The sequence below is a fragment of the Sphingobacterium athyrii genome (assembly GCF_003071065.1).
Taxonomy (GTDB): domain Bacteria; phylum Bacteroidota; class Bacteroidia; order Sphingobacteriales; family Sphingobacteriaceae; genus Sphingobacterium; species Sphingobacterium athyrii.
In genome coordinates, this window is sequence record NZ_QCXX01000003.1 from 672,715 (window position 1) to 788,057 (window position 115,343).

Annotated in this window: 112 protein-coding genes and 1 tRNA gene (2 of these 113 only partly in view); 52 read left to right on the plus strand and 61 right to left on the minus strand. The window is 37.3% G+C overall.

All coding sequences use genetic code 11. The features are described from left to right. Positions 1-54, minus strand: partial view of a hypothetical protein gene (locus DCO56_RS13605; RefSeq protein ID WP_108634300.1) — the 5' end (the start) only. The gene continues 417 nt to the left of window position 1, outside the view; the window shows 54 of its 471 coding nt (coding positions 1-54); it begins with the start codon at positions 52-54; the stop codon falls past the left edge of the window. A gap of 144 nt (positions 55-198) precedes the next feature. On the opposite strand from DCO56_RS13605, the gene DCO56_RS29300 reads away from it, so the two are divergent. The 4 genes from DCO56_RS29300 to DCO56_RS13620 all read left to right on the plus strand — a co-directional run bounded on the left by DCO56_RS29300 (position 199) and on the right by DCO56_RS13620 (position 3,373). Beyond that, a tRNA-Ser gene (locus DCO56_RS29300) sits at positions 199-286 on the plus strand. 544 nt (positions 287-830) lie between these two features. Next, on the plus strand, positions 831-2,213 hold the full coding sequence (locus DCO56_RS13610) for a site-specific integrase (RefSeq protein ID WP_108634301.1): 1,383 nt from the start codon (positions 831-833) through the stop codon (positions 2,211-2,213). 85 nt (positions 2,214-2,298) lie between these two features. Then, a complete protein-coding gene (locus tag DCO56_RS13615) occupies positions 2,299-2,544 on the plus strand; it encodes a hypothetical protein (RefSeq protein WP_108634302.1) in 246 nt (81 codons plus the stop codon). Between the two features lies 1 nt (position 2,545). Continuing rightward, positions 2,546-3,373: an SOS response-associated peptidase gene (locus tag DCO56_RS13620; protein ID WP_108634303.1), complete on the plus strand. Its 828-nt coding sequence runs from the start codon at positions 2,546-2,548 to the stop codon at positions 3,371-3,373. A 57-nt stretch (positions 3,374-3,430) separates the two neighbouring features. Here the strand turns inward: DCO56_RS13620 and DCO56_RS13625 are convergent, their stop codons facing one another. The 5 genes from DCO56_RS13625 to DCO56_RS13645 all read right to left on the minus strand — a co-directional run bounded on the left by DCO56_RS13625 (position 3,431) and on the right by DCO56_RS13645 (position 7,932). Next, the gene (locus tag DCO56_RS13625) at positions 3,431-3,979 is read right to left on the minus strand and encodes a TIR domain-containing protein (protein ID WP_108634304.1); all 549 of its coding nucleotides are present in this window, start codon (positions 3,977-3,979) and stop codon (positions 3,431-3,433) included. A gap of 16 nt (positions 3,980-3,995) precedes the next feature. After that, entirely contained in the window at positions 3,996-4,877 is an 882-nt protein-coding gene (locus tag DCO56_RS13630; protein WP_146191059.1) for a macro domain-containing protein, read from the minus strand. 149 nt (positions 4,878-5,026) lie between these two features. Beyond that, on the minus strand, positions 5,027-5,593 hold the full coding sequence (locus DCO56_RS13635; protein WP_108634306.1) for a hypothetical protein: 567 nt from the start codon (positions 5,591-5,593) through the stop codon (positions 5,027-5,029). A 74-nt stretch (positions 5,594-5,667) separates the two neighbouring features. Next, complete coding sequence (locus DCO56_RS13640; RefSeq protein WP_108634307.1) at positions 5,668-6,705, minus strand: AlbA family DNA-binding domain-containing protein; 1,038 nt, start codon at positions 6,703-6,705, stop codon at positions 5,668-5,670. A 222-nt stretch (positions 6,706-6,927) separates the two neighbouring features. Next, the gene (locus DCO56_RS13645) at positions 6,928-7,932 is read right to left on the minus strand and encodes a hypothetical protein (protein WP_108634308.1); all 1,005 of its coding nucleotides are present in this window, start codon (positions 7,930-7,932) and stop codon (positions 6,928-6,930) included. 606 nt (positions 7,933-8,538) lie between these two features. Here DCO56_RS13645 and DCO56_RS29305 point away from each other — a divergent pair. The 12 genes from DCO56_RS29305 (at position 8,539) to DCO56_RS13700 (ending at position 15,217) form a co-directional block, all read left to right on the plus strand. Further along, on the plus strand, positions 8,539-8,691 hold the full coding sequence (locus DCO56_RS29305) for a hypothetical protein (RefSeq protein ID WP_181390546.1): 153 nt from the start codon (positions 8,539-8,541) through the stop codon (positions 8,689-8,691). 110 nt (positions 8,692-8,801) lie between these two features. After that, positions 8,802-9,203: a single-stranded DNA-binding protein gene (locus tag DCO56_RS13650; RefSeq protein WP_108634309.1), complete on the plus strand. Its 402-nt coding sequence runs from the start codon at positions 8,802-8,804 to the stop codon at positions 9,201-9,203. Between the two features lie 49 nt (positions 9,204-9,252). After that, positions 9,253-10,320: a DUF932 domain-containing protein gene (locus tag DCO56_RS13655; protein ID WP_108634310.1), complete on the plus strand. Its 1,068-nt coding sequence runs from the start codon at positions 9,253-9,255 to the stop codon at positions 10,318-10,320. Between the two features lie 69 nt (positions 10,321-10,389). Continuing rightward, entirely contained in the window at positions 10,390-10,794 is a 405-nt protein-coding gene (locus DCO56_RS13660) for a hypothetical protein (protein WP_108634311.1), read from the plus strand. A 13-nt stretch (positions 10,795-10,807) separates the two neighbouring features. Next, positions 10,808-11,164 carry a penicillin-binding protein gene (locus tag DCO56_RS13665; protein WP_108634312.1) on the plus strand — a complete coding sequence of 119 codons (357 nt, stop codon included), beginning with the start codon at positions 10,808-10,810 and terminating at the stop codon, positions 11,162-11,164. Next, positions 11,148-11,357, plus strand: a complete 210-nt coding sequence (locus DCO56_RS13670) for a hypothetical protein (RefSeq protein WP_108634313.1) — start codon at positions 11,148-11,150, stop codon at positions 11,355-11,357. The genes DCO56_RS13665 and DCO56_RS13670 overlap by 17 nt, the downstream gene beginning before the upstream one ends. Positions 11,358-11,360: 3 nt before the next feature. Further along, complete coding sequence (locus tag DCO56_RS13675) at positions 11,361-11,729, plus strand: DEAD/DEAH box helicase family protein (protein ID WP_108634314.1); 369 nt, start codon at positions 11,361-11,363, stop codon at positions 11,727-11,729. Next, positions 11,716-12,282 (plus strand): PRTRC system protein E, encoded by a 567-nt coding sequence (locus tag DCO56_RS13680; protein ID WP_108634315.1) that lies wholly within the window; start codon positions 11,716-11,718, stop codon positions 12,280-12,282. Before DCO56_RS13675 ends, DCO56_RS13680 begins: the two co-directional genes overlap by 14 nt. A gap of 17 nt (positions 12,283-12,299) precedes the next feature. Then, positions 12,300-12,518, plus strand: a complete 219-nt coding sequence (locus DCO56_RS13685; protein WP_108634316.1) for a PRTRC system protein C — start codon at positions 12,300-12,302, stop codon at positions 12,516-12,518. Positions 12,519-12,534: 16 nt separating this feature from the next. Further along, positions 12,535-13,686, plus strand: a complete 1,152-nt coding sequence (locus tag DCO56_RS13690; protein WP_108634317.1) for a hypothetical protein — start codon at positions 12,535-12,537, stop codon at positions 13,684-13,686. A 12-nt stretch (positions 13,687-13,698) separates the two neighbouring features. Next, positions 13,699-14,424 (plus strand): PRTRC system protein B, encoded by a 726-nt coding sequence (locus DCO56_RS13695; RefSeq protein WP_108634318.1) that lies wholly within the window; start codon positions 13,699-13,701, stop codon positions 14,422-14,424. Next, positions 14,405-15,217, plus strand: a complete 813-nt coding sequence (locus DCO56_RS13700) for a PRTRC system ThiF family protein (protein WP_108634319.1) — start codon at positions 14,405-14,407, stop codon at positions 15,215-15,217. The genes DCO56_RS13695 and DCO56_RS13700 overlap by 20 nt, the downstream gene beginning before the upstream one ends. Before the next feature lie 146 nt (positions 15,218-15,363). On the opposite strand, the gene DCO56_RS13705 is transcribed toward DCO56_RS13700, so the two are convergent. The 9 genes from DCO56_RS13705 to DCO56_RS13745 all read right to left on the minus strand — a co-directional run bounded on the left by DCO56_RS13705 (position 15,364) and on the right by DCO56_RS13745 (position 24,849). Further along, positions 15,364-15,870: a P-loop nucleotide/nucleoside kinase family protein gene (locus DCO56_RS13705; protein ID WP_108634320.1), complete on the minus strand. Its 507-nt coding sequence runs from the start codon at positions 15,868-15,870 to the stop codon at positions 15,364-15,366. 199 nt (positions 15,871-16,069) lie between these two features. Next, complete coding sequence (locus DCO56_RS13710; protein WP_108634321.1) at positions 16,070-16,627, minus strand: T6SS immunity protein Tdi1 domain-containing protein; 558 nt, start codon at positions 16,625-16,627, stop codon at positions 16,070-16,072. Positions 16,628-16,875: 248 nt separating this feature from the next. Next, entirely contained in the window at positions 16,876-17,151 is a 276-nt protein-coding gene (locus DCO56_RS13715) for a hypothetical protein (RefSeq protein WP_108634322.1), read from the minus strand. Positions 17,152-17,162: 11 nt separating this feature from the next. Further along, positions 17,163-17,795: a hypothetical protein gene (locus tag DCO56_RS13720; RefSeq protein WP_108634323.1), complete on the minus strand. Its 633-nt coding sequence runs from the start codon at positions 17,793-17,795 to the stop codon at positions 17,163-17,165. A 23-nt stretch (positions 17,796-17,818) separates the two neighbouring features. Further along, a complete protein-coding gene (locus DCO56_RS13725) occupies positions 17,819-19,354 on the minus strand; it encodes a hypothetical protein (RefSeq protein ID WP_108634324.1) in 1,536 nt (511 codons plus the stop codon). Positions 19,355-19,370: 16 nt separating this feature from the next. Then, positions 19,371-19,637, minus strand: coding sequence for a hypothetical protein (locus DCO56_RS13730; RefSeq protein ID WP_108634325.1), 267 nt, complete (start codon positions 19,635-19,637; stop codon positions 19,371-19,373). Continuing rightward, positions 19,615-20,508: a hypothetical protein gene (locus DCO56_RS13735; protein WP_108634326.1), complete on the minus strand. Its 894-nt coding sequence runs from the start codon at positions 20,506-20,508 to the stop codon at positions 19,615-19,617. Before DCO56_RS13735 ends, DCO56_RS13730 begins: the two co-directional genes overlap by 23 nt. A gap of 5 nt (positions 20,509-20,513) precedes the next feature. Further along, the gene (locus DCO56_RS13740; protein ID WP_108634327.1) at positions 20,514-22,640 is read right to left on the minus strand and encodes a type VI secretion system Vgr family protein; all 2,127 of its coding nucleotides are present in this window, start codon (positions 22,638-22,640) and stop codon (positions 20,514-20,516) included. Positions 22,641-23,130: 490 nt separating this feature from the next. Then, positions 23,131-24,849: a helix-turn-helix domain-containing protein gene (locus tag DCO56_RS13745; protein ID WP_108634328.1), complete on the minus strand. Its 1,719-nt coding sequence runs from the start codon at positions 24,847-24,849 to the stop codon at positions 23,131-23,133. A 383-nt stretch (positions 24,850-25,232) separates the two neighbouring features. Between DCO56_RS13745 and DCO56_RS13750 the strand changes: the two genes are divergently transcribed. The 3 genes from DCO56_RS13750 to DCO56_RS13760 all read left to right on the plus strand — a co-directional run bounded on the left by DCO56_RS13750 (position 25,233) and on the right by DCO56_RS13760 (position 26,470). After that, entirely contained in the window at positions 25,233-25,475 is a 243-nt protein-coding gene (locus DCO56_RS13750; RefSeq protein ID WP_108634329.1) for a hypothetical protein, read from the plus strand. 183 nt (positions 25,476-25,658) lie between these two features. Continuing rightward, a complete protein-coding gene (locus DCO56_RS13755) occupies positions 25,659-26,105 on the plus strand; it encodes a MauE/DoxX family redox-associated membrane protein (protein ID WP_108634330.1) in 447 nt (148 codons plus the stop codon). A gap of 95 nt (positions 26,106-26,200) precedes the next feature. After that, complete coding sequence (locus DCO56_RS13760) at positions 26,201-26,470, plus strand: hypothetical protein (protein WP_108634331.1); 270 nt, start codon at positions 26,201-26,203, stop codon at positions 26,468-26,470. A 36-nt stretch (positions 26,471-26,506) separates the two neighbouring features. Here the strand turns inward: DCO56_RS13760 and DCO56_RS13765 are convergent, their stop codons facing one another. The 7 genes from DCO56_RS13765 to dinB all read right to left on the minus strand — a co-directional run bounded on the left by DCO56_RS13765 (position 26,507) and on the right by dinB (position 39,125). Beyond that, on the minus strand, positions 26,507-27,940 hold the full coding sequence (locus DCO56_RS13765) for a peroxiredoxin family protein (protein ID WP_108634332.1): 1,434 nt from the start codon (positions 27,938-27,940) through the stop codon (positions 26,507-26,509). Positions 27,941-27,942: 2 nt separating this feature from the next. Then, a complete protein-coding gene (locus tag DCO56_RS13770; RefSeq protein WP_108634333.1) occupies positions 27,943-29,301 on the minus strand; it encodes a RagB/SusD family nutrient uptake outer membrane protein in 1,359 nt (452 codons plus the stop codon). 18 nt (positions 29,302-29,319) lie between these two features. Next, complete coding sequence (locus tag DCO56_RS13775) at positions 29,320-32,850, minus strand: SusC/RagA family TonB-linked outer membrane protein (protein ID WP_108634334.1); 3,531 nt, start codon at positions 32,848-32,850, stop codon at positions 29,320-29,322. A gap of 119 nt (positions 32,851-32,969) precedes the next feature. Beyond that, entirely contained in the window at positions 32,970-34,142 is a 1,173-nt protein-coding gene (locus DCO56_RS13780; RefSeq protein ID WP_181390548.1) for a FecR family protein, read from the minus strand. A gap of 61 nt (positions 34,143-34,203) precedes the next feature. Then, a complete protein-coding gene (locus tag DCO56_RS13785; RefSeq protein WP_108634336.1) occupies positions 34,204-34,788 on the minus strand; it encodes an RNA polymerase sigma factor in 585 nt (194 codons plus the stop codon). Between the two features lie 130 nt (positions 34,789-34,918). After that, on the minus strand, positions 34,919-37,966 hold the full coding sequence (locus tag DCO56_RS13790) for a DNA polymerase III subunit alpha (RefSeq protein ID WP_108634337.1): 3,048 nt from the start codon (positions 37,964-37,966) through the stop codon (positions 34,919-34,921). A 10-nt stretch (positions 37,967-37,976) separates the two neighbouring features. Then, entirely contained in the window at positions 37,977-39,125 is a 1,149-nt protein-coding gene (gene dinB, locus DCO56_RS13795) for a DNA polymerase IV (protein ID WP_108634338.1), read from the minus strand. A gap of 77 nt (positions 39,126-39,202) precedes the next feature. Between dinB and DCO56_RS13800 the strand changes: the two genes are divergently transcribed. Continuing rightward, positions 39,203-39,970: an XRE family transcriptional regulator gene (locus DCO56_RS13800; protein WP_108634339.1), complete on the plus strand. Its 768-nt coding sequence runs from the start codon at positions 39,203-39,205 to the stop codon at positions 39,968-39,970. 115 nt (positions 39,971-40,085) lie between these two features. On the opposite strand, the gene DCO56_RS13805 is transcribed toward DCO56_RS13800, so the two are convergent. Genes DCO56_RS13805 through DCO56_RS13825 form a run of 5 tightly spaced genes read right to left on the minus strand, consistent with a single transcriptional unit; the run spans position 40,086 to position 49,580 of the window. Then, entirely contained in the window at positions 40,086-40,520 is a 435-nt protein-coding gene (locus DCO56_RS13805) for a DUF4844 domain-containing protein (protein WP_108634340.1), read from the minus strand. A gap of 14 nt (positions 40,521-40,534) precedes the next feature. Further along, the gene (locus DCO56_RS13810; protein ID WP_108634341.1) at positions 40,535-40,999 is read right to left on the minus strand and encodes a hypothetical protein; all 465 of its coding nucleotides are present in this window, start codon (positions 40,997-40,999) and stop codon (positions 40,535-40,537) included. A gap of 2 nt (positions 41,000-41,001) precedes the next feature. Next, positions 41,002-44,616: a DUF6443 domain-containing protein gene (locus DCO56_RS13815; RefSeq protein ID WP_108634342.1), complete on the minus strand. Its 3,615-nt coding sequence runs from the start codon at positions 44,614-44,616 to the stop codon at positions 41,002-41,004. A 9-nt stretch (positions 44,617-44,625) separates the two neighbouring features. Beyond that, positions 44,626-47,979 carry an RHS repeat domain-containing protein gene (locus tag DCO56_RS13820; protein ID WP_108634343.1) on the minus strand — a complete coding sequence of 1,118 codons (3,354 nt, stop codon included), beginning with the start codon at positions 47,977-47,979 and terminating at the stop codon, positions 44,626-44,628. A gap of 2 nt (positions 47,980-47,981) precedes the next feature. After that, positions 47,982-49,580 (minus strand): T9SS type A sorting domain-containing protein, encoded by a 1,599-nt coding sequence (locus DCO56_RS13825; protein ID WP_108634344.1) that lies wholly within the window; start codon positions 49,578-49,580, stop codon positions 47,982-47,984. Between the two features lie 541 nt (positions 49,581-50,121). Here DCO56_RS13825 and DCO56_RS13830 point away from each other — a divergent pair. The 5 genes from DCO56_RS13830 to DCO56_RS13850 all read left to right on the plus strand — a co-directional run bounded on the left by DCO56_RS13830 (position 50,122) and on the right by DCO56_RS13850 (position 58,668). Continuing rightward, positions 50,122-50,598 (plus strand): RNA polymerase sigma factor, encoded by a 477-nt coding sequence (locus DCO56_RS13830; protein WP_181390549.1) that lies wholly within the window; start codon positions 50,122-50,124, stop codon positions 50,596-50,598. 102 nt (positions 50,599-50,700) lie between these two features. Then, entirely contained in the window at positions 50,701-51,531 is an 831-nt protein-coding gene (locus tag DCO56_RS13835; RefSeq protein WP_108634346.1) for a FecR family protein, read from the plus strand. A 161-nt stretch (positions 51,532-51,692) separates the two neighbouring features. Continuing rightward, on the plus strand, positions 51,693-54,779 hold the full coding sequence (locus DCO56_RS13840) for a SusC/RagA family TonB-linked outer membrane protein (RefSeq protein ID WP_108634347.1): 3,087 nt from the start codon (positions 51,693-51,695) through the stop codon (positions 54,777-54,779). 11 nt (positions 54,780-54,790) lie between these two features. Beyond that, complete coding sequence (locus tag DCO56_RS13845) at positions 54,791-56,152, plus strand: RagB/SusD family nutrient uptake outer membrane protein (RefSeq protein WP_108634348.1); 1,362 nt, start codon at positions 54,791-54,793, stop codon at positions 56,150-56,152. Positions 56,153-56,187: 35 nt separating this feature from the next. After that, on the plus strand, positions 56,188-58,668 hold the full coding sequence (locus DCO56_RS13850; protein WP_219929390.1) for an alpha/beta hydrolase family protein: 2,481 nt from the start codon (positions 56,188-56,190) through the stop codon (positions 58,666-58,668). Between the two features lie 17 nt (positions 58,669-58,685). On the opposite strand, the gene DCO56_RS13855 is transcribed toward DCO56_RS13850, so the two are convergent. The 20 genes from DCO56_RS13855 to DCO56_RS13950 all read right to left on the minus strand — a co-directional run bounded on the left by DCO56_RS13855 (position 58,686) and on the right by DCO56_RS13950 (position 75,794). After that, positions 58,686-58,934 carry a DUF6520 family protein gene (locus DCO56_RS13855; RefSeq protein WP_108634350.1) on the minus strand — a complete coding sequence of 83 codons (249 nt, stop codon included), beginning with the start codon at positions 58,932-58,934 and terminating at the stop codon, positions 58,686-58,688. A 26-nt stretch (positions 58,935-58,960) separates the two neighbouring features. Next, positions 58,961-60,499 (minus strand): MauE/DoxX family redox-associated membrane protein, encoded by a 1,539-nt coding sequence (locus DCO56_RS13860; RefSeq protein WP_219929391.1) that lies wholly within the window; start codon positions 60,497-60,499, stop codon positions 58,961-58,963. Between the two features lie 171 nt (positions 60,500-60,670). Then, positions 60,671-61,429: a helix-turn-helix domain-containing protein gene (locus tag DCO56_RS13865; protein WP_108634352.1), complete on the minus strand. Its 759-nt coding sequence runs from the start codon at positions 61,427-61,429 to the stop codon at positions 60,671-60,673. Between the two features lie 281 nt (positions 61,430-61,710). Then, the gene (locus DCO56_RS13870) at positions 61,711-62,187 is read right to left on the minus strand and encodes a DUF3872 domain-containing protein (RefSeq protein WP_108634353.1); all 477 of its coding nucleotides are present in this window, start codon (positions 62,185-62,187) and stop codon (positions 61,711-61,713) included. A 15-nt stretch (positions 62,188-62,202) separates the two neighbouring features. Beyond that, positions 62,203-62,760, minus strand: a complete 558-nt coding sequence (locus tag DCO56_RS13875; RefSeq protein WP_108634354.1) for a conjugal transfer protein TraO — start codon at positions 62,758-62,760, stop codon at positions 62,203-62,205. Positions 62,761-62,771: 11 nt separating this feature from the next. After that, positions 62,772-63,656: a conjugative transposon protein TraN gene (gene traN / locus DCO56_RS13880; protein WP_108634355.1), complete on the minus strand. Its 885-nt coding sequence runs from the start codon at positions 63,654-63,656 to the stop codon at positions 62,772-62,774. A 25-nt stretch (positions 63,657-63,681) separates the two neighbouring features. Then, positions 63,682-65,016, minus strand: a complete 1,335-nt coding sequence (traM, locus tag DCO56_RS13885; protein WP_108634356.1) for a conjugative transposon protein TraM — start codon at positions 65,014-65,016, stop codon at positions 63,682-63,684. After that, entirely contained in the window at positions 64,997-65,278 is a 282-nt protein-coding gene (locus DCO56_RS13890) for a nitrogen regulatory IIA protein (protein WP_108634357.1), read from the minus strand. The genes traM and DCO56_RS13890 overlap by 20 nt, the downstream gene beginning before the upstream one ends. Before the next feature lie 60 nt (positions 65,279-65,338). Next, positions 65,339-65,962, minus strand: a complete 624-nt coding sequence (gene traK, locus DCO56_RS13895) for a conjugative transposon protein TraK (protein ID WP_108634358.1) — start codon at positions 65,960-65,962, stop codon at positions 65,339-65,341. A gap of 2 nt (positions 65,963-65,964) precedes the next feature. Beyond that, positions 65,965-66,981: a conjugative transposon protein TraJ gene (gene traJ, locus DCO56_RS13900; RefSeq protein ID WP_108634359.1), complete on the minus strand. Its 1,017-nt coding sequence runs from the start codon at positions 66,979-66,981 to the stop codon at positions 65,965-65,967. A gap of 15 nt (positions 66,982-66,996) precedes the next feature. Beyond that, a complete protein-coding gene (locus DCO56_RS13905) occupies positions 66,997-67,629 on the minus strand; it encodes a DUF4141 domain-containing protein (protein WP_108634360.1) in 633 nt (210 codons plus the stop codon). A gap of 30 nt (positions 67,630-67,659) precedes the next feature. Next, the gene (locus DCO56_RS13910; RefSeq protein WP_108634361.1) at positions 67,660-70,173 is read right to left on the minus strand and encodes a TraG family conjugative transposon ATPase; all 2,514 of its coding nucleotides are present in this window, start codon (positions 70,171-70,173) and stop codon (positions 67,660-67,662) included. After that, complete coding sequence (locus DCO56_RS13915; protein WP_108634362.1) at positions 70,170-70,499, minus strand: DUF4133 domain-containing protein; 330 nt, start codon at positions 70,497-70,499, stop codon at positions 70,170-70,172. Before DCO56_RS13915 ends, DCO56_RS13910 begins: the two co-directional genes overlap by 4 nt. A 10-nt stretch (positions 70,500-70,509) precedes the next feature. Further along, positions 70,510-70,818 (minus strand): DUF4134 domain-containing protein, encoded by a 309-nt coding sequence (locus tag DCO56_RS13920; RefSeq protein WP_108634363.1) that lies wholly within the window; start codon positions 70,816-70,818, stop codon positions 70,510-70,512. Between the two features lie 195 nt (positions 70,819-71,013). Then, positions 71,014-71,805 carry a hypothetical protein gene (locus DCO56_RS13925; protein ID WP_108634364.1) on the minus strand — a complete coding sequence of 264 codons (792 nt, stop codon included), beginning with the start codon at positions 71,803-71,805 and terminating at the stop codon, positions 71,014-71,016. Positions 71,806-71,933: 128 nt separating this feature from the next. Continuing rightward, the gene (locus DCO56_RS13930; protein WP_108634365.1) at positions 71,934-73,532 is read right to left on the minus strand and encodes a hypothetical protein; all 1,599 of its coding nucleotides are present in this window, start codon (positions 73,530-73,532) and stop codon (positions 71,934-71,936) included. Between the two features lie 157 nt (positions 73,533-73,689). Beyond that, positions 73,690-74,310, minus strand: a complete 621-nt coding sequence (locus DCO56_RS13935) for a hypothetical protein (protein ID WP_108634366.1) — start codon at positions 74,308-74,310, stop codon at positions 73,690-73,692. A 7-nt stretch (positions 74,311-74,317) separates the two neighbouring features. After that, complete coding sequence (locus DCO56_RS13940) at positions 74,318-74,614, minus strand: DUF3408 domain-containing protein (RefSeq protein ID WP_245935838.1); 297 nt, start codon at positions 74,612-74,614, stop codon at positions 74,318-74,320. 1 nt (position 74,615) lies between these two features. After that, entirely contained in the window at positions 74,616-75,017 is a 402-nt protein-coding gene (locus DCO56_RS13945) for a DUF3408 domain-containing protein (RefSeq protein WP_108634368.1), read from the minus strand. A 9-nt stretch (positions 75,018-75,026) separates the two neighbouring features. Beyond that, positions 75,027-75,794, minus strand: a complete 768-nt coding sequence (locus tag DCO56_RS13950; protein WP_108634369.1) for a ParA family protein — start codon at positions 75,792-75,794, stop codon at positions 75,027-75,029. A gap of 638 nt (positions 75,795-76,432) precedes the next feature. Between DCO56_RS13950 and mobA the strand changes: the two genes are divergently transcribed. From mobA to DCO56_RS13985, 7 genes are all read left to right on the plus strand, one after another. Continuing rightward, positions 76,433-76,861 carry a conjugal transfer protein MobA gene (mobA, locus tag DCO56_RS13955; protein ID WP_108634370.1) on the plus strand — a complete coding sequence of 143 codons (429 nt, stop codon included), beginning with the start codon at positions 76,433-76,435 and terminating at the stop codon, positions 76,859-76,861. Then, positions 76,858-78,132 carry a conjugal transfer protein MobB gene (gene mobB / locus DCO56_RS13960; RefSeq protein WP_108634371.1) on the plus strand — a complete coding sequence of 425 codons (1,275 nt, stop codon included), beginning with the start codon at positions 76,858-76,860 and terminating at the stop codon, positions 78,130-78,132. The genes mobA and mobB overlap by 4 nt, the downstream gene beginning before the upstream one ends. Before the next feature lie 144 nt (positions 78,133-78,276). Further along, complete coding sequence (locus DCO56_RS13965; protein WP_108634372.1) at positions 78,277-79,299, plus strand: DUF6630 family protein; 1,023 nt, start codon at positions 78,277-78,279, stop codon at positions 79,297-79,299. A 176-nt stretch (positions 79,300-79,475) separates the two neighbouring features. Further along, positions 79,476-79,985: an SMI1/KNR4 family protein gene (locus DCO56_RS13970; RefSeq protein ID WP_108634373.1), complete on the plus strand. Its 510-nt coding sequence runs from the start codon at positions 79,476-79,478 to the stop codon at positions 79,983-79,985. An 89-nt stretch (positions 79,986-80,074) separates the two neighbouring features. Continuing rightward, positions 80,075-80,515 carry a hypothetical protein gene (locus DCO56_RS13975; protein ID WP_108634374.1) on the plus strand — a complete coding sequence of 147 codons (441 nt, stop codon included), beginning with the start codon at positions 80,075-80,077 and terminating at the stop codon, positions 80,513-80,515. 200 nt (positions 80,516-80,715) lie between these two features. After that, complete coding sequence (locus DCO56_RS13980) at positions 80,716-81,780, plus strand: ankyrin repeat domain-containing protein (RefSeq protein ID WP_108634375.1); 1,065 nt, start codon at positions 80,716-80,718, stop codon at positions 81,778-81,780. Positions 81,781-81,963: 183 nt separating this feature from the next. Beyond that, positions 81,964-82,410, plus strand: a complete 447-nt coding sequence (locus DCO56_RS13985) for a hypothetical protein (protein ID WP_108634376.1) — start codon at positions 81,964-81,966, stop codon at positions 82,408-82,410. Positions 82,411-82,538: 128 nt separating this feature from the next. Here DCO56_RS13985 and DCO56_RS13990 read toward each other — a convergent pair whose 3' ends face one another. Further along, positions 82,539-82,799, minus strand: coding sequence for a hypothetical protein (locus DCO56_RS13990; protein WP_108634377.1), 261 nt, complete (start codon positions 82,797-82,799; stop codon positions 82,539-82,541). A 190-nt stretch (positions 82,800-82,989) separates the two neighbouring features. On the opposite strand from DCO56_RS13990, the gene mobC reads away from it, so the two are divergent. Next, positions 82,990-84,975, plus strand: coding sequence for a conjugal transfer protein MobC (mobC, locus tag DCO56_RS13995; RefSeq protein WP_108634378.1), 1,986 nt, complete (start codon positions 82,990-82,992; stop codon positions 84,973-84,975). A 75-nt stretch (positions 84,976-85,050) separates the two neighbouring features. Next, positions 85,051-85,218: a histone H1 gene (locus DCO56_RS14000; RefSeq protein WP_108634379.1), complete on the plus strand. Its 168-nt coding sequence runs from the start codon at positions 85,051-85,053 to the stop codon at positions 85,216-85,218. Between the two features lie 38 nt (positions 85,219-85,256). Here DCO56_RS14000 and DCO56_RS14005 read toward each other — a convergent pair whose 3' ends face one another. The 6 genes from DCO56_RS14005 to DCO56_RS14030 all read right to left on the minus strand — a co-directional run bounded on the left by DCO56_RS14005 (position 85,257) and on the right by DCO56_RS14030 (position 96,117). Further along, a complete protein-coding gene (locus DCO56_RS14005; RefSeq protein WP_108634380.1) occupies positions 85,257-90,584 on the minus strand; it encodes an N-6 DNA methylase in 5,328 nt (1,775 codons plus the stop codon). Beyond that, entirely contained in the window at positions 90,571-91,008 is a 438-nt protein-coding gene (locus DCO56_RS14010; RefSeq protein WP_108634381.1) for a DUF1896 family protein, read from the minus strand. Before DCO56_RS14010 ends, DCO56_RS14005 begins: the two co-directional genes overlap by 14 nt. Positions 91,009-91,191: 183 nt before the next feature. Beyond that, on the minus strand, positions 91,192-93,276 hold the full coding sequence (locus DCO56_RS14015) for a type IA DNA topoisomerase (RefSeq protein ID WP_108634553.1): 2,085 nt from the start codon (positions 93,274-93,276) through the stop codon (positions 91,192-91,194). A gap of 11 nt (positions 93,277-93,287) precedes the next feature. Beyond that, entirely contained in the window at positions 93,288-94,640 is a 1,353-nt protein-coding gene (locus DCO56_RS14020) for a DUF3945 domain-containing protein (RefSeq protein ID WP_108634382.1), read from the minus strand. 73 nt (positions 94,641-94,713) lie between these two features. Further along, a complete protein-coding gene (locus DCO56_RS14025; RefSeq protein ID WP_108634383.1) occupies positions 94,714-95,013 on the minus strand; it encodes a MerR family transcriptional regulator in 300 nt (99 codons plus the stop codon). A gap of 258 nt (positions 95,014-95,271) precedes the next feature. After that, positions 95,272-96,117 carry an RteC domain-containing protein gene (locus DCO56_RS14030; protein ID WP_108634384.1) on the minus strand — a complete coding sequence of 282 codons (846 nt, stop codon included), beginning with the start codon at positions 96,115-96,117 and terminating at the stop codon, positions 95,272-95,274. Between the two features lie 549 nt (positions 96,118-96,666). Here DCO56_RS14030 and DCO56_RS14035 point away from each other — a divergent pair. The 5 genes from DCO56_RS14035 (at position 96,667) to DCO56_RS14055 (ending at position 98,554) form a co-directional block, all read left to right on the plus strand. Beyond that, a complete protein-coding gene (locus tag DCO56_RS14035; protein WP_108634385.1) occupies positions 96,667-97,059 on the plus strand; it encodes a nucleotidyltransferase domain-containing protein in 393 nt (130 codons plus the stop codon). Between the two features lie 21 nt (positions 97,060-97,080). Then, positions 97,081-97,431, plus strand: coding sequence for a DUF4111 domain-containing protein (locus DCO56_RS14040; protein WP_181390550.1), 351 nt, complete (start codon positions 97,081-97,083; stop codon positions 97,429-97,431). Between the two features lie 176 nt (positions 97,432-97,607). Next, positions 97,608-97,829: a hypothetical protein gene (locus tag DCO56_RS14045; protein WP_108634387.1), complete on the plus strand. Its 222-nt coding sequence runs from the start codon at positions 97,608-97,610 to the stop codon at positions 97,827-97,829. Positions 97,830-98,007: 178 nt separating this feature from the next. Continuing rightward, positions 98,008-98,271, plus strand: coding sequence for a helix-turn-helix domain-containing protein (locus tag DCO56_RS14050; protein WP_108634388.1), 264 nt, complete (start codon positions 98,008-98,010; stop codon positions 98,269-98,271). Further along, positions 98,261-98,554 (plus strand): hypothetical protein, encoded by a 294-nt coding sequence (locus DCO56_RS14055; protein ID WP_108634389.1) that lies wholly within the window; start codon positions 98,261-98,263, stop codon positions 98,552-98,554. The genes DCO56_RS14050 and DCO56_RS14055 overlap by 11 nt, the downstream gene beginning before the upstream one ends. Positions 98,555-98,855: 301 nt before the next feature. Here DCO56_RS14055 and DCO56_RS29565 read toward each other — a convergent pair whose 3' ends face one another. Further along, entirely contained in the window at positions 98,856-99,035 is a 180-nt protein-coding gene (locus tag DCO56_RS29565; RefSeq protein WP_146191061.1) for a hypothetical protein, read from the minus strand. A gap of 284 nt (positions 99,036-99,319) precedes the next feature. Between DCO56_RS29565 and DCO56_RS14065 the strand changes: the two genes are divergently transcribed. The 10 genes from DCO56_RS14065 (at position 99,320) to DCO56_RS14110 (ending at position 106,760) form a co-directional block, all read left to right on the plus strand. Then, entirely contained in the window at positions 99,320-99,916 is a 597-nt protein-coding gene (locus DCO56_RS14065; protein ID WP_219929392.1) for a TetR/AcrR family transcriptional regulator, read from the plus strand. 68 nt (positions 99,917-99,984) lie between these two features. Further along, entirely contained in the window at positions 99,985-101,388 is a 1,404-nt protein-coding gene (lpdA, locus tag DCO56_RS14070) for a dihydrolipoyl dehydrogenase (RefSeq protein WP_108634391.1), read from the plus strand. Between the two features lie 27 nt (positions 101,389-101,415). Further along, the gene (locus DCO56_RS14075; protein WP_108634392.1) at positions 101,416-101,850 is read left to right on the plus strand and encodes a GNAT family N-acetyltransferase; all 435 of its coding nucleotides are present in this window, start codon (positions 101,416-101,418) and stop codon (positions 101,848-101,850) included. Between the two features lie 51 nt (positions 101,851-101,901). Continuing rightward, a complete protein-coding gene (locus tag DCO56_RS14080; protein ID WP_108634393.1) occupies positions 101,902-102,357 on the plus strand; it encodes a VOC family protein in 456 nt (151 codons plus the stop codon). Between the two features lie 9 nt (positions 102,358-102,366). Continuing rightward, complete coding sequence (locus DCO56_RS14085; RefSeq protein WP_108634394.1) at positions 102,367-103,176, plus strand: class I SAM-dependent methyltransferase; 810 nt, start codon at positions 102,367-102,369, stop codon at positions 103,174-103,176. 161 nt (positions 103,177-103,337) lie between these two features. Next, on the plus strand, positions 103,338-103,877 hold the full coding sequence (locus tag DCO56_RS14090; RefSeq protein WP_146191062.1) for an alpha/beta hydrolase: 540 nt from the start codon (positions 103,338-103,340) through the stop codon (positions 103,875-103,877). A gap of 10 nt (positions 103,878-103,887) precedes the next feature. Further along, positions 103,888-104,427 carry a DinB family protein gene (locus tag DCO56_RS14095; RefSeq protein ID WP_108634396.1) on the plus strand — a complete coding sequence of 180 codons (540 nt, stop codon included), beginning with the start codon at positions 103,888-103,890 and terminating at the stop codon, positions 104,425-104,427. 57 nt (positions 104,428-104,484) lie between these two features. Continuing rightward, the gene (locus DCO56_RS14100; RefSeq protein ID WP_108634397.1) at positions 104,485-104,958 is read left to right on the plus strand and encodes a PaaI family thioesterase; all 474 of its coding nucleotides are present in this window, start codon (positions 104,485-104,487) and stop codon (positions 104,956-104,958) included. A gap of 35 nt (positions 104,959-104,993) precedes the next feature. After that, entirely contained in the window at positions 104,994-105,842 is an 849-nt protein-coding gene (locus tag DCO56_RS14105; RefSeq protein ID WP_108634398.1) for an alpha/beta fold hydrolase, read from the plus strand. 18 nt (positions 105,843-105,860) lie between these two features. Continuing rightward, a complete protein-coding gene (locus DCO56_RS14110) occupies positions 105,861-106,760 on the plus strand; it encodes an MBL fold metallo-hydrolase (protein WP_108634399.1) in 900 nt (299 codons plus the stop codon). 10 nt (positions 106,761-106,770) lie between these two features. On the opposite strand, the gene DCO56_RS14115 is transcribed toward DCO56_RS14110, so the two are convergent. The 6 genes from DCO56_RS14115 to DCO56_RS14140 form a co-directional block, all read right to left on the minus strand. Beyond that, positions 106,771-107,667 carry an alpha/beta fold hydrolase gene (locus DCO56_RS14115; protein ID WP_108634400.1) on the minus strand — a complete coding sequence of 299 codons (897 nt, stop codon included), beginning with the start codon at positions 107,665-107,667 and terminating at the stop codon, positions 106,771-106,773. 10 nt (positions 107,668-107,677) lie between these two features. Next, a complete protein-coding gene (locus tag DCO56_RS14120; protein WP_108634401.1) occupies positions 107,678-108,100 on the minus strand; it encodes a DUF1330 domain-containing protein in 423 nt (140 codons plus the stop codon). A gap of 1 nt (position 108,101) precedes the next feature. Further along, entirely contained in the window at positions 108,102-108,401 is a 300-nt protein-coding gene (locus tag DCO56_RS14125; protein ID WP_146191063.1) for a GIY-YIG nuclease family protein, read from the minus strand. A gap of 60 nt (positions 108,402-108,461) precedes the next feature. Further along, complete coding sequence (locus DCO56_RS14130) at positions 108,462-108,878, minus strand: MarR family winged helix-turn-helix transcriptional regulator (protein WP_108634403.1); 417 nt, start codon at positions 108,876-108,878, stop codon at positions 108,462-108,464. A 255-nt stretch (positions 108,879-109,133) separates the two neighbouring features. Further along, positions 109,134-109,505: a VOC family protein gene (locus DCO56_RS14135; protein WP_108634404.1), complete on the minus strand. Its 372-nt coding sequence runs from the start codon at positions 109,503-109,505 to the stop codon at positions 109,134-109,136. 30 nt (positions 109,506-109,535) lie between these two features. Continuing rightward, positions 109,536-110,291 carry a helix-turn-helix domain-containing protein gene (locus tag DCO56_RS14140; protein WP_146191064.1) on the minus strand — a complete coding sequence of 252 codons (756 nt, stop codon included), beginning with the start codon at positions 110,289-110,291 and terminating at the stop codon, positions 109,536-109,538. Positions 110,292-110,807: 516 nt separating this feature from the next. Here DCO56_RS14140 and DCO56_RS14145 point away from each other — a divergent pair. The 3 genes in view from DCO56_RS14145 to DCO56_RS14155 are tightly spaced (at most 11 nt apart) and all read left to right on the plus strand, a layout consistent with a single transcriptional unit that may run on beyond the window. Then, complete coding sequence (locus tag DCO56_RS14145; RefSeq protein WP_108634406.1) at positions 110,808-112,142, plus strand: TolC family protein; 1,335 nt, start codon at positions 110,808-110,810, stop codon at positions 112,140-112,142. Positions 112,143-112,151: 9 nt separating this feature from the next. Next, positions 112,152-113,210: an efflux RND transporter periplasmic adaptor subunit gene (locus DCO56_RS14150; protein ID WP_108634407.1), complete on the plus strand. Its 1,059-nt coding sequence runs from the start codon at positions 112,152-112,154 to the stop codon at positions 113,208-113,210. 11 nt (positions 113,211-113,221) lie between these two features. Next, positions 113,222-115,343: the 5' portion of an efflux RND transporter permease subunit gene (locus tag DCO56_RS14155; protein ID WP_108634408.1), read on the plus strand. The gene runs 974 nt beyond the window's last position; the window shows 2,122 of its 3,096 coding nt (coding positions 1-2,122); the start codon lies at positions 113,222-113,224; its stop codon lies beyond the right edge, outside the window.

Sequence of the window (115,343 nt, forward strand, 5' to 3'; positions counted from 1 at the left end):
CTCGAGGGCAACTTCCAAAATATTCTTTTTTATGTTTAAATAAGTATTTGTCATACTGAAAAATAAGAAATATGTTTTATTCAAAAAAATATAAAAACAATGCGCTTATGATCAATAGCATAGGAAAAATCGTTCTTAAAAAAAGCTGCGTGGTATTGCAATAACGCAAAAAATTACTACATTTGTGCACTGAAACACGGAAAGGTGTCAGAGTGGTCGAATGAGCAGTCCTGGAAAGACTGTATACGGGATGACTGTATCGAGGGTTCGAATCCCTCCCTTTCCGCCGAGACATAAAAAATGCAGTTTTGAGCGCATAAACAAAGATTGTGGCAGAATCGTGGCAAAGCGATTAAACAACAGTCGGAAAACAGCGCTAACAGGGTTAAAAACAAAATAAGTTCGAATCCCTTCCTCTCTGCAAAAGTAAAGAAAATGCTGTCTAGGGCATGTATAATAAAAATTGTGGCAAAAACGTGGCAAAACGGTTTTCGATCAATTGAAAAACAGCACTAGCAAGGGTAAAAACGAAATAAGTTCGAATCCCATCTTCTCTACAAATTAAGGAAGCTTAAAGCTTTCATAATGGTCTAAAGGCTTTTAAAACCTGTAATTTTAAGTAATTACAGGTTTTTTGTTTTTTTGTGCATATGCCCAAAATTTTCAAAAACACTCCTAATTTTCATGGCAGATTTGTGGCAGTTTATAAAGTCAATATAAAACTGCCACAAAAATGAATGTAAAGTTTTGACAATTAACGTGTTAAACCTGTTATCGACTTGATTTAAGAGCAACATAATTCGAAATTTAATTTTATAAAATATTCGATTATGCTAGAAAAAAGTTTTGGTGCTATGTTCTTTTTGAAGACACCAGAGAAAAAGGAAAATTTAAGAGTAGTTTATCTTAGAATTACAGTCGATGGAATTCCAAAAGAGATTTCTACTAAAAGAAAATGGGAATCAACCCGTTGGAATCAAAAAAATGAAAGAGCTACTGGAAATAAGGAAGATGCTAAGTCTTTAAATTACTTCCTGGATTCCCTGAGTACCCGCATTGCAAACTATCGGACTGAACTGATCAATAATGACCAGACGATTACTTCACAGAAACTTATTGATTTTGTGAAAGGGAAAAACGTATCGAAAGTAAAAGTTCTTGAGGAATTTACTGAACATAACGCCGAGATACTTGCATTGGTAGAGACGAAAGAATATGCAGTTGGAACGTATGGACGTTATCAGATTGCCAAATCACATGTGGCAAAGTTTATAAAATCCAAGTACAACCGCGATGATCTTGAATTTAGGGAGCTGAACTTTGCTTTTATTAGAGATTATGAACTGTATCTAAAAACTGTCCGGAACTGTAGTAACAATACTGCACTGAAATATATTGCCAATTTTAAAACAATAGTCCTCAGGGCAATTGCAAAAGACATTATTCCAAGGGATCCATTTAAGCTTTTTAAGAGCAAAAAAGTAAAGATCAAAAAGAAGCCACTTTCCACCGATGAACTTCATAGGCTTGAAGCTAAAGTCTTTTCTTCCGAAAGGCTATCTTTAATCAGAGATGTATTCGTTTTTCAGTGCTATACTGGATTGGCATACATTGATGCGTATCAATTAAAGCCAACTGACATAAAAAAAGGAATTGATGGAAGTTTATGGATTATGTCAAGCCGTCAAAAATCAAAATCTGAGACCGATATTCCGCTATTACCAAAGGCGATAGAAATTATGGAGCGATATAAGGATCATCCCCTTTGTATCCAAAGAGGTACTGTTTTACCCGTAAAAACTAATCAAAAAATGAATGAATATCTCAAAGAAATTGCGGTTCTATGTGAATTGGAAGATACTTTGAACACGCACAAGGCGCGACGAACATTCGGTAGTACCGTTACTCTTAAAAACGGTGTGCCACTTCATATTGTAAAGGAGATGATGGGACATTATTCTGTTAAGCAAACGGAGGAATATGCCATTACTGAGCAGGAATCTGTAAGTATAGAAATGCAACAATTGAAAGAGAAATTAAGTAGAGATAATAAAATAAGTGAAAATCCTATGGATTTATTACTGAAACTACAGCAGGAAATTGCCGGGTTACAGCCTCAAAAAGAAAATGACGAAACTGTTCAGTTTCATGAAAAATTGAAAACAATTACCGCTAGACTGGATGCTATTAGTGAGATACTTTTAAGTAAATAAAGCCTTAAAAAAATAAGGATTTACGATGGTTATTTTTTATGATAAAAATCTGTAAATTTATATAGCATCTAATTGTGAGGATAAAATGGTTAGTCTCTTTGATAAAAACAAGTTTGAAATCGAAATAGAAGGCTTGAAAATTGCTATAGTTGAACATACATTAAAAGATCAGCAGGTGTATCGCCTTGTTTTTGATGATAATAGATCGCCATTAGTAATCACCTCAGCAAAAACATGGAACGGCGAAGTGTGGACAAGCATACCCCAGGGAAGACAGAGCGAAGCAGAGCTATTTGGAAAAGAAATTTGTAAACATTTAAAAAATCAATAGTATGTGTTATTATAATGGACAACGTGTATCAAGAGATGAATTTATACGTCTCATGGATCTGGAGAAAGCTGTTATGAACTATGATTTTCTAGATCAGGAAATTCACGAAGGATTTAATTACGAAAACATTGCGGTATTGCGTCCCACAGAGGACAAATGCAACTTTGATATCGTCCAAATGGAATGGGGCTTTATTCCTTCGTATGTAAAAAATAGAGAAAATGTGAAAAAGATGCGCTTTGGTTACAAAGACGATAAGGGAAAATGGCATCAGCCTTATACAACATTGAATGCAAAAGGTGAAGAACTTTTAATGATAGATGAAAGTACCGGTCGTGAAAAAATGTTTCGCAAGGCAGCATTGGAAAGAAGATGTCTGATCCTATCCAGTGAATTCTATGAGTGGCAGCATATCTTCCGAAAAAACAAAAGAACAGGTGAGCCGCTAAAAACAGCAGACAAATTCCCCTACCATATTGGACTAAAGAATAAAGAATACTTTTTTATCGCAGCAATATGGCAGAATTGGACAGATAAAGATACAGGAGAAACTGTGGATACTGTAGCCCTTGTAACTACAGAAGCCAATGCCTTGATGAAGCAAATCCACAACTCTAAAAATCGAATGCCAACGATGCTCCCTGATGAGCTGGCCTGGGAATGGATGATGGAAGATCTGAGTGAAGAAAGGATCACAGAATTGGCTACTTACCAGATCAGTCCATCTGAAATGGAAGCATATACGATTGAAAAAGATTTCAGAACTACAGGAACTCCTACAAAAGCATTTGTCTACGAAGAAGTTCCTGAATTAAATTATGAAATCTAGCTGATCTAATCCTAATGTGCGTCATTTGTCCAAAGTTTTAGGCTTAATTCTAACTCACTATAAACCAAAAGTTCGATATGCATTTGCTGAGTATATCCCTTCACCATAGCCATTCGGTTTATTATTGAACGTAAAACGAAGGGAATCTTGTAGAACTTTTTTATTAAAAGGAATATGAATAGCTGAAGCAGTCTTATTTTGAATTCTGGAACGTAATGCGTCAGGAAGCTTTGGTAAAAGTGGAGCACAATCATAAATTGGCGTCTTAATATCTACATAGGTAACTATTATTGGTATCTTACAGGTATCAACCGCGTACTCAATTTCAAAAGGTACCCAATCGTCATCCTGATTTGTTGTTTCCCCTATAATTAGCACCATATTTTTACTACTATTTAACCTTTCTCGTAAACTTCGTCTTAATGTCTCCTTCGAGCTACTATCACGAACCGCTGCTGTTTTATCGTGACTATTCACTATACAAAAATCATCACCTGCTTTCTCCGACCATGCCTTTATTAAATTATAATATCTTATATCTGAATTAAGTGGGTAATTTGTCCCATTTGCATGGAATGCTACATAAGTCCCGTTTCTATATGCCATATTGATTACTTTTTTTCTATGGTAAATAATGTTTTAAAAGATCACGAACCTCAAATAGATTCACTCCAAATTCTTCTGCATCTGAAGGATGCACAACAATGATCAATTTTCTGCTGAAAAGATTATGTTCGCTTGCCTGTGTAAATGACTGCGCCAATCGTGCAATTACTCTTTTTCTGTGAGTTTTTACTCTTCCACGTCCAGTACCTACTAAAGGCAAAACAATAGGATCATTCTCCCCTTTGGTCGCAATATAATCCCATAGCCCATCCATAGCATTAAGTACATCCGCTAATGTGGAACCTGCTGTATTATCATAACTTAGATTCGACATTGCAAGCCAGTAAAATGTTTCTCCACCAATATCAATCCTGACAGTAGTGCCAAGCGGATACTTCTTATCTTTCCCTGCTATTTTTTGAAAATTAATTGAATTTATACCAACGAGTGAATTTGTGATTAGATTATCGAGAGATGGAAGGTTCTGAGAAAAATATCTCTTGGTAAACTGTCCCTGCAAACTTCCTTCTGCGATAATACCACTTTGGATATCTGTATCAAAAGTAGTGTTTGTACTGATAACTTTTTGACCCTTTTCATTAAAAAGATCTCCGATCTTAACAATAATAACCTGATCTCTACCAGCCACTTTATAAGTTATTTTGGTTAAGGGTCTTCTTGTTATGATGACAACAATTAGCGAAATCCCTACAAGAATAAGAAATACATAAGAAGGGAACTTATCAGGCTGTAAAAGTTTAAAAAAGGAAGCCATTTCGACAAAAGTCCAAAATGCCCCAAGGACTGCCAAAAACATTTTTAGAGAATCTGCCGTCCATAATGCATATTCCCAATATGACCTTGTCTTAATAGACTGCCATGTGTAACTTAAATTCATGTTAATACTTTCGGTTAATAGTTTTCTTATGCGGCAATATAGTCATTTCTTTGTAAATCATAAAAATTACTTTTGGATTTTAGGAATTATGGCTAAATAGATGCTGAATTTGAGTAAAAATATACTATTATTCACCGTTCATAACAGAATTAAAAGATCCATGATGGAGTTGGCCCATGCGGAAACTTCCATTCAACACCAGTTTCCATTGTTAAGTGTGTCAAAGTATTATGTAGTGACTCATACATATACCCATCTAAAAACTCAAACAATGGAGCCCAATGTTTTGGAGCCCCTAACCAAATCCCAATCTCAAATTTCGGCGTGATCATAAAGCTAGAATCTACATAATTAACTTCAATGCCCTTTTCCAAAGTAGAAAGCTCCCCATGATGCGCATACTTCGCATGCCTTAAATCAATTATTTCTTTGTGAACAATCATAAGTTCAGTTGGAATAATTTGTTCTTTTAATACCGTTGTTCCTGTTCCCTTACCAAAAATTCTTCCGTACGAAACAATTATACTGGTCGTAAGCGCCTCCATTTGCAAAATATCCTTCTGCATGTCATCGGATTTTCGAAAATTAGCTAAGCATGAATACCAAAACCGAATGTTAGCAATAGCATAAATATTTAGGAGCATCTTTCCCATCTGCTCAATTTGCTTTTTATGTTTGGCTAGTATTTCATTAATTTCATTTTCAGATTTTTCCATTAAAATAGGTCGTTTATAAATTAGTAGGATTCGTTTCCATAGATAGCGGGTCTTTTTTACTATGATATAATACCCTAAAATAACAGGTCAGATTTTGGTACAGTAAAAATCTTACGCAATGGTCCATCCAGAAAATCATCACATCTCGCAATAATCTCCAATTGAACATCACTCGGATTGTCAAAGAAAATAGCAATCTGGCCATTAAAAATATCTGGAGTTTCTGAATCCTGCTTTACTGTTACCGCAAATTTATCCAAACGTTCGGGTAAACGTTCAAAAACATCATAATTCAAGTTCTTTCTGTGTTCAACATAGGTGCTTACAGCTATTGCATATGATGCTATACCTGCAGATAATCCACGCATAAAAGAATTTGTGGCATCATCTCTTTTTTCTTCGTCAATCATTCTCTCAAGATCCTGTTTAGGAATGACCCTGTAATCCGGTGATTTTTTAATTCGTACTTCAACATCAAACTCAATAGACTTCTTGGAGGTGTTAATGGCATCAACCTTAAAATGCCTGAATTTCGTTCCCCGCAAATCTGGCTCGGTAAAATTTAAATTAGAAACAAGGAATGTAAGATCATTACTCCTGTCCTCAACTGCGGCATGCCGAAATTTATACATTTTTTCAAAATCGTCACGTCTTAATTTTCTTGTAGATGTTCCAATCCTCACAAATCCACTTCCTGTATCAAAACGAAAGCCATTTACATTCAAGTCCTTTTTAAATAAGTAAGGGAACTTATCATTCTCGAACAATCTAAAAAATGCCAATCTATGTTCATTGTACATGATCTCACAATACTCAAAATTGATTTCCGGTTCGATATATTCATTAGCATATTGCTGATAAGTTGCCTGATCATTAAGGTTTTCTATTGATACAAAACGATCCGCCGTATCGCTATCATCTTTAACCCCTACAATGATATACTTATCTTCAGCAGTAGTAAGATTAGCGAAGGCCATTATATCCTTTAAAAATTCTGGTTTTTTCATTGCCTGCCTTTCAATTGGATATTGCTCCTCTTTAAAGTCCAAATGTGAATATTCACTTTCATCCTCTATCTTGCTAATAACTGTTTCTTTGATTTTTGCGTTCATGCTATAAAAATAATAACTCCATAGCAAAAAATAGACTCAATTCCTTACAAATGAAGACAAATCTTTGTTTTGTCGTTAAATGAAAAATTTACTTCACAAACTACCAGTGATGAAAACTGTCATTTTTCCATAATAAGATTTACAACCTAACATTTTTTTTAGCCTTAACGACATTTGTAAATCGTTAATTTTCGGTTTATTCCTTATGAATAAAATAGGAATTTATGATTCATCATCTTCCGGAAACTCGCCAATCTCTGTATGCTGATTGGGAATTGAAGGAGTCACCCTATCTTCAAATCGATCCATTGGAAAATCGGACAGAAATATATCCTCTTCCGGTGTTGTTGGCCGATCATTCGATCGAAAGATCCTACTGGTTGGTATAAAGCTCACATTGATACTGCCGTCATCCATCATCCAACCACTAATTGCATATTCAATCCCTTTTTCAAAATTTACATCGACAGGCAGGGTAAATACCTTTGAGAATTTCGGAGACCTTGCTGACGGAGGATCACGTTTGACGGGCAGATTAAACGTATACGAATCAATCGCCTCATCAACGACCAGCGCTTTCAAACGTCGACTTGTATTTCCACTATCCTGCCCTTGCAGAAATTCAATGTCCTCACTGGGGATAAATTCCACTACTTTCGACCCTTCGCGTTTGACTTCAAGTAAGCCCCGACGTACAAGAGTTTTGACAACCGACCATGTTTCATCAAAACCATTTTTAGTAAATAATTCTGAAAAGATCAGCCGTTTATCTCTCAGAAATATAATCTGTTTCAAAACATACAATTCTTCAGGACTGAGTTTCTTTAAGCGACCAAGTTTCTTTTTATCAAACAGATCACCCCCTAGTCCTTTCTCAAGTGCTTGATGGGTTTCCTCCCATTCTTCTTCAATACGTTCCTGATAGAGTCTTTCACAGTGATCACAGCGGTTTATATCTTGTGCTGCAATCTTCTTGAAGCTACTCTGGGCGGTCATCTCCTTACTAATATCATTTCCGCATTCACTACAAGCGCCAAAGCTCATTTGACAGAAAGAGTTTTTAGCAATAATTTCTCCAAGCTGAGTTAAAGTAAGACCGTATTGCGCTTTAAGAACCGCAGGTCTATAGACAAATTTTCCGTCTTCAAGTTCCCAGTACTTTTCGATAATTTCACGATCATTCTCCGCAGTATTGGCGGTTATTTTTATTTCATAGGTTTTCATCATAATGGGTGCATATTTTATTTATTACAGAAAAGGATCATTGTGCAATTGAGGTTACGCTAATTGCATTATTCCGAAGCTTAAATGTAAGAAAATATGGAATATCGTATGTGACATGAAATTAATAGAAAATAAAAATATTACGATCGTAACACCAGTGAATTTGTTGCAATAAACAATACTTTATGACCTGTTTGAAATCATTATTTACAGCCATGGATTAGTCCACATCTCATATTGCCACCATCACGTATTGTGACGTGCCCATTTCCTTCTTCCCCCGGCATTGAATCAGCACGCAAGGATATGGTCGTGCTATCCACGCTATCTTTTGATCGCAAAAGGATGTTGTTGCTATCACTCACGCAAAGAGATATCTTTCATAACAATTTTCGATTTTAAAAGGCATATTCTTTTCCCCTTCTAGAGCCAAAGCACATTTACAGCATACACTTCGTCTTTGCTGCAAAAGAGCTTTTGGCTATCCACCGAATAGAAAATTGAAAGCTTGCCCCACTCCTATTCCGCACTATACCACCTTCCAATTCCCTATGGATTCGCATTTTTTTTAACCACTATTTTTTTTATGAAAATTAAAGAAATCACTTTTTGTCAAAAGAACAGAATAAAAAGGAAGTGAAGGTACTTCGGGTAGCCATCCCACTTCCCGCAAAAGACTACGGCATAAACACAGGCAGCCGCAAAATCCCATCCTTTATTCCGTTTCCTTTTGCCTACGCCATTACCCGATGTCCTGATTGACTTTCTTTTTTTCCTGTTTTTTCTTTTGAAAAAAATGATTAGGGCGGAGCCCGCAGGACAGGAAGGGAGACAAACGTAACAAGATTGTACAACAACTAAAAACAAAGGTTATGAACATTACAGGAAGACTGACACAGGATGCAACCGTCAGCACAACACCAACAGGAAAACAGGTCGTAAATTTTTCGATCGCAGTAAACGACAGCTACAAAAACAAGGACGGACAACGAATCGACCAGACCGTATTTATTGACTGTGCTTATTGGCTTACCGCTAAGGTAGCTGCATGGCTATCGCAGGGGCTATTAGTGGAACTCACAGGACGGATAAGCGCAAGGGCGTGGCTGTCAGGTGACGGAACAGCAAAGGCAGGAATAAATTTCCACACTTCTTCAATCAAGCCTTTGGCAAGACCATCAAAAAAGGAAGATGACGCTGTACAACCAAGTACATCGAAGAAAAATCAGGAGAATGCGCAAAAACAAGGGGCTGATGATGACCTGCCTTTCTAAGCTGACATTAATCAATCACAAAATTTTCAACCCAAAAAAAATAGAAATCATGGGACATAATCTAAATTTCAACAACGGTAAATATTCGTTTTTCAGCGTAAAGGAAAAAGCATGGCACGGTCTGGGTCAGATCGTAGAAGACTACCCGACAAGTGCCGAAGCAATCAAACACGCAGGGCTTGACTATGAAGTCGAAAAAAGCCCCCTATTCACCAAAGGTTCAGGAATCGTACAGATTGCAGACGGAATTGTCATACAGGACACGGAAATCGAAGTACCCAACTATTTTGCCAATATCCGTACAGATAACAATACCGTACTCGGTGTTGTGGGCAAGGATTACCACATCGTGCAAAATAAGGATGCCTTTACATTTTTTGATGCTATTGTAGGCGGTGGCAGTGGAATACTGTACGAAACAGCAGGGGCGCTCGGACAGGGTGAACGCATTTTTATTACCGCCAAACTTCCGAACTATATCCGTATCGGGAACTCGGACGATGTAATCGAAAAATACATCTTCTTAACCACAAGCCACGACGGAAGCGGTAGCATTACAGCAGCCTTCACCCCTATCCGTATTGTCTGCCAAAATACCCTCAACGCATCACTACGCAACATGAGCAATGTTGTCCGCATCAAACATACCGCAGGGGCTAAACAACGCCTGAACGATGCACACAAGGTAATGGGGCTCGCAAATGCAATGACGATGCAGATGGACGGCATTTTCAATAATTGGACAAAAGTCAAAGTGAAAGATAGTGAAATCCGAAAACTCATACAGCTTGCCCTCTGCCCCAATAAGGAAACCTTTGACCTGCTAAAAAAAGGGGCTGACGATGAACTTTCAACCATGTTCAAAAACACTGTGGACGATGCATTCGCCTATGCCATGATGAACGATACCCAACAGATGGAAACCACTAAAGGGACGTTGTTCGGGGCTTATAATGCAGTCACGGGATATTTTCAGAACGTCAGAAACTACAAAAACGCCGAAGCGAAGTTACAGAGTATCGTGTTGGGCGGTACGGCTCAACTCAAAACGCAAAAGGCATTTGACCTCTGCACTTCTTTTGAGAAAATCGGAACGGATGTATTCCAGATGAACTAAAAAAATGATGTATAGGTGGCAGTCCCGTACGAATCTGCCACCTATTTATTAACCCCAAAAGATTTTAAAATGAAAACATTACAGCAAATGGATAACCTCGAAAGAGCTTATTTACTCGCAAGATTATTTCCTGATGAACTTCAGGTAATCACCCAATTCATCAAAAAAGAAGCAGAATTATTTAACCGAAACCGTGAGCAGGTGTTTAACGAATGGACGGAAAAAAATATTGATGCCAACCGTTGGTATGACTTCATAAACAATTTTGAACGCAGGTACGACAAAAACGGTGCAAGGCTGTACAGAAATAAAAGGACATTCAGAGATCAGCTTTTCGATGGTTATGATGCCCTATTCACGATACACTGCCTAATCGTATACGCAGACAGCACATTTTGCAATCTGAAATTAAGACAGGCGATACACCTGTTTTTCGGAAATCACAAGTTTTTAGCAATCACCTTTAACAACTAAAAAAAATAAAATTATGACACGTTCAAATATGCACATCACATTCAGTAACGGAAAATCAATCATCTGTGTATTGGATTCATCAAGCGCACCCGAACAGGGCTACATTGTCGAAGATATTCTTCTTCCCCTTCTTGCGCTCAACGATGCAGATCAGGAGCTTTCATTAATCAAAAAACACTGCACGATGGACGAAAGACGTTGCAATGCCTGCTATCGCTATTACGTCAACCTTATGACCAAAGAAGTAACCCTATTTGAGGAAAATTACAGCTTTCGGGCAGACAGGTTTAGAAAAGGCAAGGATATTACCCAACGCTATACCAACTACGTAGAAACCTTAAATAACGGAAAGGATGAAAAAGGAAAATGATACAGAATTTCAGGCGCTCACCATCATCGCCGAAATGGTGATGAGTTTCAAACAGCTCCACGTACTTAACATTTCAATGAAAGACCGGAAAGAATTACAGTTCGTCAGAACAAGCCTTGAAAAAGTGATACACGACAATGGTTATCAAATGACCTACGATAAAAATATAAAATACAATATCATCAAATTATAAGCAATGGACATTTTAGCAAAATACAAGTTCGCAGATTGGCTGTATAATCGGTTTGTGGAAAATTACAAAAATAAAAACATCACAGAAGCCTTTACTTTCCTTACCGTCTTGTCAGAATACAAATTCTTTGCACAGGATATACGCAAACTTTCAGACCAACGTAGACACATCAAGGAACTGCACACAAAAATCACAAAGGCACTTAAAGAGGAAACAGCGCACAAACTGTTCCTGACGGGAGAAGAAGGAAAAGCAGAATTTAACAGAGAAATGAAAGCCTATGAAGATTTTCTACGGAAAGAAGGCTTTTCCGAACAGGCTATCACAGAATACGTAAGCGACAGAAAAATGAATTATTATGGAAGCAACTAATTTCTTTAGACAGATTTCGCAAATGGAAATGAACAGCAAATTGATGCTCACCATTACCAAAGCGACAGAAAGCACGATAATCGTTTCGATTTTAGTGGAAAATGACAGTTGTGGGGACAAGGCGAAAAACCTGATTCCTCCCTTTAACCTGAAAGGTACGCCCGAAGAACTGGACGAGGGATTCTTTGCGCATATCAAACAACCTGTACGCACGGCTACAGGACTGCTGTCCAATTTGGAAAACTTTATGAAACAGGTAGAACTCGCTCAGGCTAATTCTGCAATGGAAAAAGAGAAATCCACAAAAGAACAAAAGGACAAAGATTCAAAAAATAGGAAATACAGCGAAGCCATGCTAAAGGCGGATGCTCTTGTAAAAGAGGGAAAATACAAAGAAGCATGGACAGCATTGCCGAAAGTTGGGGATTATCCTGAACATTCGGAAGAAATCAAGAAAAAGCAGGAAATATGCGAACGGCAGTTTGCCCCTAGCCTGTTTTCTGATGATGCGCAAGAAACAGCCGAAATAACCGAAATAACCCAAGACGAATAATATCTAAAATCAATATTATGTTAGTAGCAACAACACTTCCACGGGTATTCATACTCAAAGAGAAAGAACAGGAAATCAGGCTTGACGACCCTGAACCACAATGGAGCGTACAGGCAGTTCTGAATTTCTATTCTAATAACTACCCTGTGCTGACAACAGCTAAAATTTCACGCCCAACAATTATGGACGACACGGTGCTATACCGATTTGAAACAGTGATAGGAACTAAAGGTTAACTAAAAAATCAAACACATGAATTATGCAAACACAATATCCCGAAACGGTAAAGCTACCAAGAAAAGCAAGCGAATTGCAGTTGTATCAGCAGTTGGGACAGTTCGAGCGGTGGATGAGAAGACCAAAGGATGCAGGGGAACTGCGGAAGGACAAACCAAAGTCCGTCCCACCTGCGATGTTACCAATGCCTTTTTAAGATTTCGTTTCTACCCAAGATTGCAGGAAACCGAAACTGTACAGGATTGTAACAGATTGAAAATGGACAGGGATTTTTTTAAATCCCTGTCCCTAATAGCAGAAAAATTCAACCTTTCAATGTTGGACGACTGTACAAATATTCCTTTCCCCTACAACATTGCCGAATCAATGGCACATCTAAAGAAACAGTTAAAAAAGACGGTTGCGGATTGGAGGGATGTCAGATTGATTCACCATAAAAACAGCACCTACTTTGCACAGGAAGATAGATACGATACGGGAATGAATTTATATTATATCCCTGTCTTTCCACTTTATAACATCTTGCAGAATAAGGAGACTACACAAGTTAGTGAGCTTTTGCTTTCTGTGTACGCCTACATCTTTCAGGTTCTTGGAATACCCTACTACAGAAGTGATGACTGTTATCTGTATTCCATGTATGAAACCCTCGAAAATTGGATATATGATGATGGAGCGGAGGAAGAGTTTATACAGGAAATCGATGATGCCAAAGCGATTGGTGACTTTATGCTAAAGCTAATCAGTGACCCCAAAAACCTGCGCAATTATAAAAATCGCTTAAAGTCCTTTGTCGCAAAAACTGATTTTGACAAACAATGTCTTTCCGTTGCGAAGTCGTTTTTTGGGCTTCTTACCAAGTACCCAAAAGTTAGGATTGACCGAAAATTCTACCCTTTACGTTTCAGGGAAGAAATTGACGACATTGAGCGTCCTGTTGCATTGGATAACTATGTTTCTTTCTGCGCTTCCATACAAGGATGCTTATTTGAATCACTCTGCCAATCAGTAAACGATGATTTACAGGAATATAGTGAAATAGACGAGCCTACCCGTTTTATCCCTTATGACAATCGAAAAATCAAGGAAAATGATTTTGATTTCGAAAGCAGGTTATTTGATAGCCTTGACAATCTTATACAACTATGGCAGGAACATAATCGCTAAAATTAATAACTCATGGAAGATATTACAAACAGCTTCGGAACTTACTTCTACCCTTCTACTGCTTTGGTTTTTTATCAAAGTGAGGGCGGATATAACGATACTTATGTCGAATACTTTGATATGGATCGGAACGGAACGCCAATCAACGCCCATCCCCTTACAGCAGGTGAAGCAAAAAAGTTGGCAACAGCATTAAATATTGATGAAGAAAACCTCAATCAATTAAGATCGGACGGTATTCTGCCTAATAACGTCTTGTCTTTTGATGCAAAATCTGCAACAATTATTTGGTACACCAAAGCACAATTTCGGGAACTTCTTATTGCAGAAGGTCTTGGAATAAAGTCAGGAACGGCGCACGTTCCTCCAATGGTTTGGAAGGCGGACAGAGAATCACTCCATGTATATGCCTTAACCACAAACAGAAAACCAACACTAAACACACCACTGCATTATGCGCCCTTTTTTAATGTTTATGAAAATGGAACGGTCTGCATGGGTACAGTGGACATAAAGGCATCAGAAACAGGGTCTATAAAAGAACTTATGACCTTATGGGAAAGCTATTTTTTCAATAGCTATTTCTCCCATCTTATGGCTGACCACAATCCTGTAAACGGAAACTGCGTATTACTTTGGGAAAGTTTAATTGGTTCTGAAAGCATTTTCCCAAATGAATTTCTTATCAAAAACAATAAAAAACTTAAAGATATAATCTATGAAAGCGCCAAAAACTAACGTCCATTTCTTGGATAATTATCTACTCAGTCCGACAAACCCAATACGTATTAATGTTATCGGTGCAGGTGGTACAGGCTCCAAAATTATGACTGCTTTAATGGAAATCAACCATAGCTTATTGGAACTCGACCATCCAGGCTTAGATGTTTGTCTGTGGGATGATGATATTATCACTTCCGCAAATGTAGGTCGCCAACGCTTTGCAGAATCAGAAAAGGGACTTTTCAAATCACAGGCAATCATCAATCGACTGAACCGCTGGTCGGGTACAAACTGGAAAGCAGAAACAAAAAGATTTGAACGTGATTTCGATGGTAAAATACCAGACTATGCAGGAGCTTCGGTTTATGTATCCTGTACGGATACGGTTGCTTCAAGATTTGCAATTTCAGAAATACTGCACGAACTTAATAAGAAGTATCAAAACCACAGGGACAAGGGAAGATATTGGTTAGACCTCGGCAACTCAAAAGATACAGGACAGGCAGTTCTTTCCACAATCGGAAGGATAGAACAGCCTGCATCTAAGAAATTTAAAACCTTTGAAACCCTGCCCTCGATAATTGAAGAGTATGGGAATGCTATGGTAAGTTCAGAACAAGAAGACAACACACCGAGCTGCTCTCTCGCTGAAGCGCTCTCAAAACAGGATCTTTTTATTAGTAGCACCATTGCTCAATTGGGGGCTTCACTCCTTTGGAATCTGTTTAAAACGGGAATGACTGAAAATCGGGGTTTCTTTTTAAATCTACAAAATTTTAGAACCCAACCTATTTGCGTAGGCAGTTGAAAAAACTGCCCCGCGGCCAAAAGCCTACGGCTTTTGGCGGGAAATCGGCTACAACGGCTGTTCCCTTCCTATTGCGTCCACCTCTACAGCCGTTGAGGGTTATTTATTGGATACACAGTATCCAAGAAGCTTCGCAGAAATATCTCTTAACCAATAATATTTAGGCACTCTATATATGCACTTTCAGAATCATCAGTCCAAATTTCATAATTTTCTCCATCTTGGTTCTTATCCCACTCGTGATATTCTCGTTGCATGACATCTTGCCAGGAAGGAACTTTCAGACCGTCAATATCTGGTTTCCTGTTTTCAACCCTGCTTTTGTGCAATATATGGTCTTTTATTTTCAGTTCGAACTGTATAGTTTCGGCTTTGGTTCTCTCTGCCAATTGATTGAACATTTTCCTACTGATATGCAAAGGGTTTACCGTATCAATGATTACATTGTGTCCTAAATTAAGATTTTCGTACGCTAAATTTATCAATGCTTCATATCCTTCACCCTCCTGTCCAGCTTTGGCATTCCTTAATAAAAAAGGACTTTCAATACAATCAACCCGCAAATAGAAATATTTGAGTTCCTTGGACAACCTTCTTGCTAATGTGGTTTTCCCTGTTCCAGGTAATCCAGCTAAAATGATTAATTTACTCATATCTTCAAAATGTATTTAGATTCTCATTTTATGAAAAAATAACTGTCAATCTATTATGTTTCATCTGGCTAAATGTAATAAAAAAGCTACCTGAGAGGTAGCTCCAATTATATCACTAATATCTATTACTTTCAGTGCCAAAATAAAACCCGAGAGTAAAGCGGCTTGTATGTTCTTATTAAGTGGAATCGTGAATTTCTTACTCAATTTTACCAACAGTCTGTGATATCAAAGAAATGTGTACTTTTAAATTAACTTTATCCAAATTTTCAGATTTTTCAGCACCTCCTAATCCTAGTAATGGAACATAGCCAAATGATTCCTCAAAATTTAAATCACCTAATCTTTTTTTGGCTGCTACAAAATTCTTCCCTAAAAGATCCGAATCAATATAAGTTGAATCAGTTAAATCTTCAAATAGATATTTTAATCCTGACTCTAATACTTTAGATTTCCCGTGCCGATAATCTAGTAAAACAGTATGATTATTTTCCCAAATAATCAAGTCTGACAAACCAGTTGCAAACATAACAATCGGATTTTGATATACTGGGCTATAAGAATCGCTTAAAATATTAGCAAATTCATCAGGATTTACAACTTTTAAATAGCCATCCATAAAAGATCCAAAACCATACTCTTTCCAGAAAGCAATCAATACTTCAGGCAGTTGATTTTGATACTTTTCGATGATTTCATTCGTAGGTTTTTCCTGAATGGTGTAATCAGGATACTGTTTAAAAAATTCTTCAAACATATTTAATATTTTGCTTTTACAAAAAAAAAATGATTTTCAACAAGTTATGGATAATGTACGTCAGAGAGGAATTTGCTCCAATCAATTTTTTTTGATTCAATCTGACTTCTATTTTACCCTTTCCAAATACAGTTAACAATCCAATTGAAATTGGATTGTTAACCTAGTACGTAAGTTTATTTTGTTGCTTAGTCAACTCTCTGGTTGGTTAAAGCCATTATATTTAGAAACTTCTAGTACACTTAAATCTATTTAGATTCTAAAAAATGTAATAATTTTTCAAGAATATGCTCGTCATTGGTGAAAATAACAAATCGATCCCTATCTTCTTGTTTTACCTTAACATTTAATAAATCACTCAAAATAGCTTCGAACTTATCCACTTCATCATCTGAAAACCTCTCGTCGTCCTCAAGCGGCCAATTATCAATTAATAAATAGCTAAAGTTTTCATCAAATATTCTGATAATAGGTGTATTTTCGACAGGATAATTTTTGACAATAATTTCCTTAATTTCCTTCATAACAAAAAGATTTAATACGCTCCTTTCACTAGACGATTGAATAGGTCAAGGTATTGTTCTTTGATATTTGCAGCATAATCTGAAACCTTATTCCTAAATTCATTTAATCTGATTTCAAAGTTTGGATCTTTCAAAATTTTCAGAAGAATCAATGCTCTGAGTAGAACATCTATATTATTTGCATATCGCTTGCCAGTATCTATTTCTGACAAGAGAAATTCAAGCATCTTTTCCGGTTTTATAATATCGGTGATAAAATCTTTGATTTCGTTTTTATAATCATTTACAAAAGCAGTTGTAAACTCAGAAACATCCTTGTCATCGGCAATGAGGAACTTAGGGTTCTTATTTACATATTCCTCTCTATCGATAAAAAAAGATTGTGGAAATACATAAGTTACCCCAATGATTCCACTACCATCCAACTTACCGAGTATATCCTCAACTTCATTTAATGTAATATATAAATATATCTGATAGTAAATATCTGGCTTTCTTTCTAGATACGAGAACCCATATCTGATTGCTGCATTACCAATGTTTTTTATATATCCCGAATCTTTTTTAGAGTATTTAAACCCCTGTTCTTTAAAAAAAGGATCAGCAATCTTCTGGATTTCAATTTCTATTTCCTTTGGTTTCATTGTTAAATATATTTTGTATAAATTTATGGATAATCTCTATAAATAATTCCTCCATTAGGATCATTTACAGCAACTTTTACCTTTGGTTCAACATTTATTGGTTTGCCGGTTTTTAATCCCATATCAGTTGCTCGTTGTCCCGCTGGTTTAATTTCTGTAATCTTAGCACCTCCTTTACCACCTATTGCATCGTACACTGGTTTTTGATTATTTGTAAAGGTATTTCTAAGGTCAGTAGTGGGAACAGACGTTAAATCCTTTACACTGCTAAATTTCGCATCGGTCAATTGGTAAGTTCCAGGGCTAGTCTCATGTAAATTATCAATTTTAATCCTAGTTGTAAATGGTTTTCCGTTAGCATCTATTCCTGTTACGTCAAGTGTTATCTGCTCACCCACCGTTACATCAGGATTTTGTGTTTGCAATTCATCAGTCACATTGGCTTCATGTTCGCTCCAGTCTTTCGGTTTTTTAGGTTTAGGATCTTCATAAGCATCGGCATCTTTACTGCCTTTTGATTTATCGTCGCTATTTCCTTTACCCTTACTTGTATTGGCTCCGTCTTCCTCTGGTGTTTTATTTTGTGGTTCTTCCTGATTTCCTTTATTGTTATTATTACCATCCTTATCTCCAGATGTAGTCGGTTCTTCAACAGGTGGCTTCGTGGTCTTCGCCTTAATATTAAGCAAATATAAGAAAAGCATATAATCTGTCGGCTGAGCATGCCCCGTAAGTAAACGTCCTGCCATACCGTATTCCGGGATACCGCCATCTCTAACTGCCTTAAATGCATCCCAACCATCATTGACATTTCCCATAGCGTGCTCATTGGCAACATTATCAAGACCAAAGAGGACTCTGCTAGAACCCCAGATACCAGTAAAACCTTGAAGTACATTGGACATGATACTTGGCAAGGTCGGCCAGCCCAAAGCCAGTGACCCTCCGGCAACTCCTGCACCAGCAAAAACTAAAGCTCCTACCCCAGCTCCTCCGAGAGCACACCCTGCGAGCTCGGTCACGTAATTGAGACCACTTAATGCCAGCGCATGCATCCAGCTTTTTACTTCAGGGGCAAATTTCACAACGCCACCCACGGTACATGTCATTGTCCGGTTTCCCGTGATTGCCTGTGTTTTAGTAAGTATAAGATCATCTTTACTTGCATCCCAGGATCTTGCTGTTGAATTTTTATGTCCACACTGCAAAGCTCCTTTAGCCGCCATTATCAAACCACCTGCAACTCCGCCAACTGCACCAATCGCCATCATGCCACCGATTCCAATCAATGCAATGGCTCCCAATCCCCCTGTACCGACAACAAATGCAACAACAGCCACAGCTACCACAATCGCAACAAGTGCTCCAATGATTGCAGCAAGCATCATATTTTTTGTACAGCCGAAATCAATCCAACTGCTTGTAGAGGTATCCGCTACTGTTATATAAACTTCACCTGTGCTTTTTTTATTACTTGTACGGGTTCCTTGCAATTGGGCAAACGCTGCACCGCTAGAACATTTCCAAAAGTCCTTCTCGGTAATAATTTTATTTCCCATTGATTCTTGCGTTCTTTTACGTTCCTTTTAAAATTTGTGTCCTTTTATGTACGCTTATTCTATTATTTTTCCCGCATACTATATGCTGTAAAGCATAGCCTGTTCTTTTCAAATGATTTATACCGTCTACTGAATATTTCTTTTCAACAATAAATGTGACAGTCTTAGAATTATCTTTTTTTGATGAGCCGAAACCTATGCCTAAAGCATAGCGCCACAAAGTGATCCTCTTTATAGTACTGTATATATGTTCATTAGCATTACATGCTGGTAATTCCTTCATTCTGACGCATTTTAAACTTCATGATTTCATCACTATAAAACGTATATCGCATTTTATTATAAAGTTTCTCTGGATCGGCAATCTCCACCCGGTCTAATGAAGCTTCTATCAGACGGCCAGATTCCTTATCAAACCTGTAAATTCCTTTTTCAGATAATGAAGTATCCAGTTTACTTATATCAATTAGGTTCGCAAACTGCCCGTACGCTCGATTATAAAATCCAATACCTCCCAAGCCTGTAGCAGGTTCTCCCGTTAGCTCTATGATAGTTTCATTGGAAGTCAGCAGAGGATTATCAAGGTTTTTAATCTTGTACCCCCAATTTACATTGGCTGTATTAAAGAAATTCGGCGAGGTTTCCTTAAAAGAGGCAGGCACAGTTCGTCCATAAACTTTATTGAAATACAGCAGGAAGAATTCACTAATCTGTATGACCTGGATTAATTTGGATCTATTATTGAATATATCGTCGTTCAGTACAATGACGTTTTTCATTTCGGGATTGCTCTCGGCAATTTTTTCCATCTCTCCCCTTGTCTGCCTCCATTTTGAAAGAATGATCTCTCTATTGAGTATATCTCTGATTTTCCCTTCTAAATCTACCGTCAGATGAAGTTCGTTATACATTCTTGACATAGCTTGGGTTAGTTGGGCTATCTCTTTGATCAATGGATTATTAGCCTCCAGCAGAATATGATCCAATAGATAAAGTTTGATCTCAATCACATCATCCTGAACATTAATCACATTCAAGTTCCATCGCATCTGAGAACGGGATCTCATATCAACATTAACCCCTTTTATATCTGCATCAATAAATAATGTATACTGCTCTGAAAACGTTCCAGTAATGCCAATCTGATTCTTCATACCTCTTAATTTATAAATGCCTCACCTCCATCAATTTTTGTCTGTCCGCCACCCAGATGGTTCGCAGGTGATGAAATATCTATACCTTTTGTACTTCCCAGACCGATACCGTTCTCCCCCGAAATACCAATAAGCTTCCCGCCGATAAGTATTGTTCCATCTGTATTTAAGGTGATACTGCTGCTTCCTGTTTTTAGTGTAATAGCTTTATCACAATTCAAAATAATATTTCCACCTGCGTCCATTTTAAGCATGGAATTAGCACCTCCGCCCTCTTTTCCGCCGACATTTATGATATTTGTACTACCGGCATTCACCGTGTGATTTATATTTGCATTTGTCGTCGCATTACCTGAACCATCGAAATGCATATTAGCACCACCCTGATCTTTTAAATTCATAGACCCTGCACCATTATCATACTTAAGTTCTGCACCGCTACGTCCACTAAATGACATAATATTGTTTCCTTCACCACCTCCTGCGCCTATGCCTCCATGATACATTCCGCCCATTACAAAAGGTCTGTCAGGATGAAGATGTACGAAATTGACGATTACCTGATCGCCAACTTCTGGAACAGACATAAAGCCACGGTTTTTACCCACTTTGTCACTACTACCGGCATCGGGGGACATGACACGGATAAACTCCGTACAGTCTTGTCCACTTTGCCAATCAAGCTGTACTTGTACACGTCCCTGATTCTGAGGATCGGTATTGGAAACCACCCTCCCAAATTGTGGCTCAGCAACCGGTATGGTAAATTCCGGTCTTGGTATAAATCCAGTATCCGATGCAATTCCCTGAAACGAACCATCATAATAGCCCCTTGCATCTACTTCATGGGTTATTTCAATCAGCATTAACTTGGTAAAGTAGGTGGTGCCATTTGATTCTGTCTTTCTCATTTCAATGTCAGCAATGCAGCCAGGATATAAAAAAGGAACTGTCGTGTTACCTGACGTTGTAAAAACTTCTGAAGCCTTACTTCCGGCTGTTCCCTTTTGTGCGGCATCAATATCCATAAAAGAAGAAGCTCTTATCGGAGCAACCCGTAAAGATGGTGTTTGAAATGTTCTTTCCGATATTTCGTAGGCGCGCTGTGCAATGTCAGAAGTGTGGTTGATCTTTGAATCACCTCCTTTAAATTTTTCATTTTTACTGCTGTTATAACCATAAAAATTAGGCTTAACATGTTGAGCTTTCATTTTGATCTTTACATCAGTCAAATTACTACCATAGGTCAGCTTTACAGGTTGTTCCTGTGGTGGAAGCTGACCAAAATGCAGTACTTCACCATCATAAAAGAACTGCTCACCATAGGCTTCAGCCATTCTGGCCAAATAGTTATAATGTGTTTCTTCGTATTGAGAACTGTATGGTAAATTACCTTGCTTTGCATCGACTCTAAAATCAAATTTGCCCTGCCCGAAACCTTGTTTGATTACTTCCGTTGCAATGCTATTAAGGCTCATCGGTTGTGTTCCTCCAAAACTTTGGATATGCGGTGCTGCGTCCAACAATATCGTAGGACTAAATCCGGATAGTACGATATTTCCGAGACTACCCTTATCCTGACTAAACCCTACTTCTGTAATAACTCCCACAAAGTTTCTTTCAGGACCCTCTTCGATATCTTTGTATTTAAAAACGACAGTTATCCTCTTTCCTAAGAAATTTTGGGCTTCTTGAAGATTGTGGTTTTCTACTTTACCCAATGTATCATGCGCTAGGATTAGGGTAAATTCATGGTGTCTGGTAGCACTTTGTGCTAGTTTAAAATGCTTGAAATGCTTTATTTGAACACCTTCCACGTGTATATCAAGCCTAACAACCCGATTGATCCCTGCAATCGCATTTTCAGGAATTCCCGATGCATTAAATATTTTAGAGGTGGGCTGCTTTGCCCAAACTTTTTCTTTAATAGTCGTGGGGGTATTGGGTAATAAAGGCTGGTTCAAAAATTGTTTTCCGGTAGCCGTGATATTATTTGCTTGTGTAAGGAACTCTTTTTGTGGTCCGGGAATATTTGTAATGTTGTCTAAAGCAACATCCTTTAATGGATCCAAAATGTTGTTCTTGGATAAATCTACTCCTTTGCCGGAAAGATTATCTTCTTGTTGAAACATGATGACATAATTTTTTTCTGTTGTGTGGTTGAAATAGGATTATCACCGGTGAGCGGTGAGTCGTTTAGGTCAGAATACAAATCATAAAGCGTTTAGACCATTTTATGGAAGACTTTACAATGATTGATCTGAGATGCATGCGAACAGAATTTCAAAGGGGTTGAAATTCACTTTCTAGCCTTTAAATGCTAAGTGTATCTAGGTGGTTTTTCTTTCTTTTTCATTTGGTTTTCGGTGATTTTGGTACTGCAATATAATACCTTAGAAATTTATGACAAAATGATTTAAGTATTATTTTAGAAATTGTAGTAATTCTACTAATCAGACTTTTAAATACAAAATTTGAAAAACAAAGGGTTATGAATTCTGAAAAAAGAAAGCGCCCTTACTAGAAATGTAATACTTTCTATCAATCCCGTTTTTAATTTCAACCCAATATCTTGCTTTCAACCGAACCTTCTGAAAAACCGATGAATGTTAATGTTATTACCTATATTATTTCACTTTTTAGCTCATTTTTATATTTATTTATAAATTCAGTAAACGATATCCCATTTATTTCTGAAAATAGCGCCGAAAAGTTCGTCCTTGATGCAATACCACATTCTTTCGCGAGTGTTTCGCTACTATAATTCCGGTATTTCCTGTCGCTTTTAAGTCGTTCCGTAATGTAAGATATTCGTAGCTCACTGATATAACGGTTAAAACTTGCCCCTTTATGCTCATTTATAACGTTGGAGAGATAATTCTGGTTCACGTCAAATTTCTTTGCCAGCGATTTAAGTTTAATCTTTCCCTGAAGAAATTCTTTATTCATTTCAAATTCAGAAAGTTTGTAAAGAATGTCATCAACAATGTCTTGCCCGATCTCCGTTCTACTATAATGCCTAATTCTAAAGGTTCCATCCTGATTGGCATTGAAGGAATCACCGCCAAGGATAATGCCGAAAAAACTGTTTCTCCCAATAACTTTTTTCCTCGACCTCAGTCTTAAAATATAATAACAACCAACAAAAACGCACGTAAAGAAAATGATAATAAAAATCCATCCAGTTACCGACACCCTTCTCTCCTCTCTTTCTTTTTCCTGCAAAAGCCTATCAGAATCATATTCCCGATGAATTTTTGACGATAGATATAAAAAATCTTGCTCCAAAACTTTATCAACCCTGAGAAGTTGCTTTGTGTAATAGAGGGCTCTTTCCGAATTTTTGTTTTCACTATAATACACGATCAAATCTTCGTAAACATCCCGTACTTCCGGAAGAACAAAAGAATGTCTGTTAAAAATAGAATCAATTTTTTCGAAATCTGTGATAGCCTCTTCCACTTTACCATTCGCCCATTTTGACTTGCCCAAATAAGAATACGTTACCGTTAACCAGGCAAAATCATTAATATCAATTAGGGTGGGCAATGCGCTCTGAAACGTTTTTATAGCACCATCATAATCCTTCTTTCGGTATTTTCTAATACCATCTTCCTTAAGAAAATAACTGTGCTCTTGTTTATAAGCCTCATTTTTCGAGGTGTTAGCAAGTCCTAGTGCAACGAGCGAATCTGACTTTTTGAAATTACGGAGGTTCCTATAACAGACTGCCATGTGGTGGAGGGTGTTATTATAGCCTCGTTGATTACCAAACATCAGATTTGGATGCATTTCTCTTTTGATCTCATTTTCAAAAAAACTTCTCGCCTCTTCAAGTTCGCTTAGGCTTTCCTTATAGTATCCTATATAGCTTTTGACAACACTAATATGGTATTTAATCTTGTTTCGGTAGTATGGATCTTTGTTTTTTTTATTCTTTTCAAAGGCCTTTAAGTACTCATTAAGTGCGAGCTTATATTTCTTGAGATAAAAATAATAAACGACGCCCTTGCTCAGATAGGCGCTGCTCAGCAGGCTGTCATCCTTTTTCGCCACAGCGACATGAATTGCACTATCAGCATACTTCAATTTTATCTGAGGATCTGGCGTATGATATCGCGCATCCGTATACCCCAAGAACAATTGCATTTGGTTCTTTTCAACTTTTGCTTTCCAGATAAGTTTCTCAACAAGCGGTAAAGCTGAAGAATCATTTTCCGGCAGATTCTCATACTGTCGCTGAATGAGGTAAAAATCGCTCAACTTTTCTTTCTGTGCAAATAGAGATTCGCATAGAAAAAGTAACAACATCGTTAAAAATTGAATTATCAGACGGTTCATGGCTAAGTATTACTATAAAATTAGGAAAAAATATTAGATACCACGTAAATCACCATATAAGGCAAGATTAAAAGCGCAACATTATTTTAAATTACTGAAATTCAATACGTTATACCCATCAAAACCTGTATTAGAATTCACATCCATGCATTCTAATACACGTCCGAGCATACTAATACACCCCAAAAAAGAAGGCAAGACAATTTTTTTTCGATGGGACAATAGCTGATTTTCATTCAATCGCTTACAGCCAATGCACTTCAAAAATTACACTGTCCGTGTATGTCCTGATACCACAAACATTTTTTAGCTACCATTAAGACTGATAATTTGGCCAGTAGAATTCATCACGTCTCGGCCGAGATAATCCAAAAAATTTAACAATGAAAAAGACAAAGGTTATCTCATTATCGATAATCCTTTTATCCCTTAGTGTTCTGCATTCATGCAGACAGGATGAAATGGATATAGCGCCAGAAAATAATAATCTGGTAGAAAAAGAATATCAGGAAAAAGTGCATCTAAAAACTGAAAATGATAGCACCCAGACCACAGCAAGTTTATACTTCGATGAGAAGGGAAATGAAATAGTAGATCCACCCCCAAAAGATAAGGATCAGTGGTAATACTAAAGTGTCCGTGATTTCTAATACAGCGTCCGTGTGGATTCTAAGACAACAAGTTCTTGCTTTTGAACTCGAAGGGAATCTAAATTTGATGAAATAAAAATTTTTAAAACAGGTTTTGATTTCCTCCAAAAAGAACAGAAGCCTTTCAAAAATTTATAACAACCACCAAATAACCAAATCATGAGAATTAAGAACATCATTTCTGAAACGATCATTTTTATCCTGATTCTTGTATGGGCGTATACTTTCGCCAGTAAAATATTTGATTTCGACACTTTTGACAGACAGATAAAAGGTGCATACTTATTATCTGCAGGTGGATCTGTCCTACCTTATATTTTACAGGTGGTACACCTCGGGATTGTTATATTGTTATTGAACAAGAACTGGAGAAGACTTGGGCTTCTATCCTCCCTATTTGTCCTTATCCTATACACTGCATATCTAATTTACATTTTAAAATTTGCACCGAGCATTCCATGTTCTTGTATTGCAGTGATGAGAGCGATGAACTGGAACGACCAACTGTATTTTAATTTCATTGCGCTAGCAATTAATATTATTGGTCTGGCTACTCTTTTTTCGCTAAAGCGAGCCCCACACAGCAGTCAGGCCACTTATAATTAATAACTATTAACAAAACAGGGGAAGCCGAAAACCTGAAACCCAGAGTAGGCAAAAAACTAAAGTTTAGCTTTTTGATTTATAAAAGCACCAATATCATGAAATCACTTAGAATTACCTTAGGAGTTGCAGCAATTGCACTAGGTACGTTTACAGCTTTCTCTTTTGCTCCAGAAAAAGTTGATTCAAAATTAGCAACTGGCGTTTTTTATTCAAATCCAGTAGATGGATCTTGGACGCCAGAACAAGTTATGGGTGAGGGGGATTGCAATAATGAAGAAGGACCAATATGCTCCCAAGAGTATGATTTATCAACACATGAACCAACTGATAATCCTGCATTGATTAAAACAGGTGAAAGAGAGTAAAATTAATTAGGAGAACCAAAAAGGTTCTCCTTTCTTTTATAGAGAATTAATAAATCTAACAAATTCCTCTGCCTTGCTTCTAGGATCAGGTGGGCTCCCCACCATTTTTCCATTTTGGTCGATCACAACCAATTTTGGATATGTTGTAAAATTAAGATATTTGATAAGGGGGTGAGTACCCCGCTGTTCATCAGTATACAAATGTGTGCTATTTAAACTTGTAAATTTACCAATACCAGCTAACCACGTCTTTCTTGTATCTATATTTACAGAAATAAATTCAACTTTATTCCTATCAAATCGTGTTTCAAGCAAATCCAATGCTTTAGTAATTTGTGCACAGCCCACACATCCATAAAACCAAAAATCTAAAACTATAACTTTCCCTTTATAGTCATTTAATTTGTGTACTCTACCAGAACTATCCGGTAACTCAAATTTAAAAAAAGGTGACCCAGGTGAGAGATTTGAGGCATTATAATTATATAAATTTTGTACCTCCTGAAAGAAAACACTTTGAGTTGATACATTTTCGACATACAAATTATACAAATCTTTCGCATTGTCATTAAGCATGTTTCTCGCTAAGTTGCTTAAAGTTAAATCGGCCAACACATATTCTTTAATAGCAGAATTCTTATCAAAATTTTTAATTATTAAATGAGCGAAATCAATTGGACTATTTTTTATGAAATTTATACCGGTTTGTTGTGCAGGATTGATAAAAGATGCTAAATATACATAGTTATAAAGAACATGGCTTGGAAAATAATTTATCACCTGGGGATTCAACAAGACATTCATCCTTTTTTTCAGGATGATATACTTATCAAAGAAATATCGAACAGAATCGCTTTTATTTCTTGTTATACCAAGAAGAGGTATATCAAGAGTATAATGATATTGATAGGCTCGCAAAATATCTTTAGCATGTTGGCTTATCTTTCCCTTAAAAGATCTATATACTGAATCAATACAGTTCAATTTTCTGTCGGTAGTTTCAAAACGAAATTGTAGAGATTGATAATGAGGATCTGTTTTGTAGATTGGGACGAGCGGTTTTATAATTTCTTTCAAAAAATCAATTTTCTCTTTTCCATCACCTGTTACCTCAATATTCAGTAATCCAAGCTTTTTCAGACTGGATATATTGAGGTTCAAACTATCACCAGGTTCAATTAATAAATTATACACCCCAGGAAATAATATGTTTCGACCATTTGCTTTTACTACTATCATGCTTGGCGAATTTATTACGAAATCAAAGGAAAATAACCCTTGTTCAGTTTTTGCCTCCAATAGCGTTTGACTGTCAATTTTTATCACTTTAGGGTCGTTGATAATTAATTGAACTAATATAGACGAATCTTTACTTTCGGGAATGTACCCTGATACTTTTGTCAGTTTCTGGGTGAATCCAGTTATAGCTACCAGATTCAGAAATATTATAAAAATTATGTGACTTTTCATGTTTAATATCTATTTTGCTCTAAGCCATTAAAATTGATAATATACTGCGGTATGGGCAGTACATAACGTGGATCATTTGGTGGCAATAAGAAATTTTGTAGTCCTATTGTCCTGTTGAGAGTCTTAGCATAGTGTGGATCTCTATTTAATCGCTTTAAATCTTGCCAACGAAGACATCTAGTAAGTAGTTCTTTTCTTCTCTCCAATAAAATTATGTTTAAAGATTCATCTTTAGTTAATGCCTGCAGAGAAACAAACGTTCCTTTCTTGAAGCGTTTTTCCAAGATGAGATTGAGTTTTTGCATAGCAATAGCAATATTGCCAAGCCTTGCATTACATTCGGCACTAATTAGTAATACTTCCGGTGTTGTAGTGCCGGAAAACAAAGCGGATCTATAATGACCTCTGAAGGAACACTTACCATCTGATTCTAATTTAAAAAATAAGTTCTTTCTTATGTCATCCTTATCATAGGTTCCATATAATATACTATCAATCCTACCAGTAGTTGCATAAGTCACCGCGATTCTTGGTTCTAAGGGAATATGGATTTCTTTACTTTGTATATTTAAAGGACGTGACGGAGAGCTATTAATAGAATTATAGTCTTCTATAAAACTGTGATATTTATAACTACTATCTGCTGCCATCTTAGCCTCTTCGTATTGATCCATGAACAAATTGGTTCTAGCTAACATTGCATATGCGCCACCCTTTGCAATATGAGTGAATGAAGCCTTTTGAATTGGCAATAAACTACAGGATAATTTTAAATCAAAAACTATTTTCCGATAAGTATCTTCTAAGGTTGCTCTGAAAATATGTTCATCTATATCCTCTGATATTTTCAGTGGTATGCCAAGATCAGTTTTTGCGGTTGATTGATCATAATATTTGCAAAATGTCATCGCCAGATTTAAAAACTGTCTGCTGCGATGATAGAGGGCTGTACCTTTTATACGGTCATATAAATTACCGTTTACATTTGTTCGATTAATTTTTTCAAGGGCAGCAAGAACGACATTGCAAATCTGAATTTGATTATAGGAAATATCCCATTCATCTTGATTTGCTGTACCATATTGAATAAATTCTGAGACTTGCCAAGTTGCAAGATTCCTTAAAAAATCCCTTGGCAATGCGTTGAATTGTTCCGTAGAATATATCGCATCGTCAGAAGACATTTCTGATGCACCACGACCATCATATAAAAAACTGGGACTATTAAGTAACATATCCAAATCATTCAATGCAGCGGGTACAATCAATTTAATATCCTGCTTCTTTTCTAACCATTCCTTGGAACAACCGCTTAATATACATAGTATATATATTATAACAATAAAATTTATCTTTTTCATAGGAATTAGGAATTGAGTTTAAAAATTACAATGGAGTCCAAACGTTAATGTTCTCACAGGCTTGTTCGTGGGAAAATCAGGATCTAATTTCATTTTATTCGATTTCCAAAGAATTCCTAAATTATTTGCCAATGCAAAAGCTTGTAAATTTGTTACTTTCAATTTCTTTAAGAATGTTTCATTGAAGCTATATGACAATCGAATATCTTGCAATCGAATATGCTCTCCTTTGGTTATCAGCGTTTCAGAATTCCTATAGTACTGATCTGTAACACTACTAACTGGATAAATCATCGAAGGAACGTTGGTCTTCATCTCATCTCCAGGGGTCTGCCATCTTTGATAATAGTCGCCATGACTTGCATAGTTATTATACAAGGTGGTATACATTATCGAACTGCGCCTAAAATAATAGCCGAAACGATATGTAATGTTGAAAGAAAGTTCTACACCCACGCATTTAAAAGTATTACGAAAGGCTCCAAAATATGGTGGCAATGCATTTCCATTAAAAATAAGATTAGTAGCAGGATCGAGTGCTAAAGAAGCTGTAATTTTAGTATATTCTGTGGAAGGTTGCCCTTCCAAGTATCCACGAGGCTGACCTGTTTCGGGATCAAGCCCAGCCCAAGGATAGGAATATAGACTAAATAAGGATTTACCCACAACAGGTGTATAAGTCGTAGGATTTCTATAAAGACTATTATCATTTAAAAAATTACTGATGGCTACTGGTCTCTGATATTTTGTCACTTTATCTTTGGCATATGAAAAGATTATATTGGTTAGCCAAGTGAAGTTATTTGTCTTAATATTTATAGAATTAAGTTCAATATCTAAACCTCTCCCCTCCATATTTGCCACGTTTCCCCTGTAAGAAGAAAATCCAGTTGTGGGATCTATAGCACCATTACCAATCAAATCAGTCCCTTTACGATTAAAGTATTCAATATTTCCTGACAAACGATTTCCTTTCATCGCAAAATCTATCGCTATGTTCCACATCATATTTTTTTCCCACCTTAAGTTTTTATTTGGTGGGTTAAGCAAATACGCTACTGGAAGATTATTAGTATAATTCATACTGGTCATTGCCGTTGTGAAGGCAGTTAGTTTTCTATCTACATTTCCGCTATATCCATAAGTTGATCTGAAACTTAATTCGGGTAACCAATCAATATTATAAAATGTTTCCTTGTTAATATTCCACTTGCCTCCCAATGACCAAAGTGGAACAGATTTCTGATTGGTTCGTACACCAAATAAATTGGACTGATCTATTCGGGCACTACCCGATAGAACATATCGTAAATCATAATTATATGCGGCATTGACATAGTAGGACCTCATTCTGTCGAGTGTTTCAGAATAATCATTTAAAAGGGTAATTGATTCCGTTATACCCTTCCCATATAGTTGAAATTGTGTCAAATTATCTACGATAAGACTCGAACCAATACTGGGATCAAAACCATAAAGTCTATTTGAAATACTATTTGCTGTTGTCTCACGAACTTCAAATCCTGCTATTGCATTTATCTGGTGTTTATTCCATTTTTGATCATAATTTAGTTGGAAACGCCCACTGAGAGCATTTAGCTCCGTATTGGTATTATCTAATATTCCTCCCAAAGGAATATTTCTAATTAATATATTGTCGATAAATGTTGAATATAGATTGATTTGATTCCTCATGTAGTAACTGTCCTTATCGTAGTAATTTCGACCTTTCCCCTTTTGACTTTCATATTGAAATCTGGCCTCAGCGGATAATGTTGGAATAATTGTGTATTTAATAGCGGCATTCGTGCGCATTTCAGTTTGCTTTGTTTTATTGTTCTGATATTGGAGTTCGTCAAGTGGAACAAAATCCCAATTGAGCAATCCATCCATGATTGCTTTTGTCTTAAGCACATTGCTGTGATCTTTTGTGACCACTGCGGGGCTTCCATTATCATCAACCAATCTTGCATAGGGATACATCTGTTCCTGTCCCATATTAGATAGCATGGAAATAACATTGGAGGTTGATTGGTTATTCTGGTTGTAAGCAAGGCCCGCAGAAATTTCAAGTTTTTCTATTGGACGGAAGACCTGATTGCTGTTCAAGCTTATCCTGCTGAATCCGCTACCCTTCTCAGAATTCTGGTTTTTATCGAAGCCTGCTGAGAAATAATACGTGTATTTATTTGTTCCTCCATTAAAGTTTAGCGCATACTGCTGCTTGATGCTATTTCGATAGAGATACTTGCTCATGTCATCCCGTAGATTATTGTTTCGGAGTGCATCAATCTGGTTGGTGGCTTGCTGTTCTGTCAATATTCCGTTTTTCTGATCATTCAAAATGCTAATCACAGGTGAATAAGGTCTGTTAGCAGCTGTATTACTGATGATTGTATTGTAAAAACCTTTTTCAAATAGCATCTTTTCAATATCTATGAAATCGGTTGGTTTTATTTGCGGTATATAATTTAGATCGGGCTTCAGCCCTATTGTTACATTGGATGTAAATCCGATGTTCATCGGCTGGTCTGTTCGTCCTTTTTTAGTTTTTATGACGATCACACCATTACCAGCACGAACTCCCCAGATCGAAGCTGCTGCTGCATCTTTCAAAATATCGATATCCTCAATATCATTCGGATTGATATTATTGATATCACCTTCATAAGGAAAGTTGTCTACGACAATCAATGGCTGATCGTTTCCGAAAATCGTAGCCTGTCCCCTGATCGTTAGTTTCGGACTTCCTGAACGCTCGTCAAATAATATAGAAGGTGCTATCCCTTTCAGCCTGCTGATCACATCGGTAGATACTTGCCTATTGAACGTTTCATTGTCAACCTTGGAAAAAGACCCCGTTGCTCTTTCCTTTGGAATGGATTGATAACCACTGGCAACAACTGATACCTCATCTATGACATTGCTATTAGTTGTCAATGTGATGCGGTCAATATTTTTCGCTGATATTGCCAGTGGTGCGTAGCCTAAAAAGGTAATCTGTAACTCTGATCCTGAATACTCTATAGGCAATTCAAAATTGCCGCTATTATCGGAATTCGTCACAAAGTTGCTGCCTTTAACCTGAATAGTTGCTCCTGCCAGGGCATTGCCCTTCTCATCGACTATCTTGCCTTTTATGGTTTCCTTTTTTTTTGGATTGACGCTATTCGTGGTTTTGCGCTCCTTCAAAATGATGATGCCATCCGCAATTTCAAATATGATCGGCTGATTCGCAAACAGAACGCGTAAAGTTTCTTCTAATGAAGCATTTTTCAGGTTAACGGTAATTGGTCCAACTTTTTTTAGTAATTCTTCATTATAGACAAAATCATATTTTGTCGCTTTCCGAATTTCTGAAATTGCAGTTGACAGCGGCGCTTTCTGCAAGGAAAGGCTGATCTGCTGCGCATTTACCGCTGTACCACTGGCAAGTAGCATAAAGAATAACGTGCTCTTTATACCTATGCGCAGAAGTTTCCTCCTGTGGGAAAACATATCTACCCACGGCGGAATGTTTTCCTTGTTGGAAAAATCATGTTTTTTCATAGATTTGTGTAGGGTTAAAATGTAATTTTCGTTGCTGGAAATTTATAATGTAGACCCGATCGCCGGAGTGCGCTAACACTCCGGCATATTTTCAGGCCAACATATGAAACTATAAATCGTTATTTCTTAATCACTATCCTCCTTCCTTTCGATAGTTTAATTTGTAAATCTGTAATCTTTTCAAGGGCATATAGCACACTGGACAGTTTCTTTTCTCTTGATATAGTGCCGTTAACTTTGATATTTGGCAGGTTACTATAATCTACTTCAACATCATACCACCGCTCAACCTGTCTAAGAACCTCCTGCAGAGTTGCTCCCTTAAACTGAAACTCGTTCGAAATCCAGGCTGTATAAGGTTCGGTATCGACGGAATTTACAGCAAAACCGTCATTGACAAGCCTGGCCTGTTGTCCGGGAACAAGTGTCACCATTGCCTTATCACGGCTACTCGTCAATTCAACACGGCCACTGACCAAGGTTGTCCGTATAGTTGCCTCATTGGAATAGCTGTTGATATTAAACTTTGTACCAAGAACCTTAACTTCCTGTCCATTCGAAGCAACGATAAAAGGCTTTGTTTTATCTTCTGTAACTTCAAAATAACCCTCACCCTGTAGCGCTACATATCTTTTCTTATCCGTGAATTTTGTCGGATAACGTAGAGAAGACTCTGCATTTAGCCAAACTTTCGTGCCGTCAGGAAGTGTTATCTTATACTGTCCTCTGCGGGGTGTGGAAAGTGTTGCAAACTGTACTTTATTCGCTGATATGCTTGTACCATCCTGATAGGAAGTGCCCTGCTCATCTATTTTTATGGCTTTCTTTGTACCTGAGAGATTGATGATCTGGCCATCCTCAAAGGTAAGGGTGGCTTTATCCGTGCCCGGAAGAATATCTCCTGAGATAGTAGTGGTGATCGCTTCTTCTGTCGATAAAACTTTATCTGACTGGTAATACTTATAAAGCCATCCGGAAATGGAAATCGTGAATAGAATTGCGGCGGCGGTCATCAATCTGAACCAGATACGCACTGGTGCAGGTTCATCAAGGATTTTATTGAATTTGTCAAGTTCAGCCTCGGTCGTAGAACCTGATTCCTTAAGTTCGACAAGATCGGCAGCCAAACGGTGTTGATCCAGCAGATGCTGGAAAATAGCCTGATTGGCTTCACTTTCTTCTATCCAGTCTTCGAGGAACTCCTTTTCCCAGGAAGCGAGCTTTTGTCCGGTAATATACTTATGAAGTAATTCCGTGATCTCAAATCCATCAAACAAATTTTCCTCTTTCATGTTTCGCATTTAATATAGAAACAGGAAACTAATAGAGGTTGTCCAAAAGAAAATGAAAAAATTATAAATAAAATAATAAAAGTGCGATTCCTTTATTTGAAAGGGTCTTTTTGAGTATAGAAATAGCCCGTGCTTTCTGACTGTTCACAGTACTGACGCTGATATCGAGTTCCTCGGAAATCTCTTTTGGTGTAGCTCCATCCATCAGTTTTTGCATAATGTTCCGACATTGTTCCGGTAAAAGTTCTATGGAATGGCTTAGCTCCCGAAGTACTTCTGTATGGATTATCTTACTTAAGATATTCTCTTCATCAAGTTCTTCGATGCCTTGGGTATACTTATCCAATCGGTTTAACCGTACCTTCTCTTTTTCTATCACATTCAGGCACTTGTTCTTTGTGGATATATACAAAAATGCCTTGACGCTCGCATAGCTCTTAAAGGTTTCCCGTAACTCAAATGTTTTGAGCATAACATCAAGAACAACATCCTGTGCATTGGCCTGATCAAAATTGAAAAGTAGTCTTTTTGCAAAAAATATTAAAGCCGGATGGTATAAGCTGAATATCCTATTCATGGCGATCCTATCACCGCTTTGGAATCTTACGAGCAGTGCCTTTTCTTCGATCTCGTGTCTGGATGTCATAATAAGGCTATTGATAGAAAAGTAAAGTTAGGTATTAAAAAACATTAAATGAAGTATCCCTTTATTTATCATGCTAATTTTTATAGATCCTCCATTAGAAAACTTCCTTTCATGAGTAATATTTAGATCCTTATAGGTTTTTCACTCGCGGAAGCCCGATTTCATGTTCCTGTGGATAAGGAGATCTAAAAGTCATACTCACATCTTCTTTCATTTTCTCCTGTGTTTCATACCGTTTCTCTTCATCGTGTGCATATCTTGGATCAGGAATAAATGGCATTTTCGCCATTTTAGTAATGGTAATAGTCGGAAAATGAAAGTCTACCTCCACAATTCCCAGAAGCAAATAACATCCCCCACCCTGAAATGGATATTTTTCAAGGCAATCTGGAAAATGAGCGGTGTCAAAATAATTACCCTCAACATCTATCCATGTACCAAAGTACATCGTTCCCCTTTTCGTCGGAACATGCTTTCTTGAAATCAGATAGGCAAGCATCTTCACTTCTTTCTTGTGGTAGGTGGTCAAATCTTTTGCCATCACTGTTCCTCTGTACTTTGTTTGTAGCAAATCAAAGGGCGTGCACGATACCGGAAAGCTCAAAATCTCGATCTCGTCAAACGCATCCTCAAAAATGTTCCTTTTCAACTCCGGAAACCTATATTCTTTTATGGGCTCTTCAAACAATGTTTCAAATCTCCTTTCGGGCTTATAGTCTCCTAGCAAAACTCGAGCTTTTAATAATAGTTCATTTTTCGGCACTCCACTAAAGCGGAAGCCACCAATGAAAATTAAAATCTGCAAAGTTTCAATTCCAATGGGTATTCGTTTTATAAAGTCTTCCATAGACTTATAATCACCATTCCGTCTCCTTTCTTCAGGGATCAATTGAGCAATCTTGGATCCCACTTTTTCTAAAAGCATGAGACCTAAATAGATCTCGTCACCATAGATGGTAGTTTCATATTCACTTTTATTCACGCAGGGATTCATGATCTTTCCACCAGACATCCTTGCTTCATGAATATACACTTCCGTCCGGTAAAAACCTCCCATGTTATTAATTGCTGATACCATGAACTCCAAAGGATAGTAGACCTTAAGATATAAACTTTGATAGCTCTCCACAGCATACGATGCTGAGTGAGCTTTACAAAAAGAATAACCTGCAAAGGATTCTATCTGCCGGTAGATCTCTGCACTTAAATCCGCTGGATGCCCTTGTTGTTTGCAAGATGCAAAAAAGTCATCTTTTACTTTTTGAAGTGCACTTAAAGACCTACCTTTTCCTGACATTGCTCTTCTTAAGATATCGCCATCGGCAGCCGAAACCCCGCCATAATGTAACGCTATCTTGATCACATCCTCCTGATAGACCATAATACCATAGGTCTCCCCTAGCTGCTGTTCAAAGACAGGGTGAAAATATTCAAACTTATCAGGGTTGTTATGCCTAAAAATATATTCCCGCATCATACCCGATTGGGCAACTCCGGGTCTAATGATAGATGATGCTGCAACCAATACCTTATAATTATCACATTTAAGACGCCGTAAGAGACCACGCATCGCCGGACTTTCAATATAAAAACAGCCTATCGTCCTTCCCTGACTTAAAAATTCATTGCATTTCCCTTCGTCCTTGGAAATTCTTGTATCTTTAATATTGACTTTTATACCTCTCTTTTCTTCGAGAAGCTTCACTGTATCGTTAATCGTGCCCAAACCACGTTGTGATAAAATATCAAATTTTTCAAAACCGACCTCTTCTGCCACGTGCATATCCCATTGTACAATGGGAAAGCCCTTGGGTGGCATTTCAAGAGCAGTGAAATTGGTAAGGGGTTCCTCGGAAATAATAATACCACAGGAATGCATGCTCCTCTGATTCGGAAATTTTTCTAAGAGTTTCCCATATTTCTGCACCTGCTGTACAATCTCATCCCGAAATACTCTTTCAGGATATTTAGAAAGTTCATCGAGTTCCTCCTTGGGCATCCCAAATACTTTTCCCACCTCCCGGATAATAGATCTATACTTGAATTCTACATTTGTTCCACAAAACGCCACGTAATCCTTGCCGTAACGGTCAAAGATATACTCCAGAATAATGTCACGCTCCTGCCAGCTCCAGTCAATATCAAAATCGGGCGGACTCTTGCGATTTTCATTTAGAAACCGTTCAAAATATAAGTCCAATTCCAAAGGACAGATATCGGTAATACCAAGACAAAACGCGACAATACTATTTGCTCCGCTTCCACGTCCAACATGCATGAAACCCAAACTATTGCTATAGCGAATGATATCCCAGGTAATCAAAAAGTATCCACTGAAATTTAATTCATCTATAACCTTTAATTCCTTATCAACCCTTATCTTAGCCTGTTGATGGTTCTTGCCATACCGTTTTTCTAGTCCTGTAAAGGCTAATCGTGTTAAAAGCCTGAAGTCATCTTTTTTGGAGCCTGTATAAAACTTCTTGTTACGTGGTGTCTCAAAAGAAAAGTCAAAACTACACTCCGAAAGAATAACATTTGTATTGTTTATGATTTGTGGGTAATTCCTGTATACATCTAAAATCTCTTTTGGTGATCGAAAATATTCTCTCTTGGAACAAACTTCATTTTCAGGTAATTTGGAAAGCAATTCGTTGTTATCAATAGCTCGTAAAATCCGATGCAGATTGAACTCCTTCTTAGTACTGAAGGTCACAGGATGTAAGATGACCATCTTTGGAATCAGTCGTTGAAATTCCGGTCGTATCAATAGATTGAGTTCACTCTCACAGATGCCTACATATTCATTATCACGAAGATTCTTAGGAATATTACGCAAAGGATAGATTAGAAAACAATTCGGAAAATCAGGTTGTAATGGTAGATCTACTCCATCACAGTTATAGGAAGTTAAAGCTCTATTCACCTCTCCTATTCCTGAGAATTCCTTTGCTATAACAATATAGAGCAACTCACTTCCTTTACGCACTTCAACGCCAACAATAGGTTTTATGCCTTTTTCTTCGCATTTCTTCTTAAATTCATAAATTCCTGTAACTGTATTGATATCAGTAAGTACGAGCTCTTTAATATCCAATGCAGATGCTTGGCATACGAGATCGTCGATGGACAATGTTCCATAACGTAAGCTGTGATAGGAATGACAATTCAGATACATAGTCGAGAAATTAGCGTGAAAAATTAAAGCCCACAGCTCTACCGACCGCATCTTTTCCAAAACGATTCTTAATACTATCCATCGCCTGATAAAGGCTGATGAGTTCCGCGTTGTCTTCAAACAAATTCATTTGATAACTGCCATGAACGAGATCGGTAAAACGTAATCCTACCAGACGAAGACGCATCCGTCTTGTGTAAACCTTATCGAATAGTTCCAACGCCACTCTTGCTAAGGTATGATCAGAAGAGGTATAACTCACACGGCTCTGTTTGGTCTCGGTATCGAAATTTGAATATCTGATCTTGATCACTACAGTTGAAGTCAGCCATTTCTCTTGCCGCAATTGATGTGCTAATTGCTCTGCCATACCTGAGATCAGACTTTTGACCTCGTAAATATTCATCGTATCACTACTGAACGTCCTTTCCTTTGATATTGACTTCCTTTCTGAATAGGGAATGACCGGTGTTTCATCAATTCCATTTGCTTTTTTCCAGAGGTCGGTTCCATTTTTGCCGATCATCTGTTGGAGGACCTCAACAGGCATTTCAGCTAAAGTGCCAATAGTCCTAATGCCAACTCTGGAAAACAATTGGAATGTCGCATTTCCAACCATAGGCATCTTTTTGATTGACAATGGATTTAGAAAAGAAGAAACGCCCACAGAAGGAATTTCACGATGGCCATGCGGTTTGGATTCGCCTGTACCAATTTTGCTTACAGTCTTATTCACTGATAATGCATAGCTGATCGGCAATCCTGTTTCTTTTTCAATTCTTGCTCCTAGCTCATTCGTCCATTTATATGCCCCGAAAAATTTATCCATACCAGTCAAGTCAAGATAAAACTCATCGATGGAAGCTTTCTCCATTACCGGTGCGCTTTCTTCAATAACTTCTGTAACAGTATGGGACATCTTACTGTATAATTCCATATCTCCCTTCACTACTTTAGCCTGTGGGCAAAGACGCAGTGCCATTTTCATCGGCATGGCTGACCGTACGCCAAATGTCCGGGCTTCATAACTGCATGAAGAAACTACCCCCCTATCACCACCGCCAATAATTAATGGGATACCATTAAGCTGTGAGTTTACAAGCCGCTCACAGGAAACAAAGAAGGTATCCAAATCCATATGCACAATAGACCGATTCATATTTACTAATTTATTTAGCAAAGTTGATAAGTTATTTACCAGTTTGTATTATATTTGTTGGTATTAATTTTACCAAAATGTCAACACTCTCTGATAACTTACGATACTTACGGATGCAGAAGAAAGGCTTCTCGCAACGGAAAATGGCTGAAGATCTTATCATTACGAGGGAACGATATGCCAAATATGAAGATGGTTCTACGGAACCACCACTCGAAATCTTGCTGAGATTGTCTCGCTATTTTAGAATTAGCATGGACCTTCTTGTCACGGTGGATCTACGTAAATATAAATTGGAAGAAATCCTGAAACTGCCAGATAACAGAATCCTGTTACCAATAAAAACTGATTCAATAGGAGAAAATCTAATAGAAGTAGTACCTTATAAGGCTTCAATGGGGTATTTATCTGGTTATGCTGATCCGGAGTATATAGAAAATTTACAAACTATGTCTCTCCCGTTTTTACACAATGGTAAATACAGGGCATTTCCTGCCGAAGGTGATTCAATGCCGCCCTATAAAGATGGGACTTATGTTATCGGACAGTATGTAGAACGTATATTGGATATCAAAGTCGGAAAAACCTATATCCTTATAACGAAAACTGGTTTTTTATTTAAACGAATTGAGTGCATTAACAGTACATCAATCACTGTTAAATCGGATAACTCATTTTACGAAAACTACGATATACCTTTCACTGACATATGGGAAGTTTGGCAACATGCTGGAAGCTACTCCCCCCAAGAATTGGAGGTAATTGATTTCACTAATGACGATGTAAAATCAATGCTTATAAAATTGATGCTGGAGGTTAAGGAACTTAAAGCTAAAGTTGGTTAGCCCGTTCATTTTTTGTAATCTCAAAATGTAAAGCACTATAATCAATAAACCCACTCTCCAAGTGGGTTTATTGTTATCAGCTAAATCAATTTTAAAGAACTTTACTACATCGGCTTTAAACATCGAACCCATACATCCATTCATTTAGTACACCTCCAGAACTTTCTAATTCTATCGCATCCATTATCTTTTCATAGTATCCGCAGATATATTCTCTATCTTCTGTATCTAAATTGTAAATGTCGAACTTTTTCAGACTCACTTTCATCAAATCTTGATATTGAACATCGCTAAAATTGTCCTCAGCACCTTTAATAAATTCATTAATAGTACTGTCAAATAAGTCCGATAGAGCTTTTTGGTTCTCTTTATTTTCCAAACCAGGATAAAAGGCCGTTGCTATAAACTTTGGCTCCTTTTTTAATTTCTCAAGACTTTCTACTTTCTTCATTGTATTATTATCCATGCTTTTATTACAACTATAAACAGCCAAAGTAAGTAGGAAAAGCACAACAAATCTATACACGAAACTTTTATTTAATAATTTCATTATTTCAATTTTGATTATATTATCCCTACCTCTTTGAAAAAATTCTCAACATCTATCTTGAACTTTTCTTTATCAAAATCCTTTAGTTTTTTCGGAAGCTTATCTAAGTAAGAAAAAGACTTTATTATTTCTCTTCCTAAAAGTTTCTTACTTTCTTCATCTGAAGAGTTTACAAATTCATCATACAATTCGTGGTCAAATTTGATGTCGTAACCATACTCTTTTACAATTTCCATCATTAAGCCAGTAAAACGATTTTTAATCAGTTTATAATCTACATAGTTCGGTTTTTTTGCTTTGTACAAATCTTCAAAACCCGTTTTTGTTTTAACCCCCAAAAAGCTTATGTAGAAAGTTTCAATATCTTCTCCGTAATTTTTATTTTTCAAAAAATTTTGTAATTCATCTGATATGTTTTGTACTAAAACTGCTTTTTTTTCAGATCCAGTATCTGTATATTGTGTTATTGAAAATTTCATAGTTATCTAAATATTTTATTACCTGGAGGAAGCGCTCCGTTTTGAAAAAAGTAATTATAAATCTTTGTTTTTTCCATCATCTTTATTTGTCTTTGCGTTCCACTAAATTCATTTACTTGTCTTACGCCTGGACCAACTTGCCTCAATTGAGCATCCGAATATCTATCACTTGAAGTTGTTTCACCATATTTCCATATTTGTCCGGAACTAAGATGCGTTGTTGATGTTGGAACAGGTGAACCCGAAGTCATTACAGGGTACTCTCCATCAGCTGTGGCTCTTAAAGAATATTGGTGTCCGGTTGGTCCATCAGGTTTTTCATCGATACGGGTCATTTCAAACTTCATTTTTTCTATTACCGATGCTGTTGCATAAATACCAAGAGTTCCTAGTGCTGCTACTGCTAAGGCAGGATTGCCGGCTCCACGACTTAACGTCAGAGAACTATAAACTAAGCCTTCTTTCAAACGTTCGCCTGATGTATCAACTCTATAATCAGCGAAATCAACACCCCCAGAAATTTCAGTGCCATTTTTCAGTACAAAACCGTGGTCACCTAATTGGTATGAGTTACCATCAGATGCAGTATAAGAAGCTTCTGCACTACCCGGAGCAATATGTTTAGCTCCTTTCCCATATGCAGTTTCTGCTTCTGACTGACTAGTAACTCTACTGTCATAGATGGTCTCTCCTAATTGTAGTCTTACCCAATCTGAATTTGACCTTCCATCCGGGTCTATAAATCTAATAGGATTATTGAATGCGTATGCATAAGGTGACCATCTACGTGTTTCCTCAGCAAGTGGGTCTACAACACCCCATCTTCCCAGATCAGGCATATAAAACCTTGCCCCATAATCATACATCCCAGTCTCTTGCAGTTCCTTACCATTATACTTGTACTGATAAGCATTCTGAGTTGTAACTGTATAATTATGCATTAATCCAAAAGGATAATAATTATTGACTTGTACAATTTCACCAGGCTTCCAGTAATCTATACATATAGGTAATTCAAATGGTGGATTCCAATTGCCACTACATTCACTTACATGATATTGTCTTGGTTGAACAATACCATCCTTATTCGTATCGCTATAACTCAGTCTTACGTTTCCTAAATGATCGGTATAGTTATAAATATACTTATTGCTCAAAGCATCAAAATACCCTTCCGAAGTTGGGATAATTCTCAGCTTCATTTCAGCAACTTCATTGGGATCTATAATTACTACACCACCATCTGAATTTACTTCTGATGGCATTGTACTTTTATACTGAAAACCATCCAGATAATTGGTTTCGATATCTCCAAAGAGCTTCTTTACTTTTACTCCATCTGCTCGGTAAACATAATTGGTCAATTGAGCATTCTGGCTAATCTGTTTGGGTAAATTTAAATAATTATACTGAATTGATGAAATACCTTTATCTAAATGTTTTGTCATGTTGCCATTTCCGTTTGCCGCATTATTATCGTATTCAATAACATTTGGATTCACGAAATAAGGATAGCCTGACGGATTTTGCTGCTCATCGGCGATTTTAACCAACCTGTTTCCTATGTAATCATACTTTAGGTTATCAACCTGCAGAGCTGTGCCATTTTGCAGAACACCTTCAGACCTTTTTAGTCGGGTTATATTGCCATTAAGATCATATTCTATTTTTTCAAAATATTCTTTAGATGCTTCACTACCTGCCTTCTGATAAAACCCTGCTTGCAGCCTGTTTAGCCCATCATATACGTAACCATATCTTTTTAAAGGCTCGTTTTCCTGTGTAGCTGTTTTCCAATCTACTTCAGCAATATTTCCATTAAATTTGGGCTTTACCTGTAACGTACCGTCTAAAGCATCAGGAGTTTCCAGACCTTCCCTTTCGTTGTATCTTATTTTATAACCGAAAAGATCCCCACCGCTTAAATCATTAGGATTGTTAATCTGCGTCATCCAACCCCGAATGTTGTACAGATAATCTATTTGCTGTAACCCGCTTCCAGAAACTGCACCACCAACCTTTTTGTACTCTAACTGCGAAAGTTCGTTATACATATTCTGAGCCAGATATTCTACAGGATTATTATCTACCTGATGGGTATGGGTTAATAATCTGTTCTGATGATCATAAGTGAAGTTTTCGGTAATCACTCTTTCGGTATCACTATCTAGTCTTTTGTGTTTGGTAATTACAATCTTTGGAGTTCCAGAAAAATCGAGCTCAGATTCTGTTTTCGTATAACCTCCCAAATGATTAATGGAATGACTTCCGATTGCTCTTCCTTTCGTATCATACCAAGTGTAATTTTTAGTCCAATTGTCTTCTTCAATATTTTTTACATAAGAAGCTGTAGCTAAACTTTTAGTACTTACTTCAGAAGTTGGATTGTCCGTCAATAACCCTGCATTGCTAAGTGTTGGCGTAAATGAAGGAGTTCCAGAAGGATAGGTGTCGTAATAATTAACTGAGAGTATACTTTCTATATTTTGAGGATAGGCGGTATTGCCATAGGGTATCTGCATACCGCTTTGGGTATATGTTCCCGCCGTTTCTGTATTGATTCCGTAGGTATTCGTAATCCAGCTCTGTACAGCATTGCGGTCTCCATTATCAATTGAAATACCCGTGTACAGAACTCTTCCAAACTGATCATATTTGGTAAAAAGCCATTTCTTAAAAGGCTCCTGGTTGGCATCTTGTGTTGCTACCAATCGGTCTGCTTTATCATACACCATATGTACCCAGCCTTTTCCAGGTACTTTCTTTTCCACCAGACGGTTTTTGCCATCATAACGGTACTCATAGCATAAATGACTTAAAACACCCGAATACATTTCTTCACCATCTGCAAAACCTTCCTTCTCTAAATCTTGTATCGCTTTTGGCGGAACCACAAAGGCCAATTGATTATATTTATTATACACATAATAAGTATCTGCGCTTTCAGTAGCACTCAGTACCTTTCTTACAAGAAGTACCTGACCTCGACCGTTCTTGAATTCAATAGTTTTGTTGCCATCTTCATCCGTAACCGTGTTTTTATAGAGTTGAGCAGTACCGTAAGTTCCACCGTTAAAAGCAATTGATTTAGTCGCGTTGTTCTCCCAAGTTGTTAGAGTGGTAAACTTCTTTACTTCTCCAGCAATATTGGCGTCATAATCAAATTTTACAGGCTTATCATTCCATGCTATACCAACCTGTTTTTGTTCTAAAACCCTGTCTAATGGCGAATTTTCAAATATTTTTTCAGCATAGATCTTTTCAGATCCATATATAAAAGGTTGAGTAGCATTAGCAAGAGGATTAGAGACAATGGCTCCGTTCAAAGTGTTGGACTGTGGAACGGGGAGATAGTCTTTTACCTGTCTTCCGAAAGCATCATATTCAATATGGGTCACCACATCTTTCGCTGTAGGAGATGCTTTGACATTCACGACTTGTTTTGGTCTTCCCAGACCGTCTAAATACTGAACAGTTTCAGAGGTTTTAGTGGGTTGATTATTTGCATCATAATCAAGATATATTTTTGAATAGACATAATTCTCTGTAGGACTCAACTGTGCATGTGTTGAGCCACATAAAAATAAAGCCCCTATAGGAATGAGTATTTTTTTCATATTGATGTTTTAGGGTTTATAGTTGTAGTTGAATTCTTTTAATAGTTTACCTGTTACATCCTTGATGTTTTGTAATCTGTTGGCAGAATCGTATTTATAAATCTCTCTGATCCCCGATGGTGGAGTGATACTTGTTACTCCTACTAATGGATCATAAGTATATGTAGTTAACTGTGCATTTTGTAATGAAGACTCTTTTCTGAAAATATCTAATTTACCTATCAAAGTCTGCTCGGTACCCGCATCAATATCCGCATTTGATGCCGAAATAATATCTGCTGCCAACGCATTTGCTACAGCATATGATACTCCAGTTACTTTTGCGATAGGTTGGGTAGAATTGTAGCCCCAGATAATAGATGTCACAATACCATCTTTTGTTGTGTATTGCAAAATATTTCCTTTAGAGTCGTACTGGTCATAAATAACTTCTGTTGAGGCTGTATTTTGAACATCATAAGAGATCACAGATAAAGGCAGCACTAAATTTCCAGTTTGAGCAGTTGGCAAAGCTGTTGGATAGATTGTTTCTATTTTTGACAAGGTTTCAGTTGTATTTCCAATAGTTTCGGTGTTTATTGTTTCCAATGGAAGGCTAATGATGTTCCTGTTGATCAAAAGTTGATTTCCTTTTTCAATTGCGTATGAGTATTTACTAGTTTGGCTGGAGTTATCTGGAAAAGTCGTTTTTTGACTTGTTAAATTACCTATAGAATCAGGTTGATTCAAATTAGCGTAAGTATAATCAGTTGTTGTTACAAGAGTTTGTCCTCCAACAAACTTAGATTTGGAGATGCTTGAAGGACCTGGATTATATAATGATAATATGGCTTTATAGGTTAAGTTATATTGACCGGGATTATACCCTTTTGTTTGCACCACTGGGTAGTATAGAGGCTGTACAATTGAATATAAAGGGTTGTGAAATGAAAAACTCCAATCTGAAGAACTCCCTAATCTTTCATGAACAGCATGTCCATATATTACTCCCCAATATTGTTTTTGATTGTAATAAATATTATATGCATAATCTTCCGAATCTACTAATTTAAAAATTTGGTTTTCATGAGCATAATTTTTAACTGATAATAATAATCCATTATATGTACCTCTTTCATCTTTAAGTTCAAATGGTTTGTAATGAAAAGAGTAATCTCTCTTATAGCGTATGGATTGTTGAGAACTTGTAATTTCAGTATGATATGGCCTAAAATCAAAGGGTTCTGCCCTCATCGAGGTTTTAATAAATAAATATTGAGGTTCTGTGTAAGTAGGTGTTGGAGCTTCAAGCCCTCTTCCAAACGCAAAAACATGACTGTAGACAAGGGTCGGAGCAACATTATACTCATATTCTTTTTTTATTATATTAACATTATTTTGTTGGGTTTCAGTTACTTTTTTGTAACCAATAAAATTATCGTCATATAGAGCATGGTTTCTTATCAATATATAAGCATTCAGACCATTTGTATCCTCCGGATCATAAAATTGTGAACCCGGAACCCCATTACTTCTTTTTCTTAAATCAAATAAATTTGGTCTTTCTGTTAGATATCCCCATGATTTATTTGGATTATTCTCATCATGATAAGAATAATCCGTTGCATAGACTCCTCCTTCATTATCTCTGTTAATAATCGATTTTATTCGTAGACCTCCCGCATAATTATAGCTATTAGTACTGTTCATAAAAAAAGATATTTTTGATGCACTGAGGTCATTTTGGAAAGATGTTACGGGATCATACGTATTACTTTCATATATGAATTCAGAAGATCCTTTTGTAGGATAAATAATCTTTTTAAGAAGCATTGAATTGGTGACTGATGGATTCACATTTCGATTACTTCCTGGTATATGGACTGTTGTTTCAGTTCCTGTATAATAAGTAACCATCGAGTTACCACTAGAATTAGGTACAGTCAAATCAAAATCAGGAAAAAGATGTGGATTATTATTTACTCCGTTAAAATAGCCCCAAAGATCGACAGCTGTCGAGTTCTTAGCAGGTACATTTTGATCATAATACTCAAAATTTTGGGAGCTTATTAGATTATTATCTCTATCCAATATTTGAACTGAAGTAAGTTTTAATCTATTATTCAAATATTTTTGTCTTTCTGCAAACCCGTTCATGTTTTGTTGCCACTCACCTAAATCAGTCAATACCGAATTATAATTTGCAACAAAGTATTCATAATTTAATTTGATTGTTTGAATCAAAGCGTTCTTATTATCTTTTATGAAAATTTTTGATATTTTCTTATCCTGATAAATGTCTTCTCTGTTTTCATATTCAAATTCTATGATGCCTTGAGGAAACTGTATTTTCTTAACTAATTTAGATTTAAAATATTGCAGACCTTCATACGTTTTACTCTCACCAAATGGAAATGTGCCACAAGGCGAAAGCCCATTTAAACCACCACAGTCGTTATATAGACTAACGGGCATACCTGCATAGTCATATAAATTGTAAGATGGAACTGTTTCCAGAATGTCATAAGTAAATTTGATCTCATTACCTGTTCTGGTTTTAATTTTACTTACATACCAAGCATTATCAATATAAGTCGGAAATAAACCTGTATAATGATATCTTTCAAAATCATCAAATGTATAGGTAGTGCCTTCCTTATCTATAATTTTCATTTTTTTCATAGTAGCCTGGCCTAAATAGTCTAGAGAATCTAAAACTTCAATTTTCAAATTATCTTGCAATTTTTCCAAAATTGGTTTTTTATTTCTAGCGAATATAAATTTCCCTGAAAATTTTGGAATACTATAGCTAAAGTTATCAGGCTGAAAATCGATATTTTCCCTAGTGTAATAGCTATTGTTTGTATATTCATCCAGTTTATAGTCAGTGGGCATAATCCGAGTGTCCAAACCTAGTTTTAACTGGCTTTGAGGACCATGCATATAACCTGTAAAATCTGGAACCAGACTTCCATTATTTGCTCTTGCATTAAAATACTTACCGTTTGCATTAACACTACCGACGGCAGAAGATGTCGGATTTCCAATAAAATCATCTTGTCCAATCATAGACCTGCTAATAAGCCCAGGAAATCCCAAGCTCCACCCTAAACCAACTCGTGTTGCTTCTTCTTTTACTTTGATTCCTCGGGTATTGTAATTTAAAGAAATAGGAAATTCAAAATCACCTTCTTTAATAGTGTATATTGGAATGGAAACATTTGCAAGGCCAGAATAAGGTGTTACAGGAACTTGACCATAGGTTTGAATTTTAGTAACATCAGGTGATGTTGGATATGTTACTGGAGCATATCTATTTGTAGATTGCCCATAAATAATCCCGCATAATAGTACATAAAATAATAAAATTTGTTTCTTCATCATGTTTATTTTTTAATCAATTTCGCATTCGCCGTTTTCTCGCTATCGGTTTTTATTACAATCAGATACGCTCCCTGAATGAGGTTCTGTGTATTGATCTTCGTTACCTTGTTCTTGGTTTTCAGACTCTGAAGCTGCCTTCCGCCCATATCATAAAGAACAATATCAGCTTCTTTAAAATCAAACCCTACCTCTACATAAGCATAATCTGAAACAGGATTAGGATAGATCTTTATATTCTGTTTTTCGATCAGTTGGTCAATCTGCTGATCTCCAAGTTTTACGATCTTCCAGTTCTCTTTTCCTAATTCTTCCGCACTTGTTCCTGCTAAAACGATCGAACCGTCTTTATTCATTTTCAGATCAGAAAGCCTTTCCTCTTTCTTTCTCGATTCTCCTTTTACATGTTTTCTCCACTGCTCGTTTCCGTCATTGTCGATATACAGCATCCAGAATGTTTCATCGTCCGCTTCAATTCTTCCTTCCGCCTGAGTGTAGCCTCCAAGTAAAACTCCTTTCGAATTCTTTCCATCTCCAGTGTTGATCACATTCATTCCCATCAGGATATCACGGTTCTTAAAGTTGTAAGATTTTTGCCATTGCTCTTCACCTTTTGTGTTTAAAGAGATTAGCCAGATGTCTGTTCCTTCTTCAATTCCAACGGTTTTGTTTCCTGATTTCTCAGATCTAGATTCTCCACCAATGATATATCCCGATGAAGTAAAAGCCATTGTTCTCAAATGGTCATCACCTTTACCTCCAAAATTCTTTTCCCATTCTATTTTGTTGTCTTTACTAAGCTTTATTACCCAGTAATCCCCTTCGCCGAAATTCTCAGTAGTTTTTGCGTTAAATTGTGCTGTAACAGAATTTTCTTTATCATCACTCGTAGCGGTTTTATTTCCTGTAGCCGAGCTGCTTCTCGAATAAATACCCAATAAGGCACCTCCGTCAGGTGTTGGAATCATCTTTTCTACTTCATCTAATCCTTTTCCGCCTAAAACTAATTCTGAAAGTATTTTTCCATTCTTATCAAGCCTTGTTACGGTCACATCTTTCGATCCGAATCCGTTGGCTGCATTCTGAACATTCCCGGCTACCATAAACCCAAAATCAGCGGTCTGAATCACAGATCTTGCTTCTTCATTCTGAGCTGTTCCTAAAGTCTTTTGCCAGAGTTCATCCCCGAATTCATTAATTCTGATCAGCCAGATATCGGATCCTCCTTTAGAAGAATCTTTTTTGTCTAAACCTTTTCCTGAATGCGATGTTCCTGCTAAAAGAAATCCACCTTCCTGCGTAGCAACGGTTGCCGATAAAAAGTCATGGTTCTGTCCCGAGAAATACTTTTCCCAAACCTCTTCTCCTTGTTGATTGAGTTTGACTAAATGAAAATCATAGCCGTTGTTTTGTTTGTTTTCGGAACTGATTTTTTTAGATTGAATCGAGCTTCCAGTAATAAGGTATTGTTGATCGACCGTTGTGGTGACTTGTGAGAGAAAATCCTGAGTAGAGGACTTAATATCCTTCTGCCATACTACATCCTGAGCGCAGAGCAAAGAAACACTACCGATTAGCAGTATACTCAAATAGAGCTTTTTCATTATTCGTATTTTAAGTAAAAATTTTTGCAAAATTAAACACATGGTTACAATTATTTCTCAGGGAAAACCCTGAATTTATTTTGCGAAAATAAATCTGACAAACGACAAAACTTGACGTGTTAAAAAAAAGAAAATAGATAGATTAGATTATTTTTTTGGATCGAAACAGTTCATAAAGCTCTTTTATAGTGCACTTTATATTGGAAATATGCAACTAAAAGCATGTAGTGTGATTTATAACTTTAATTTAGAAACGAGGCATGAGTACTTCTTGGCTCAGGAACAGCAATTGATGACTTCATAACTCCATTCAAAAAAAGACTGACTAGCAGTAGCAGCGATTTTCAAAATCCTTACTATATATTAGTATTGTATAAAATCTATTTAATGCAATTCTATTCAAGCAAATACTCTTTTTATTGCAAATCCAGCACAAAACATGACCCATTTAATAAATTATAGTTAATTTTGTGTAATACAAGTCCTTCTCAAAACCTAGACAATGACTTTCTTTTCTAACAATCTAAACCATGCCGAGGATATGTTTCAAAAAATGTATGAGACATATAGGGTACGTGTTTTTGATTATATAGCAGGAAAGGTAAAGGATAGAGACGACACTTGTGATATCATGCAAAATGTGTTTTTTCATTTATGGCTCTATAAAGAATCACTAGATATCAATACGGAAAATATAATATTTAAAACCTGCAACCAGGAAATTTCAAACTTCTTTGCACTAAAGAAGAAACAACCTTCAATAAGCAACAGCCAAAATATCGAAATTCCGGACGAATCAGCCGATCAGTTAAAAGAGCAATACGATAAAGAGGAACAATTAAACACGATACAAATTAATATTGAATTGCTTCCAGCACCCAGAAAACAAATTCTGACAATGAATAAGCTCGAAGGGATCTCTCAGGAGAAAATTGCTGACCGATTGAATCTTTCCAAAAAAGCTGTTAAAAAACAAATCTCAAAAGCTATTCTATTTCTTAGAGAATCAGCAAAATAATTCTTAAAAAAAGTTAAACTCTCTTAAAAAGCGTTAATTTTTGTTTCCAAGGGGGGGCCTTTTTTCTACTTCTTCGGTAATATATAATAAAGACCCTTTATTATGAATGATAAAGAAAACCGAATTGACCCTCTTTCTGATCAGGAAGCTAAAGAAATGTGGCAGGATATCCTATCCCGCATACGAATTCATGAAGCTAAGAAACGAAAAACGAAAGTTATCCAATTTTCGTGCGCCATAGCTGCAACTATTCTCTTATTAATAGGCGGTATCCTAACCTACAGATTGTATTTATCACCGGATGTGTATTATGCGATGGAAAACAGTATAATGATTACATTAAAAGATGGCTCTCAAATTACTCTTTCTAAAGGTGCAAGATTGACCGTCGAGAAATCATTTCCCTCAGATACACGTGATGTAATACTTGAAGGTGATGCTTTATTCAAAATAACCAAATCTAAAGAACACCCATTTATTGTGCATGGAAATGGATATAGGACGAAAGTACTTGGAACGGTTTTCAAGATCACACAGACAGAAAAAACGTTTAATGTTGACCTTTATGAAGGAAAGGTGCAGGTTGTTAAAAATGAAACACCAAAAGAAGTTTTCGTTTTGCATCCCGAGGAAACCTTTTCTAATATGGGCTCTCCAAGAGTAGTAACTATTTCAGCTACCAACAAAGAAACAAAGAAAGTAAAGAGTGCTACTGCTACCCTGTCATTCACTAACATGCCGTTATTGGAAGCTGTCACTATTGTTGAAAAAACTTACGGAATAAAAATTAATTATCCCGCTGACCAAGCTACTTCGGTAATTTCAGTTAACATGGAAAATACGACTGCGGACAATATGGTAAAGTTTATCGCGGCCCAACTCGACTTAAATAGTAAAAAAAATAATGAGAAAACATTTGAACTGGAGGAATAGGCTTTGGTGCCTGATAACTCCTGCGATGATCCCCGACCCCTAGTTGCCGACAAAGGTTGAATATATTATAAAAAAAGACCGACGGTAGCCCCCGTCGGCCAAGTATTCACCCTTAATAACACTTAACGGAATTATTAACTTAATAAATACACTGCAAAAATATGAAAATTTTATGCACAGCCGCCGTATTTCTCTTAATTGGCGGACAGGGGCTCCAAGCCCAACAAAAGCTCTCAACTAAGAGAGTCAATTTTGAAACCGGTAAAACCTCTGCCCTTGATGCGGCTGAGAAGTTTATCACCGAACATGTTAGGGAATATGGGTATTCCAGTGAAGATCTTAAGAACTATATGGTTCAGCCGACCAAATGTAAAAATGAACTTGTCCTTGACTGTTTAAAAAAGGTTTTAAAAGATGTCCCTGTAGAAGTTCTACTTTTTGAGGATAATGCCCTTATTATCCGTAAGAAAAAGAATAAATCGACCTCATCCTTACAAGAGACAATTGCTCCCGTCATAGCCCAAAAAGACACCCTTAACGATCTTCGTACAAGGCAAATTGAGGAAACGATACTGGTTAACGCTGGCTATTACAAGGTAGCGGACAAGAATCGAACCGGAAGTATTGCTAAAGTTAGCGCAAAGGACATTGAGAACCAACCTGTCACCAATGTATTATCTTCGGTACAAGGTCGTATGGCAGGGGTTAACATTGTACAGAATAGCGGTGTGCCCGGTGGCGGGTTTGACATTCAGATCAGGGGACAGAATAGTTTGCGTACCGGATCGTTTACAACACCGAATGGTAATACCCCTTTGTATGTTGTCGATGGAGTGCCAATAAGTGAAATTCCATCTTCGCAAATTTCTTCTGTAACTATACCAAATGGCAGCATAAGCCCTCTAAATAGCATTAATCCCAATGACATTGCAAGTATCGAGGTCTTAAAGGATGCTGATGCAACCGCAATTTATGGTTCACGAGGTGCAAACGGAGTAATCCTGATCACGACAAAAAAAGGAAAAACTGGGAGGGTAAGTTTAAACTTTTCAACCAATTACGGAATCAGCGAAGCTGTTTCAAACCTAAAGTTATTGAATAAAGACGAATACCTTCAGATGCGTCGTGATGCCTATGCAAATGATGGTATTACAACTTACCCTAGCAATGCATATGACATCAATGGCACATGGGATCAGAATCACGAAACCGATTGGATAAAGACCCTGATCGGGAAAAAAGCAGCACTAAGTAATACCCAGCTTTCATTAAATGGCGGTAGCGAAACAACGAATTTTATGGTGAGTCTCGGGCATGATGAACAGACTACAGTATTTGGACAGGGTTTTAAGTATAGTAGTAATACTTTTAATTCAAACATTTCACATCGTTCTACTGACAATAAATTTCAAATCAGTGTTTCGAATATGTTTAGTCAGCAAAAAAACAATATGATCAGGACAGATATGACAAGAAATGCGTATTTACTAGCACCTATTTCGCCTCAACTTTATAATGACGATGGTGGTCTGAACTGGGAAAACAACACTTTTACAAATCCTTTGGCTGCCTACAACGCTTCTTACGATAACGACACAAAACTATTCCAAACCAATTTAAATACAGAATATCGAATCTTTAATGATTTAAAGCTAAAACTGAATTCAGGAGTGAATTATACCACTGTTGAAGAATTATCATTAACACCAAATACGGTATATAGTCCTTATTTGGCGACTGGAGCTTCTAGTACCAGTTCTCAAGCACATAAAAAATCCCAAGAACTATTTTCTTTTATTGCTGAACCTCAATTAAATTGGCAGAAAAACTGGAATAATCACCATTTGGAAGCACTTATAGGAGGAAGTTTTCAGAGAAATCTTAGAAAAGCGGACGAAAGGCTCGGAATTGGTTTTGAAAGCAACCAGTTTATTACCAACATTGGTGCTGCAAAAACAGTCATGACCTTGGAAGATTCCAATATCGAATACCGCTATGCTGCTTTATTCGGAAGGCTTAATTACCAATATAAAGGCAGGTATATCCTCAACCTTACAGGAAGACGGGACGGTAGCAGCCGCTTTGGTCCGAACAACAGGTTTGCTAACTTCGGTGCAGTGGGTGCGGCATGGCTTTTCTCAAAAGAGGCTGGCGTACAAGATCTTACATGGCTCAGCTTTGGTAAACTGAGAGGAAGTTATGGTTCAGCAGGCAGCGATAACATAGGTGATTTTCAATATTTAGATAACTACGCCGTTTCTTCATCATTAATTTATAATAATACTACGGGCTTATCTCCTACCCGTCTCTATAATCCGGATTACAGCTGGGAAATCACAAGAAAACTAGAGACGGCTCTGGAACTGGGCTTTTTCAAAAACCGTCTCAACCTTACAACAGCATGGTATAGGAACCGTTCTTCCAGTCAGTTAGTCGGTTACCAGTTATCAGCAGTAACAGGATTTACAAGCGTAATAGCGAATCTTGCAGCAACAATTGAGAACACAGGTTTTGAAGTAGAGCTGTCGGGAAGCCCTTTGATTGGGGATAAATTGAAATGGGAATCGGGCTTTAATATTAGTTTTCCCAGAAACAAGCTTTTATCTTTTCCGGGACTTGCAGGTTCCTCTTACGCTAACCAATATGTGATAGGACAACCAACTAATATTTTAAAGCTATATCAGTTGGATGGAGTTAACCCTTCTACCGGTCAATATCAGTTTACAGACTTTAATGGTGACGGAAAAATATCCTCACCAGATGACCGACAGGTCATAGAGAATCTCGGGGTCAAGTTTTTTGGAGGATGGAACAATAACTTGACTTACAGAAACTGGAATCTCTCTATTCTTTTTCAGTTTGTAAAAAAGAGAGGGCTTAATTATAATTCGGTTATACCTATGCCAGGGCTAATGAATAATCAGCCCGTTGAGGTTCTAAATGTTTGGTCACCAGAAAACCCTCACGGTTTATACATGCCCTACAGCACCAAAAATTCAACGAGCCATGCTTTGTTCCGCAGTAGTACAGCTACTGTTTCAGACGCTTCTTTTATCCGTTTAAAAAATGTGCATTTAGCTTACAAGCTCCCCTTAAAAAGCAAAGTCTTTAAAAATGTTACGATTTACTTTCAGGGCCAGAATCTTTGGACATGGACCAAATTTTTCGGGGTAGATCCTGAAGCAACAACACCAGGCTACTTACCACCATTGAGAACCTATTCGTTTGGGGCTCAATTTAACCTTTAAAATTTTTAAAAATGAAAACATCATATTTTATCATACTTATTATTACAACATTCTTAATTATTTCTTGCGAGAAATTAATTGATGTCGATATACCAGATAATCAGATCGACAAGGAATCGGTATTCAAGGACACTCAGACAGCCAATGCTGCATTAGCTGCCTTGTATGCTGATATAATGAAAAGCTCTCCCATTGCTGGTGGTGATCTAGAAACCTATTTAAGTAGCTATACTGATGAATTGGATAACTATACGACGGCCGCATCTGACGTTAGAGACATTTTTCTGAACCAGCAGATCGATACCAATGGCATAGTATACAATGTTTGGGCGAGTGCTTATAAAAATATTTATACGGCGAATTCCATATTAGAAGGCGTACAAGGCTCAAATGGTATAAGTCCATCGGATAAGAAATATTTACGAGGTGAGGCATTGCTAATAAGGAGCATTATGTTCTTTTACCTCAACCAGCTCTATGGGGATATACCTTATCCGCAATCTACAGATTATAACATCAATAATATCCTTTATAAAACAACCTACACCCAAGTACTATCAAATATAGAGCAAGACCTACTTGAAGTATCCACCCTACTTCAAAATGATTATAGGAGCAGTGAACGAATTTACCCGAATAGAATAGTGGCAAGATTGGTTCTTGCTAAGGTATATATGGCAAGACATGAATGGGATAAAGCAGAAAACACACTGAAAGAAATCGTACAAAGTCCGATATATCAGATAGAACCAGATGTTACCAAGGTTTTTCAAAAAACTGGAAAGCATATCTTATGGCAGCTTAAACCTAATAACAATCTATCTTTGAGGCAGGCTTCCATTTACTATTTTATCAACGCATCACCTTCAACTTATGCTTTATCCTCAAGATTAATTAATTCTTTCGCAAATGATGATTTGCGAAAACAGAAATGGATGGCATCTGTAACATTCAATGGAATAACCTACTTCAGAGCTGAGAAATATAAAAACCGTGGTGGGAACAATATGACCGAATATTCGATTATATTCAGGTTAGAAGAAGCGTATTTGTTATTGGCAGAAGCACTCGCTCAGCAAGATAAAGTAGCAGAGGCACTACCCTATATAAACAGAACAAGACAACGGGCTCAGCTTCCACTTTTAACATTACCTATAACAAAAAATATATTGCTGGATGAAATTCTGTTAGAAGATAAACGGGAATTTTTCACTGAAATGGGACACCGCTTTCTGGATTTAAAGAGAACTGGTAAACTGAATATGCTTCAGACTACCAAGCCTAATTGGAAAGATTTTCATCAGCTATGGCCTATTCCACAGAAAGAGATTCTACTTAACGTGAACCTCAAACCCCAAAACACTGGCTACTGATGATACAGAATTTATTGAAATTAATATTACTTCAGATGGGGTTAGTTTTAGTGTCGGCCAAGAATCAGGAAGATACTATAAATAGTTGGAGAGCAAAATTCGCTTCATTGTCAAATCTAGTGTACCAATCAAAGGATGCTAACTGGATTGCTATTAAAAAAATTAGCAAACTGAGCACTGACAGTATTTTTGTAATAAATGCGAAAAACCATGGCAAAACAGTGCACAGGATAATGAATGCGCAACTTCTTTTTTTAAATGAAGAAGGAGTACTGGGACAAAATGAACAAAAAGCATTGTTTCTTAATCTTACTACTGGTGACACCTTTCATTTTAATAATGTAATAAAAACTTATATTCTAGAAGATCTTAGTAGGTATGCATTATTATTCAAAGATCGTCGTCTTAAAATTTATAACTCTTCGGGAAAAATGCTTCTTGAAATAACTGATGTTGAAGACTTGCCACTATCCGATTCTAGAAACACATTATTTTTTAAAAATCAAAAGGATGGAAAAAATCAAGTAATTGCAGCTAATGGCGGGCAGAATAAAGTTGTTTATTCAACTGAAAACAAGATTAGAAAAATACAACTAATTTCCTCCGGAAAACAGCTAATTATTACAGAAGCAACTACATCAAAAGAACAGGATAGATTGATAATCTTTGATACCCAAAGTTCAGGCAAAAAGTTGCTGGATCTGGATATTCCTAAGAAGTCAATTGTTAAGCTTTCAGAAATACAAGATGGAGAATCTTTCCTCATCGGCGCGAGAGTAGAATCTGACGAATCAAATGATCCACTTGTTGAAGTTTGGTACGGAAATGATTCCTACGTTAATGAGCACTTTATGAGATTCAATGAGCAAAAGTTCTGGTTATGGAAGCCAAAAAGCAGCAAATTACAAGCGATAGAAGTACCTAAAAATAATGAGGTCAGTTCTCTTAACAATGATCGGTATTTTATGACCTACCCTCCTCGCAAAGGACATAATTTTATTACTAGCGAACCTGAATTGAATGAGGCCAAAGTTTATGATCTGAAATTAAATACCTTAAATGATTTAGGAAATTTAAAATTAGTAAAACGAATAGGTAAGGAATGGCCCTTATTGCTTAATCATGAAATTTTCTGCTCAGCAGACGGAAAATGGTTTTTAGCCAGCAAAGATGGTGTTAAATGGATTTTGTATAACTGTAATGGTAAAATAGAATACTTGATCGATAAAACAGGCTTAGAGCAGCCTGTATTCTCCAAAAATGGCTATTACATTTATTTTGAGAGCGGTGATGATCTCTGGATTTTTAATATCAAACAAAAAATATTGACCGCTGCGGGTATCGGAAAGGAAAAAATGACCAAGATTACAAATTATGTCTCTATTAGAAATAAACATACAATGGCTTCTTTTTTACCTACAGATTGTATTTTAGTCGAAACACTAGATAGAGATCAAAATGTAATTTCGTACAAATTGTTTGATTCTGGAAAATGGAAGCAGATCATACCGCCAACAGAAAATAGACTTACTAATAATAGTTTGATCTATAATCCAGACATGACGTCCTTTTATACACTGGAAGAGAATTATAATCTGCCGCCAACACTCTACAGCTATGATACAAGAGGACAAAAGCTCACGCTTTTTGATGGCAATATTCGAGATAATGGGGCAAAAAGGATAAGACAAGAAATTTACAGCTATTCAGCCGTAGGAAAGAACCTTAACGGGATTTTATATTATCCAACTAATTTCAATTCAAAGAAAAAGTATCCAATGGTGGTTCGAATTTATGATATGCAACGTCATATTTCTAATGATTATCTTTCCCCCAATAAGATGATGCCTGAGGGCTTTCAAATAAGAACCTTGCTAGAGCGGGGATATTTTGTTTACTTACCGGACACTACGGTAGGTGAAAATGGTCCCGGGATTTCGGCTCTGGAATGTGTGCACAATGCTTTGGATGTTGTACTGAAAAACCCTAATATTGACCAAAGTAAAATTGGTTTGTGTGGTCAGTCTTATGGAGGCTATAAAACCAATTTTATAGCCACGCACTCCAATCGTTTCGCTGCTTTCATTTCAGGTGCCGGGATTAGTGATAATATCCGTGATTTTTATTCATATAACTATGCATGGAATAAACCGTTATATTTTATTTATAATACAGTATATCAGATGAACACTACTGTTTCTGCGGATATGGAAAGATACATAAAAAATAACCCCATATTAAATGTTGAAAAAGTAAATGCCCCGATACTATTATGGGCTGGTAAAAATGATAGAATTGTTCCATGGGACCAGACAATGGAGTTTTATATAGGGCTTAGGCGCTATAATAAGGACGTTATAGCTCTATTTTATAAAAATGGAAACCATTCGTTTATGAATGAAACACCAGAAGAAATAGATGCAAGTACAAAAGTATTGAACTGGTGGGACTATTTTTTAAAGGGTAAACAAGATCTACCCTGGATAGTCAAACTAATGAAGAAGGATGCCCTATAGGCATCCTTCTTACTTCCTTAATTACTTCTGCTAAGTTCAAACGAACAAGTTGTCTCGTCAGCACTTTGGAATTTGTACAATTGTGTAACGCCGTCATCATTCAAAGTACAAATTTTTCCAGGTAACTCATTACATTCCTGTTGAACTTCTTCACATTGGCTTCCGTTAATATGGTACGTAGGCATAGCGGTGTTCATTTTGCTACCTGCATAAGCAAACCCAAATCCCATTGCTACAATAAGACCTGGTAATAATAATTTTTTCATGCGATCATAATTTAATTGGTTACTGCCTAATCTGTTACAGGGTTTTCGGCAATCCCCTTTATATCCTCATCCACCGGTGCTTCCTTGAACCACCGATTTCGCTTTTTGTCAAACTTAAATGCACCATCACGTATCCTGTACCGCTGAAGCTCATTTCCAACCAGCACATACATATATCGCCCGTCGGTTATCATCGAAGACATCGCTTTATCTTTCTTATTGCGTATATAGAAACTTCCAATATATCGTTGCTCATCTGTGCTGTAGACATCAATGATCGATGAATTCTTCCAAGAACTCGAAGGTTCATGCTTTCCTTTTAAATTGGAACGGTTGAATATTAGATCATCATAAACGGTAAACCCATTATTGACGCTGAATGGCGGAGCATTCATCTTCGTTCTTCCATCAGATAATCTGGTGACAGATATTTCAGCTCTCTTTGTAGTATCTATCGTGTTGAACCTATTAAGTACGTTCAGATTAGCGTCCATCACAATATACTGGTTCCGGTAAAAGTATGTGTAGACAAGATTGCCAGTTGTTGGCTCAGCACTAAGCACTCCATCCACATCAAATACCCCATCGATCTGTTTTTCCAGAATCGCAGGTTTTAATTCCGTCTTGGGATTCTTCATCAGATCCAATAAGGCTATTGTGTATTGTTTGTCGGTTCTTTTCTGTGTTCTAAGAGCAAATTTCATAGAATCTAAAACACTCAGTTGATTAAAAAAAGCATCGCCATAGCTGATCGTTTGCGCAATAGAATCACCAAGCCTACCTCTGTAAATTACCGGTACATTTCCATCATACAGATAATAATAGGGAGACTTTACCTTTAGCTGAACATTTCTAAAAGGATGATCTATATTATCCAAAGTTATCTTAGTGCGATTGAGGGTTTTCAGAGCTGTATCGACCTTAGTTACATATAGTGGGGTTGTTGCATTTCCAAGATAAATACTGCCATCGGCTATTCCCGCAAAATAATAGGAATTCACACCCAAATCTATAATTTTATCGCCGAAAATTGGATGCTGCAAAAACCTCCGTGTAAAGTTGTTTTCTTTTTTTATAATGTGTTCCGAACGCAAAAAAAGAACAAGCACAACACCACTGCTAATGGCAACACTGGCTATAGCAATCCAAACCGGACGGAATAATTTCGCATTTGGGTTCTCTTTTCGTTCTTTATATAAAATAGCAACAAATGAAAGGAATACAAAAAACAAATTAAATATCAAATGCTCGGTCCACCCTAATTTTTCTAAAATGCCACCACAGGAACAAGGGATAAAATCACTATAATGCAGTATGATATAAATATAAAAGGTAAATGCGGACATCAGCCCAAGTGCGCCATAAAGCGCCATTTTTTGAGTGTTAGGAAGGCAAAGGCAAATTGCCAAAATAAACTCTACAATTATAACTGCAAAAGAAATGAAACCCGCATAAGCGCTCAGCAATGGGGATTGTGCAAGTTGGACCTGAAAGTTTTCAAAATCCAGCATCTTACTGCCGCCGGCATACATAAAGAGTAAAGCCAACAGAATGCTGACGATCATTACAAAATGTTTCCTTATGTATTTGATTAGCTTCATAATCATTGGCATTGATTATGACAAAATTCGCTAATAAGGGAAATTAAAATATTGCCAATATCAACAACTTTATTCCAATATTAAACTAATATATACCAATTAATAAAGGAAATATACCAAATAGTAAGAATAGTCCTATAGATTTGCTAATCGAGGAATGTTCGTAAGGCTTAACCCATGTCTAACAAAAGCTTTGTACATATTCGCATAATCAAGAAATTTATTCTTAAATGCGACCTCTTTCAGGCTCAGATTAGTAAATATGATATCTCCTACGGCTTCCATCATATTTATTTTTAGTCGAAAGCTATAAAATGCATCACCAAAACAGATTTTACAATCCCGCTGGAACTGGCTGTATGTGTACCCTCTTTTTTCGATAAACTCCTTAACGGTTTGCTTTTCTCCAATCGGGTAAGAATCCAAAATATCCTTAACATACATCACATTTGACGGAACATTCTTTAGCAGGTTCTTTGGTAAGTGAAGATCAATTGCATGCAAAAATCCTTTATTATCATCCTCTTCATGGACGATGCCCACGACAAGATGCATGTTATCATCATCGGTATATCGTAGATGGATGGGAAATATTTCATCGTTAAATGCGGGCATCCGGTTAAATTTCTGTAATATCTGATCGACTGTGCGGTCACTCCCACTTAAATCCAAATTATTATAATGGCAAACATGCTCCTTCTTTATGGCTTCAGGGGGAAGAAGTCCAAGCGTTGATAAAAAGTCAAAATAGTAATCTGCTACAATTTTTAAATGGATGGATAACTCATGTAGATTGGAAAAGAATACCGCAGATTTCACAAAATTAAGATTACAAAAAATAGAGATATTTTGTTTGGCCATTGCATCCAAAAGTGAAAAAATGAAAAAATTCATTACAGCTATAGTTAGTTATCAAATTGAGACCGGATCACAGAATTAGTAAGAATAAGGTTCCATCGAGATTATTAAGTGGTCTATAGTTATATAAAACTAACATTTTTACTCAAAGAAAAAAAATAAATAATATAGAAACTATTCGTAATAGTTTCGTTGCAACTTTTTGTCCGTTGGATGTAACGAAAAAGGACAGCCTTGTGGCTGTCCTATCGCGTATGCTCTCCATCTGGTAGTGTAAGGAATTCGCAATACAAATATTGTATTTTATTTTAATAATGTTATCTAATCGGACCGATAATAATCGGATCGAACTTCTTATTTTTGAACTGCAAAGTAAATTGCTTTTCATTGCCGAAACTATCCGTGATCCACACATCAAAACTTTGCGATACTGTCGATTCGGAGGTGTAATATAGACGAAATTCCTCTTTTTCGATAAGATATGAATCATTAGGAACATAGGGTTTATGGTCATAGTATCTTAACCTTCCATGCCCCTCATTCTGGAAGTAACGTATATAATATTTGTTTCCGAGATAGTTGCCGTTTGCAATAATAGAAATTCTGATTTCTACGGTCTCAAAAATAGCTATTTCTTTAGGAACTGGCATGACTTTAACTTCAAAAGGAAAAACTTCCTGAACATCCAAGGTTTCTTTTTCACAGCCCGTCAAAAAAAGTATACCGAAAATTCCTATAAGCCCAATAAAGAGGCTACCCGCCGAGGTGTGCCATCTGCTGATTAAATTCTTCATATTATTATTTGATTTTCAAAAGTTAAAACGTAGCCCGATTCCCGAAGAGGGTCTGAACCGATCGAAATCACTACCCCATAAGACTTTGATCCTGCCCTGCAGCAGCAAAACAATACAGTCAGTTAGGTAGGTTTCTACGGATAGCCGCCCTCCTGTACCATATACAAACTGATTTCTGTTGCGTAGGATCGCTCCATCCAAAAGTAGGCTGTCACCTTTATTCACAACTTCATACCCCGCCACTCCTGTAAGTCCAAGATTTATAGTAATGAATTTCTTTGGATCGGCCAACAACTGCAAGCTATAACCTATATCCCCAAGATAACTTTCTAGCGGAATAGACCATTGCTTATAGTCTGTCGTCCTTTTTTGATATTCAGTGCCCCAAATCCAGTAGTTGCCATTCCGACCAAAGCTTGTTAGGGTAAGATTTAGATAGAAATTCTTACTTATTTCATTTGTTGCCACTATACCAGTGTTGATTTCAAGGGCTTTCTGTTTATAGATCATTCGTTGAGAATAGCTCTTTACACTCATGATAAAAAGCAATATCACTATTATGTATTTTTTCATTTGTTATGGCTTTAGTTTTTTACATGCAGTTTCATTTCTGACACTGGTTTTGCATTAATAAGATCGGAGTTCCCGATTTCAAGAACTTGATTTCTACCCCCATTTTTTTCATAAAGTTCTATCCTTAATATCTGGTCATCGTTGATCGTGAACTGATCAAGTAAGCTCACATTTGATGCTGAAAAATTATCTGGAATGGATTCGATTTCCGGGTACTGCCGTAGTGGTGGTAATTTTTTCTCTTGAGCAACTGTCCTTTTTGCAATCTGCTTATCAACAATTTTAAACGTGCAAAAATCGATGACAAATGGTACATTTGATTTATTTCTAACCTCGGTATGAAAGTAAAACTTTCCGTTATGCACAAAGAGCCCCTTTAACACAAACTGAATACCGTAGCTTTTAGAAGCAATGTGACGAATGTACCTCTTATTCTGATGGTAGATCGTTTTTAATACCTGCTCCGTTAATGATGGGGGATTGAAACCCAATTCCTCAAACTGCACATTTTTCTCACCACTCCGCTCACCTTCCTTTTGCATTTTTTGTAAGTCGTAGTTCAAAGTAAGCGGATCAGCGCTATAAGTGACATTAAAACTGTAAAATTTTCCATCTTCCGTTATAACACTAAAGTTTGTTTCTTCAACAAAATCTCTGATCGATGCCTTTACGCGCAGAACATTTTGCGCATCTTCCGCCTTTCCGGCAGTCAGATAGTCCGATCCCAGATCGGCATAACGAATCGCAACAGGAAAAATTAAATGTGTTGTTTTATTATAGGTCACCTCAAGACGATAAGGTTCTACCCTACCCACTTCCAAGGACTGCTGTCCGAAACTCTTTACAAATAAGCCTATAAAAAGTATGACAACGAGTATATTCTTTATTACTTGCATGTTTTATTCTTTTTTTTATTAAACATTATTTTTTTGTTACCAGCAAAACTTGATGACCTGCCTTTAAAGTAACCTTGGTAGCACGTAACTTCTTCGAGAAATAACCCGATACACCCTGAATAAGTCCTCTACTTAAATCACCTGCTATCTGCTGACCTGAAGATCTTGACATCGAAATATTCATGCCCGAACTCTGGCTCATGTTAGCGGCAATTTCTCCTGCAGCGTTGATTTCATCTGATCGGGGTACCGATAAACCAATTTGACCGCTCATATCATAGCCGAGTATTTCCACTGGAATAATATTACCATTAACTGCTACCGAAGAAACCTTCAACATTAAGCGATTATCCTGGAATTTAGCACTCGCTTCAAATTCACTACCTTTTGGAACACTTTGCCCAGCAATTATGGCATCTTCCTGCAAACGTAACTTAACAGTTCCTTCAGAGGTAATGGTTTTTGTTTCCAAAATCATTGCCCGGATACTGTTTTTCGAAATATCTCCTCCTATTAGTTTGGAGTCTACAGTAAAAAATCTGTGATGCCGGTCCCCATCCAATCCAGCAAAAAAACTACTGTCATCCGGTTCTCTATAAAGGGCAGATACAATTGTTTTCTCAACTCCCTTTAATTTTGCAACCTGTTCGTTTTTAACCGGACGGATAGTGGAGGAATCTTCTGGTGACGTGGTAACTGTTGTAGTTGTTGGCTGTAAACCAGTCGGAAGGTACTTTGAAGCCATTTCATAGGACTTTTCCATTAATGTCAGTTGATCCTTTAAATTTGGACCTGCAGAAACATCTTTTTCTGAAAGTCTGCTTTCGAGCTGTCCAACTTTTCTCCGCAGCTCCAGCTTTTCACGGTCGTCATCCTGGTAAAATGTACTAAGTGTATTCTGTGCACTTCTGTAACTGTTTAAAGAGTTGTCTCCGTAGCCAGAAATACTGGGATTTCCAACTACAGTCCCCCGATCAGGCGAACTTATTGGATTTTGCGCTATACTGCTATCCCCCCCGCTGTTCCAATAATCCGACAAGGACATTAATGAATTTCTTTTCGCCGCTTCTCTTTCGTCCAATATCTCTTTTTCATATGCCTTTTGCTTATCGGCCTGCAGTCCTTTATCCGTCGCTTCAGGAACAGCATTTTTTAATCCCGTGTCCTTGCCTTCTTCCCTGGAATCTTTCGGCTTGAAAATCAAATAAAGACAGGCTATGAAAACAATTCCCATAAGACCAAAGATCAAAGGCTTTTTGAGTTTGTCAACTTTTGATCTACCATCAATTGAACTCGAATTATCTGTTGTATTTCCGTCATCGACAATAAGACTTATGCGTTTATTCTCTTTCTCTTCCATTATTGTAATTTTTATTATTAATCAATGTGTCCTTTCTCAAAGCGTCATCGCCAATAGAAGGAGATTGGATGTGGCTTACTTCAATATGCCTATCTTCCTTGCCTAAGTCGTAACAGACCTTTACAAGAACACCGATACCCAGTGTGAGGTAACAAGCAAATAGAATAATGACATACCTGCATTGTGTCTTCAGTGGCAGTGCCTGCCATCTGTTATCGAGTCTTTCTAACTCGCTTTCTATCGTATTTCTAAAATTTTTCATAGTATTTCTCTGTTTGAAACAAATCCCTTAGCTAGATCTTTCTTTCCTCTACTATTTGTCTTAGCGTTCAATCACTTCTTCGTCCTTGTTAGATAGTACCCCGAATTTCAAAATCTGGAATCCCTGAGGGTTACTATCGGAACGAACACTGTTCAAAAGTGAGCATGACGTGACCAAGCTCCTTCGGGTCAGATTACTCGACCTGATAATAAACTGTTTTGCGTAAGTGGTTACTGCATACGGGTACGTACTAAAATTGCACACAACGCTATCAACCTCAATCCGCTGCTGCACATTACCGGAGATAATCCTATTGTAATATCCCTTCTCAGATAAATCCCGGTAATAATCAAATGCACTTTTATCTGCTAGATCAAAAGCTCGCTTCATATTGCTTTCTATAGCAGACTTATCTGGGGCAAGGGTAAAAAAAAGCTCGTGAAACCTTCTGACATGTTCCCTGGCCTCCACAGGTCTGTTGACGGCAGCATCTTGGGATAAAGCCAGCATTAGTGATTTCCCTTGATCCAAGACGTAGATCTTTTCACGTTGTTCCTTCGCAAATGAATAAGACTTCCATATCGCAAAACCAGTCAACCCCAGGCACATTATGGCAAAAACAATTGCATATAATCTGATTTGCTTAAAGCTGTTTTCAATATTTCTTAAGGTCTTGAACTCCATTTTTAATTAGATTTTTGATTTCCTTTATTTCCCATCAGTTCACCGCTAACTTGACCAAGCGCCGCACCTGCTCCCGCAGCCGCAACATTTCCGCTTCGCATAGCCATCTGACTCACATTTCTGGTGAAGTTGCCCGCTCCCCCGGCTTGAATAATCCACCCGGTCACAGTTGGTATCGTGAAGTAGCCCACAATTCCAATGATCATAAAGATGACATACACTGTATTGCTGGTATCGGGAATGAACGTCGGGTCATTGAGCATTTCGATATCCCGTTCCAATATCAGTGATTGTATTTTTGCTAGCATGGCACTGAACATATCGGCGACGGGTAACCATAAGTAAACACTTATATATCTTGTCAGCCATTGGCTTAAGGTACTCTGAAAACCGTCCCAAACCGATATCGCAAAGGCTATGGGTCCCAGTATCGAAAGTACGATCAGGAAGAAAGTCCGTATCGTATCGACGACCAGAGCCGCCGCTTGAAAGAGGATTTCCAAAAGTTCCCGAAGCCACTTTTTTGTTGCCTGCTCCATATTGTAGGCCGTCCTGTCCATGTACATTCCTGCCATCGTCACCAGATCGTTAGGAGCCCAGCCCAAGTCTTCGAGCTTTTTGTCGAACTCTTCATTATTGACCAGATAGGCAGTCTCCGGATTTCTGAGCACCGCTTCCTTTTCAAGTATATCTTTCTGCTGTTGTAATTTATTAAGGTCCAGCACCTGACTATCGAGCATGCTATGTGTGCCTTTTACAACAGGACTCAAAACCGCGTTAATCGTACCCAATACGATAGTGGGAAAAAACATTATACATAGTCCGATCGCAAAGGGTCTGAGCAGAGGAAAAACATCGATGGGCTCCGCTCTGCTCAATGCCTGCCATACTTTTAATGCGACATAAAACAAAGCCCCCAGTCCTGCTACTCCCTTTGCCACCGTTGCCATTGTTGCCGACATCGGCAACATCTCGTCGTAGAGCCCCCGAAGGAGCTCGTGTAGGTTATTAAACTCCATAATTTTTCTTTTGATTTACCAGTATTTTTGGCCTGCGGTTCCGTACAGCTCCATTACTCTTTTTGTATTGTTCTGCTTTTTGGCTCGAAGAATACTGACCGAAATGTTCTTACTCGTATAGTATCGAACAAGGCTGTGGTATTCTTTAACTTCCTTGTATACTCGGTCGATAATTTCCATTCTTTCTTTATCATTTAGGGATAGGCTGCTTGAAGTGATAATCTGTTTTAGATCTTTCAAAAGCTGTGTACTCTCATTTAGTAAGGCGGAATACCCATTCCCAATCGCCATCAGTTCATCAGCTGAAAAGTTTTTGTCATTCAACATTTTCCCGAAATTGTTAACATACATATCACTGACGTCCCCGACCAGTAAAACTGTTTGCTGAACCTTTCGTGCATCTTTCACCAGATTGTTGACCGCTTTCAGTTTATCGTAGTATTCTTTTCCCTGCTCGTAGACTTTCTTGACTTCGTTGAAATTCTTAACAACGTTAGAGACCGTATTAGAAGTCTGCACAATTTCGTTTGCGGAATTTAAAATTCCTGATGCTAGGTTTGTTGGGTCGGTTACGACCCACTGCGCATTTGCTCTTTGTGAAACGGCTAATGTTAAAACCATTACCACTGTGATAACAAAATTTTTCATTTTCTAAATTTTTAGGATTGATTAAATAGTTTAGTTCTCTTCTTTTGATAGTCCCTTGATCCTTCGTAAGGATATTTTTTTGATTGCTCCTTCAACATCACCTCCCAACTCATGAGCAAGATTCATTACCTCCATTTTTTCGGATTCTTCCGTAGTATAGGCCAGATATTCTTGCTGGCTAACTTCCGTTGCATAAACAGCGGAATGCGTTCCTCCCAGCCCGATCCAGACTTCCTTGTAAAGTCGCGTGGGGTCATTATCCTGGTTTATGCTTAATATCTGAGACTTTTCTCTTTCGGTCAGACCGAGCATTTTCTGGATGTCGTCGAATTTGTTGGCGTATTTGCGTTGATCAAGTAAAATCTTACAGTCTGAATTATTGATAATACTTTCACGTACAATGGGCGAATGAATGATATCGTCTACCTCCTGCGTTACCACCACCGCTTCGCCAAAGAATTTTCTAACGGTTTTAAATAAATACTTCAGATACTCCGCCATCCCCTCCTTTGCAATAGCTTTCCACGCCTCTTCTATCAGAATCATCTTTCGTATACCTTTCAGTCTGCGCATCTTATTGATGAAGACTTCCATAATAATGATCGTCACCACCGGAAAAAGAATCTTATGATCCTTTATCGCATCAATTTCGAACACAATGAAGCGCTTATTAAGCAGATCAAGCTCTTTTTCGGAGTTCAGCAAATAGTCGTATTCCCCTCCACGATAGTAAGGTTCCAATACATTCAGGAAGTTTGCTAGGTCAAAATCTTTTTCCCGGACTTCCTTCTCCTGAAGTACCTTTTTATAGTCCCCTTTGACGTATTCATAAAACCCGTTAAAACAAGGAACCTCTACTGTGTTTTTTATCCGGTCGATGTAACCTGAAACTGCATTTGATAAGGCAACTTCCTCGCTGCGTTTTGGAGCTTCGTCGTCTCGCTTCCATAAGGTGAGGATCAACGTTTTAATACTTTCTCTTTTTTCAATATCGAAGACATTATCTTCCGTAAAGAAAGGATTGAATGAAATCGGATTCTCTTCCGTATAGGTGAAGTAAATTCCATCCTGTCCTTTTGTTTTCCCGTTTATAAGCTCACATAACCCTTGATATGAATTACCAGTATCCACCAGCAGCACGTGTGTTCCTTGTTCATAGTATTGGCGAACCATATGGTTGGTAAAGAACGACTTCCCAGAGCCGGAAGGACCCAATATGAATTTATTCCGATTGGTAATAATTCCCTTTTTCATGGGCAGGTCGCTGATATCTACATGAATCGGCTTGCCGGTTAGACGATCCGCCAGCTTAATCCCAAATGGTGATAGCGAACTTTGATAGTTGGTCTCTTCGGTAAAGAAACAGAGTGCAGGTTCAATGAATGTATAGAACGATTCCTCTGCTGGAAAATCTCCTGCGTTACCCGGAATTCCTGCCCAAAACAGTGTTGCGGCATCTACAGTATTATGTCTTGGTTTACACTCCATCAATGCAAGTGCGCTTCCAACATCATTTTTAATATGTCGCAATTCTTCTCGATCTTCGGACCACGCCAATACATTAAAATGTGCACGGATAGAGGGTGAACCAAAAGAGTGTGCTTCATTTAAATATTTTTCAATCCACTCCTTATTGATCTGATTCGACCTGCTATATCTAGCAAGTGAGTGCATATTACGTGCGGATTTCTCGAACCTTCTGAGATTCTCTGCACTATTGTCAATAAACAGGAATTGATTATAGATATGATCACAATTGAGCATCAAGCCTACCGGACTTGCAAAAGAAAGCATACAGTCACTTCTATCAGTTGATAACCTATCATACCGTTGCGATTCGGACACTGATCCCGGCAGATCGTCGGTATCAGATAAAGTATGAAGAACCATTCTCTTGTTTCCGATACGAAGTTCCTCTGCACCCAGGGCAAGATCCTGTAAGGTCGATTCTTTCTGCCGCGATAAAGTAAAATAATTCTCCAGTAAGCCAGATTGGTCACCTGATCCCAAAATATCACTTTCTCCAAGCTGGTTCATTTTTATATGCCCGCTATCGTTTACAATCCTTTGAAATTGTGATACGACTTCTATAAAACGGCGCACCCCTTCTTTATCCTTGATTTCTTTGGGAATTAGATTCCCCTTACATAGACTGCTGAAATTGCTCTGCATGCGCATTCGATCTTTCGTGGTCTTCGTGATAAAAACATAGCAATAGTGATTCAAAAAGGGGCGTTCATTAAAATGCCGCTGAAATGATCGTGAAAGGAAACTGTGCTCCTCCCCTTCAAGATCCGGCTGGTATTGTTCCTTGAGGTACCAGTCCTGCTTATGCACAATACTATAATCAGGCAAAGTCTTCATTGCTTTGCTCCAAGATGAATGTATAGACTCATACACACTTGATGCAACAGTAAAGAGTTCTGGAAGATAGACTTGAAAGCAAACAGAAATATCGCCTTCTTTGGAAATGATACAATTATTCTCGACAACCAAAAGAGGAAATCTGCTCTCTAGCGTAGTAGCTTTACTCACATTTCTCATCTCACTTTGTTTTTATTGTTTAACCTTAAACAGTATTGTATCGACCGACGGCTGATGATATATTGAGGATGGCTCCTTTTTGCACCAAGTTTCATAAGACCATGCTCACCATATTTTGTATTGAGTGAGAAAGTCTTCCAGATAATGACCGATGCGGCTGTAATTCCGAAAGTAAGGCAGAGATACATGTGTGTATTGGCCATATAGAGGATCATCACCAGAATAAGCACCGTCAACAGTCCACCAGCAAACATAAACAGGTACTGAGCCTTTAACCCCTTGAACTCTACAGTCCTTCCTATTCCTTTATTGATATTGTATTTCATAGCAATATTTTTATAGAAAGAATGAACGTAGAATTGTTGCTGCAACAATTAGGAAAATACATGCTCCAAACCAGCTAGCCGCAGTCTTACTCGTATCAGGGTCTCCTGATGAAAATTTGTTATACACTTTCACACCACCAATTAACCCTACGACCGCTCCAATCGCATAGATCAGTTTTGTTGCCGGATCAAAGTAGGATGTCACCATTTGCGTAGCCTCCTGAATACCCGCAGTTCCATTTCCCTGACCAAAGAGCACATTCGAAAAGAGAATCCCAACAGCAACCAACATCAATTTTTTTTGTCTTCGATTTTTCATGTTTCATTACATTTTTTAGTTCGTAATACCCGCATCTACGGGCTTGGAAACAAAGGTGTTGCAGGATAGAAGAGTTATAGGGACAAGTGGTATGTTGTGTGCTAAACTTGCCGGAGTTTTCCTAATGGGAACGATAGATCAGGCATAAAAAAACCGCCAAACTTTTAAAGCTTGGCGGTTTGTGCCTGTATTATATTACATCTTTCTTCCCCGCTTCTTCTCGGGCAGATTATTATTCTCTTTAATGGTATTCTTAGTGGGTTGTTTCGATCTGTTTTCAGCGATCAGTTCGTCTATTCCCGACTTATTCCAGGGAATAATCTCAGCCTTAAACTCCAGCTTTAGTCCAATGCCTTTCAGATCATCGGTTTCCGGATAGCCGTTTCTACGGTTCCAACCAACCGGATCAAGCACCTTCACATCCGGTATTTCAATTAACAATAATTTTTTTGGGTATTCCGTCATATTCTCCCAGTCAGGATTTACCAGCTCATGAGTCTTGGGATCATATGGAAAAATATAAGAGTTACTCTCTAAAACATAATAGTCGTCAAGATCCGCAAAACGAATACCCATTGTAGAAAAATCGTCCTTTGGTCTTAAAAGATCAATCCTTGCATCCGCGTAAAAAGTCTGTCCCGCTAAATCAATAGTGGGTAAATGACCATGATCCAGTCGTTTTTTCAATAAATCCTGGTCAACCATCACATCAAAATCAGTTGATGATTTAAGCTCCTCCAATGTCTTTTCATATTTCCTGGCCATTCCATCGGGGTCTAAGGCAACAAATGGTGGAAGCAGAATTTCCAAGGTCTTTCCAGTAGCTTTATCAAAATGATCAAATGCATATCCGGCATCACCAAGATCATTCATGAAATACAGGGGATAAGAATTTTCAGGATTAGCTTTTTCCCGCAATTCATTTTTATCAACATCCACAATAAACTCAACTCCTTGAGTGGTGTAGATCGGTAGTTCCTTTTCCATAGCTCTTACATTTTAATATTTTTATATCTGTAAGCTAATCTCATTGGAAACATACATATCCGGACAAAATGAGAACATTGAAATACTAATTTTTCCTATAAAGTCCTTTTCGAAATGTTAGAGTGAGGTTATTTTAAACGTCGACCCGATTTGTTAGTTTTTTTTGTTTGCAGATGATTATTGTTGCATTCGTTCACCTCGTGTTTATTCACAATTCTGGCATTTTGTACAGTATTCTCTTTCAGGGATATTTCCAGTGTACCTATCTTTTCGGCTATAAATGTAACATGCAGATCTAATTGTTTTAAACCTGCTCTTGGGTCTAATCCATGTAGTAGGTTCCAGCCTACAGGATCCATCCGTTTTAAAGAAGGAAATGCAAACAGACCAACATTCTTCGGAATTTCCTTTGTTTTGACAAAATCCAGATCTTCCAGTGCATTTGTTGTAGTATTATAGGGAATTATATAGCAATCTCTGTTCGGATCATAATACTTTTGAATATCCACAAATAAAATGGGCTCAACTGACTTCGGATAATATGGTCTTAACATTCCTCTCTCTAAGTCAACAAAGTATTGTTGTTGGCTACCTGACCCAAAAACCAAATCCGGAATATTTCCGGCCATTCGTTCCTTAAACATATACGTATTGACCATTATTTCAAAATCTGTCATCTGAAGAACTTTTTGTAAACTGATATGTGCCGTTTCGGCAACTTCCAGGGGAGCCATTTTTACAAATTCAGGAATCTCGACATAGTGTGTTGTTTCAGGGTTGAAGGATTCTTTGGGGATATTTTTAAGCTTGGTGTCGTAATAAAATCCATAGCCATTTTTCACCTCATGCCAATCCCGAAAATAAAGAATATTGCTTTCATTGCTTCTTTCGCGGAGCTGGTAATTGACAACATCAACAATGAAATTAGTTCCCAAGATCTTAATTGTCGATAAACCATCTTTTCTATTTTCTTCATATTCTTCGCGAAGTTTTCTTGATTCCATATCTTCAATATCATTTTTTTTCAATGGTATCGTTTCAGCAACATGATGCAGCTGAACGTTACAAAAAATAACACCGGTGTATGCATTCCCTTCCTTCTCGGATGACTTGATACAGTCCAGAGCGGCCACATCCCTGACCTTCACCATTATGTGATCTTCTATTTTGTCCCAACTATCCTCCCTGGCTGGATCAACAACCTTATTTTTTCTGGTATCGTAATATAGATAAAACATCTGTTCATCTTCATCATAATAGCTTTGACGATAATCATACAAAGAAATCGTTTCACCTTTCCAGCCTTTTGGACGAAGTGAATTTTCCTCGTAAAGAACCTCGTAAATATTACCCGCCAAATCAATGGTGGGTAGCTCACCACTGACTCTTCTGTTATGAATTTTTTTATTATGATCTACAATAATTCCGTAATCAGTTCTCGTCTTGAGCTCCTCTAAAGTACAATTGTAGCTTTCCATCATCCCCTGTGGATCTAATACACCAAGACGTGGGACCTTCACCGGTATTTCCGCCTCTCCATTCTCCTTTCCACGACTTAAATTTTTTGTTTTGGGATTGTAGTTAAATTCATAGTTGGTATTGCAATCCTTCATATGTAAAAAGCTGATCTCGTTTTCTGGATTACCATATTCAACAAGAGCAAAGCGGCTTATATTTACGTAAAATGGTGTCCCTTCTATTTCAATTACAGGTAACCGTCTCTTCATTGTTTTATATTTTTTTGATTAAGTGCTTGTTTTCCCTCCTTTCTTTGTTTTGGTTCCATCATCAATAACTTAGATAATTTTCCAATTTTAGGTTTGATATTTACTTAGTAAGCCAGCCCACCTAATTCAACATTTAAAAAATCAACTGATCATTCTACTAAATAAAATTCTCAATATCGAATTTGTCAAAGTTATCCTGCGGATCATAATCAGCCGATTCATTGATGTTTAAATCTCTATCAAGAAGTGTCGCTATCCTTTTTGATGCGTCTCCAATGGAATTTTCCAAAAGACCATATAATTCTGTTCCCTGAATTTTACGCATTATTTCTACTGCCTCTTTTTCCTGAATTTCATTGACAACTTCCTGCTGTAGCAGCTTTCCAGCCTTCATTAATTCTTGCAAAGACACACCTTGTTCAAATCGCTCATCATCAGTTAGCCCTTCATGGTCTTCGTCCACATATTCCTCGCCAAAGTTTTCTGTGATCATTGCGTCTTTATAATCTTCTTTAATGCTTGCCGGTACAATATTTCTGGCGTTAGCTCCTGCCATACGCAACATCATCTTTTTACTGTTAATTAATTGCTTAGGAACATGATCATTTGCCGAAGAAATCGGTTTACCCATAATATCCGGTATTGCTTCGGGAAGCCGGTCCGGACTAAGAGTTTTTTGTGATTTTTCCGCTCTTACAATTTTTACCTTATCAACAGCGAGCAAAACAATAATTATTAGTAAACAGATCAGTATTACGAATTGTATCAATCCATCCATGACCTGCTTAAAAAAGTGGTTTACATTTAGCCGCAAACTCTTCCGTCAATCTTTTCTCAAACAAATCAAAATGATGGGAAAGTATATTGTCAAGGTATGCGTACAATGGAATTTTATCGCCCCCTATTATTTGCACGATCCGCGTCAGACGCTCATGGTATTCCGCTCGCAGATAGATACTTCGCTCTCCTCTTTTGTCCATATTTTTCCTACCCAGAAACATCTTTTCATATGTTTCCTTTTCCACGATTGCGTCCTGATGTACTTTAATAGTTACTTCAACTTTATTATTTTGCTTTTTCATATTATAAAATCGGTTTAAATTTTTCATTAAAATATTCTGTAATATCTTCCCCAAATTCCCGGAAATGATATTCCAGAATATTGTCGATATAAGAATAGAGTGTTATTTTCTCCTCTCTTGTCAGTTGTACAATCCGCAACAGCCGCTCATGAAATTCAGATCTGATGTAAACGACCTTACCGTTTCTTCCTGACGGAAAACGGTTCACCAAAAAAGTTTCTTCAAAATCTACCCTTTTGGATAATCGAGCCTTACTCTTATCCGTCTTACTGTTCAGCTGTGGTTCCGGTTTACTTCCACTTCTATTTGACGGCAATGGCTCATCCCCACTCATGATGTTCATTAAGTACTCTTCATCAATATTGGGTTTCTCAAACGCTTTACGATCTTTATTTGTTGCCATTTTAATTGATTAGAGATGAATGATTTTTAAAAATTCCCTGATAAATTCATCCAGCCGTGTAGCCTTCAGAAGCTGTGGTTCAGCAGGCAAAAGACTGGATTTAAACACATAGTTACTCGTATCGTCCGTTTCTTTCCGAAAGCGCTTACTGTCCATTATCCGGGTATTCATTACCGGTATTGACAGATTTTGTATTACGCGCTGATAAGCATCGTAAAGGCTGGTCTTTTCACGACCATCGACCTGATTCCAAAAAAGATATAAAGCTTGATCTTGGGAACCGGAACCTGAGACAGGAAGTCGTAAAAATGCTTCACTAAAAGCTAGTGTACTTTCTACTACAAGCCGATCAGCAGTGATCGGTGAAAAAATAAAATCCATCGCTTTTAGTGCACTCAGTACGCCCTGCGTATTTGCTGTTCCGGGCAGATCAAAAAAGATTATATCCGGTTGGACTGAATTATGTTCTTTGTGATCAAAGGCCATGTCAAGTGCATCCTCTGCTTTACATTTGATAATAGGATATGCTTTCTTATTGATGGTCTGAAACTGTTTCATGGCAAGTCTCTTATGGTAGTCACTCACCATAACAGCCTTTTTATCTCTCTCCCGCAGATTGATCAGGCTATGCTGTGGGAAATCACAGTCGATAATTAATACATTATAACCAAGACGGTAATGCATTACACTGGCTAGTAATGTGGTCATAGTTGATTTTCCTACTCCGCCCTTTTGCGTATAAATACTAACCTTTAAACTTTTCTTAATTTCTTCCATACTGTATAAATTTCAATTTGTACATCTATCTATAAACTTTGTCGTATTGTATTAGATATGCATAGCCTGAAAAACCTACACTTTACCTGCTGGTTATTTATAAAAACTCTTTAACAGATTACTTCAAAAACCGATATTTTGTAAAAAATATACCCGGATATAAATGTTTAATATTTTATATTTTCTCTTATGTTTTACCGCTTTTATTGTTGTATACTTTTAAAACCTAATACTTTTATAATTTTAAGGCAGCAAATACGCCTTCGTTCTTTAGTAGGGGTTTTGCCAGTTCTAATACTTTACTGTAAAGGAAAAAAACAAATTTCCCGGTATTCGAAAAGGTGTCCTATTATTCCTTCTTATTCCGATTCTTTCCGAATCGAAATCATAATTCCTTCATTTATTGCAACACTATCTATTCTGTTCCCAAGAACAGAGCAAGTTGTGTTTTGAGTGCCTCAAAACTCGTTTTGTGCCCCAAAACGACTTGCTCCTGCCGAGGGCGAGGTAATCCTCCGAAGTCGGATTTACCATTTTAGTTTTTGTGGCTTAAAAGTGAATACTGTGGAAAATCGAGGAACCTGCTTCGATTTTTTAATTAACCACTGCTACAATCCACTATGTTTTAGGGAAAAAAGATGGCAACAATAAATAAAGGTGGAAGAAACCCAAAAATCGATAAAGCGGTGCACCGCTACGTATTTCGTTTAACAGATAAAGAAAATTCAAAATTTCTAACGTTGTTTGAGCAGTCAAGGATGGATACGAAAGCCAAGTTTATCGTGAGCGTTCTCTTCGAAAGACAGATCAGATCGGTGCAAATTGATAAAGGTGCGATGGAATACAGCATTAAGTTATCGCAGTTTTTTGCTCAGTTCAGAGCAATTGGCGTGAATTATAACCAGATAGTAAAGATTCTTCATACACATTTCGGAGACAAAAAAACAGTACTTTATCTCGGTAAACTGGAAAAACAGACCATCGAACTCGCTGAACTGTGTAAAGAGATCCTTGTGCTCAGTAAAAGATTTGAAAACGAATATCTGCTTAAAAAAGGTAAAATATGATCGCCAAAATTGGACATGGATCAAGGATTTACGGGGCATTGCTGTACAATCATACGAAGGTATTGGAAGATAAGGCAGCAATTTTAAGCATGCATAATATGCTTGAAACCCCAGATGGAAATTATACGACCGGACAGTTGCTATCTTCTTTTCTACCTTATCTCTCAGCAAATAAGAAAACAGAAAAGACAGTACTTCATGTTTCCCTAAATCCAGATCCAAAAGATGCAGTCTCAGATGCGGATTATATAAAAATTGCGAATGATTATATGCAGCAGATGGGTTACGGTGACCAACCGTATATCGTATTTAAACATAGTGATATTAACCGCTCACATATTCATATCGTCTCAACAACTGTCGATAAAAATGGAGTTAAAATACCGGATTCTTTTGAGAAAAAGCGATCAATGGAAATCTGTAGACAACTGGAAAGGGATCATAATTTAACTCAGGTCGATGAGAAGAAAAAAGCTGTTGATACTGATCTTTTTCAGCCTGTAGATTGTACGGGGCAAAACATCAAAAACCAAATTGCTTCGGTCGTTAGATATCTTCCAAAATATTATGGGTTCCAGACTTTGGGATCCTATAATGCATTGCTGTCATTGTTTAATATCACAGCGGAACATGTCAAAAAAGAGCATAACGATGAGATTAAAGAAGGTTTGGTATATTTCGCGCTTGATGCCGATGGAAATAAATCCAGCAATCCGTTCAAATCATCATTATTTGGTAAACAAGCAGGGTTGGCGGCATTACGAACCCATTTTGAGGAGAGCAAGGTCATACTTCATGAAACTAAAGCGGCAATAGCTCAGGTGGTGAACGAGGGAATGAATAGCACGACAAATCAATACGATTTTAACAACTTTCTCATTCGGAAGGGTATTAATGTCGTCATACGAAGAAATGAAGATGGACGGCTTTATGGAATAACATTCATAGACCATAATACAAAACAGGTATTAAACGGTTCTCAGCTTGGAAAAAATTTCTCCGCAAATGCATTTCAGGAATTGTTTTCTAATTCTAGTTTACAAGGAAAGGAAAAAAAAATTCAGCAACATGACCTAAAAATTCCAATTGATCGGACGACCAAAGCAGCAAAAACTGATGTACATCCCATTTTTGATTTTATGGTAAGCCTATCAAATATTGGAGATTATGGATTCTTGGATTCGCTGCTTTTGGAAAATTTCTCTGAAGATCCCGAAGAATTAGCCTTCGAATTCAAGATGAAGAAAAAAAGAAAAAAGCGGAATACTTAAATAGGTATTAAACCACTTTTTCACGAATTATTACTGGTTATTAATTGCATCTAGTCCTTTTGTGCATGCTAAATGATTTAAATAAAGGATGAAAAGTCTTCATTTCACCTTTCGAGCTTCAGTAGAAATTTGTATTTTAGATTTATGGCAAGAATATATTATCACGAAGAAAAATTAAGTGGAAAACCTTTTGAAAATGATATAATTAATTTACAATTTTTCGACTTCATTTTTAACAATACCAACACCAACAAATTTGAAATTAAACCTGTTTCAAGTAGTTCTTTTTTTGGTTTACTAAAATCAACAAAAGAAACCTTTAAAACTGTAAGAATTTCACGAGACGGAATAGATTATAAGACAACGGAAGGAAGTTTTTATCTGCCAAAAGCAATAATTTTTTACGACAATGACGACTTCAATTTTCCTTCTGAATTCTATTTTATTGCAAAATTGGGCGAAAAAATAGAAATTCGAAAGTGCAATGGCGGAAAAGATGTCAAATGGTTTCAAATTCCTGATTTGCATCAAGAAGTTACTGATAGCAAAATCATTTCAAAAATAGAAAATACCATTTTAGAAGTAAAAAAATTGGTTGAAACTACACATAACAAGCAAATCGACATAGATAAAGAAAAGAAAAAAGAGCAAGAACTAAAAACAATTGAAGAAAATAGACCTTTCTTAAGTGAAACACAAATAAATGCATACAAAGAATTAACGGAATTATGCATCAACTTGAACTCAAAAAAGCAAGATGTTATTGCGTTTATCGACAAGCTTAAAAACTATGACAAAGACAGTCAGTATTTTACAACACTGAATTATGTAATGGATTTTTTAGAAAAAAATGGAACTCCATTCATTTTGAGATTGGATTGGAAAGCTGGTATTGAAGATTTAGAATGGGTATTGAGTTCATCTTTGAAAGAGAATTATAATCTATCAATAGACTTACCTAATGAAAGTCATTATGAAGAAAATGCATCTGTTTCTTTCGACAATGTTTTTGAGGATTTTGACAAACTGCTAAGACAAAAAGGATTGCAAATGGGATTTATTGATACGCAGTCAGATGAATACGTTATTGTGTTGCATAAAACAACAGATAAAGACAAAATGGAAAAAGTAATTAAAGAGATCGGATACGACTATTATGAAAAATAAAAACTACCGCTAACAAGGGTTTTGCAATAGCGGGCAGGAAGTTATCAATTCACGTTTTGTGCTTCGGTCGAAATTTGTATTTTAGTTAAAGCTTCCGGCTTCGGTTTGCTCGCCATCACCAAGGCCAGAAACGTTAGCCATCACTTTATGACCTACCGAAAACACAAGAAGAAAGTATGAATATAACAGAACTTATAAATTTAATTAAGCAGGATCAAAACTGCGAAATCAGACCTGCGAATAAGGAAATTGCTTTGCCAACAAATATTCCTGACGACTTAAAAGAGTTTTACGAATTGACAGACGGAATTAAATTGTTTGAAAGCGAAACATACGGAATAACGATTATAGGACGAGAAGAATTTATTCCGACAAATAAATACTTATATCCAAAAGACGATGTTATTTGGGAAGAACTTGAAGGTGAAATTTGTAACGAATGGTATTTAATAGCAAAAGCCGATGAAATGAGCCAGTATATTAGCATCGACTTGACAAGCGAACGAAATGGGCAATGTTATGACAGCTTCTATGAAACTCATTCATTACAAGGCGACTCTGCAATTGTTGCGAAAAATTTTACTGATTTGTTAAAAAACTTGTACGCAAACAAAGGAGAACATTGGTATTGGCTACAAGAAGATTTTGAAAAATTAGGAGACGCTTATGACGAACCAATAGTGTAATAGCTCCCACTATCGCAAAGCCCCGAAACGTTACCAGCAATTTTAAACCGAACGTTGTACCAAAATTACTTGAATATAAAAAAACTAAAATGAATAAAGGATTATACTCTTTTGTAAAAGATGATGAAATGTTTGTTATAATATGTAAAACAGAAAATCCGACTGAATGGCAACAATTAAGAACATTGGATGGTTGGGAAGTTGAGTCAGATGACCAATTTTATATTATGGGAACTGATGCACGAGCTGAGTTAGAAAAAACGACATCTGAACCGTTATTAATATATAAATCAAATGAAGAGATATACTTTCAGTGTTCAATAAGTAATGAAATTGTTGATTTTTTGGAGACAAAAGAAACTCTTGGATTTTTTCTTATTCAATCAGAACTATCAATAGGAAAAGAACAAGCCTACAAAATGTTTTTAGAAAACGAAATTGAAAGTCTAATTTGTGCATTTTATACTGAAAATAAAAAGAATGAGATATTTGAGTTAGATGTTGAAGGAAATATAACAGGTCTAAAATAAAGTATCTAAAAATCACTAGTAAAAAAAAACTACGGCTAACAAGGTTTTTGCAATAGTGGGGCGAAACTGCAAGGTTCAACGGTTGTTCTTCGATTCAACTTTTGTGCAAAATTGAAGATTTGTGCTTCGATTGCCCCTACCATCGCCAAGCCCCTAACCGTTGGCGGTAATTTTACCGGACCCTAACAAAAGAGTAACTTATGGCAAAAAAGAAAAAAACACTTCCGAAAAATTTTGACGAATTAATAGAAGAAAATAACATCGACAATCTCAAAAAAGTATTTGATACTTGTGAATTAGATGCAAGAGGCGGTTACGGAAAAGCAACCGCTCTAAGTTTCTTCAATGTTCCTGATGAGCTTGTTCGTTGGTTGGTAGAAACCGGAGCAGACATTGAAGCAGTAGATGATTACGAACACACGGCACTTCATCGACATACAATGGCTCGAAGTGGTAAGATTACTATATTTTTGGAACTTGGTGCAAACGTAAATGTAGTGGACAACTATGGCGACACACCTTTACATTTTGCGGCAGGAAGTAGTTTTAATGTTTCATCTGTAAAGAAACTTATTGAATATGGAGCAGACACCAAAGCTCTAAATGCAAATAAGCAAACACCTCTTGAAAAAGCTTTAAGTCGAGCAAACAATATTGACATTAAATTTTTAGTTGAAATATCACAAATACTACTACAAAAAGATACCGAAATAACGCAAAAAATGAAAGCTGAAATTACTCGAATAGGAGAAAATTTTGAATTTCATCGTGAAAATTTCAACAAAGATTACCTGCAAGAAACAGACGAAGCATTAAACAAACTTTATGATATATATAAAGTTCCACCCGTAAAAAAACGCTTTATGCACGATGGTCTATCCCCAATTACTGTAAGCGGAACAACTTGGCAAAAACAATTTGAAGAATTGTGGGAACTTTTAATTCCGTCAAACGGAAGTGCAAAAACAATACAAGGAGAGGTTGTACGAATTGCAGGGAAAGTGAGAGATGAGATATACAGAAACGGAGGCGGAAATTGGAACATTGATTTCAAAAAAATGTTGGACGCATTTCTTAAGCATTTAGCTACAAATAATGCTTTATCGGTTGATGAGCTCGAAAAATCAAATTCACTTGTACAAGATATTCGCAAAAATGGAGATGCGGAAATTGACGAACTTAATTATTTATGCGAACTTGCAACAAAATGGGTAGGTCTTAACCCAACACCAATTTTACTTGAAAAATCAAATTATAAAAGATAAAAACTACTTCCAACAAGGGTTGTGCATCGGGCGGGCTGATTGCAAAATTCAACGGTAGTTTTTCAAGTAAACTTTAGTAATAAGATAAGCTTTTGTGATTGGATTTACCGCCAGAACGCAAAACTGAAAAACTTAAGAGATAATTGCATATAACCAAAACACAATAACAGAAAACTATAAAAAATGAAACAATTATTCAAACTTGCCCTTATTACTTTCGTAGCTAATCCTGTCTTTGCATTTTCTCAATCGAACAAAAATTATATCAGTGTTGGTTATTCCAGTGTTTGCTGTGGAACGCCATCCGACAAACCAATAATGAATTATATCAAAAATTTTGAAAAGGAAAACAAATTGAAGCCTTTTGAAATATTCTTAGAACGCGGCTTAGGAAAGGAAGGCGAACACGCATTTTATATTGGAACAGGTAACTTGAACACCAAATTGTTAAAATCTTTTTTAAACGGATTGGAAATTACAGCTACGAGCCAAAATAAACAACGTTCGAGAAAGGGAGATGGATATGTAAATGTGGACGATAAATTAACATCAAACTCAACTTTGAAACGCATAAAGATCAAACCCAGAAACGCCATTAGTTCAATTGTAGCTTATGATTATAAAAAATAAAAATACATTTTGAATAAGAAATGTTAGACCTACCACGATATCCTGATCAAAAAGTTTCTTTTGGCCAATCAAAAAAAGCATCGATATTTCTATCGATGCCTAGCTTTATTCTGTAATTGGAGCATTTCTTAAGTGAAAATTCGATAACGAAGAGAAATCGCTCTCCAAATGTCATTTGCAAGATCTTCATCCTTGCCATGTTCAAAAAACCACTTCTTATCTTTTTTGACCATTTTCTGCACTACACCATCCAACAGAACGCTAATTTCTGTTTGATTCTTTTTTAGATCCGTTTTTAATAAAACAACCTGGTAATCCTTCGATTTAAAAGTAATTCGGAAAGTTTGTTTATCAAAAGGACTCTCCGATTTCCCTATTGTATCTTCCATATCTGCTACGTGCCCACATTATTTTTACTCAATACCTCAACACAAAATATAAATATTTTTGAAACTATTCAATCAATTTCTCAAATATCAATACGCCGGATTAAGATATCATAGGTAAAACTATCCACCTCATAACCCTTTAAAATAAAAATAGCCATTCCCTCAATATCTATGCTGAAAATTCCCAGCTATGCAAGAAGATGATTTACGAGGGTTAGCCAAAATTATGGCGTTTATGCGCGCCGTCAGCATCCTGTTGGTTCTAATGAATTTCTACTGGTTCTGCTACTCATTTTTTTATTCACAAGGATGGACGTTGGAAGTAATAGAAAAAATACTTCAGAATTTTCAAAGAACCACCGGGCTGTTCAATTATTCTTTTAACAGTAAGCTCTTCGCACTGATTTTATTAGCACTGAGCTGCCTGGGAACCAAAGGGGTAAAAAATGAGAAAATTAAATGGAGAAATATTAATACCTTCCTTATTACAGGTTCTGTACTCTACCTACTAAATTTCCCACTTCTTCAATTTTCCAGTTCACTATACATGCTGACGACCTCTACGGGATTCATATTGATGATGGTTGCCGGACTATGGATGAGCAGATTGCTAAAAAGCAGATTATTGGACGATCCTTTTAATAATGAAAACGAAAGTTTTATGCAGGAAACCAGCTTAATGCTTAATGAATACTCTATTAACCTTCCTACTAAATTTTATTATAACGGTAAATGGAATGACGGCTGGGTCAACGTTGTCAATCCATTCCGAGCCACAATTGTGCTTGGGACTCCTGGCTCCGGTAAATCATACGCAATCGTAAACAACTATATCAAACAGCATATTGAAAAAGGTTTTGCAATGTATATCTATGATTTCAAGTTTGATGACCTTTCTACAATAGCTTATAACCAACTTTTAAAACACTCAAATAAATACAAAGTTAAACCGCAGTTTTTTGTATTGAATTTTGATGATCCACGCCGCAGTCACAGGTGTAATCCGCTCAATCCAAAATTTATGACCGACATTTCAGACGCTTATGAGGCTGCCTATACCATTATGTTAAACCTCAATAGGTCCTGGATTCAGAAACAGGGAGATTTCTTCGTTGAATCCCCTATTATCCTGCTTGCTGCAATTATCTGGTTTCTAAAAATTTATGAAGATGGTAAATATTGTACATTTCCGCATGCTATTGAATTTCTGAACAAAAAATATGCTGATCTATTTACTATTATGACAAGCTACTCACAACTTGAAAACTATTTGAGTCCATTTTTAGATGCATGGGAAGGAGGAGCTCAGGATCAACTGCAAGGGCAGATCGCCTCTGCGAAGATTCCGCTCTCCCGTATGATTTCTCCACAACTTTATTGGGTAATGACAGGTGATGATTTCACATTGGATATCAATAATCCCAAAGAACCAAAAATACTTTGCGTTGGCAACAATCCGGATCGACAAAATATTTATTCAGCAGCACTTGGGCTCTACAACTCCCGTATTGTCAAAATGATAAACAAAAAAGGGCAATTAAAAAGTTCTGTGATCATTGATGAGTTGCCTACCATTTATTTCAGAGGGCTTGACAATCTTATTGCCACTGCACGTAGTAATAAAGTATCTGTATGTCTGGGATTTCAGGATTTCTCGCAACTGATAAGGGATTACGGAGACAAGGAGGCTAAAGTGATCCAGAATACCGTAGGAAACATGTTTTCAGGACAAGTTGTTGGTGAAACGGCAAAAAGTCTTTCTGAACGTTTTGGAAAGATAGTACAAAAGAGACAATCAATTTCAATTAACCGAAATGATACAAGTTCCTCTATCTCTACTCAACTGGATAGCCTGATTCCTGCATCTAAGATTTCAACATTATCACAAGGAATGTTCGTTGGAGCAGTTGCTGACAACTTTGGTGAGAGAATAGAACAGAAAATATTCCATGCCCAGATTGTGGTAGATACTGAAAAGGTTGACAACGAAACGAAGAATTCTAAACCCATTCCCCAGATCCGCTCCTTTCTAGCAGAAACAGGTAAAGACTGCATGGACAAAGAAATTGATGAAAATTACCGGCAGATAAAACTAGATGTTTCAGTTATTATTGCAAACGAACTGACAAGAATCCAAAATGATCCTGAACTTTCACATTTGATTCGGCGGGATTAATTTTGTTTTCAAGTAAATATAAACGTTATTGCTTTAGTAATCGTTTACTTTTTAGCGGATAAATTGCGTAAAAACATGAAAGAACTGATCGAAAAAATTAATGCTCGCTTTGAAGCATTCAAAACTGACGCGCAATTATTATCTGAAAAAGGAAATAAAGCCGCAGGAACAAGAGCGCGAAAATCTTCTCGAGTCTTAGAAAAACTGTTGAAAGAGTTTAGAAATACATCTATGGAAAATTAAAAGTCAAAAAATAGCCTCTCCAAGTCTGAGAGGCTACTTTATTTATTCCGCTGTTTGAAATGACTGGAATTCTGAACTTCCTGAATGAACGTTTCAGTATTTTCTACAGGATCTTTCCGTCCCTGTTCTGAATCCAATGAAACTTGAATCTGCCTTTCGATAGACGCAAGTTCTGTCTTCAAATCTGCCAGCAACTTATCTTTGCTCCATAAACTGTTAATCATATCATTTAACACAGTCCGGTCCTTTCTCAAGTCTTCGATTTTCTCCCCTTCAGTTTCAATTAAATTAGGAAGTTTCTGCAAGGCTTTTAAGAAATTTAGAGAAGCCCGCTCTGGGTCGCTGGCAATAATACCATTATTATGTGTGTACTTAATATTTCCTTCTCCACAGATAAAAAAACGGTTGTAATGTTCCAAAGAACCAGCTTTATCGTAAACTTCCGTTTTTACCAAAATATGAAATCCATATAGAGTTCCTATTTCACTATACTCACCGCCAGTTTGTGATACTGCAGCAAGCTTGTTGAGCTTAGCTCCAATTTCCTTGATCCCTGCATCTTTAGAGACACCATGCAAAAGAACTGGATTTAAAACATTTCCTTCCTTTGATCTTTGAACTCGTTGTTTAAAATTGTTCCAGTCGCCACTGATTCTTTCGAACCGGGAAGTTCTTGCTTCTAGTTCTTCTACCAAATGCTCTAGTTTAGAAACAGAACTCCACTTCGATCGTATAAAGGCATGCTTCTCGCTTTCCAGAGCAGCTATTTTCTTTTCAACCTTCGCCTTTTCCAGAAGCTCTGTATTACCGGACAGCAAAGCAACATATTCAGCAAAATTCATTCCTGAGCTTTCATCAACTCCCCCTTCGTCAATAGTTCGTCCACCTAAACTGTTACTCTTCAATTGGCCAATAAAACGTTGCTTATTGGCAAGGGTATTAAATTTATAGGCATCGAGAGATTTATCAACAGCATAAATAAAAACATCGACCTTATTTCCTGCAAAGAACTTCGCAATCTCGTTGCCCTTTCTTACCGCACGCCCGTCCCGCTGTTCAAGATCAGAAGGGCGCCATGGAATATCCAGATGATGGACAGCAACTGCCCTTTTCTGGGCATTTACACCCGTTCCTAGCATCTCGGTAGAACCAAACAGAACCCGGATCTTTCCGTCATTGGTCGCTTTGATCAGAGCAATACGTTGATCCTCTGTTTTAGCTTCCTGCATAAACCGAATTGCACCAGCGGGAATATTATGATCCTGCATCAATTTCCTTTTGATCTCACTATAGATATTCCACTCGTCCGGTTTAAATGTTCCAAGATCAGAAAAAACAAATTGAGTCCCTTTCTGTGCATCGAATTTTTTATAATATTTTGCAATATTCGCAGCACACACTGAAGCTTTGTTTCCCGGATCATCACCGTATTTTGGTGAAATAAGCCGCATATCCAAAGACATTTTTCTGGCGTAATCTGTTGCAATAAGCATCTTGGCTTTCTGCTCAGTTGGTGAAAGCGGAGCCCGTCCCAACAATGCAGCATTGCCGCTCTTAGCGAATTCCATCAACTTTTTGATGAAGATCTCCTGATCTGGTGTAGGAGGAATATGGTAGAGGATCTCATTTTTTGAAGGCCGGTCAATCCCAATATCAATTGCGGTACGGTAATCAGTGATTTCTGTATAGAATTGAGACAGCTCCGGAACTTTAATAAAATGACGAAAGCGCTCTTTCTGTACGATATTGTTTGCCACCGAAAACTCGTAATCGATAGACTTACGGGCAAAAATGGCAGCCCAGGCATCAAAACAGTTTATCTGCTGTCTTTCCAGTGCTTTTGGTCTTAAAAACTTAAAAAGACAGTATAGTTCAGTCAGTGAATTGGAAATAGTGGTGCCGGAAAGAAATGTAGCCCCCAGATCATTTCCATTCCGCTCCTGGATGGTCCGGATCGCGAAAAGAAGATTGAACGCTTTCTGGCTGCCTTGTACATTTCCAAGACCTGCTACTCGATCATGGCGTGTATTGAACATCAGATTTTTAAATTTATGGCTTTCATCTACAAACAGATGGTCTATTCCCATCATCTTAAAATCAACAATATCATCTTTTCGATTTTCAATATCATTTTCAAGTGTCTTCAACTTTACATTTAAGTTCTTTTTTCGGATTTCCACCCCCTTAAGCATAGCTCCAGACACATCTTTTCCCTGATTGCGCAATGCGTCAAGATTTTGTTCCACTGAAAGAAGTTCCGCCTGTAAAATCTCTTTTTGTAATTCGGGTGACTGCGGAATCATTCCAAACTGGTCATGCGTAAGAATAATGCAATCCCAATCATTATTCTTGATGTCGCCAAAGATCTTAAGCCTTTTCTGTGGTGTAAAATCCTTTTTACCAGGATATAAAATTTTTGCAAATGGATAAGCTTTTCGATAGGTCTCCGCAATTTCGTGTACATTGGCCTTTAACGCTATGATCATTGGTTTATGGACCAAGCCAAGGCGTTTCATTTCTTGGGCGCCCGTGCACATGATCAATGTTTTCCCTGCCCCGACTTCATGATCACAAATACCACCCCCGTTACTTTTCAGCATCCATACAGCATCCTTTTGGCTCCCATATAAATCATCGATCCCCAGGGCTCTTCGATCAAGTCCGGGAAATGTCTGATGGCTACCATCATAGTGTGGCCTGACATAACAGTTAAAGAGCTCATTATACCGTACTGTTAAATCATTCTTAAAATCATCGTTTTGTTGATATAACCAATCAGTGAACTCACTTCTTATTTCATCGATCTTCCCGTTTGCCATTTGGATCGCTTCCATATCCCTCACTTTTATGGAAGTGCCGTCTGCGAGGTGTTCTGTTTTAGATATATCCGGCGTAGTGTTTACAAGCGCATGACGTAGTAGATTTAAACCATCAAAAGTCCGGCTCTCGGACTTGATCGCATACTTTTCAGTAATTTTTATATTGCTCGATTTCGAAATAACAGCAAAATCGTCACTGCTTTCCGCATAAGTGATGTCTACCTCGGTATCAAATAAATGACTGGCGAACTGGCTATAGATCTCTTTTCCGATCCACCGCTCACCAAGGTTAAAATCCAGTTCTTCAAAACTAATAGGTTCCGGGCATACTCTTTCGAGCGCCTCCAAACTGCGCTGTGATTCTTTATCTTCAGGATGTGACAGCAGATATTCTCTAAGCCCTTTCGCTTTTTCAACTACATTGCCGGACAAAAACCTCTGAGAAACTTCCAATGCACCAACAAGCCCGTTATAATAAACATCCCCCTGCAAATTTTCTTTCAGCTCCTCTTCCGAAAGTCCACTGATTTTGGTCATGTAGGTTAAGTCAACCCCGCCTGTCAGATTTAAGGACGCAGATAAGGCTTCATGTGGGGTGCTCACTGAAATTTCTTGTATGGAAAAACTTACCGGATGATCAAAAATATCAGACTTATGGACAATACCACCAACAACACGTTCCAGAGATGGCATCTCATTTCCTGCAGTATCGACTTTGATAAATTTTATATTATCTTTCGAATTCAAATGACCGAATGATCTGACGAAACCATCATACAAAGTATTTAGCCTTTGTCTATTTTCAATGTCCTCCTGCTGATTCTTAGCTTCAAAATTATAGAGATCATTGTAGCAGTCTCTTACTTGTATATAGGCCGTAAGACGCGATCTATCCTTAGCAGACAGATCAATCGGACTAAAAATGTACTTCGAATCGCTATGGCTCCATTCTATTTTTCCAATCTTTTCCTCAAATTCCACAAGCATATTATCTCGGTAAAAATCCTTTGTGTCCGCGGTAAAATATTGTGGTTTCACATCAATTTTAGAATCGTCTCTCGTTTCCTCAAAAAGCGAAGGAAATGCAGTCTTTCTCAGGGTTTTTGATTTTGTCTGTGCGGTATTTCTTTTTTGGTTATACACTTCACCATCAGATTTTTCCTTTTGTTTCCCATGTTGAATACTGCCTGGCTCATCCTCAAAAAATGAAAGCTGTTTAGTTCTTTCAATACGATTTTGTGCTGTATTAGATCTCTTCTTTTTAGTCTTAGCCTTTGAATTTTCAGTAATTTCCTGATCCGAAAAAAGAGTGAGTTGTATGGCGTTTTCTTCTATAGGTTTCTGAGAGATAATTTCATCGGGCTGTTGTGAGGTTAAATTATCTTTCTGCTTTTCTGTCGCTAAATTCGCTTGATGGCTGTTATACAGTTCCCGATTGAAATAATTAGCAAAATCCGCTGTTAGTTTTGTCTTTAGATCGTTTGAAATTGCGTCAATGCCCCCATCGTGCAGATGAATTGTCGCCACCTTTCCAAATTGATCGGTATCTTGAAAAGAACGTGTTGCAATGATCCTGTTGGCATTGTAAAAAAGTAAGTTGCAGTTTTGAACGGTACCTGTAAAATCACGGGCACGGCCTGAAAGTGCCCGCTGCCCTGTATTCTTCTGTAGAACAATCAAATCTGTCCCTACCGATGTCCCACTTTCCTCAAACAAATTATTAGGTAACCGGATTGCTGAAATCAATTGATGTTCCTGCATAAGTGCTTCACGGATCACTTGATTTGAAGGACTATTAAGAATGCCCTGTGAAGTGATAAATGCAAGTATGCCACCTTCACGTAGTTTATCTGTAGCTTTTAAAAAGAAATAATTATGTACACTTTGGGCTGCAAACTGTCTTGCTGGGTCTTTTCCCCGTGAATAGGATATATCAAAGACCGCCGTCGTGCCAAAAGGTATATTGCCAATAATTAGATCATATCCGACTTCCTGATCTGGAATATATTCAAAGCCTTCAACATGGACTTTAACTTCCTTACCATAGAAATTCCGTAGTATCTTTCCAGTAAGCAGATCCTGCTCATAGGCCGTAACGCGAATATCCTTTACATCTTGAAACTGCTCTATGAATGCCCCAACACCGGCGGAAGGCTCTAGCATGCGACCAACTCTTACACCGCTCTCCTTGATCACATTTGCAATGCTATTTGCTACTTGCTCCGGCGTATAAAAGGCATCGAGAATAGAACCTTTTAATGCTGTGACATAACTTTGGTATTCTGCAAAAGTGGCTGAATTATCCTTAAGGAGCGTGAACAGCTCTTCAGTTAATGGATAGTAGGATCGATCTCCCGCTTTCCATTTATTGATAGAATCACTGGATGCGATTGGATTCAATATAAATTTCAGCCCACCAAATCCTGAAAACTTTTTCAGCAGCAGTTTTTCAGTAGCAGAAGCTTTTCTACCCTCCTTTTCAAGAACGAAAGCAAGCTTTATTGCATCAATATTCTGTCGAAGATGACGCTTCTTATCGAATGCCATTTTCTTCGATCCATAATGCAATCAAACCCGTCAATTCCGTATAAAGCAGATCATAATCGGTTGTATATGCAAAATCATCTGTAAGATCATATCTGCCAAAAATATCAACACAGTGCGGAAGGATTTTTAGGGCAAAGTCCCTAAAATCCAATTCATCAAAGACATCATTAAACTCATAGGTCAATACTTCAAAAAGTGTATCAAATTTTGAAAAGTGCAATCCTTCGTAGAGAATAAAATCTGCAATCTCGTCACAATTGTTTACATGATTACCTGCCCTGAACGCGCCATCATAGGCATTGGCTGCCCACCTTGCCCGCTGTTCAATAAATTTGCTGTCTTTGGATCTTTCCGGGAAGCTTGATTCTACATGCTCCACCAATTTGCTGTGATAGTAGGAATAATCTTGTATTTGCTGTTTCATAGCTGTAATATTTTATGTACATTTTGTTTAGGTAAACCTAAAAAGCACGCACTTGAAACAGCTATCAATAACCTACAGCATCCTATAACTTCCGACTTTTTCCTAATGGGAATATCTTAAAAAAAGAAACCCGAGACCAACTGGGATCTCAGGTTTCAAACACCAAACCAATCATGAATTGTCTTATTTGTACTTACGCCTTTGCTTTTGCTCAAATTCGAAAACTGTCGAACCATCTCCTGTCAGCACGATGTAGGCTCCAAAATGCTTCCCTTTTTGAGAAACCATATTTCGGATAAGTGGACTGCGTTTCTTGCTCAGAAGAACTTCAATATCTTTGTACGATAGATGCACACCGCAAACATTGCGAAAAAATATCCAGCCACAATGATCATCAATACATTGAACAACTTTTTCACGTAGATAGGCTTTCTTATTGCATCTTGGGCACAATAGGTCAACATTTGTTTTACTCATCGCCGAAACCTCTAAAAGTTCCATCGTTATTTCTTTGACCATATTTTCGACCTCATCTTTAAAAATCGATGATTCCATTTCATTATTTTCGATTTTTTCGAAAGCGATTTCCCATTGTGCAGTCATAACAGCATCCGCTATCATTTTGTTGCCCACGATTTGATGAACCAGAAGCCCCTTTTCCGTCGGAAGGATAGTTTTTTTATCACGAGTGATATATTGCCTGTCAAACAATGTTTCGATAACAGAGGCACGGGTTGCAGGTGTTCCTATTCCTATGCTTTTTAAAGCTTTGCGCTCGTCATTATTTGTGATTGAATTTCCAACGTTCTCCATAGTGGCCAATAGGTCAGCTTCAGTAAAAAGTGCCGGAGGTTTAGTTTTCTTAGCCAGTACTTTTATATTATCGACCCTAAGCTGTGCGCCCTTCTCCAGGTGCGGCAGGTCTATGATCATATGTTCACCCTCTTCTTCAAAGTTACCCGCGATCAATTTCCAGCCCGCAGATGTAATATTGATGCTCTTTAGCGCAAACTCATAATGTAAAACGGTTAACTTAACCTCAGTGATTTCCCGATAACAGGCGGGCGATATAGATTCAAGAAAACGATTGGCAATCATATCATACAACGCATTCTCATGCGGTCCTAATACAGATGGAATATTTTCTGTAATGCAAATTCCATGATGGTCGGTAACTTTTAAATCATTAACAATGTGTTTATTATAACGTTCCCATTTGACCTTTTCAACAGCTTCCCTACAAGTCTCCCTAGCCTTTAAGGTCTGTATTAAAGCTGGGATTTCCGACCAAACATCTTCTGGAATATACTTTGACCCCGTGCGCGGGTAGGTAATAAATTTCTTCTCATAGAGCCATTGTGCAATTTCTAATGTTTTCTCAGCAGAATATCCTAATTTTTTGTTGGCTTCTTTCTGTAATCCGGTTAGATCAAAAAGTAGCGGTGCTTGTAAAGTGCTTTGTTTTTTCTCGATTCCTGCAACTTCTACGGTTCCGTGACGATCAATGGAACGTACTGCAGCATCTGCTTTACCTTCTTCTTCCCACCTATCGACAGACAAACTTTTAAATGAAACTCCTTCCTTTAAATGCCACAGTTCAATTTGAAAATAGTTTTTAATTTCGAAAGCTTTATTTTCCAGAAATCTCTTACAGATCAGCGCAAGTGTAGGGGTCTGAACTCTTCCTAAAGAAAAGAGTCCATCTCCCATTGCAATGGTCAGCGCCTGGGTCGCATTGATCCCAACAAGCCAGTCAGCCTCCGACCTTGCTCTTCCGGCATTGAAAAGCCCATCAAAATCACTCCCTTTCTTTAGATTTTCAAAACCTGCAATGATAGCTTTCTCCGTAAGGCTGCTGATCCATAGCCGGTCAAAGGGTTTAGTGCAATTCAGGTATTCATAGATATAACGAAAAATGACTTCTCCTTCCCGCCCGGCATCTGTCGCTACGATGATGCTATCGCATTGGTCAAATACGTAAGCGATTGTTTTGAGCTGCCTTTTCGAACCTTCATCATCAATATAGCCCTTGCCCGATTTTACTCTTCTTCCTATTAATTGAAAAAAATCAGGTATTATGGGAAGGGATTCTTTAACGAATCCCTTCACTCCATAATCCTCCGGCATTGCCAGACCAACCAAATGACCAAATGCCCATGTTACCATGTAGCCCCCTCCCACAAAATATCCGTCCTTTCTCTCTCTTGCTCCTACAATACGGGCAAGCTCAGAAGCAACAGACGGTTTTTCAGCTAAAATTGCTTTCATAGCCATCTATTTTAATGTAATTTTTGTTTAGAGGTATTCGTCTTTTTATCTTGATTAGTTTGCTCCGGCTCTTTAGAAACAATATTCTGTTTTTTCGTTTCACTTGCATTATCCAACTGTGGATTCTTCAAATCAAAATCTAGTTTACCTGTGTCCTTGTTATACCATAGATAACCTGAGTATAGCCTTGTGCCCTCTTTATTGATAATATCTTTCAGATGAATAACATTGCCTTCTTCCAAAAGCTTTTTGTCACTATCTGTTAGCACCTTGCCCCTGAATTCATCCGCAATGCCGTGTTGGCTCTGTGCTTTTCCTAACGTTTCACTCTGTCCCATGAACACCAGCTTTTTCTCCTCAGCACTGTATTGTAAAAGCTGATTAAAAAGTTCACCTGTCTTTTTATTGACCATTCCTTCTACCGATACTGCCTTGCCTTCCAGCAGATCCGTCTTCTGCTCTTTTGTGAGTTTTACGCCACCAAATTTGTCTCCTATCTTAATCAGATCTACAGGAAAGGAAACCACCTCATTGGTCAGTTTATCAATACTGATCAAGTTTTTAACTTTTGTACCATCCTGATAATTCGTAAGCTCGGCTACCCTGCCCATATTTCCGGTCTTCAACAGGTTTTCTCGGTCTTCGGCAGTAAAAGAATGCCCATAAAATTGGTTCTTGAGGTCCGGCTCGGAACGGACACCATGGATCATAACAGTAACCTTTCCATTGACATTTCGAAGAGCAAGACGGGCATCCCCTTTCAAAACTGCCCCATCAAAATTTCCTTCAATTCTGTAAACTCCGTCGGTCTTGTATCCTTTTAATAACTTATCCAATTGTCCGTTCTTTTCAAGCAAGTCCCTGTTCAGGTTGAGTTTCTCCAATGACGCCCAATCAATATCTTTAGGGTCATACTTAAAGGCCGGTTTAGTTTCACTTTGCATCGTCTGGCCATTTGTTGTTTGATTTGTTTCCATTCTATTCTGTTTTAATTTGTTTTCAAATACCTCAAGAGCTTTCAGCAGTCTTTTTCCTTCAGGGCTTGGATTATCAATGGCTTCCTGTAACTTTCGGCCAATCTCGTTCAGATCCATTGCTGGAGCTTTGAAAAATCTAAACTGAAATGGATCATTGAGCCTTCTCAAAAAGTTTGAAAAAAAATTACTGAAAGCATCGCCTTTGTCAATGCGCATAAAATCTAGGATATTTGACATTTTGGCAGCAACGGTTTTTAAGTTCCCTTTGTCATCTACCCCTTTCACTGCTTCTATCCTGTTCTTATTTTTGTCCAAAACAAGAAGGATATCAGAAAGAGCTTCAAGTACTTCTGTCTTTTTTTCTGAAGTGTTTGTTGGTTCGTTCATAAGTATGGATTTTGTTTGTTGATCGAATTTAAATGCTTGTTAAGGTCATCTTTACGGTGCTTCCATACACAGCCTACATTTGCTTAAGTTTTCCGCCATGATAGCAATCCCGAACAAATTGCTGTACTTGGGAATTTGTGTAATACACCTTACCGCTGATCATGAAATATTTGATTTTACCCTTGGTTCGATAGTTCTGAAGACTGCGGTAGGTAATGTTCAACATCTGAATAACATCATGATTATCAAGAAGCATTTCTCCCTCGAAATTTAACCGCTTCTTTTCTCTGACTTCTATGTCACCGGCGAGGATATCAAATCGTCTCATAATTCTTTCCATCCATGCCAAAAATTCAACTCTGTCAATATTCATAGCTCTTTATGTTTTGGTTTACTGGAGCAAAATTCACCCTGCTTTTCTTGCAAATCGTACAAGTCAATAGAAGGCTGTACCAAGAAAATGAAAGAAATTTTATTTTTTTTACCATAAAAAACACCGAAAACCCGTGGTTCGGAACTCCATAATCTTGCTATCGCTTATAGCAACTTGGTACGCACTTGGGGAAACTTGGTAAAAAAAAATCGGACAATAATTAATTGTCCGATTCTATTGAATTTGTGAGAATTGACTTCATCGCGAATCGTTTTCCATGTATTGCTCGAGCGCATTTTTAAGATAATGAAGATAACTGGCCTTCTCCCCTGCTCTAAATTTCATCTGGTGGAAAGCATGATGAATATCGCCCAACCTAATCTCAAATAATTCCTCGAATAAACTTCCAAGATTTTTTAGACTCCCCCGTCCATGTGAAAGGCTTCCTGATATATGTAATGCGTATATTAATTCGATAAGTGAATTTTTAGAATGTGTCCAGGAAAAAGCTTTCTTCGTAGCAATTTCTGCATCATAAATTGGATTGCTACGGTCGGGTTCAAGACGATATTGCAGAAAGTTATGGATTAAATTAAATGCTAAAATTTGTGCGATCTTATAATCATAATACGTCGAAAACTCTCTATCCAATTCAAAGAAAAAGCTATCCAGTACCTCAAAATAATTGATGTTTCCCAGTCTATAATAATAGTCGTCCTTGTCTGTTCGGCCTGTTCGGTAGTAACTATAAAAGTCTGAAACAACGATATGTTTCTTATATTCTTTATTTAATAGCTTTATTTGCTCTGTGTAGTAAGATTCAATAAGTTCAGGAGTCGTAGGACTGTATGATTCAATCCTAATAATTTTATTGTAGTAAATCAGTCTTCCGAGAATTTCAGGTTTGACATTCTTGAAAAAATGAATTTCGTCCCTATTGTTCTCAAAACCGTGCAAATTAATGTGAACTTTTAGATCGGTTAATGTTTGATCAAGAAAGGAAACCATATGAAAGGCCTCATTGACTATGCTTTTCCTGCTCTTGGAAACATTTAACTCCTCTTTTTCAATAGATAATAAAATGTTTTTATATAATTGTTTCATGGTTATTGCTTTTAAAGTGAATAAACCCCACACAGTCGCTTTACTTTAAAATATATCTCATGCTTTTGAGATAAATAAAATTAAATATACGTTATAATTTATTTCGCAACCATTGATTGTTAAAGCGTTTTGTTATTCGCTTCAATTTCATTCATATTCGTCGCTTGAGGATTCATATCTGAATTCCAGATGCAAAATGTTGAAAATAAATAATTTACGAATTATTTATTTTCGTACTAAAAGGAAATTTATCCGCGCTATATTATCCTAAAGGATTTAAACCGCTTTTATAATAATTACATCTTATTAACCCAAAGAATGTTTTAGGAAAAAATAAACAACCATAGACAGGCTGCCAATTCATAGCTTCGTTGAGGAAATGAATGTTTTTATCAATTACAGTATTTCAAATGTACATAAGTGTTACAATTTGAATGTAATGTGCGACAAAAAGAAAATTCTAGCACTTTAAAATTCTATAATTTTGTAATTAGTATTTGATATTGGGCTTATGAGTAGTGTTGAATTGCATAATCCAGAGAAAAAGAGATGAATATACCAAAAGTTACTGAAGACATTATTCAGATCTTAAATGAAGAAACAGGAAATCTTATTCTCGGAATCTATCTTTACGGTTCTACTATCAATGGAGGACTTCAACCTGATAGCGACATTGACCTGTTAGTTATCATAAAAGGCAGACTACCACAAAAAACCAAATTGCAATTGGTAAAAGAATTCATGCAGGTATCGGGAGAAATCAGCAATCCAGAATTAATGCGTCCACTTGAAATCACCATTGTAAACATAAATGAAATTTCGCCTTTGAAGCATCCGGTCAAGTATGAATTACAATATGGAGAATGGCTCAGAGATTCATCTTTAAGAAGATATACAGGAGATTCTACACCCCATTCGGATCTCACGATACTGCTCAGATAGGTAAGACAAAACAGCATTGCTTTGGCAGGACCCGAAGCGCAGGAACTCATCCCTAAAATACCTGACGAGGATATCAAAAAAGCAATATTTGATTCTTTACCAACACTCATAAATTCGGTAATTGGAGATGAGAGAAATTCAATTTTGACTTTAGCCCGAATGCATTTTACAGTAGTTACGGGCAAAATCACATCGAAAAATAAAGCAGCTGATTGGCTACTTCCAAAAATTCCAGTGCAGTTTAAAGGTCTTTTGCAAATGGCTAAGTGTGCATATCTCGGCGAATGTGACGATAATTGGGTAGGAAAAGACGAGGAAATAACAGAATTCTTTCATTATTTAATTCAGCTTATAGAACAAAATAATACATAAGCTGAATTTGGTCACGATTAGGAATGAGTTTTATCTGTTTGATTTAGGGAATTTCTAATTATCAAATATTCAATTTGGTTATGAAGATGATTATAGTGAGAGGCTGAGCGAGCTGAACAATGAAGAACAATATTGGTATCAAGATGCTTTACAAACCCATGTTCTTGCAATAGCGAATGGCGCAACTATTATCATTAAAGGACGAAGGAATATATGCAATATCTCCTGAAACATCTTTTGAGCAAAAAATCAAGATAGCTGGTTCATTTACACATTTTGTAAGAGGATTGGGGACAGCTTTCAATGCAAAAAGAGAAAAGGAACATAAAGAATTTTTAGAACTATCAGAAAATGAATTTAATTTAGATTCTATTATTTTTTGGAAAAACACAATTTAGATGGATTGTAAATATTTTTAAACCCTGATAGCCCACATCTGAATTATAATCCTAATAATGAACTACCTGCTATCAAATTCACGAAACGGAAGTTCTAGGAAAAGATAAGCTCTCAATAACACACCCTCCTAACCTTCTACTAGCCTTTTAGAATTTTGAACCATACAAAATTTTAAATATGGAAATTCTATCAAAACAAGATCTGGAAATTTTCAGGATAAAAATAATTTCAGATATAGAAAGATTATTGGAAACCAATAATAATCACACTACAGAGGAATTCGATTGGTTGCGAAGTAAGGCTGTTCGCAAAATGATGGATATCTCTCCCGCAACCTTGCAAAATTTAAGAATTACTGGAAAGATACGCCACAAAAAAGTTTTGGGTTCTTACTACTACAACAAAACAGATTTACAAAAATTATTTGAAGATGAAAACTGACCCATCAAAAAAAGGTATGGAATACCTCGATAATATCTGTAATGATCCTCGACTTAATGTATGGCATATTAGCTTACTCCTTGCAATAGCTCGCTTAGCTTATCGACAGAATGAGAGCAAAATTATCAGGGTCAGCAGAAGCAAATTAATGGCAATGTCGCATATTAATACTACTCCCACATATCATAAATACTTTAAGGAACTCCAGAATTACGGATATATTAAATATATACCTTCCTACCATCCCGGATACCGCAGTACTGTAGAATTATTGCAACAATAATAGTGATGCCGAATTAACTTCAATGTTCCTTAGAAGCGAATGTTGAAGTTTTTTTTACCGTTACATTCATCACCCATAATCATGGCAGTAATTTATAAATATCCCTTTTATACCTGCTTGACAGGGATGGTTCGAATATATACAGAATCCCTTAAGCCCCATAATTGGTATTTTGTTTTCAATGAAATCGACAAAAATTTTGAAAAATAGGCAACAACAACAAAAGGTTCTCATTATTTTGAAGCTGTTGCCCTTAATTACATTTGTAACTTTCACCTCGACTATTTAGCGATAGTTATCCTCAAATAAAGATAGGACATCCATATTGATCTACAGGTACTCCAATTGGCGTATTTGGGCATCTATCTACAGCATCTTCGACACCATCCTGATCTTGATCCCCCAGTACGGAAGCTGCACTTGAGGAAAGAACAACCATCGCAAAAGCCATAGCCGTTAATTTTAAAATTTGCTTTATCATATCAATTTATTTAAGTTGAAAAATTCTGAAATTAATTCTCACTGTTATTTGATGGGAAATCTGTATGTCGAATTGTTATTATATTTTTATCGTGTCAACAGCTCACAAATGCATTCTCTGTTCCAACTTTTACTTACAGATCAAACTTACAGCTTCCTGCACAACGCATTGCGAAAAGCAGCCTGTTATCATTTTAGATAAGACCGAGCTGTGAAAAATGATGAAAAAAAAGACCGATTGTTTTATTTTTTTATATAACTTTGTTTCAGTAAGAATTATTGCTGATGAAAACTCAAAAATCCGAAAATACCAAACAGCTGATCATTGAAAAAACTTCGACCGTTTTTAACGTGAAAGGTTACGCAGGTACATCCATAAATGATGTCATGAGCGCCACCGGTCTTTCGAAAGGTTGTATCTACGGTAATTTTGAAAATAAGGATGAGATTGCATTAAGTGTATTCGACTACAATTTTGGTAAGGTAACGCAGCATATGAAAGAACGTATTTTAGCAACTGAAGATTCTATCGAAAGATTGCTGGTTTATCCCCACATGTACAAAAACTATTTCAAATATCCGTATTTACGGGCAGGCTGCCCAATTTTAAATACTGCTACTGAGGCTGATGACACGCATCCGTCACTCCAGAAACGCGTACAAAAAGCCCTAGACTTTTGGAAAACATCTATCGAAAATCAAATCAAACGTGGTATCGGTAGAAATGAAATAAAAGCAGATACCAATCCGACCGAAATTGCTGTAGTGATGATCTCGATGATCGAAGGTGCGTTTATGCAGGCAAAGGTCAACAACCATATGACAGAGCTGAATATAGCGATGTCTTTTTTAGAGAAATTGATCAGAAATTTGAAAGCGTAATTTTTTTTGCTTACAAAAAGACCGATTGGTTTATTTTTTTTTGACAATTAAAATATTTAAACAATAAAATGGAAACATTCGATATTACCGTAATAGGGTCAGGTCCCGGCGGATATGTAGCTGCTATCAGAAGCGCACAGTTAGGATATAAAACTGCCATCATTGAAAAGTATAATACTCTGGGTGGCACTTGTACCAATGTAGGTTGCATTCCTACCAAAGCGTTGCTGGACAGTACCCATCATTATTCAGATGCACTTAATAGTTTCGGAGCACACGGTATTGAATATTCAAATCTTCGGCTCAACGTTGAACAGCTTTTTAAGCGAAAAAATGAGGTAGTGACCAAAAACACACAAGGTCTGGATTTCCTGATGAGAAAAAATAAGATCACGGTTTTTCACGGCTCGGGTTCTTTTGTTAATAATGAAACCTTGAAAATTGTACACGATGATAAGACTGAAACTGTAATTAATTCAGATAAGTTTATTATTGCTACAGGGTCAAAACCGTCCACAATTCCGGACATTGCTATCGATAAAAAAAGGATCATCACCTCTACCGAAGCTTTGGGATTGCAGGAAAAACCCGAGAGCATCGTGATTATTGGTGGTGGTGTAATCGGTGTGGAAATGGCTTCCATATTCAACAGAATCGGAACCAAAGTGACTATCTTAGAATATGCTGATAATCTTATTGCTACGATGGATAGTGAATTAGGAAAGGCTTTAACGAAGATATTAACTAATGAAGGCGTGGAAATCAAACTTCAGCAGGCAGTCTACAAAGCTGAAAATCTTGGCAACACAGCTAAGGTGTATTTTAAAAATAAACAAGGAGAAGAACAAGATCTAACCGCCGATTATATTCTAGTTGCTGTCGGCAGAAAATCTTATGTAAACGGTCTGGGTTTAGAAAATACCAACGTGGAATTGAATAACAATGGTACGGTGAAGGTCAATGAATTGCTTCAGACTACAGCTTCAAACATTTACGCGATTGGAGATGTCGTGGGTGGCGCGATGCTAGCTCACAAGGCAGAAGAAGAAGCAGTATTTGTAGTGGAAAGGATCAATGGTCAGAAACCTCATATCAATTATGACCGTATCCCTTCAGTTGTGTACACCTGGCCGGAAGTTGCTTCTGTAGGCGCTACCGAAGAGCAATTAAAAAAACAGGGAGTGGAATATAATATCGGTAAATTTCCATTTGCCGTGAATGCCAGAGCCAGAGCAGGAATGGAAACGGAAGGTTTTGTAAAGGTGCTTTCCGATCCGAAGTACGGCGAACTTTTAGGAGTGCATATCATCGGCGCCCGTGCGGCAGATTTGATTGCACAGGCTGTTGTAGGACTGGAATATGAAGTAACCGCGAATGGTATGGCTACCATGAGTTATGCCCACCCGACTTATTCAGAGGTAATAAAAGAGGCTTATACAATAGCATCAGGAAGACCATCATTGAATATTTAATAAATATAAAGTTATTAATTTAGAATTATGTCACAACAAATCAGGCGGGCGACCAAAGAAGATTATCCCAGAATTATGGAGATTTGGGAATCTGCGGTCAAAGCTACTCACGACTTTCTTGCCGAAGAGGATTTTATTTATTTTAAAGAAGTCATCCCAAAGGATTATCTGCCCAATCTCGAAGTATACCTTTTTATACTGCAAAACCAACCGGTAGCATTTGCATCGGTATCAGAAGGAAGCTTAGAAATGCTATTTGTTCACAGTGACTACCGTGGTAAAGGTTATGGAAAGCGCTTATTTCAATTTATGGATGAGACGAAAGGCATAAAAAAGGTTGACGTCAATGAGCAAAATTATCAAGCTATCGGATTTTATGAAAAATTAGGGTTCAGAAAAGCAGGAAGATCAGAAAAAGACGGCTCTGGTAAAGATTATCCGATTATTCATATGCTAAGATGAAATGGCCGTCATTATCACAACACTATAGTTATTAAAAATAAATTATAAAAAATGATTGAAGGGTTATATGAGACACACATTCAAGTAAGCAACTTGGAAAACGCAGTTCAGTTCTATACACAAATATTGGGACTTGAGTTTGCACACTATGATGAAACCAGACCGATTGCGTTTCTTTGGATCGGAGAAAATAAAGAGGCAATGCTCGGACTTTGGGAACAACAGGGTAATCTCCAGACAAGACATTTTGCATTCAGCTGTTCCAAAGATTTTATTTTAAAAGATGCAAATACTTTTTTAGATAAAAACGGATTAAAGGCGTATAATTTTCTCAAAAATGGAAGCAATGAACCAATGGTTTTTGCCTGGATGCCTGCACTTGCTCTTTATTTTGACGATCCGGACGGAAATCAGCTGGAGTTTATCCATATTCTGAACGGTAAAAGTCAGCCAGAACTTGGTGTACTCAGCTACGAGGAATGGCAAAAAATCAATTCACCTCAATAAATAAATAATATGAATTCAGAAGACAACTATTTGGAAATAAACAGGGAATCTTGGAATACCAGAACAGAAGCTCACATCAATTCTGATTTTTATAATCTGGATGCTTTTTTGAAGGGAAAAAGTTCATTAAAAGATATAGAACTTAATTTACTTGGAGATTTGACAGGCAAATCCGTATTGCATTTACAATGCCATTTTGGACAGGACAGTATTTCTTTAAGTCGCCTGGGAGCGGACGTAGTCGGCGTTGACCTTTCGGATGTAGCAATAGATCGTGCACGTGAACTGGCAAAACAGAGTAATGTTTCAACAACTTTTATCTGCAGCGATGTTTATGATCTGTCCAATCATCTGGATCGTCAGTTTGATATTGTCTTTACCAGTTATGGGACCATCGGCTGGCTTCCGGATCTGGATCGGTGGGCAAAGATCATTTCGAAATTCCTGAAACCCGGCGGTAGATTTGTTTTTGTAGAATTTCATCCAGTTGTCTGGATGTTTGATTCGGCGTTTAAAAAGATTGAATACAGATATTTTAATTCCGGAGCCATTATAGAAACCGAAAAAGGAACTTATGCAGATAAGGATGCGGAATTTGAAGTCAAATCAATTGGCTGGAACCACGGCTTAGCTGAAGTAATAGGTAGTTTGATGCAAAATGGTTTAGAAATAAACTCCATTGAAGAATTTGATTATTCGCCATACAATAATTTCAATAATTCAATTGAATTTGAACCTGGTAAGTTCAGAATTTCTCATCTGGGAGACAAAATCCCTATGGTGTATGCTTTGAGAGCATCAAAAAAGCATCTAAGATAAGTAACAATAAATTTTATATTGTCCTTAAATTAAAATACTCGGTTTATTCAAATTATATGTTTTTCAGGTTAATAATTCTTTATCTGTTATTTCTTCCACTTGCTATTAATGCTCAAAATAGTACTCAAACAAAGTATGTATTTTTTTTGCATAATAAATTTTTGGAAGAGCATCCGTTAAATGCATCTCATCCTAAATACGGACCAGCGGCATATACAGCTATTTTAGAAAAACTTCAATCCACAAATTCTGTCATACTATCTGAAAAAAGAAAACCCGGCACTGATCCTAAGATGTATGCAAAAAAGATAATCCTTAAAATTGACAGCTTACATAGCTATGGAGTTCCTTATGCCCATATTTCAATTGTTGGAACATCTCAAGGAGGTTATATAGCTCAATATATCTCCTATTATGCCAAAAATCCAGATTTGAAATTTGTTTTTATTGGCTCAAGCTTTAAAAATGATTCGATGAATAAAGATCGAAAGTTCAGGCTCTACGGTAAGATTTTATCGATTAATGAAAAAACCGATGTCGGCGCTGAACCATTATCAAGTCAACATAGATTTAAAAATTCTGGTTTAAAATCTTTTAAAGAAATGACCCTCAACACAGGTCTGGAACACGGTTTTCTGTTCAAGGCATTAGATGAGTGGATAATGCCTGCCAAAGCGTGGATCAATAGTAATAACCTTTAAATTTATACTAATGAAAGAAGTAAAGTCACAATCGTTTGTCAGATGGTTCGACCGACAATTTGATTCAAACACAGGTTCGGAATATTTTGACGAATTTTTACAACGACTTGATCATTTTCCGGCTGTTCTAAATAAGCTCCTGAAAAGTTGTCCTATAGAGGTTTCAACCCGCAAAATGGGAGATAAATGGTCTGTCAATGAGAATATAGGACATTTAATCCTTTTAGAAGATCTATGGCGAATCCGTTTTAGAGATATAAAAGAAGGAAAACCGGATATATCCCCTGCCGATTTAAAAAATACAGCAACCGATCAGTCTTCTTTCAACAACATGTTGTTTGAAGAGCTTATTAAGAACCTGGTCAGCGAAAGAGACAAAACAATTGTAATGCTTCAAAAATTAAGTGAAGAAGACTTATTGAAGACAAGTATGCATCCGAGGTTACAACAGCCAATGAATATCATTGACCTGATGCATTTTGTTGCAGAGCATGATTTGCACCATTTGCACGCCATACAGTCTATAATAGGAAGTATGGAAACCATATAATTTTTTTATTAATAAAAAGACCGATTGGTTTATTTTATATAAATATAATACAACATAATGACAAAACTATCAATATTAGATTACCTAAATAAATTGATAAAAAGGGAAATCACAGATGACATGCATACACACATGCAATATCCGACACCGATATCAAAAACACTGGGGATAGACATTGTTGAAGCCGGTTTAGGTACAGCTACTGTACAGATCAATGCTACAAAAGAAAAGCACAGTAACCAACAGGGAACCATTCACGGAGGTCTGCTTTGTGAACTGGCAGACGCAGCCATCGGAACCGCACATTCGACCCTTATTCAGGAAGGCGAAACTTTTACATCCGTAGAATTGAAAATCAATTTTTACCGACCCGTTTTCGAGGATATAATCACTGCCAAAGCATCACCCTTACATAATGGAAAAAACTTAAGCCATTATCAATGCGATATTTTCCGCAGTGATGGTAAAAAAGCCGCTATGATAACAAGTACGGTCATGACTTTAAGAGGTGATAAAGCAACAGGACGTTAATATAATACTCATTTACAACCTTATACAAATCATTCATGAATAAATCAATCTTTAAAAGCCCTGAAGGAAAAAATAAAATTATCCGTGCCTACGACGATGCAATAAAAAATACGCCCCTGCATTTGAAAACCGGTGTGCTGAAAACAACTTTTGGGGACACCCATTTTTTGGAGTCGGGAAGTCAACATCAAGAAATTGTCATCTTATTGCATGGCGCGTCTTCTAATGCAACGTCATGGTTATCCGACATAGCCGAATATTCAAAACAATATAAAGTCATAGCAATAGATATTATCGGAGAGGCAGGAAAGAGCGCAGAAACCAGACCTTCTTATGAAACAAAAGACTTCGGGGAATGGCTAAAAGAGATTTTTGATAGGCTCAATATCAGCAAGGCAAAAATAATCGGATTATCGCAAGGAGGATGGTTGGCATTACGCTTTGCAATAAGCTTTCCTGAATTAGTCGACCGCTTAGTTTTGTTGACACCGGCGGGAGTAGTTCCTACCAAAACAACATTTATCATTAAAGCCATCCTCTATTCCCTTTTGGGAACAACTGGACGTATCAAGATTAATAGATTGGTCTTGGGAAGCCAGCGTGTGGATCAAAAAGTTGTAGCATTTCTGGATTTAATACAAACCAATTTTAATGCGAGGATAGAAAAAGAATATATTTTTTCAGATGATGAACTCAGCCGTTTGACAATGCCTGTGTTATTCATAGGCGGAGAACAGGATGTAATCCGCTCTAATCAGGAAATTGCCGCTAGATTGCAACATATTATCGACGACTTTACCATAGTAATCATTCCGGAAATGGGACATGTTTTGACTGGATTAGCACCACGAATATTTCCGTTTTTAAACAAGACCAAATGCTAATTTAATCGCAGTACCCTAATGAATATGCAAACAATCTACAGTCACCTCAAGATTCCATTTGATACCCTGGAAATCTATATTCTTTCCGATGGATATTTTGATATAGGATCATATCAACCCATTATTGCTACGGATGCAGCACCTGCAGATCTTCAAAATGAGCTCAACCGACTGCACTTACCTGCCGATATCTACGAAGCTCCTATTAATGTGATGCTTATCCGAAAGAATGAACAATTAATACTCGTAGATACAGGAGAAGGCTTTTATGATAAAAAAAATGCAGGAAAATTATTACATAGTCTGAAAAGTGCCGGATTCGGAGCCAGTGATATTTCAGATGTATTGATAACGCATGCTCATCGGGATCATATTGGGGGCATATTAACCGAAAATGATAATCTGGTATTTCCAAATGCAAGATTCTATATTTCACGGACTGAACTGGAATTTTGGTTTGCACAGGAGCCGAATTTCCCCAACAGCCGGAGGCCTGAGTTTGGACATGGTTCTGTTTCACTGGTTAAAAAGATATTAGGAGCCATTACCCACCGTTTAGAAATATTTGATGCAGGTGATGAATTACTTTCCTGTATTAAAACGCAGGCAGCTCCGGGACATACTCCCGGACACATCATATTTACGGTTTATTCGGGTAAGCTATCCATTACGCATCTGGTTGATCTGGTTCATAGTCCTGTACTGATCTCTAATCCGGTTTGGGGTACACAATGGGATGCTGATTTTTCTTTGGGGATCAACACCCGAAAAAATATACTGGAACAATGTCATAAACAAAAATCGGTGGTTTGTGCATCCCACCTTCCCTGGCCGGGAATAGGGTTTATTGACAGATCTCATGATCAATGGCAATGGACTCCGAAACCATATATTTCACCATTGCTACTTACATTTTGATCATGACTTTTCATTTAGTTTTAGAAATAAAATTTGAAATATCTTTCACCAGTGACGGAAATAGTGAATCCGGGATAGCGTGTCCCATTCCTCTTTTTATGATCAGCTCACAGTAAGGAATAGTATTTTTTAGATCAACTGCATGTTCCATATTAAATAACGGATCTTCATCTCCATGTATCGTCAATGTGGGCACATGGAGACTAGTAAGAACATTTGAATCATATTGATAACTCAGCAGGGCAATGATCTGACGAAAGGGCCTAACGAATGGAGACTTTCGGTTTTCGTCTTCAATAATTAACCAACGTTCCTTTTCTTCATTAAAACTATATTTATTTCCATAAATAGCTTTCATAAAATCAACTTTTTCATGTATATAAGCTTGCTTATTATCGTGAAAATTTGCAGTGCTGTTTGTCATTTTGCCTATCAATGCATCATCTGCCTTCGGAAGAGCAGGATTAAAGCTTGAAGACATCAATAAAGTCAGTGTCTGAGTCATTTCCGGATATCGTGATGCAAATAGCTGTGCTATGATGCCCCCCATTGAGCGCCCTACAATATTTGCGCTCCGGATGCCAAGTGAATGCAGCAAATCTTTTATATCATCTGCCATATCCAATAAAGAATAAGGGGCAGGATATTTTTCTGGATGCTGTAGAAAATCATTCAAGGAAAAGCTATAGCTGTCGTTGCTATCATAGGTAGTAAAAGTACTTTTTCCACAGTCTCTGTTGTCAAAGCAGATTACGCGAAATCCTTCTTCTACAAGCTTATTACAAAATGGAAGTTCCCAACGGGTCATTTGTGTGTTTAACCCACTGATGAGTATGATAGTTTCGTTGTTTTCAGCTCCAAATACTTCATAATAGATGGTAACATTTTTTAGCTCGATATATCCCATAAATAATTTACTACAATGTGATCTCTAAAGGTAAAAGTCTTGAATCCAATATGGCAGCGACACGATGACCCGTAATCTTCATATAATCCGGATTCTGCTCGAAAGCAAAAAAATCCGATACACTCTTTTGTCTAATCAGCATACAGATATCCCACTGTTCGTCCTGAGGACCTATCAAAAAGCGGTCTCCTTTTCCAATGAAAAGAATCTCTCCGCCACCCTGCTCTACAAAAGGTTTGGCAAGGTCTATATAGAGCATAAAAGCTTCGTAACCCGAAATTTCGCTGGCAGGTGCAATTTCAGGAAATTCGGAATAATCAGCAATTTCCTTTAAATGTATCAGATTTAAATTTACGATTGCTCCTTGAATATTTTTTAACATAAGATCCCGGCCGGCTTCGTAAGTTGGATATAAATAGGTGTTGCTTCCCATATCAGTATATATTTTTGGCTTTGCTTTGCTCTTCTTGCAGATCATTTCTAGCTTTCTGCAACTTCTTTTTATAGTCTATGAATTTGTTCTCTTCCCATGGAACAATGATCGCATTTTCAAAAACGAAACTCTCCTCTCCTAGCCGGATCCAATCGGACTGTAAGTTCCTGTTATCAAATTTTCCGTTGTTCAGTTCAAACCGTATTCTGTTAGAAAGCGCTTTTAAATTAGTACTCTCTTTGATAAATATTTTATTTTCTGCATTATTCAGAATAGTCAATACACCCATTAACGGTTTCATCTCTAAAAACTCAGTGTTTAATTTCTTTCTGTACTTTTTGTCCATGCGCATTCATTAAATTTAAAGATCACCTCCTAAAATTTTCAGTTGTCCGGCGAAAACACTCAAGTTTTCTGTTACAATTCCGTTTAATAGTTTTTTGGAGATGTACTCCGCTGTAGTGGTCGCTTCTGTAAAAATTCTTTCTCCGGCAGAAGTGAGTTTTACATAGCTCACCCTCGCATCCCTATCACTATTTTCTTTCTCTACAAGTCCCATTTTCTCCATTGGTAAAATAATCCGCGTAATACCGGAGGCAGTTAACCCCGTATTTTCAGCAAGATCAATTCTTTTTAAACGATTACCAGGTGCATTACTTAAAGTATACAGGATCATATAGTCAGTAAGGCTAATACCATGCAGGCTTAAACCGTCAAACTTTTTCGTAATGACGGATTGAACTTTTAAAATATTGAGAATTATACTTATTTCTTCCATTTTATATTTGTATTATATTTGATTAGTCAAGTATTTTGCAAATATAATATTTTTTTTAAAGTTGGAAAAGGGAATACAGTAGCCTACTATTAAAATTGATCATAAAGGTTATGAAAAGGAAGAGATCTAGTCCAACTTATCCAACAGGACTGATTTTGCTGATATCGGATAATTTTAGCGATTTTCTACCGACAATCAAACGATCAGCTGCTATGTTGCGGCTAATTCCTGTGTGCTCTCTTTTCTTCTAAAATATTAGAAGGGATTTACGCTTATTTCAATCATCAGATTTTCAATGTAAAAATAAAATCCAAAAGTATTGCGCATCTTTTTGGGCTCACTATCAATTTTGAGAAATTTCTCGTCCTTTATTTTGTCATAGATTGAACAGACCGCACTCTCATCTTCTTGGTAAAATCCAATGTGAAAGTTGGCGGGATAATCCGGGATACTCTCCTCATTGTTCATGACTTGTCCCCAAATTACCAGTGCAAAGCTTCTATTATTCTGCATAACGGCCATCTTGCTGTTACGATTGGTAATTAGTTCAAAGCCCAAATGCTTTCCGAAAAGTTCGATTGCTTTATCAACATCTTTCACAACCAAATTTATATGATTTAACTCCATGTTTTTATATTTATGATTTGTAAACCAAAGTTAATCAACGGATATAGTTGTCAATTGTATAAATCGGTCATTTTCATTTTTTTTTAAGACAGTTGGCTTTGATCCTGAAAATCTCCTTACCACCCTAATAAAATGGGATTGGTCAGCGTAGTCCAATTTAGGATAAATATCACCGTCCTTTATATGTTTAAGAGAATTCGAAAACTTGATAATGTCGATGTAGGATTTTAATGTGATGCCAAGCCACTTTCTGAAGTAACGATTAATTTCCCTGCTATTCCATCCAGTTGTCGCTGCAAGAGTTTCAACCTTAATTTCTCCCTTAGAACGTTTGATAAGGTCGAATAGCATTACTTTATAATCATCAATTGGATCAAGTTTTAAATGTTGTAGCATACTGCATGTCTTTTTGTAGAAGGCATCAAAATTATCCATATCCCCCCTGCAAAACCCCATAAAATTCGCTGCTACGATTATCTTTTTATTTAAAGAATCCGCAAACGAACGTTTAAAAATATATTCCGCCGCTAAGGGATAAAAGCTTACAGCAAACATTTGTGATTTGGGAAATGGAGGTTTCAATACAGGCGCATTGCAAATACCGCTTAGAAAAATTTCAAAATTCGAATCCTTATCTAAATAAAGGAACAGATCAATCTTTCCATCTGGAAGTACCATCCCTTCTACGGGATCTTCCGAAAGATTACTTACCATCCAAACACTTTCAATGAGAAAATTTAAGCACTCTGGTGGCTGCAAAGAAACGTATTGTAAGTTGGTTTTCAAAAGATATGTAAATTACTTTATTAACAACCAAGGAAAAACTGACGTATTTAAGTCTGAATGAACAAATTTAGCGAATTTGTTATACCGAACCACATTTTTCCTAAACAATTTATTTTGAAAATTCTGAGTTATATTCATAAATGTCCTCGCTACAATTTATGTGAAAAAGAAAATACAACGCACTGGTAAATAACAATAATTTACTTCTTGTCTACCATAAAATCGCAATATCAACTTTAAACTCTTCTACCCAGCTTTAGGCCAATTAATCCATCTAAGAGATACTATACTGCTTATAGCATATAGAAGGGTCTTCAGTAATCGATCATATTTATTATGACTTTAGTTTTCATTTCATTTCCATCTTGAAAAAGCAACTATTTTACTTCTTCACTTATTACTATCATATCTCTTGCCGTCTCATCAGCCAATATGGCCGTTTCGCGACAGGAAATATATAAACTGAACTGGATAAATATTCTTTTTGCATAATAATTTTAAAAGGAGAATATAAAAATGGGCGTCAGGTTATCTTTTTCACTACTACTGTTATCTAGTGTCCTCTTCAATCAGGTTAGAGGACAAGAAAAACTTAATCTAAAACAATGTATCGAATATGGACTAAAGAGCAATCCGTCTTTTACGATTTCCCAAAATGAAAAAAGAATTGCAGACGCTAAAGCAAGAGAGGCTTTATCAGGTTATTTACCAAACATCAGTTTTTCGGGGGGAGTTGATGATAATCTCAAAGTACAAGAGCAGATTATTCCTGCTGGACTATTTGGAGACCAGGATATCAGAGTAGCTTTTACCAAACAATTTAATACGACAGGTTCATTACAGTTAGAGCAGGCCATTTTTGACCGGTCATTGATCGTTGGCCTAAAAGCCAACAAATTGGTAAATCAGCAGGCCGAATTAAATCTTCAGAAAAGTAAGGAGACGATCATCTATAATATAAGTTCTGCCTATTATCAGATATTTACCTACCAGCAGCAGTTGGAACTTCTTAATCTGAATTTGGACACCTACAGCAAGCAGCTACAAATTGTCGCTCTAAAAGTTCAAAAAGGCGTCGCACTTCAAAAAGACAGGGACAAAGTTCAGGTTGACTACAACAATACCCTTTCTCAGATCCGCGTAGCAGAAACCAATATCACATTGGCAGAAAACCAGCTCAAATACGAAATGGGATTTCCAATGCAGGAGAAACTTGAAATTGAGAAGCTGGACACAGAAAGCAAAGAAATGCCTTTAGACACCGCAAACGATTTTAAACCCGAAAATATTACCGAACGCAGCTTAGACAAGGTCAGTGCGGATCTTCTCAAAATTGAAGAAAAACGCATACTTGCCGGATATTTACCAAAGCTATCGGGTTATGCCCGTTATGGATGGAATGGCTTTGGGGACAATCTGGGACAGTCATTTAGCACCCTCAGTGCATTTTCATCCATCGGGTTAAAATTGACAGTACCTGTATTTGATGGATTCAAAAGAAATTCTCAGTATAAAGAAGCTCAGCTTAAATATGATAATGCCCTGCAAACCAACAAACTCAACGAAGGCAAGTATCGGTTAGAGTTTGAAAATTCTGTATCAAAGCTCTTCAAAGCAGAAAGCAATATGGAGAATGACAGGCGTAACATGGAACTTTCCAGGTCGATCTTCAGTGTTACGGATCTTCAGTATCAGAAAGGGGTTACCGATATGAAAGACTGGCTCGATTCCCAAAATTCACTAAAACAGGCCCAGAACAGCTATCTCTCTTCCCTTTATAGTTATTACCAGTCAAAGGTCGATCTGGAAAAAGCAAGAGGTACCCTTACTAAATTTTTTAATTCATTATAATCAGATCGTATGAAAGGCAAATACATCGCTATTGGGTCAATTATTATAATATGTGGCTTAATCGCCTATAAGCTCGCTGCTAACAAGGAAGAGCTGGATACAAGAAAGAACCAGACAACAGTATCAGAAGTCAATATCCCTGTAAAAGTAGCTACAGTAAAGGACAGCCTATTGGAATTCAATATTACTAAGACAGGTACTATCATTCCATTCACAGAAGCTAAGGCGCTGGCTCCTGTAAGTGGAACTTTAAAAAACATCAAGTTCTCGCTTGGCAGCAATGTAACAAAAGGGCAAGTCCTGGCTCTTGTTGACGACCGCGCTGAGCAGCTGAATCTTCAAAAAGCAGAGCGGAATGCTGCAAAGTTAAAATCGGACCTAAATACATATACGGAACTGCTATCCGGAAATGCCGCTACCCGTGAAAAAGTAGATGAAATAAAAGCGGATTATCAGGATGCCATGACCCAGGTCAATGTGATCAGAAAGAACATTTCCGACGCCACCATTAAGGCTCCTGCAAGCGGAATGATCTCAATCAAGCAAGTCGAAGAAGGAATGTATGTAAATTCCGGAAATGAAATTGCAACCATTGTTGATATTTCAAAAACCAAGGCCAGGGTTTTTCTTTCGGAAAATGAAGTCTATCAGGTCAGAAAAGGACAATCAGTGGAGATCACGACAGATGTACACCCAAATATTACTTTTAAGGGGACCGTAGATTTTATAAGTCCCCAGGCAGATGAAACAAGAAGCTATCAGACAGAAATCTTAATCGACAACCAGTCCTATTCTTTATTGCGGTCCGGGACTTACATAAACCTAAAATTCTTGGGCGGTAAGAGCAAAAAAACTTTATTAATTCCAAGGGAAGCTATTGTTTCAAGCATAAAGGACCCTTCAGTTTTTATTGTTGGTAAGGGAAAGGTTGAAAAAAGGGATATCAAAACCGGGAGGGAAACCGGGGGGCTGATTCAGGTTATCAGTGGTCTTAAAGCTACAGACAAAGTGGTGGTATCCGGACAGATCAACCTGAAGTCGGGAAGCAGAATAAAAATCAGCCACTAAAATTACAAAAGATGTCAATAACAGCAATAGCCGTAAAACGGCCTTTACTCATCGTCGTTATTTTTACCGTGCTTGCACTTTTCGGTGTGCAATCCTATTTAAAACTCAACTACAACCTGCTGCCAACGATGGATATTCCCACAGTGTCAGTAAGTGCAATTTATAGAGGCGCCTCTGCAGCAGAGGTGGAAACTTCCGTTACCAAAAAGCTGGAAGATGCATTCGCTTCGATTGAAGGGCTGGAAACGATTTCCTCCTCTTCCCAGGAAGGGGTTTCACAAATTACTGTCACACTTAAGAGTGGGACCGATATTGACGAAGCAGAAAGAAATATCCAAAGGAAAGCCGACCAGATCCAAAAAGACCTGCCCAGGGACCTGGACCCACCAACCGTACAAAAGGTAAACCTGGAAGAATTACCGGTCATCAAAGCCGGCATAACTTCCGAGATGTCACCAAAAGCGCTCTACCAACTAGTTGACCAGCAGTTACTCCCCATATTACAAAATGTAGATGGTGTGGGGCAGGTCAATATCATCGGTGGGGACGAACGTGAAGTACAGATCAACATCGACCGGGAAAAGTTAAAGTTTTATGCGCTGACCATTACCCAGGTCTCCAGTGGGGTAGCTGCGGCCAATCAGTCCTTTCCCGCCGGACAGATCAGGACAGCGGGTGAGCAGCTCTCCATTCAGTACGATGCCAATATATCTTCCCTTGACCAGTTGAGAAGTTTAATCATAAAACAGCTTCCCGACGGAGGTAATGTATTATTAAGAGATGTCGCCGAGGTCGTGGATGCTACAGCAGAATCCACCGCAATAAACCACATCAACGGACAGCCTTCAATAGGAGTACAGATCATTAAGCAGTCCGATGCCAATGCTGTCAATGTAAGCCGCGAAGTAAAAAAAGCATTTGATAATATTGAAAAGCAGTACGCTGCGAAAAAGCTCAATTTTGTTATATCTACCGATCAATCGACCTATACATTACATGCTGGAGATGAAGTCATGTTTGACCTTATATTGGCAGTTCTTATTGTTGGCATTGTCATGCTGGCATTCCTGCATAGCTTCAGAAGTTCAATGTTTGTGATGGTAGCCCTTCCCTCCTCCATCATTCCAACATTTATAGCGATGTATGTGATGGGGTTTTCGCTGAATCTGATGACCTTAATGGCGATGTCTTTGGTGGTAGGTATCCTGGTCGATGACTCCATTGTGGTCCTGGAAAATATATACCGTCATCTGGAAAAGGGAAAAGATAAGCGAACTGCTGCGCTGGAAGGACGAAATGAAATCGGGTTCACAGCACTTTCGATCACATTGGTCGATGTGGTCGTCTTTTTGCCTCTTGCACTCTCAAGCGGATTGATCGGCTCTATACTGAAGGAATTTTCTCTGGTTGTCGTGATATCCACACTGATGAGTCTTTTTGTGTCCTTTACCATTACCCCACTATTGGCAAGCCGATTCGGGAAGATCGAAGAATTGGATAAAAAAACACTCTGGGGACGGATCAATCTGGGATTTGAAGGTATGATAGATCAATTGAAAACCTATTATGGTGAAGTACTTGGAAAGGTTCTTCATAAAAAAAGATGGTTATTTTCTCTTGTAATAATGATGCTGGTAGGTTCTATAATGCTTGTCGCAAAGGGATTTATAGGCTCCACATTTATACCCACAGGAGACCAGGCTGAGTTACTGGTCAGTTTGGAGCTGGCCCCCTCAACCTCTCTTTATCAGACCAACATGACGACCGAAGAAGTCGAAAAAATCATCCTTTCAAAGCCCGAAGTCAAAAATGTCTTCTCAAGTATAGGTTTTGTTTCGGGAAGTGTACCGGGTTCATCAAATAACAGCAATATGGCGGAACTTACAGTTTCCCTGGTTGACGGTAAAGAAAGAACGGTCAGCTCTGAAGAATTTGGCATCGAGTTAAAAAAAGAGCTCAGTGAAACGATTCCGGGCATGAAAGTTTCTGCTTCACCAACCTCCATCACCGGGCAGGGAAGCCAGGCAGCTATTCAGGTCACAATAAAAGGGATAGACCTGAAAACAGTCCGGAAAGTTGCAGAACAATATAAGGCGCTGATCGCCACTGTTCCGGGAACCCAGTCCGTTGAGC

What these genes read in the sequence shown, in the direction of transcription:
- DCO56_RS13715 (WP_108634322.1), bottom strand. Translation starts at nt 17,151, where the DNA reads ATGAAGGAAATTAAGGAAATTATTGTCAAAAATTATCCTGTCGAAAAT.
- DCO56_RS14150 (WP_108634407.1), top strand. Translation starts at nt 112,152, where the DNA reads ATGAAAGGCAAATACATCGCTATTGGGTCAATTATTATAATATGTGGC.
- DCO56_RS13830 (WP_181390549.1), top strand. Translation starts at nt 50,122, where the DNA reads ATGTTTCAAAAAATGTATGAGACATATAGGGTACGTGTTTTTGATTAT.
- DCO56_RS13915 (WP_108634362.1), bottom strand. Translation starts at nt 70,499, where the DNA reads ATGAAATACAATATCAATAAAGGAATAGGAAGGACTGTAGAGTTCAAG.
- DCO56_RS13730 (WP_108634325.1), bottom strand. Translation starts at nt 19,637, where the DNA reads ATGAAGGAATTACCAGCATGTAATGCTAATGAACATATATACAGTACT.
- DCO56_RS14065 (WP_219929392.1), top strand. Translation starts at nt 99,320, where the DNA reads ATGAAAACTCAAAAATCCGAAAATACCAAACAGCTGATCATTGAAAAA.
- DCO56_RS13840 (WP_108634347.1), top strand. Translation starts at nt 51,693, where the DNA reads ATGAAAATTTTATGCACAGCCGCCGTATTTCTCTTAATTGGCGGACAG.
- traK (WP_108634358.1), bottom strand. Translation starts at nt 65,962, where the DNA reads ATGGAGTTCAAGACCTTAAGAAATATTGAAAACAGCTTTAAGCAAATC.
- DCO56_RS13750 (WP_108634329.1), top strand. Translation starts at nt 25,233, where the DNA reads ATGAAAAAGACAAAGGTTATCTCATTATCGATAATCCTTTTATCCCTT.
- DCO56_RS14030 (WP_108634384.1), bottom strand. Translation starts at nt 96,117, where the DNA reads ATGAAACAATTATATAAAAACATTTTATTATCTATTGAAAAAGAGGAG.
- traJ (WP_108634359.1), bottom strand. Translation starts at nt 66,981, where the DNA reads ATGGAGTTTAATAACCTACACGAGCTCCTTCGGGGGCTCTACGACGAG.
- DCO56_RS14115 (WP_108634400.1), bottom strand. Translation starts at nt 107,667, where the DNA reads ATGGGATATATCGAGCTAAAAAATGTTACCATCTATTATGAAGTATTT.
- mobB (WP_108634371.1), top strand. Translation starts at nt 76,858, where the DNA reads ATGATCGCCAAAATTGGACATGGATCAAGGATTTACGGGGCATTGCTG.
- DCO56_RS13825 (WP_108634344.1), bottom strand. Translation starts at nt 49,580, where the DNA reads ATGAAAAAGCTCTATTTGAGTATACTGCTAATCGGTAGTGTTTCTTTG.
- DCO56_RS13925 (WP_108634364.1), bottom strand. Translation starts at nt 71,805, where the DNA reads ATGGAAAAGGAACTACCGATCTACACCACTCAAGGAGTTGAGTTTATT.
- DCO56_RS13755 (WP_108634330.1), top strand. Translation starts at nt 25,659, where the DNA reads ATGAGAATTAAGAACATCATTTCTGAAACGATCATTTTTATCCTGATT.
- DCO56_RS13610 (WP_108634301.1), top strand. Translation starts at nt 831, where the DNA reads ATGCTAGAAAAAAGTTTTGGTGCTATGTTCTTTTTGAAGACACCAGAG.
- DCO56_RS29565 (WP_146191061.1), bottom strand. Translation starts at nt 99,035, where the DNA reads ATGATAAAGCAAATTTTAAAATTAACGGCTATGGCTTTTGCGATGGTT.
- DCO56_RS14050 (WP_108634388.1), top strand. Translation starts at nt 98,008, where the DNA reads ATGGAAATTCTATCAAAACAAGATCTGGAAATTTTCAGGATAAAAATA.
- DCO56_RS13630 (WP_146191059.1), bottom strand. Translation starts at nt 4,877, where the DNA reads ATGAATTTAAGTTACACATGGCAGTCTATTAAGACAAGGTCATATTGG.
- DCO56_RS13850 (WP_219929390.1), top strand. Translation starts at nt 56,188, where the DNA reads ATGGGGTTAGTTTTAGTGTCGGCCAAGAATCAGGAAGATACTATAAAT.
- DCO56_RS13965 (WP_108634372.1), top strand. Translation starts at nt 78,277, where the DNA reads ATGGCAAGAATATATTATCACGAAGAAAAATTAAGTGGAAAACCTTTT.
- DCO56_RS13920 (WP_108634363.1), bottom strand. Translation starts at nt 70,818, where the DNA reads ATGAAAAATCGAAGACAAAAAAAATTGATGTTGGTTGCTGTTGGGATT.
- DCO56_RS13870 (WP_108634353.1), bottom strand. Translation starts at nt 62,187, where the DNA reads ATGAAGAATTTAATCAGCAGATGGCACACCTCGGCGGGTAGCCTCTTT.
- DCO56_RS13660 (WP_108634311.1), top strand. Translation starts at nt 10,390, where the DNA reads ATGAAAACATTACAGCAAATGGATAACCTCGAAAGAGCTTATTTACTC.
- DCO56_RS13935 (WP_108634366.1), bottom strand. Translation starts at nt 74,310, where the DNA reads ATGGATGGATTGATACAATTCGTAATACTGATCTGTTTACTAATAATT.
- DCO56_RS13865 (WP_108634352.1), bottom strand. Translation starts at nt 61,429, where the DNA reads ATGAATTTTTTCATTTTTTCACTTTTGGATGCAATGGCCAAACAAAAT.
- lpdA (WP_108634391.1), top strand. Translation starts at nt 99,985, where the DNA reads ATGGAAACATTCGATATTACCGTAATAGGGTCAGGTCCCGGCGGATAT.
- DCO56_RS13875 (WP_108634354.1), bottom strand. Translation starts at nt 62,760, where the DNA reads ATGAAAAAATACATAATAGTGATATTGCTTTTTATCATGAGTGTAAAG.
- DCO56_RS13805 (WP_108634340.1), bottom strand. Translation starts at nt 40,520, where the DNA reads ATGAAATTATTAAATAAAAGTTTCGTGTATAGATTTGTTGTGCTTTTC.
- DCO56_RS14135 (WP_108634404.1), bottom strand. Translation starts at nt 109,505, where the DNA reads ATGGAGTTAAATCATATAAATTTGGTTGTGAAAGATGTTGATAAAGCA.
- DCO56_RS13950 (WP_108634369.1), bottom strand. Translation starts at nt 75,794, where the DNA reads ATGGAAGAAATTAAGAAAAGTTTAAAGGTTAGTATTTATACGCAAAAG.
- DCO56_RS13655 (WP_108634310.1), top strand. Translation starts at nt 9,253, where the DNA reads ATGGGACATAATCTAAATTTCAACAACGGTAAATATTCGTTTTTCAGC.
- DCO56_RS14080 (WP_108634393.1), top strand. Translation starts at nt 101,902, where the DNA reads ATGATTGAAGGGTTATATGAGACACACATTCAAGTAAGCAACTTGGAA.
- DCO56_RS13945 (WP_108634368.1), bottom strand. Translation starts at nt 75,017, where the DNA reads ATGGCAACAAATAAAGATCGTAAAGCGTTTGAGAAACCCAATATTGAT.
- DCO56_RS14015 (WP_108634553.1), bottom strand. Translation starts at nt 93,276, where the DNA reads ATGAAAGCAATTTTAGCTGAAAAACCGTCTGTTGCTTCTGAGCTTGCC.
- DCO56_RS13835 (WP_108634346.1), top strand. Translation starts at nt 50,701, where the DNA reads ATGAATGATAAAGAAAACCGAATTGACCCTCTTTCTGATCAGGAAGCT.
- DCO56_RS14055 (WP_108634389.1), top strand. Translation starts at nt 98,261, where the DNA reads ATGAAAACTGACCCATCAAAAAAAGGTATGGAATACCTCGATAATATC.
- mobA (WP_108634370.1), top strand. Translation starts at nt 76,433, where the DNA reads ATGGCAACAATAAATAAAGGTGGAAGAAACCCAAAAATCGATAAAGCG.
- DCO56_RS13675 (WP_108634314.1), top strand. Translation starts at nt 11,361, where the DNA reads ATGGACATTTTAGCAAAATACAAGTTCGCAGATTGGCTGTATAATCGG.
- DCO56_RS13670 (WP_108634313.1), top strand. Translation starts at nt 11,148, where the DNA reads ATGAAAAAGGAAAATGATACAGAATTTCAGGCGCTCACCATCATCGCC.
- DCO56_RS14085 (WP_108634394.1), top strand. Translation starts at nt 102,367, where the DNA reads ATGAATTCAGAAGACAACTATTTGGAAATAAACAGGGAATCTTGGAAT.
- DCO56_RS14110 (WP_108634399.1), top strand. Translation starts at nt 105,861, where the DNA reads ATGAATATGCAAACAATCTACAGTCACCTCAAGATTCCATTTGATACC.
- DCO56_RS13940 (WP_245935838.1), bottom strand. Translation starts at nt 74,614, where the DNA reads ATGAAAAAGCAAAATAATAAAGTTGAAGTAACTATTAAAGTACATCAG.
- DCO56_RS14100 (WP_108634397.1), top strand. Translation starts at nt 104,485, where the DNA reads ATGACAAAACTATCAATATTAGATTACCTAAATAAATTGATAAAAAGG.
- DCO56_RS14010 (WP_108634381.1), bottom strand. Translation starts at nt 91,008, where the DNA reads ATGAAACAGCAAATACAAGATTATTCCTACTATCACAGCAAATTGGTG.
- DCO56_RS13800 (WP_108634339.1), top strand. Translation starts at nt 39,203, where the DNA reads ATGTCAACACTCTCTGATAACTTACGATACTTACGGATGCAGAAGAAA.
- DCO56_RS13760 (WP_108634331.1), top strand. Translation starts at nt 26,201, where the DNA reads ATGAAATCACTTAGAATTACCTTAGGAGTTGCAGCAATTGCACTAGGT.
- DCO56_RS13930 (WP_108634365.1), bottom strand. Translation starts at nt 73,532, where the DNA reads ATGAAGAGACGGTTACCTGTAATTGAAATAGAAGGGACACCATTTTAC.
- DCO56_RS14005 (WP_108634380.1), bottom strand. Translation starts at nt 90,584, where the DNA reads ATGGCATTCGATAAGAAGCGTCATCTTCGACAGAATATTGATGCAATA.
- DCO56_RS13710 (WP_108634321.1), bottom strand. Translation starts at nt 16,627, where the DNA reads ATGTTTGAAGAATTTTTTAAACAGTATCCTGATTACACCATTCAGGAA.
- DCO56_RS13625 (WP_108634304.1), bottom strand. Translation starts at nt 3,979, where the DNA reads ATGGCATATAGAAACGGGACTTATGTAGCATTCCATGCAAATGGGACA.
- DCO56_RS13765 (WP_108634332.1), bottom strand. Translation starts at nt 27,940, where the DNA reads ATGAAAAGTCACATAATTTTTATAATATTTCTGAATCTGGTAGCTATA.
- DCO56_RS14035 (WP_108634385.1), top strand. Translation starts at nt 96,667, where the DNA reads ATGAATATACCAAAAGTTACTGAAGACATTATTCAGATCTTAAATGAA.
- DCO56_RS13645 (WP_108634308.1), bottom strand. Translation starts at nt 7,932, where the DNA reads ATGATGAAAACCTATGAAATAAAAATAACCGCCAATACTGCGGAGAAT.
- DCO56_RS13855 (WP_108634350.1), bottom strand. Translation starts at nt 58,934, where the DNA reads ATGAAAAAATTATTATTACCAGGTCTTATTGTAGCAATGGGATTTGGG.
- DCO56_RS13990 (WP_108634377.1), bottom strand. Translation starts at nt 82,799, where the DNA reads ATGGAAGATACAATAGGGAAATCGGAGAGTCCTTTTGATAAACAAACT.
- DCO56_RS14000 (WP_108634379.1), top strand. Translation starts at nt 85,051, where the DNA reads ATGAAAGAACTGATCGAAAAAATTAATGCTCGCTTTGAAGCATTCAAA.
- mobC (WP_108634378.1), top strand. Translation starts at nt 82,990, where the DNA reads ATGCAAGAAGATGATTTACGAGGGTTAGCCAAAATTATGGCGTTTATG.
- DCO56_RS13775 (WP_108634334.1), bottom strand. Translation starts at nt 32,850, where the DNA reads ATGAAAAAACATGATTTTTCCAACAAGGAAAACATTCCGCCGTGGGTA.
- DCO56_RS14095 (WP_108634396.1), top strand. Translation starts at nt 103,888, where the DNA reads ATGAAAGAAGTAAAGTCACAATCGTTTGTCAGATGGTTCGACCGACAA.
- DCO56_RS13770 (WP_108634333.1), bottom strand. Translation starts at nt 29,301, where the DNA reads ATGAAAAAGATAAATTTTATTGTTATAATATATATACTATGTATATTA.
- DCO56_RS14145 (WP_108634406.1), top strand. Translation starts at nt 110,808, where the DNA reads ATGGGCGTCAGGTTATCTTTTTCACTACTACTGTTATCTAGTGTCCTC.
- DCO56_RS13820 (WP_108634343.1), bottom strand. Translation starts at nt 47,979, where the DNA reads ATGATGAAGAAACAAATTTTATTATTTTATGTACTATTATGCGGGATT.
- DCO56_RS14075 (WP_108634392.1), top strand. Translation starts at nt 101,416, where the DNA reads ATGTCACAACAAATCAGGCGGGCGACCAAAGAAGATTATCCCAGAATT.
- DCO56_RS14045 (WP_108634387.1), top strand. Translation starts at nt 97,608, where the DNA reads ATGGCGCAACTATTATCATTAAAGGACGAAGGAATATATGCAATATCT.
- DCO56_RS13720 (WP_108634323.1), bottom strand. Translation starts at nt 17,795, where the DNA reads ATGAAACCAAAGGAAATAGAAATTGAAATCCAGAAGATTGCTGATCCT.
- DCO56_RS13780 (WP_181390548.1), bottom strand. Translation starts at nt 34,142, where the DNA reads ATGAAAGAGGAAAATTTGTTTGATGGATTTGAGATCACGGAATTACTT.
- DCO56_RS13745 (WP_108634328.1), bottom strand. Translation starts at nt 24,849, where the DNA reads ATGAACCGTCTGATAATTCAATTTTTAACGATGTTGTTACTTTTTCTA.
- DCO56_RS13910 (WP_108634361.1), bottom strand. Translation starts at nt 70,173, where the DNA reads ATGAGAAATGTGAGTAAAGCTACTACGCTAGAGAGCAGATTTCCTCTT.
- DCO56_RS13860 (WP_219929391.1), bottom strand. Translation starts at nt 60,499, where the DNA reads ATGATCGTCAGCATTCTGTTGGCTTTACTCTTTATGTATGCCGGCGGC.
- DCO56_RS14125 (WP_146191063.1), bottom strand. Translation starts at nt 108,401, where the DNA reads ATGAAACCGTTAATGGGTGTATTGACTATTCTGAATAATGCAGAAAAT.
- DCO56_RS13690 (WP_108634317.1), top strand. Translation starts at nt 12,535, where the DNA reads ATGAATTATGCAAACACAATATCCCGAAACGGTAAAGCTACCAAGAAA.
- DCO56_RS13620 (WP_108634303.1), top strand. Translation starts at nt 2,546, where the DNA reads ATGTGTTATTATAATGGACAACGTGTATCAAGAGATGAATTTATACGT.
- DCO56_RS13725 (WP_108634324.1), bottom strand. Translation starts at nt 19,354, where the DNA reads ATGGGAAATAAAATTATTACCGAGAAGGACTTTTGGAAATGTTCTAGC.
- DCO56_RS13700 (WP_108634319.1), top strand. Translation starts at nt 14,405, where the DNA reads ATGAAAGCGCCAAAAACTAACGTCCATTTCTTGGATAATTATCTACTC.
- DCO56_RS13650 (WP_108634309.1), top strand. Translation starts at nt 8,802, where the DNA reads ATGAACATTACAGGAAGACTGACACAGGATGCAACCGTCAGCACAACA.
- DCO56_RS13635 (WP_108634306.1), bottom strand. Translation starts at nt 5,593, where the DNA reads ATGGAAAAATCTGAAAATGAAATTAATGAAATACTAGCCAAACATAAA.
- DCO56_RS13705 (WP_108634320.1), bottom strand. Translation starts at nt 15,870, where the DNA reads ATGAGTAAATTAATCATTTTAGCTGGATTACCTGGAACAGGGAAAACC.
- DCO56_RS14020 (WP_108634382.1), bottom strand. Translation starts at nt 94,640, where the DNA reads ATGAACGAACCAACAAACACTTCAGAAAAAAAGACAGAAGTACTTGAA.
- DCO56_RS13790 (WP_108634337.1), bottom strand. Translation starts at nt 37,966, where the DNA reads ATGTATCTGAATTGTCATTCCTATCACAGCTTACGTTATGGAACATTG.
- DCO56_RS13815 (WP_108634342.1), bottom strand. Translation starts at nt 44,616, where the DNA reads ATGAAAAAAATACTCATTCCTATAGGGGCTTTATTTTTATGTGGCTCA.
- DCO56_RS14130 (WP_108634403.1), bottom strand. Translation starts at nt 108,878, where the DNA reads ATGGAAGAAATAAGTATAATTCTCAATATTTTAAAAGTTCAATCCGTC.
- DCO56_RS13665 (WP_108634312.1), top strand. Translation starts at nt 10,808, where the DNA reads ATGACACGTTCAAATATGCACATCACATTCAGTAACGGAAAATCAATC.
- traN (WP_108634355.1), bottom strand. Translation starts at nt 63,656, where the DNA reads ATGCAAGTAATAAAGAATATACTCGTTGTCATACTTTTTATAGGCTTA.
- DCO56_RS13615 (WP_108634302.1), top strand. Translation starts at nt 2,299, where the DNA reads ATGGTTAGTCTCTTTGATAAAAACAAGTTTGAAATCGAAATAGAAGGC.
- DCO56_RS13680 (WP_108634315.1), top strand. Translation starts at nt 11,716, where the DNA reads ATGGAAGCAACTAATTTCTTTAGACAGATTTCGCAAATGGAAATGAAC.
- DCO56_RS13905 (WP_108634360.1), bottom strand. Translation starts at nt 67,629, where the DNA reads ATGAAAAATTTTGTTATCACAGTGGTAATGGTTTTAACATTAGCCGTT.
- traM (WP_108634356.1), bottom strand. Translation starts at nt 65,016, where the DNA reads ATGGAAGAGAAAGAGAATAAACGCATAAGTCTTATTGTCGATGACGGA.
- DCO56_RS14105 (WP_108634398.1), top strand. Translation starts at nt 104,994, where the DNA reads ATGAATAAATCAATCTTTAAAAGCCCTGAAGGAAAAAATAAAATTATC.
- DCO56_RS13810 (WP_108634341.1), bottom strand. Translation starts at nt 40,999, where the DNA reads ATGAAATTTTCAATAACACAATATACAGATACTGGATCTGAAAAAAAA.
- DCO56_RS13970 (WP_108634373.1), top strand. Translation starts at nt 79,476, where the DNA reads ATGAATATAACAGAACTTATAAATTTAATTAAGCAGGATCAAAACTGC.
- DCO56_RS13975 (WP_108634374.1), top strand. Translation starts at nt 80,075, where the DNA reads ATGAATAAAGGATTATACTCTTTTGTAAAAGATGATGAAATGTTTGTT.
- DCO56_RS13890 (WP_108634357.1), bottom strand. Translation starts at nt 65,278, where the DNA reads ATGAAAAATTTTAGAAATACGATAGAAAGCGAGTTAGAAAGACTCGAT.
- DCO56_RS14120 (WP_108634401.1), bottom strand. Translation starts at nt 108,100, where the DNA reads ATGGGAAGCAACACCTATTTATATCCAACTTACGAAGCCGGCCGGGAT.
- DCO56_RS13735 (WP_108634326.1), bottom strand. Translation starts at nt 20,508, where the DNA reads ATGAAGAATCAGATTGGCATTACTGGAACGTTTTCAGAGCAGTATACA.
- DCO56_RS14025 (WP_108634383.1), bottom strand. Translation starts at nt 95,013, where the DNA reads ATGAATATTGACAGAGTTGAATTTTTGGCATGGATGGAAAGAATTATG.
- DCO56_RS13845 (WP_108634348.1), top strand. Translation starts at nt 54,791, where the DNA reads ATGAAAACATCATATTTTATCATACTTATTATTACAACATTCTTAATT.
- DCO56_RS13695 (WP_108634318.1), top strand. Translation starts at nt 13,699, where the DNA reads ATGGAAGATATTACAAACAGCTTCGGAACTTACTTCTACCCTTCTACT.
- DCO56_RS13740 (WP_108634327.1), bottom strand. Translation starts at nt 22,640, where the DNA reads ATGTTTCAACAAGAAGATAATCTTTCCGGCAAAGGAGTAGATTTATCC.
- DCO56_RS13980 (WP_108634375.1), top strand. Translation starts at nt 80,716, where the DNA reads ATGGCAAAAAAGAAAAAAACACTTCCGAAAAATTTTGACGAATTAATA.
- DCO56_RS13985 (WP_108634376.1), top strand. Translation starts at nt 81,964, where the DNA reads ATGAAACAATTATTCAAACTTGCCCTTATTACTTTCGTAGCTAATCCT.
- DCO56_RS13685 (WP_108634316.1), top strand. Translation starts at nt 12,300, where the DNA reads ATGTTAGTAGCAACAACACTTCCACGGGTATTCATACTCAAAGAGAAA.
- dinB (WP_108634338.1), bottom strand. Translation starts at nt 39,125, where the DNA reads ATGAATCGGTCTATTGTGCATATGGATTTGGATACCTTCTTTGTTTCC.
- DCO56_RS13785 (WP_108634336.1), bottom strand. Translation starts at nt 34,788, where the DNA reads ATGACATCCAGACACGAGATCGAAGAAAAGGCACTGCTCGTAAGATTC.
- DCO56_RS13640 (WP_108634307.1), bottom strand. Translation starts at nt 6,705, where the DNA reads ATGAACGCAAAAATCAAAGAAACAGTTATTAGCAAGATAGAGGATGAA.